Raw genomic sequence first — 100,046 nt, forward strand, 5'->3', positions numbered from 1 at the left:
GAGTGGACTAACACGAAAGTGGAATTGTGTGTCGGGGTAAAAAGTTCGGCGAAAAACTTCGAAAATGCGGGTGCTGGCACGCAATTTGACGTCAAAAGGCGGAATTTTCATAGACGCCTGTGTCAGTTGACACATCACAGAGCTACAGTTGGATATCCCTCGCAGCATCGCGCAAGACGATGGGCCTGGGGCCTGTAAAGAAATCCCCCTTTTTTGTCAGGTACTGATGCTTACTCGGAATACCTCCACTCGGGCAGTGCCGGACAGCACGCCTGTTGCCGCGCCTCGGGTTCAACCGGTAAATGCCAGGTTCGGAGAGCGCCTGCGCTTTTTGCGCCGATCCAGCAACATGACCCAGGTGCAATTGGCGGCGTACCTGGGCATTGATCGCAGCTTCCTGAGCGACGTGGAACGCGGACGCAAGGGCATGAGCCTGAACTTCCTGGATGCGGTCGCGAAGGGCTTCAAGATGAGCCTTTCGGACCTCCTGCGCGACCTCTAACAAACAAGCTGAGCCAAGTGGCGGTGCGATCGCCGGTACGGGGCCGTGTGCCCCGGACGCGCGTGCGGCCATAATGATGGTGCATGGGAACACGGGCACTGTTTGAAGAGGGACGCGCGCCGAAGCAAGGCGCGGGCGGTAAAACGGCACTGGCGCACTGCGATGGTGGAGCCCGGGGAAATCCGGGACCGGCTGGCTATGGCGCGGTGATCACCGACGAGGCCGGGGCCAAGCTGGCCGAACTGTCGGAGTACCTCGGCAAGCGCACCAACAACTACGCGGAGTACAGCGGCCTCTTGGGCGTGCTGCAGTGGTCGCTGGACCATGGCGTGAACCACCTTCGCGTGGTGAGCGATTCCGAGCTGATGGTGAAGCAGGTGCAGGGCCGGTACAAGGTGAACAGCCCAGACCTGCGGCCTCTGTTTGAAGAGGCCCGGCGGCGGATTGCGAAGCTGGACAGTTTTCAGATCACACACGCGTTGCGGCACAAGAACAAGGACGCAGACCGCCTGGCGAATGAGGCCATGGACCGCGGGATGGGGCGGGCTCCGCAGGCTGTTGCGCCCGGCAGGGGCGACGCTGAGGTGAGGCCCAGGGCAGGCGATGCGGTCCCGGCGCAGGGACGCGGAATTGAGCCGGGAGGGCCGGAGCGCGGTTCGTCGAACGCCGCGCCACGATCTGGTGAGCGAGAGATGCTGCGGGGTTTTGTGAAGGACGGCGTGGTGCACCTGCTGGGTGGGAAGACACTGCCGAACGGATCGTTTGTGAAGGTGATTGCTGAGTAAGAAACCGGTTGCATACGGACGAAGTGGAAGTAGAATCACAGCGCAATCCAAGTCAGTTGTGTGCTGTGAGCAAACCACTTTGCGTATGTAAGGGGTATTCGATGCGTTTCAGCTTGCCCGACCGTTTTTCTCTTCTTCCAGAAGTTCTGCCCTGTACTCTTCCCTCGCTTGTTTGTGCCGGTGGCCCGGCCTCTGCAACCGGAGTTTTCTTTGCGACTCCTGGTGGATACCCGCCGCCGGGCGATCCCGGATACTCACAGCAGCCTGGATATTCGCAGCCCGGGTACACGCAGCCGCCGGCTGGTTATGTTCCACCTCCGCCGCCAGCGGGCCAGCCGGGACTGTCAGTCAACTCGGCTTCGGCGCTTTGCTATGTGCTGGGGCTTATCACTGGCGTGATTTTCCTGATCCTGGAGCCGTACAAGCGCAACCCGACGGTCCGCTTTCATGCGTTCCAGTCGATCTTCCTGAACGTTGCTGTGATCGTGTTCTGGGGTGCGTGGGGACTGGTGAGCGGGGTGCTGACCCTGGTGTCGCATGGCCTGTTCGTCTTTGTGGCGTTGCTGGTGAATCTGGCACTCTCGCTGCTGTTTCTGATTCTTTGGATCGTGTTGCTGATCCGTGCGGCACAGGGACAGAAGTGGGTGCTGCCGGTGGTTGGGCCGCTTGCGGAGAAGCAGGCCAGCACGGGCGGCCTCTAGCCCATAGCGCGAAGCTGCGAACGGCGTGGGCTAAGTCCACGCCGTTCGCCTTTCCTGAGAATTGCCGGGCGAATGTGGGCCCTATTGCTGGATGAGTTTGGTGAGGTAGTCGAGCGCGCGCGGGTCGCTGGACTGGCCGAGCCAGAAGACAGCCTGCTTGCGCACGGCGGGATCTTTGCTGGTCTGTGCGAGTTGGATGAGCTTGGGTGTGCCCTCGCCATTGGGTAGCTGAGTAAGGCTGAAGACGGCGGATTTGCGAATGCTGCTGTCCGGGTCGTTGTCGGCGGTGTTGCCCAGATCGTCCGCGACATTCTTTGTGCCGATGCGGGTTGCGATCTGCGCCATCCAGAACTGGGCCTGCTTGCGGACTTGCGGCGCGGGGTCCTGGTGGGCCATGTGGATGAGGGTCTGTGCGGCGGCGGGCTGGTGCACGAGCGTTAGATCGAAGGTGAGCTTCTCGCGGAAGCGGTCATCCTTGTCGTCGCGCGCGAAGCGGTCGAGGATGGGCAGGGCTTCGGGGCCGTGCTGGGTGCTGAGCCAGAAGGCGGCTTTCTCGCGCAGGGCGAGATCGTGGCTGGGCGCAGCAAGCGCGGTGAGGGCTGGTACGGTTGCGGGCGACTGGTGGACGCTGACGGCGAGGATCGCGCCGTCGCGGAGGCGGTCGCTATTGGCGCGCTCGGCAAGGGACTGGAGCATGGCGATGCTGTGCGCGGGGTCAACCGCGGGCAGGTAGATGACCCTCGTGCCGCCGGCGTCGAGCTTGCGGTTGGGGTTGGCGATGCGGACGTTGCTGAGGGTGTGATCGGCGACGCGAAGCAGGATGAGAACGCGGTCGGAGGAGGTTGAGGTGGACCTGCGATCGCTGTCGTGGTCGTAGTGCTCGCCTTCCAGGTAGGTGGTGTCGTTGCTGTAGTCCTCGATGCGGTGAGTCGTGGGGACGGTATAGGCGAGCCAGGCGGTGGTGTTCCCGGATTGGAGGTGGGTCAGTTCGGTTTGCGGGTCCATGGCGGAAGCGGTGGTGAGTGTGCCGTTCTGCAGTTGCGGCTGTTGCGCGGCGATGGGGAGGGCGAGGGCGGCGAAGAGGAGGAGGCGGCGCATGGAGTCCTTTCCGGGTTGGTGGTCTTGGGCGCAGGCCAGCTTTCCCGCGAACCGGTGGCAGGAGAGCGAGGTTTACGCGGGCGATTGGGCCGGGTTTGCCGCTACCCTTCGCGCAAGAGCGCGCGAGGGATGGGGCACAGGAGTTTGCTACTTGAGGAGTTCGAGCATGTAGTCGGTGGCGGCTTTGTCGTGCATGAGGGCGAGCTGGGCGACAATGTCGTGCTTGAGTTGCAGGTCTTTTTCGTTGCGGGCGAGATCGACCATGCGGGGTGCGTCGCCGGCGACGAAGAGGCCACTGAGGGCGGCGCGCTTGAGGTTGTGGTCGGAACTGTTGCGGTAGATGTCGGCGAGGGTGTCGCCGGCTCGCTTGCCCTGGAAGGCGCCGAGCATCTGGATAGCTTGGCGCTGCTCGGTGGTGGCAACCTTGCCGGTGGCGACGTCGCGGAAGAGCGACTGCGCGTCGGGCGACTGGCTCATGGCGAGGGTGCTGAGGGCGCGCTGCTTAAGTTGCGGCGAGCCGTTGCCGGTGAGGATGGTGCGGATGACCGGAAGCGCCTGGCCTGGGTCGCGCTGCAGGACGGAGTTGAGCGCGAGCATTTTGAGGTCGGCGTCGGAGCCTGCAGCGTCGGAGGAAGAGCCGCCGACGTGGACGCTGAGAGGGCCCAGAGGGTGCATGCGGTTGGTGATGGCGATTGGGGTGCCGTCTTCGTCGTGGAGGACACCATTCTGCTCGGTGGGGGACTGCGGGTGAATGCAGTTGATGCACTTGCCTTTGGTGCCGCCGGCGTAGATGCCGGGGTCGGCTGCGGCGGCGAAGAGGCTGGTGCAGTCGTGGTTCCAGGTGCTGCGCGGGTAGGTGCCGCGAAGCTGGTTGCAGGTGGCGGTGACGAGGTTCGGGCGGTTGAGCTTGTTGAGGGCGTAGGCCTTCCAGTAGAGGGCGGCGTCGGCGCGCTTGTCGTGCGCCTTGGCGACTTTGTCGAAGGCGGTGATGGCGTCCTGCCAGCGCTGCTGGTCGAGTGCCTGGGTGCCCTGCGTGTAGTCGTCTGCGGTGCTGGCGGCCGGGCCGCCAAAGGCGAACGCCTGATCCGCGACGAACGCATTTGCCAGGACGATGATCTGGCTGCGGTCCGGCGTTCCGGCAGAACCGAAATCCTGGCAGGCGGCGTACGCGGCGGTGGGTGCGGAGACGAGAACGCTGAAGGCGAGGGTGAGGGTGGCGAAGCGGTGGCGGGTCATTGGATGTCTCCGGTGGGTGCGGTCTGGTTCTGGCGCAGAATGCGGATCTGGAAGAGGAGGCCGTCGGTGTTCATGTCGAGGCGGAGCTGGAGGCCGCCTTCGCTGGGGTGGTTGCTGGTGGTGAGCACGCGGCCCAGGTGATCGAGTACGGCTGCTCCGGGCAGGTCGCCGCGGGCACGGGCGTCCTGCAGGTAGAGCGCGTTTTCGGTGAGGAGCTGTTCCCCTTCGGCGCGGGTGGTGGGGTCGAGCGGCGAGGTGGTGTGGTTGACGACGGTGAGCCAGCGCTCGGCGCGGTCGAGGTGCTGGGCCTCGGCGGCGGAGGTGCTGGTTTGCGGCGGGCGCAGGTGGACGACGCCGGCGTCGTCGACCGTGGGCACGGTGTGGCGACGGTGCACGAAGAGGCCGATGGTCAGGACGAGCAGAGCGAGTGCGCCGGCGAGCGCGGGGGCGAACCAGCCACGTCCGAAACGCGGTGCCTGTGGGGCGCTTGGCCTGACTGCGCCGAGCAGCGTGCGACTGAAGATGCGGATGGGTGACTGGGTCTTCTGGGGCGCGTCCAGAACGGGGAGCGTGGAGCGGAGGCGCTGCCAGGCGGCGTCAGTGTCTGGCGCGGGGACGGGTTCGGCGGAGAAGACGCGAAGGGTTTGGGCGATCTCTTCCGAGAGGGCGGCGAAGGCGGCGTCGTGCTCGAGGCGAGTGCGGAGCGTGCGCTCTTCGGAGGGGCTGAGGGACTCGCCGAGGTGGAAGGCGATCAGCTGCTGCTCGTCCTGGGATGGCGCGGAGCTGTGAGGGTCGGGGTTCATCGGGTTGCGCCTCCTGCGAGGGGTGCGAGCGCGGTGCGAAGTTTGCTGACGGCGCGGAAGACGGCCTGCTTGGCGGAGTTGCTGGGGACGCGCAGGGCTTCGGCGATCTCGGCGATGGGCAGGTCTTCCATGTGGCGCAGGGTGAAGGCGGTGCGCTCCATGGGCGTGAGGGAGTTCATGGCGGCTTCGCGCAGGTGTGCGGTTTCGGCGGCGAGCAGGGTCTGTTCGGGGCCGGCCGAGCGGTCTCGGAGCTGGAGGGCCGGTGTGCCGTCGCGGGTGGGCTCGGCGTCCAGGCGGTGCGCGGCGTGCGAGGCATCGCGGGAGCGGCGTTCGACGAGATTGAGGGCGGTATTCATGGCGATGCGGTTGACCCAGGTGGAAAAGCTGCTGTTGAGCTGAAAGGTGTCGAGTTTGCGATAGGCGCGAAAGAAGGCTTCCTGCGCGGCTTCTTCTGCGTCCTCGGCGTTGCCGGTGATGCGAAAGGCGAGCCGGTAGGCGACCGGGTAGTGCTGCTGCATGAGTGGGCGAAAGCTGTCAGGGTCGCCGCGAAGGGTGCGGCGGATCGCTTCGGCTTCGTCCGTGGCCGTGCTTTGGGGCATGCGAGCGATTAGACAAGGGGATTGCGGCGCGGTTAGGAAAGTTTTTTCAGGGAGTCAGCGGGTCAGCGTGGCAGGGAGCAGCGAGGCCGTTAGGCTCGGGGTTCGTGTAGAATCGACGCTGGCCCGGGTGGCCCGAAGGCGAGGTGTATTCGGTTGGCAGAGGTACGTTTGCAGGAAGGCGAGCCCCTTGAGAATGCGTTGCGCCGCTTTAAGCGCAAGGTGCAGCAGGAAGACATCATCAAGGAAGTGAAGCGCCACTCCTTTTACCTGAAGCCGGGCGAGAAGAAGCGCGTGAAGGAAGCATTAGCGCGCAAGCGGAATCGCAAGAAGGTTCGTAAGGAACAGGACTAAGTGCCCTGAAGAGAAAGAAGGCCACGGCGATGCCGTGGCCTTTTTGTATTGCTGAGGAGTTTGCGGTGGAGTGGAGTGTGGCGGAGAGTCGTGACGCGCTGATTCGCGGGCGGGCGCGGGTGGGCGAGTCGGAGATCACGGTGTGTACGGACGGGACCTGCCGGTTCGACGGCGGGGCGATGTTTGGCGTGGTGCCCAAGACGATGTGGTCGAAGCGCGTGACTGCCGATGAACGCAACTGCGTGGAGCTGGGGCTGAACTGCGTGGTGGTTCGTGTGGGCGGCCGCACGGTGCTGATTGAGACCGGTTTTGGCAACAAGCTGCCGCCGAAGTTTGCGGAGATCTATGCGACGACGCAGAGGCTACCGGCTTCCCTGGAGGCTGCGGGCGTTACGCAGGAGAGCGTGGATTTTGTGATCAACACGCACCTGCACTGGGACCACTGTGGATGGAACACGGTGGAAGATGCAAGCGGGGCGGTGCGGGCTTTCTTTCCGAATGCGACGTACGTGATGCACGCGGGCGAGATTGCGCATGGGCGCAGGCAGACGCTGCGCGACCGCGTGAGTTATGTGTCGGCGAACTATGAGCCGCTACTGGCGGAGGGTCGCGTGCGCGAGGTGCGCGTGACCGGCGCGGGGGAGCGTGAAGAGGTGTGCCCGGGTGTGAGTGTGGAATGCTTCCCGGGACACACGCGCCAGATGCTGGTGGTGCATGTGGAGAGCGGCGGCGAGAGGGCCTGCTTCACGAGCGACCTGTTGCCGACTGCGGCGCATGTGCCGCCGGCGTGGGTGATGGGGTTCGATCTGGATCCGCTGCGCACGATTGAGGAGAAGGAGCGCTTCTACGGCTTTGCGCTGCGGGAGGATGTGTTGCTGCTGTTGCCGCACGATCATGCGCAGTGCATGGGGCGGTTGAGGCGCGATGAGAAGGGCGGGTTTGCGTTGTCTGCGACCGCTTAGTTTGCAAGGCCTCCCGCGTGTTCCTGCTGGTGCGGAAGAAAGCAGATCCTTCACTGCGCTCAGGATGACACTAATGGAGAGGATGCACCCCCGAGATGGAGCGGTACGCGGCTGGCGCGGTTGAGTTCGCTATTCGATCGTGACGAGTTTCATGCGTTTGCCGAGCTTGACCGTGTAGGTGATGGGTAGCGTTGCCGGGATGAGTTGCTCGGTTGCGGGCTGGTCATCGAGTTTGACGGCGCCTTCCGCTCGCTTGCGGCGTGCCTCCGCGTTGGAGGGAGCGAGCTTTGCGGCGACGACGAGCTTGTCGATGTTGAAGGTCTGGTTGTCGTCGTTCCAAGCGACGTCGGCGCGGCTGAGTGTTACGCGTTCGGTGTCTTCGCTGACGCCGCCCTTCTGGAACTGGGTGGACCAGTTCTCTTCGGCGCGCTGTGCGGCGTCGGCGGAGTGGAAGCCGGTGGTGATGGTGCGGGCGAGATCTTTCTTGGCCTGCATGGGGTGCAGGGTGCCGTTCGCGACGGATTCGCGCATGCGGTCGATTTCGGATTGCGGGACGTCGGTGAGCAGCGTCCAGTAGCGCCACATCAGATCGTCCGACACCTGCATGAGTTTGCCGAACATGTCGAAGGGAGGCTCGGAGACGCCGATGGCGTTGCCGAGGGACTTGGACATTTTCTGAACGCCGTCCAGGCCCTCAATGATCGGCATGGTGAGGACGATCTGTGGCTGCTGGCCGAAGTGGCGCTGCAGGTCGCGGCCGCGCATCAGGTTGAACTTCTGGTCGGTGCCGCCGAGCTCGACGTCGCACTCGAGGGCGACGGAGTCGTAGCCCTGCATGATGGGATAGAGCAGTTCGTGCAGGTGGATAGGCTCTTCGTCGTTGAAGCGCTTGTGGAAGTCTTCGCGCTCGAGCATTTGCGAGACGGTGAACTGCGAGGTGAGCTTGATGAAATCGGCGAAGCCCAGCTTGTCGAGCCACTCGGAGTTCCAACGGACTTCGGTCTTGTCGCGGTCAAGGATGCGGAAGACCTGGTCCTGGTAGGTCTTAGCGTTCTCCTGGATCTGTTCGCGGGTGAGCGGCTTACGCGTTTGCGATTTGCCGGTGGGGTCACCGATGAGCGCGGTGGAATCGCCGATGAGGAAGATGACCGTGTGACCGAGCTGCTGGAAGTGGCGCAGCTTGCGCATGAGCACGGTGTGGCCCAGGTGGAGGTCGGGCGCTGTTGGGTCGAAGCCGGCCTTGATGCGCATGGGTTTGCCGCTGGCGAGGGATTGCTCGATGCGCCTGGTGAGGTCGTCGGCGGGAATGATTTCGGCGACGCCTTTGGTGATGAGGTCGAACTGTTCAGCGAGCGGCGGGAAGGTCGGCATGTCGCTTCTAAGTATAGGGAAGAGGGCTCAGGGTGTAGGGGTCAGGGTGGCAGTGATGAGGGGTGAGGCGAAGAGGGTGGGTGTGCCGGTGGCGAAGACGTGCGTAACGTGTGGGCGCACGATCGAGTGGCGCAAGAAGTGGGAGCGCGACTGGGAGAACGTGCGGTATTGCAGCGATGGTTGCCGGAAGCACAAGCCGGGTGCGCGGGAGGCGGCGCTGGAAGAGACGATTCTGCGGTTGCTGAAGGAGCGTGGGTCGGCCAAGACGATCTGTCCCAGCGAGGTGGCGCGTGCGGTGGCGGGAGACGATGAGCGCGCCGCGTGGGAGCCGCTGATGGAGCCTGCGCGTGCGGCGGCGCGGCGGCTGGTGGTTGCGGGCAAGGTGGTGATTACGCAGGGCGGGGTGGTGGTCGATCCGTCCACGGCTAAGGGTGCGATCCGGATTCGTTTGGCGTGAGCCTGAAAGGTGAGGGCTGTGTGTTGCGTGCGATTAAGCGGGAGGCCGTTGCGGGATAACGCGCGGCGCGGGTTGCGGCTCTAAGCGGAGATGGCAACTGCGAAGAAGTCCGCAACGAAGAAGTCGGGCGCGAAGAAGAGCGCTTCGAAGAGCTCGGCGTCGAAGGCAACGACGAAGAGCACCTCGGCAAAGAAGAGCACGGGCGCGAAGAAGACGAGCGCGAAGAAGGCGCCGGCCAAGAAGAGTGCCGCCAAGAAAACTTCGGCGAAGAAGAGCGCACCGCCATCAGTACGGCGCGCGACGAAGTCTGCGAACACTAAGGTAGCGGCCAGCCGCAGACACATTACCGGGGCGGACACGCGGAAGACACCGGGCAAGAAGAGTGCGAAGAAGGATTCGAGCGGGAAGAAGTCGAGCGCAGCGAATGCGTGTTGGCCTGGGTACCAGCCGACGCCGGGTAAGAAGCAAGGCGAAAAGGGAAGCTGCGAGCCCAAGCCACACCAGACTGCCGCCGAGAAGAAGGGCGATCAGAAGGCTGCGGCGGCGTCGAAGTTGAGCGGGCAGCGCAAGTAAGTTCGCGGCAGGGACGAGGCGCGCATAAGCTGGTCGCATGTGTTTGCGATCGGCTTTGCGCGCCCTGTTCTGTTCTGCCCTCTTGATCCCTGCCAGCGGCGTGTTGATGGCTCAATCCACGCCGGCCGCGACGGCGAGCGGGCAAGCGGTCGCGAGCACGCCTAAGAGTGCGGAGCCACCGGCGTCGAACCTGATGCGCGGAGCATATGGGCCGGAGCGGGCGAACAACGACCTGCTGCACTACACGCTGGACGTGCGTGTCGATCCGGTAGCGAAGACGATCAAGGGCACGGTCGCGGTGCGGTTCAAGATGCTGCAGGATGGGTCGCGCATCCAGTTGGACCTGACGCCGACGCTCCAGATCGATAGCGTGCGCATGGGCGGCAAAGACCTGAAGTATGAGCGTGCGGGCACGCCGTTCTTCGTGGACTTTGCGAAGGCGCTGAAGCGCGGCAAGACGTATGAGGTGACGGTTGCGTGGTCCGGCGCTCCGAAAGCGGTGGGGCGCTTTGGCGGCATGGTGTACGGCAGCGATCCGCAGGGTCGGCCGTGGATTTATACGAGCTGCGAGGATGACGGCGCGAGCATCTGGTGGCCGAACAAGGACCAGTGGCGCGACGAACCGCAGGAAGGCGTGGACATGCACGTGGCGGTGCCGAACGGGCTGACCGCGGTGAGCAATGGAAGGCTGCTGGGGTCGAAGGACCTGGGAAATGGCTACACGCGGTGGGACTGGCGCGTGACCTACCCGATCAACAACTATGACGTGAGTCTGAACATAGCCACGTATGCGCACTGGAGCGACAAGCTGGTGTCGCAGTACGGCAACGTGGACATGGACTTCTATGTGCAGCCGGAGAACCTGGAGAAGGCGCACACGCAATTTGCGCAGGCCGGCCCGATGCTGAACGTATTTGAGAAGTACTTTGGGCCGTACCCGTTTGTGCGTGATGGATACAAGCTGGTGGAGATTCCGTATGCCGGCATGGAACACCAGAGTGCCGTCGCGTATGGGAATTCCTTTCAGAACGGATACGCGAAGCGCGATTGGCTGGGAACGGGGATCAACAACCGCTTCGACTTCATCATCATTCACGAGAGCGGGCACGAGTGGTTTGGCAACAGCGTGAGCGCGGCCGATCCGGCGGACATGTGGATTCAGGAGGGATTCTGCACGTACATGGAAGACGTGTACGTGGAGGCGATGTATGGGCACGACGATGCGGTGAAATACATCAACGGCATGAAGAGCAAGGTGTATTTCGACAAGCCGGTGCTGCAGCCGCGCGGCGAGAACCATGACCCTTCGCGTGATCAGTACTTTAAGGGCGGGCTGCTGCTGAACACCTTGCGCAGTGCGGTGAACGACGACGCGAAGTGGTGGGCCACGATGCACAACGTGGCGACGCACTTTGCGTACAAGAACATCCTGACCGAGGAACTGGTGGCATACATGAACCAGCAGCTTGGCAAGGACTACACGCCGGTGTTCAACGCCTACCTGAAGTATGTGTCGCTGCCGGTGCTGCAGTTGCGTTACCACGATGGCGTGGATGGTGCGACGGGCACCGTGGACTACCGATGGGACACGCCGGAGGCGGGTTTCAACCTGCCGGTGCGGGTCGGGGACCCGGCGCACTGGACGACGGTGCAGCCCAAGGTGGGCGAGTGGCAGATGATGCCGGGCAATCGTGCGACGTTTGCGGTGGACACGAAGGATTTCTACCTGCGCGTCATGCAGGACCCGGGCGATGCGGCGGGTAAGGAGCCTTCGACTGCCAGGTGGAAGATGGTGTGGAGCGACGAGTTCAATGCGCCGGATGGAACCCCGATCGACACGAAGGAGTGGAACGTGGAGGAGGGTGGCAATGGCTGGGGCAACAAGGAGCTGGAGACCTATACCGGCCGCGTGAACAACGTGGTGCAGCGCGGCGGCAACCTGGAGATTACGGCTCGGCGCGAGGACTTCACGGGCAAGGATGGGATTGCGAAGCCGTACACGTCGGCGCGCGTGAACACGCAGGGCAAGTTCAGCCAGAAGTATGGCCGCGTGGAGGCGCGCATGAAGCTACCGGACGGCGGGCAGGGTGTGTGGCCGGCGTTCTGGATGCTGGGCGAGCCGACGGCGGAGTTCAAGGACTGGCCGGGCATCGGCGAGATCGACATCATGGAGCAAATTGGCCGGGAAGCCGGCACGGTTCACGGCACGTTGCACGGGCCAGGGTACGGCGCGGACAGCCAGTTGGGGGTGCCGTTCAATCTGCCGAAAGGGAAGGCGTTCTGGGATGACTGGCACGTGTTTGCAGTGGAGTGGGAGCCGACGGCGATGCGGTTCTACGTGGACGGAACGCTGTACGGGACGGAGACGCCGGCCGATGTGCCGAGCGGTCAGAAGTGGGTCTTCGATCACCCGTTCTTTGTGATTTTGAATCTGGCAGTGGGTGGGCAGTGGCCGGGCAATCCGGATGAGACAACGAAGCTGCCGACAACCATGCAGGTGGACTGGGTTCGTGTGTGGGAGAAGCAGTGATGCGCGCGGCGTTGCGCTGTGGTCTGGGCGCGCTGGCTGCAGGAGCGATGCTGAGTGCGGCTGCTGCAGACGCGCAGGTGCTGCATCGTCTGGATGGAACGACGCTTTCTGCAGCGGAGGCGCAGCGGGTTGCGGATCGTGAGCTGGACGCGAACCATGTAACCGGCGCGGAGATTGCCGTGCTGAACGGTGGCAAGGTGGTGTGGACGTACGCGCATGGACTGCGTCACAGAGCCGATGCAACGGTGGCCGGGGATGTGAACCAGCCGATGACTCCGGAGACGAACACGTGGGCCGGATCGATCACGAAGAGTGTGTTCGCGACGTACGTGATGCAGCTGGCTGAGCAGAAGAAGCTTGAGCTGGATGTGCCTGTGGCCAAGCAGTTGCCGAAGCCGCTGAACGAGTACGAGGCGTATCGCGAGAGTGCTTCGGAGTTGGTGAAGGATCCGCAATGGCAGCGGGTGACTTCGCGGATGCTGCTGGCGCACGCGGGAGGCTTCAGCAACCTGATGCTGTTTACCGAGCAGGACAAGAAGCTGCATTTGCACTCGAAGCCGGGAACCGAATTTCGCTACTCGGGAGACGGCATGAATGTGGTGCAGTTCCTGGTGGAACAGCAGCAGGGCAAGCCCTTGGACGTGCTGATGCAGGAGGCAATCTTTGGCCCGCTGGGCATGTCCCAGACGAGTGAGATCTGGCAAAAGCGCTTCTCGGAGAACCAGGCAGACCGGTTCGACAAGGACGAGAAGTTCCATGCGCGAACGCAGCGTTTCCCGGCCAGAGCGTCGGGGAATATGAGTACCAGCGCGGTGGACATGGGCAAGTTCCTGGAAGCGCTGCTGGCGGGGCGCATCGTGTCGCGCAAGACGGCCGATCGGATGTTCACACCGTACCTGCGAATTACAAGCGTGCATGAGTTTCCGGTCGCGGGTGATGCGGCTGAAGGAGATGAGGCGAAGCGCGTGGGGCTGGCATACGGCATGGGCTGGGGCCTGCTGACGCGGACCAGGTACGGTCCGGCGTTCTTCAAGGAAGGCCATGGAGACGGAGCGCAGAACTACCTGATCTGCTTCCGCCGCAGCGGCGACTGCATGGTCATCCTGACCAACAGCGACAACGGCGAGCTTGCGTTTCGACCGCTGCTGGAGCAGATTCTGGGCGACACGGAGACGCCGTGGGAGTGGGAGGGTTACACCCCAGAGGCGATTGCCCGGGCAAGGGCGTCGGGGTCGTAGCGGGTGTGGAAGAACGGTGGTGATGGCATCGGAACTGGCCGGTGCCGATCCTGCAAAAGAACCTGAATCCCAGCCTACTAGTTGGTAGTCTTACTGGTTATGCAAAGCGAAACCGCAGAACGGATCCTGCAAACCGCGAATGCTCTGCTGATTGACCGGGGTTATTCCGCGTTCAGCTATGCGGACATCGCGGACGCCGTCCAGATTAGGAAGGCGAGTATTCACTACCACTTTCCGACGAAGGCCGGGCTTGTGGTGGCGGTGCTGCAGGCGCACCGGGGACGCATCCTGGAGGGAATGGAGGCGCTGGACCGGCGGTTCAGCAACCCACTGACGCGGCTTCGGGAGTACTTCAAGTTCTGGGAAGGGTGCATTGCGGACCAGACCCTGTCGTTCTGCGTTGGTGCTTTGCTGAGCGCGGAGATGCCGTCCCTTCCGGAAGAAGTGCAGGCGGAGGTGCGTCAGCACTTTGCGACCTTGACGCGGTGGTTTGAAGCGACGTTGAAGGCCGGAGTGCGGGCAGGTGAGATCAAGCTTCCAGGCAAGGTGGACACCGAAGCGCAGGTGCTGATTGCGTCGATGCACGGGGCAATGTTGTCGGCACGGGCAACCCGCAGTTGTGACGTGTTCCGCGCCGTCTCCCACGCGGTGCTTGCCCGGATTACACCAGCAAAGAAGTGAAGAAGTGAAGAAGTGGAGGGCGGAGGTGGAGCCCTTCTTTGGTTCACGTATCTACCAACTAGAAGATAGAGGAGCGAGAGCATGCAAGCTGTATCGATAGAAACGTCACGTTCATTGCGCATTCTGTACATAGTACGAACCGCGTTTCAGGTGGTGTGGGCGGCTGCTGTGATTGCGACTGCGATGAAGCAGCCGGTGATCGCGGCGGTGTTGTTCGTGCTGTACCCGCTGTGGGATGTGGCCTGCACGGTGTATGACCTGAACACGGCAAGCAGATCGGGCAGCGCTCGAACCTCGCAAACAATCAATGCGCTCCTTGGGGTGGCTGCCGCGATTGGCATCGGCCTCACGGTGTTTCGCCAGCCGATCTACTCGGTTGCGATCTTTGGCGGGTGGGCCTTTGGTGCCGGCCTGCTGCAACTTGTGGTTGGTCTGATCCGGCGCAAGCAGGCGGAAGGCGGCCAATGGGCAATGATCCTCAGCGGTGCGCAGTCGATGCTTGCGGGCATTGCCTTCTTCCTGGGCGGCCTGTATGACAAGCGCCACATCCAGGATGTGGGTGGATACGCGATCTTTGGTGCGATTTACTTTCTGATTGGCGGCATTCTGCTGACACGGCAGCTTTCGAAAGCGGCTGGAGCTGTCGTGGAAACGTCGCGTTGACGCTATGTGTTGATGATGGGGAGGATGAATTTATGGCTCTTGAGATTACGCGCGAGTTGTTGCAGACAGCAGCGGTGGAAGGGATGCCGGGATGGGAGACGCGCCTGTTCCTGATTACATACCCGGCGGGTGCGGACAGCAGCGGACATTCGCACCCGGTTCCGGGTGTGGGGTATGTGCTGGAAGGCACGATGGTGACGGCCTTTGATGGCGATGCTGAAGAGATCTTCCGCGGGGGGCAAAGCTTTCAAGACAAAGCGAGCCTTCATCGGGTGAGCCGCAATGGGAGCGCAACCGAGCCGATGCGATTTCTCATTGCGTATACCGTGAGGGTGGGCGAGCCGAACACGACCTGGCCGGACAAGTAGCTTGCCTGAGGCCCCAGAGCCTTGCCGTTGCGAGGTCCACGGTAGCGAGCCGCTGCCCGTTGAAGAGGACGAGCAGCGGCAGCGCTAGCTACAGCTTGAGCAGCTTTGCGGCGTTGCCGGAGGCGATGCGCTCGATGTCGGCTTCGGGGAGGATGGAGCGTAGGTCGTCGAGCCATTGCGTGCCCTGCTCGGGTTTGCTGAAGGGGTAGTCGACCGAGAGCATGAGGTGATCGGGCTTGACGACCTCCAGCGCGCAACGGACGGGTGGGATAGTGAAGTAGCCGCTGTTGGTGATCCAGAAGTTTTCGACGAAGCACTGCTGAATACTGCGCTGAAGCTTGTTGCCAATGCCGCGGGATAGGACGGCGTCGGCGCGGGCAATGGAGTAGGGCAGGTTTTCGCCCATATGGCCGACGATGATCTTGAGGTTGGGCAGGCGGTCGAAGAGGCCGGAGGCCATGAGGCGCAGCGAGTGCAGGCCGGTTTCCACGTGCCATCCCCATGCAGAGGTGGAGAGCATGAAGTCCACGGGCGGTTCGAGGTCGCTGAAGTACGCGTTGAACACCGGCGGCGGTGGCGGCGCGGGGTGGAGGTAGACGGGAACGTCGAGTGCCTGGGCGGCTTCGAAGATGGGGAAGAACTCCGGACGGTCGAGGAACTTGCCACCGACGGTGCCGCTGATGAAGGCGCCCTTGAAACCGCGGCCGACCCAGGTCTGCAGCATGTCGGCGGAGCGCTGAGGATCCTGCGCGGGCAGGGCGACGAACGCGGCGAAGCGGTTGGGGTGCGCGGCCACGGCTGCGGCCATCTGCTGGTTGGCGTCTTCGCAGATTTCTGCGGCGAGAGCGGCGTCGAGCGAGTTCGTCCCGCCACCGCCGAGCGAGAGCACCTGCATGTCGATACCGCCGGCGTCCATGGCGGCGAGGCGGCCCGCGCCCATGTCGAGCAGGAGCGAATTGATGCGCTGCATGTACTCGGCGATGGGGCCGCGGGCGGCGCTGGTGCCAGCCATGGCCTGGATGAAGCGTTCGGTAGTGATGTGCTCTTCGAGGGTGATGGTGCGCATGGTGCTCCTGTGTGGTTCACGCATTGGGATGCGAACCGGGCGGTCAGCGACGCGACCTGTTGGGGGAGGCTGCTTCTGTGCGCAGCTACCGCGATTCGGAACGATCGAGTTCCGCTTCTGTGAAGCGCCTGCCGCAGGTATCGCATTGCCAGTAGCGACGACCGCGTGGCAATGGCAGGGTAAAGATCCAGAGCATCGCGGTGCGCAGGCCGAAGCTTTCTTCTTTGCGTTGAATTGCAGTGCTTCCACAGAAAGGACAGCGGTCTCCTGCGAGCGGGTCGTCTTCTTCCTCTTCAGGATTGCTCTCGTTCTGGAGGCCATTCAGGACGACGAGCGCTGCTTCCCGGTCTGCCTGGAGGACCTGTAGCCGCATGCCACCGATGAAGTTGGAGATCTGCCAATCGAGACGCACCGTGTTCTCATCTCGGAGGAAGCACGGGATGCCGGCTGCTTCCAGGGCGCCTCGCGCGACGATCGCGGTGGAGAGATCGCGGAATCGATCGACGGTGACCCATTGTTCGGGATCCGGAAGCGGTTCCTCTGCCTGCTTCAAGCGTGGGGAGAGATGGAGGCCGCGGCGCTGCACCTCGCTGTCGAGTGCTGCCTGCGCTTCCGGGATTAGATCGTCGGCGTGCGCGGCTTCCGCGAGGACCTCGTGGTCGGTCATCGCGGCATAGCGGGCTTGAAGCGTGTCAGAAGAAGGTGTCACGGTTGTGCGCTTCTCCTTCAGTACTGGCGTGGAGCGCTGCCTTGATGAGATGCCAGATTGTTTACTTACCGGTGAAGATTGCCTTCGGCATCATGACGTGGACGCCGACGTTGCCGTCGACGAGTTGGGTGATGTCGACGTCGCCGGCGACGCTAGTGAGCATGTAGGCTTCGTCGCGCGAGAGGTGCCTGGTGCTGACGAGGAAGTCGATCATCTCGCGGACCGCGTGTTCGGTGGCCTCGTGCAGGTCTTTGCTGAAGCCCATGCTGATGTAGTGCGTGGGCGTTTCGGCGCGCGGCCAGAGTAGGTGCTGGTCCTTGTGGACGACCAGGCGGAAGGTGCCGGTGAGGTAGGTTTCGAGGGCGGTGATGTCGACCTCGCCATTGCCTTGGCCGGCGTGACCGTCGCCTGCTTCGAAGAGAGCGCCCTTGGCCGCGACCGGGATGAAGAGGGTGGTGCCGGCAACGAGTTCCTTGTTGTCGAGATTGCCGGCGTGAGCGAAGGGTGGCGCGGAGTCGATTTTGCCGCCTGCGGGTGCGACGCCCATGCTGCCGAAGAAGGGGTGCAGCGGGATGTCAATGCCGGGCGCGAAGTGGGCGATCATCGCTTTGCGGTCGAGCGGGATGATGCGCGAGCGGCTGTAGGGGAACTCCATGGGCAGAAAGCCGCGGCCCAGGCCGAAGCCGTTGCAGGCGAAGTCAGCGTCGAGTTGGACCTTGAGGATCTGGATTTCGAGGACGTCGCCGGGTTCGGCTTCGGCGACGGCGACGGGGCCGGTAAGGATGTGGCCGCCGGGGCCACGGTCTTTCACCTGTTCGTAGATGGGCGCGGTGTAGGGCGGGATCTGGCTCGCGGGAACGCCTTCAGCGATCATGCGCTCGGGTGAACCGCAGGTGGAGAGCGTTTGCAGGGTTACGGTCTCGCCGGAGTGAATGGTGAGAACGGGTTTGGCCTGGCCGCTGTAGTAGCCCCAGGCGACGGTAGAGGGGCTGGCGGGGACGAAATTTGCGCTCTGTGCAGGAAGGGGGATGGCCGCGGCAGGCGCAAGCACAAGCAGGGCTATGCGGCACAGCAAACGGTGCAGGGCAGGGCGGGTGACAGGCGGCATAGCGAGAGAGTACACGGGAAAGAACGAACCATTCGCCATGCGGCGGCGGCGTAGGAGGTATCCTGAAAGGAATGGGAACCATGCAGGAATCGCCGGTGTTGCAGCACCGTGGAGCGCCCGCGGACGAGCCGCCTACACGTCCGCATGGCGATGTAGACGATCAGTTGATCGGCGAAGTGCCCTTTCGGAGCTGGGGACGGTATCCGCTGTACCCGGCGAAGCTGGTGTCGCTGAACTGGCAGGATGATTTTCCGCGAGTAATTCAGCAGAACGCGGGCATGCCGGGTGGCGCGCTGGCGGTGGGCATGGGGCGCAGCTACGGCGATAGCTGCCTGCTGAAGGACGGCAACCTGATGGTTGCCACGGGCATGAACCGGCTGCTGAGCTTTGATGCTGCGAGCGGCTTGCTGACGGCCGAGGCTGGGCTGACGCTGGCGCAATTGCTGGACTTTGCGGTGCCGCATGGATGGTTTCTGCCGGTGTCGCCGGGCACGAAGTATGTGACCTTGGGCGGCGCGGTGGCGAATGATATCCACGGCAAGAACCATCACCTTGCGGGCACGTTCGGCAGCCATGTGCGACGGTTCACGCTGGTGCGCAGTGACGGAACGCAGATGGAGTGTTCGCCGACCGAGAACTCGGATTGGTATGCAGCAACGATCGGCGGGCTGGGGCTGACCGGTGTGATCACGAACATCAGCCTGCAGTTGAAGCCGATCGTATCGCGGTTTATCGATTACGAGGGAATCCAGTTCCACGGCGTGGACGAGTTCCTGGCGCTGACCGAGCAGTACCAGCACGTGGAGTACACGGTGAGCTGGGTGGATGTGACCAGCACCGGCAAGAACTTTGCACGCGGCATCTTTATGCTGGGCGACCACTCCAAGATTCCGGACAAGCTGACTCGGTCCAAGGACCCGAAGCTGGTGTTTCCGCTGGACGCGCCGGGAGCGATGCTGAACAGCATGACGGTTGCGGCGTTCAACACGGCGTTCTTTCACAAGCAGATCAAGCCGCGGGTGCGGGCGCTGCAGGATTACGAGCCGTTCTTTTATCCCTTGGACAAGGTGCTGCATTGGAACCGCATGTATGGCAAGAGCGGGTTGCTGCAGTTCCAGTACGCCATTCCGTGGGAGAGCGCGCGTGAGGGCACGATCGCGATCCTGAACGAAGTTGCAAAGAGCGGTCTGGCCAGCTTCCTTGCCGTGCTGAAGGCATTTGGCGATGTGCCGTCGCCAGGAATGATGAGTTTTCCCCAGCCGGGCATCACGCTGGCGCTGGATTTTCCCATTAAGCCGGAGAAGAGCTTTGCGCTGTTCGACCGGCTGGCGGCGATGACGCTGGATTACGGCGGCAAGCTGTATCCGGCGAAGGATGCGCGCATGACGCCGGCACAGTTCCAGAAGAGCTATCCGGAGTGGCAGAGGTTTGCGCGGTACAAGGATCCGCTGCTGAGTTCGAGCTTCTGGGAACGCGTGACGCAGTAGAAGGTCCAGGGAACAGGCAGTAGGGACAGCGAACAGGGAAAGATCCGGCTGTTCCGTTGATGTGTGGCGAGCGAAAGGGCAGATCGAGTACATGGCAGAGCAGATGAGTTTGGAACCGGTGAACGAGGTGGCTTTGCCGAAGCGGGACGCGTCGCACACACCTCGCCGGGTGCTGGTGCTGGGAGCGACCAGCGGCATTGCGGAGGCGACCACGCGCATCTGGGCTCGTGAAGGCGCGAACCTGTTCCTGGTGGGCCGTAACGCGCAGCGTGTCGCCTCGGTAGCGGCGGACTTGAAGACGCGCGGTGCGGCGTATGTGGATACGGCGGTTGCGGACCTGGACGATGTGGACGGGCATCCGGAACTGCTGGCGCGCGCGATCACGTCGCTGGGCGGGCTGGATGTTGCCTACGTTGCGGTCGGCATTCTTGGTGAGCAGCCCACGGCCGAGCAGGATGTGAACCATGCGCTGCACATTCTTCACACGAACCTGACTGTGCCGGTGAGCCTGCTGACGTGGCTGGCGAACTTCTGCGTGAAGCAGGGGCGCGGGACGCTGGCCGTGCTGAGCAGCGTGGCAGGCGACCGAGGACGCAAGTCGAATTACGTGTATGGCTCGTCAAAAGCCGGACTGAGCGCTTTTCTTGCAGGTTTACGGAACCGCATCGACCGTGAAGGCGTAACAGTGTTGACGATCAAGCCCGGGCCGGTGAAGACGGGCATGACCGTGAACATGAAGGGAAGTGAAAAGTTCGCCGATCCGAACAAGGTTGCGGAGCAAATTGTCTCGGCCGTGGAGAAGCGGAAGGATGTGCTGTACACGCCGAGCATCTGGGCCCTGATCATGCTGGTGATCCGCGCAATCCCGGAGCGGGTGTTCAAAGGATTGAACCTGTAGTTGGGATCGAGCGCAGCGAAGGGCGGGGAAGACGAGTCCCCGCTCTTACCATTTGCATCCGCAATAGAAAGCAAGAAAGCCTGGCCGGTTGGCCAGGCTTTCTGTTTGTAGTTCGTTGCGTGCTTAGAACTCGAGCCGTAGCGCGAGCTGGAGCACGCGGTAGGGCTGGGTTCCCGTGGTCGCGGTGATCTGACCAAACTGGCTGCCGTTGTTGATGTCGGCAGTGGCCTGACCGTTGTAGGGACCGGCGAAGACCGGGTGGTTGAGCACGTTGAAGGCATCCGCACGGAACTTCAGGTTGACCGAGTCGCGATACAGGGCGAATGACTTGGCGAGACCAGCGTCGAATTCGAAGGCGCCCGGTCCGCGAAGCAGGTTACGGCTGCCGATATTGAAGCCAATGGGTCCCTGGAAGGCGCCGCTTGCCGCCGTGGGATTCGCGAACAGGGTGAGCTGTTTGCGAACCGGGTCCGTGTGCACGCTGCGCCGGATGGCGGCAGTGTCTCCGTTGAAGAGCAGTGGGGCGTTGTTGGAGTAGCTGGCCACAAAGGCGTCGCCCACCGGAGTGAAGGCGTAGCCGCTGCGATAGGACGGAATGCCGCTGACATCCCAGCCGCCGATCACCTCATTCAACCAAACCGGTGCACCACCCGCGAAGCTGCGGCCGCGGCCGAAGGGAAGCTGGTAGGTGAAGTTTGCGTTGAAAAGGTGAGTTACGTCGAAGTCAGAGCTCGCACGGCACAGACGTGGGCGCAGAGCATCGCAGATGAGACCCGTTCCACCCAGACCGTTCGAATTGGCGATGAGTGAGACGTTGTCGATGGAGTGCGACCAGGTGTAGTTCGCGTCGAACTGGATGCCGTGCGACAGGTTCTTCTGCAGCGAGAAGAGAGCGCCGTGGTAGGTGGAGAAGCCACGGTTGGTGTAGTAGTTGTTGGCCGAGTACTGCGCACCCATGCCTACGTTCGCCGGCAGGTTTGGTGACAGCGCCTGGATGATGTCGGCGAAGTCGCCAGCAGCGAAGAGGCTGCCGTTGTTGTCGACGATCGCGGCTGTCTTGCTGGTGTAGCCTGCCGACGAAACGTTGGTCAGGTTCTCAAACCAGGGCTGCGGCGTGATGGGCTGATTGTTGCGTGCCTGTACTTCGGCGGCGCCAACTGCCTGCGACATGGCCTGACCGGAGCGCGGGTCGACAAACTCGATCAGCTGATTGGAGTCAGACTGACCGAGAAGGCGGCGACCGAAGCGCCCAACGTAGGTTCCGCGGAAGATGAAGCCGTGCTCGAAGTTGTGCTCCATCGTGAAGCTGGTGCTGATGCTGTACGGAGTCTTCAGACTGTGGTCGATGGTGGTGTTGAACGCCTGACCGTTCTGCAGACCGAAGGGACCGGACGCATTGACGAAGGGCTGGAAGCCTGACGCGGGAGTTGCGGGCGGAGTAATGGTAACGGCCGTACCGTAGCGGGGATCGTTCAGCAGCGCGGCTCGTGGATTGCCCGAAACACCATTCGAGATGGCGAGTGGCTGCTGGAAGAGGTAGGAGTTCTGATCCTGCTGGTAGAGGACAGCGCTGGCTACCGTGCGATCGAAGACAAGACCAACGCTGCCGCGGAAGACAGTATCGCGGTCGAACGAGGGGTTGTAGGCAAAGGCAAAGCGCGGGGCGAAGTTCTTCCAGTCGGGCTCGTACAGGTTCGGTCCGTTGTTGGCCTTGCCGCCCAGAACGTAGCTTTGAAGCGGAATGGCATTGTTTCCCGTCTTGCCGGCGGCCGATGCTGCAACGCGAGCGAAGAAGTAGTCATTGAAGGTCGAGTTGTTGACCGACTCCAGGCCGTTCACTTCATACGGCACGCTGAAGAATTGATAGTTCAGGCCGTAGGTGAGCGTCAGGTCGGACGTAACCTTCCAGGTATCGCCAATGTAGGCCTCGGTCTGGTAGTAGCGGTAGTTGCGCTGCGAACCGGTTGCGAGCGGAAGCGCTTTACCCGTCTTGTCGTAGTTGATCTGACCGCCGATAGCACCAATGCGGCCCAGCATGGCGGCGAAGGCGCTGTCGTAGGTAATGGTGCTGGTAGTGCTGCCCGGCAACAGATTTGCCGGGCGCAGGGAAGCGTTCAGGCCGGTATTCTTACCGCCAAGACCGAGCGTTTCCGTGGCGTAATCCAGCTTGGTGTTGCCGCTGGTCGGGATGTACTTGAACAGGCCGCCGATGTCGATGGTGTGCCGGCCGATGCTCCAGTTGAAATCGTCGGTGAACTGAAGGATCGGGACACGACGAGCCTGCGCATTGCTGGGCGTGTTGTACGGGATGTCGAAGAGATTTGTCGTTCCGGTGTTGAACGTGAGGGGATTGGTGGGCGGGTTGTAGCCGTTGAAGGTGATGGGGAAGGCAACATCCTGCACGACGCGGCCGATGGTGAACTGGTTGAACTTGTTCGCGCCGATCTGCCAGTCGAAGCCCGTGGACCAGCGATAGCTGCGATCGCTGTAGGGCTGAACGAGGACGGGGAGGGTTGGAAACTCCTGCTGGGTGTTGACCGAATCTGCGCGCGTAAGATTGGCGACGCCGCGCAGCTTGATTCTGGAGGTGAGGGTGTAATCCAGGCGGCCCACGTATTGCGAGAAATTATTTATGTTACGGGCATTGAAGCGGAAGTAGCCGCTGTTGACGCCGTCGCCACCGGTGAGATCGTTGGCTCGGGGGTAGGCGCTGTTTAGCAAAGTCAGCAGCGCCTGGTTCACGCCAGCGTTAGCAGGATCTGCAGCCTTGACTTGTGCCGGAGTGAGCTGGCTGATGCAGGCAGGTGTTGTATTTTGCCGGCTGGAGCGGCTGCAACCCGGACCGTTGTTGATGTACGAGACGTTGCCGGCGCGGAAGGAATCCAGGGGAACGGTGCGTGCGACCGGATTGCTGGAGGACTGACGGAAGTAGTTGGCGTTGAAGAAGAAGAAGAGACGGTCGTGCAGGATAGGGCCGCCAACGCTGCCGCCAAACTGGTTGCGGATGAGCTGGGGCCGCGCGACGCCCGCGAACTTGTTGAACCAGTCGTTTGCTACCGTGGTGCGGTCGCGGTGGTACTCGTACAGACTTCCGTGGAAGGAATTGGTGCCGCTACGAGTGATGAGATTGAACTGTCCGCCGCTGCCGGGACCGCTATTCACCTGAAAGCCGCCCACGGTGCCGCGGAACTCCTGCACAGAATCCACTGGGGCGCCGCCCACGATGGAGAAGCCAGCATTGCGGTTCTGGGTGGTGCCGCCACCGGTCGCGAAGTCGTTCACGTCGAGGCCGTCGACGCTGACGTAGTTCTGGTCCGTGCGGGCGCCGGTGGTGGATCCGGTCGTCGTCACGCCGGGCTGCAGGGTGAACAGGCGAGCGGGTGTGGAGCGGTCCTGAATCGGAAGGTCGTTCAGCTTCTGAACCTGGTAGTTAATGCCGACCGAACCGTCTTCGGTGTTGATTGTCGAGCTGGTGCCCGATGCCTGCACGTCTACCTGGACATCGCTGCCTACATTGAGCGTGGCGTTCTGGGTCCGGACGTTCGCGATGTTGAGGTACAGTCCCTTGACAGACAATGGCGCAAAGCCAGGGTGCGAGACGTTGAGGACGTAGTTCGGTCCGGGTGGCACCTCGCTGAAGCGATAGGAGCCGGCGGAGTTCGTCGTCGCTTTGAAGGAAACGTTGGTTGTGGGATTCGTGAGTTCAACGAGTGCGTCGGGTACGACTGCACCTGTCGCATCTGTCACAACGCCGGTCATGGTTGCAGTCGTGGTCTGGGCAAAGCCAGTGTTAACCAGAGCAACCACGGCAGCCAAAGGCAGCAGCGTTCGCAGCGAACGAGAGTACATGCTTCATCTCCTGATTTTGCAGAGAAGTGAGGAAAGGGTGGGAGGAGGGTACATATCACCTCTTCCGGCGCCAAAGACAAATATCGTGAGTACTGCAATTCGCAAGCCATTTGATTTGGCTGACGATGGCGCGGTGCGATGCGTTTAGACGTGTAGTCTTTACGATTTCTTCTGAAATCGGAATACCGATACGAGATTTGGAAGACCTGACAGGGTGAAACGCGGGTTACTGCTGGGCTTGTTGCATTTGCTGCATGTAGCGGGCGTGGGTGACGGCGGGTGGGGGCGGGGCGGGAGGTTGCTGGGCCTTCTCGACGAGCTTGGACCAGTCCTCGGGCACGGGGAGTTCCTGGTCCGGGAGGGCTGAGCCTTCGCTGGGCTGGACGCGGACGGCGACGGTGAGGTCGGTGCTGGCGCGGCCACGGAAGATGCCGTGGGTCGGCGGGACATCGGAGTAGTCGCGGCCCACGGCGGTGCGGATGTGGCGATTACCCGCGATGAGCAGGTTGGTGGGATCGAAGCCGATCCAGCCGAGCTGCGGTATCAGAGCTTCGATCCACGCGTGGGTTGCGGTGGAGACGCTGCGGTCGTTGTTGGATGTGTTGTGGTGCAAATAGCCGGACACATAACGGCACGGAATCTTCAGCCGCGCGCGCACGAGGGCGAGCATCACATGTGCGAAGTCCTGGCAGACGCCGGTGCGCTGCTCGAGCGCGACGTCAATGAGTGAGTCGGCGGAAGTGGAGCGCGGAACGTAATCGAACCAGCGATACAGGCGCTCGTTCAATTCGTGCAAAACCATAAGCGGGTCGTCACGGCGGCGGACGTCTAGCTCATCCGCGAGCGCGAGCAGGCGTGGCGTGGGCTCGGTGAACTCGCTGGGAAAAAGGAATTCCCAGAAGTCGCCCTCGTGCACCATGCTGTCGAGCTCGGTCCATGCGTCGGGTGCGAGAAAGGCTGGAACAGGAATGGGATCTTCCATCTCGACCAGGCTTTCCGCCACGATGACGAGTTGTTCGTGCTGGCCGGGGATGTCGAAGTGGTGCACGTGATTGCTGAGGTGATCACGGTAGCTGAACACGCGGCAGCGCGGCGAGACGGAGAGCTGGAAGTTGAGGCAGCGCTGGAACTCGTCGGAGCGCGGGTGCATGCGCGTTTCCATGATGGATTCGCTGATCTCGTTCGAGTAGACGAATTTGGTGAGGTGGCGAACGGTGTAGTACATCGGCCTCCGGCGTCGGGAGTGCGAAGAGCTTTGGCGGGAGCAGAAGCAGGTCCTTCGCTTCGCTCAGGATGACAGAGGCGCACTGGACAGTGCTCAGATGCGGGCTTGCTAGCCGGCGAGCGCCGCTTGGATCGAGTAGTCGATGTAGAGCTCGTAAATAGCGCGGTGGATCTCAGAGCACTGGCGCTGGATCCCGTGGAGGTACTCGACGACGCCGGTCTCCATGATTTCCTCGACCGACGAATAGCTGAGGGTGGCCCGCAAGCGGCCAGAGAGGCGGCTGAGCTTTTCAGAACGCGAACCGCCGCCGCTGATGTCCTCAATGGCGCGCAAGGCGTGAGCCATGGCGTCGATGGAGAAGCGCAGCGAATGAGGGAAGTCGGCGTCGAGCAGGAGGAACTCGAGGATCCAGGCGGGGGTGAGGTCGGCGGTGTAGACCTTGCAGTAGGCCTCAAAGGCCGTGGCAGAGCGGAGCAGGCCCATCCACTCGAGGAACTCGTTACCGTCGCGGTGTTGCTCGTGCTGGCGCCAGAGTTCGTCCTGGTAGGCCTCCAGCAGCATGGCGCTGGCGGAGGCGCGTTCCATGTAGCGGCCCACCTGGATGAACTGCCAGCCTTCGCCGTGACTCATGGTGGAGTCGGTGACGCCCTGGAACTGGTGGACGGCTTCCATGACCTGGGCGAGGAACTCGGTGGGAGCCTCGTGGGTGCGCAGCAACGCTTCGGCATGCATGTCGGACTGCATCTCTGGCCGTGTAACCTGGAGATACAGCGAGTTCAGGCGGTGCCACATCTCGGTGGAGATCTGTTCGCGGACGTGCCGGGCGTTTTCGCGGGCGGCGACGATGCACCCGAGGACGCTGGCGTGGGTCGCGGAGTCGAAGGTGAGCCGGTGGGTGAGCGCGAAGGCGTCGCCCTGCCAGGGCGTCTCGCGTGCGGCACCAAGGGCCTGCAGGACGCGTACCCAGCGGCGGTCGGCGCTGTTGGCCGACTCATCGGTCATTAGGTTCAGGTTCACGTCGAGCAGGCGGGTGGTGTGCTCGGCGCGCTCCAGGTAGCGGCTCATCCAGTAGAGGCTGTCGGCAACGCGGGATAGCATGCGGGAACTCCGGGCAGTTTAGGAGGCGATGGGGAGTGGCAAATGCGAAGTCTCGATGCGGCTCAGGTCAAGGTGCTGCGATGCGTGCTGAATATCGAGACCGACTATACGACCGCGCTCGTCATAGTCGACCACGACCCCGTCAGAGACTTCGCGAGAGTCTGCACTGACAGCTTCGGCCAAATCGATATACAGCGAATCGGTATCTTCGTAGTAGTGGAGTTTCATGCTGTTCTCCTCGGCTCCGCACCATCTGGGAAGGCGTTGTGCAATGTGCGCTCGTCTTCCAGAGTAACAACGCGGAGTGCTTTGCCTGCCAGCTCAGGGACGTATCCGAAGAATCGGATCCTGCCGTCTTCCTGCACCTCTCGACGGTATGGGTTATGAATCACCTGCAAGCACCAGCCGATCTGAAGGTATGGCCGCTTGCGCAGAACCTGCTCGCGGAAGTAGGCCGTCATCGGAACTTCTGCAAACGAGAGGGGCGTTTCGGACATGTCCTATCTCTAGTCGTTGAGAACCCAGGTGTCTTTGCTGCCGCCGCCTTGGGAGCTGTTGACCACGAGGGAGCCCTCGTTGAGGGCGACACGGGTGAGGCCGCCGGGGACGATGCTGACCTTGTCTGAGCCGTAGAGCACGTAGGGGCGCAGGTCGACGTGGCGCGCCTGGAAGCCGTCGTTGATGAGGCAGGGCGCGCGGCTGAAGGTGATGGTGGGCTGCGCGATGTAGTTGCGCGGGTCAGCCTGGATCTTTTCGGCGAAGTCCGCGCGCTGGGCGGCGCTGCTTTGCGGTCCGATGAGCATGCCGTAGCCGCCGGATTCACCCACGGCTTTGACGACCATCTTTTCGAGATTTTCGAGGACGTACTTTCGCTCTTTCTCCTCGCTCATCAGGTAGGTCTTCACGTTGTTCAGGATCGGATCTTCGTCCAGGTAGTACTTGATGATAGAGGGCACGAACGCGTAGATGGCCTTGTCGTCGGCCACACCGGTGCCAAAGGCGTTGGCGAGCGTGACGTTGCCGGCGCGGTAGGCGTTGAACAGGCCGGCGACGCCAAGCATGCTGTCGGGGCGGAAGGTGAGCGGGTCGATGAAGTCGTCATCGACGCGGCGATAGATCACGTCCACCTGGCGCAGACCGCTGGTCGTGCGCATGTAGACGATGTTGTCGTGCGTGGAGAGATCGCGGCCTTCCACCAACTCAATGCCCATCTGGCGCGCGAGGTAGGCGTGCTCGTAATAGGCGGAGTTGAAAACGCCGGGTGAGAGAAGGACGATGTTGGGTTCGGGCCGGCCTTCGGGAGCGAGCGAGCGCAGTGTGCCCAGCAGCAATTGCGTGTACTGCTCGATGGGGCGCGGGTTGTAGCGGCTGAACAGATGCGGGAAGGTGCGCTTCATCACGCGGCGGTTGGTCAGCATATAGCTGACGCCGGAGGGGACGCGGAGATTGTCTTCGAGCACAACAAACTCGCCGTTTTCGAGCCGGATCAGATCGGTGCCCACGACCGCGATGTACACGTTGCGCGGCACGTTGAGGCCGATCATGTGGCGGCGGAACTGCTTGCAGGAGTAGACGATCTCGCGCGGAACGATGCCGTCCTTGAGGATGCGGCCTTCGTTGTAGATGTCTTTCAGGAAGAGATTGAGCGCGGTGATGCGCTGCCGCAAACCCTGTTCCACGCGGTCCCACTCGCGCGCGGTGATCAGGCGGGGCAGCAGGTCATAGGGGAAGATGCGCTCCGTGCCCTCGTTGCGGCCGTAGACCGTGAAGGTGATGCCCTGGTTCAGGAACGAGAGGTCGGCGGCGTGCTTCTTGCGCTGGAGCTCTTCGGTCGGAAGATTGCGAAAGTGCTCCATGAGCGGCTGGTAGTGAGCATGGAGGTCGCCGGGACCGGCGAACATCTCGTCGTAGGCATGGTCGAGTTGATAGTGGTCCAGACCGGGGCGAACGGCGTTTTCCGTGGGCATGGTTCGGGACAGTATACGGTTCGCGGCCCGAACAGCCGCTCCTGGGCAGGTTGAAGACCCGGCGAGGCGACGCGGAGGTGCCGTTAGCGGAAGAGCATCACGGCGAGCCAGTGCGGCTCGGACGAAGCCTGCGGCAGGCCGGGCACCGCTTGCGCGGCGCCGCGGCGCTTGCTGTCGGGCACCACGGTCAGGGTCTGCTCGTGGTGCTCGCGCATGACGACAACGCTGACGGGGTGTCCCTTGCTGTCGTGGAGGGCGCGGTTCCAATCGCTGCGGGTCGCCATGACGGCACCATTGACGCGCAGAACGACGTCTCCGGCGTGCATGCCTGCGGCGGCGGCGGGACTGTTGCCATCGATGCTGTGGATCAGCAGGCCGGTGCGGCCGTTGAGGCCGAAGTATTCGGCAAGCTGAGGACCGATCTCATCCACCGTGGCGCCGGTATAGCTGGGAAACACAGGCAGGAGGTGCCCCGGCATAAAACTGCCGAAGTAGCGCGACGTCTTGCCGGCGGCAGGGGCGGGCGGCGGTGGCGCGAGGAGCGGCTCGTCCACGGCAGCGTCGACCGGATCGGCGGGGGCGGGGACCACGTAGTGTTGCTGCCAGGCGCGCCGGCCGATGTCGTCGCGATTGGCCATAGTGGCGCTCAGGGTTTGCACGCTGCCGTCACGGCTAACGCCTATCTGGACGGTGCGGCCGGGCTGCATCTCGCGCAACACGTGGCGGAGCTGCTCCTCGGTATCGACCGGCGCGCCGTTTACGGTTTGCACCACGTCGTGCTCACGGATGCCCGCCTTCCATGCTGGCCCATCGTGATCGACCATGATCACGACGACGCCGCGGGTCTCGCGCAGGTGCAGGTCGCGTACGGCGACATCGCCGACCGTTCGGATGTCGACGCCAAGATAACCCTGTCCCTGGGCCGTGTGCGCGCCGCCGCCCGAGTGCGCGGCGACGGCGGGCAGCAGAGGGCCGAGACCCTCAAACGGCAGCGCGTGAGCACGAGTTACGCCGAGGGTGAGCAGAGAGGCAGACAGAAACGAGAGACGCAGCCAGAACGGAGCAGCGCTACTGGATGCCATCTGCCCCCTCCAGCGCCTGCATGGACGCGGTACGGATGTAGGGATTTTCGTCCTGGGTGCTGACGGTGTGCAGCACCTGGCGCACGCTGGAGTCCGCGTGAACCGGTTCCAGCAAGCCAATCGCGCGGGTGCGCACATTGGCGTTGGGATCACGCATCAGGCTTTCCAGCACCACGTCGCGAACGCGCTGATCGGAGCTGACGAACGGCTGCAGGCCCTCCAGAGCTCTCAGGCGTACCTGTGGGCTCTTGTCATACCGCAGACTCATGAGCAGGGCATCGCGGAAGCCAAGACCGTTGCTGACGGGATCGCCGTCACCACACTTGTGGCCGGCGCGGCACTCTGTGGCCAAGAGGCTTACGCTCTCTTCGCGCACGGAATTGTCTCTGCCGTGCTGGGCCGCAGCGAGAAGAAGCTGGCGGATCCGCGGGTCGTCCAGCGACCCCTGCATCGTTTCCGGCGTGACGCGGTTGTAGTGAACCTCGACGATCTCTGGATTGGCAGTCGGCACAACACCGCTGACGTTGCCGACGGTGCTCTGCGCCGGCTGCTGAACCGTGACGACACCATTCGGCTTTGAGTGCGCCGCCTGGTAGTTAGACAGGCCCGAGCCGCCGAGGAAGCCAACGCCCACCAGAAGCGCAGCGAGAGCTGGCGCATGGCTAAGGGAATGCCAGGTGCCGGCAAGCAGGTTCTGAATGCGAGCCGCGAGCGGCAGGCGAGGTGTTTCGTCCAGCGCCTCGTCGAGCCGCATGCGGCTTTGCGCTAGAAGATTGGGCGAGATTTCCGGCAGTGCGTTGACGTCCATGACGCCGGTTAGCTCGGCTACGGAGTGCTGCTCCGCAACGCAGGCCGGGCAACCATGCAGGTGAAGCGCGAGAAAGGCCTGCTGTTCGGCGTCAAGCTCACCGTAGGCTTCCAGCACGATTTGTTCTTTAGCGTATTCGCAGGTCATATGCGATTCCTTGATCTGGTCTCTCTTTGAAGGTTGGTGCGGTGGTGCCGCGCCGCCCCGGTCATGGGTGCCGGGGCGTGCGCGTGGTGGTGCGGTTAAACGTCGCCGAGGTTCGCGCGGAGCTTACGGGTCGCGCGGAAAAGGGTGTTCTTGGCGGTTTCTTCTGTGGTCTGCAGAATCTCGCCGATGGCGCGCAGCTTGAGACCCTGGTAATGCTTCAGTTCAAAGACGGTGCGTTCGCGCGGCGTGAGTTTGTCGAGCGCTTCCTGAATGCGCATGTGCAGAACGCGGCGGTCCAGATCGGCTGACGGGTTCGCGCCGGCGCGGTCGTCGGAGACGTTGGACATCAGGTCCATCGTCTCGCCGTTCGAATCGGTGAGGATGCTGGGATCTTCGCGGCGGCTCTTGCGGCGGCGAAGAGCGTCGAGGCAGAGATTGGTGACGATGCGGTACAGCCAGGTGTAGAAGGAGCACTCGAACCGGAAGTTCGAGAGGTGGCGATAGGCCTTCAGGAAAGCTTCCTGGTGAATGTCCTGCGCATCCTGTTCGCTGCCGAGCATGTGGAGCGCCAGGCGCAGCACGGCGGAATCATAGCGGCGCACCAGATCGTCGAAGGCTTCGCGTTTGCCGCCCTGGGCCTGACGGATCAGTTCGTCGTCTTCCAGCCGTTGCTGGGCCCGCGCCTCGATCTGCGCCGGTGTGAGCGCCGCGCGTCCCGTCCGGCTTGCCGCCGCTTTCGCCATCCCCGGCGATTCTACCGCGACCACGCCCGGTCCGAGCGCGCCAGCGGTCTGTGATTTGAAGAGGGGGGCGAGACCCGCCCCGCCCATTTCCAATGCCTGTGTACCCATCGTGCGCTGACCCCGGAGTCAGAAGATCGATCTCACAGTGATAGACCGGGGCAGGCGGAAAAGGTTAGTAGGCTCTGCTTGCGTTGCACTACAGCGGGAACTGCTGGAGCCACTCACGGAACTGCGGCCCGAGTTCGGGACGCTTCAGTGCGAACTCCACGGTTGCCTTGAGGAAGCCGAGCTTGTCGCCGGCGTCGTGGCGCTTGCCCTGATAGGTGAAGCCGTAGACCTTTTCCGTGGTGAGCAGGGCCTTGATGCCGTCGGTCAACTGCAGTTCGCCGCCAGCACCGGGGGTGAGCTGCTCCAGCTTCTCGAAGATGGCCGGGGTGAGGATGTAGCGCCCGATGATGGCGTTCTGGCTGGGAGCTTCGCTGGGCTTCGGCTTCTCGACCATGTCGTGCACTTCGCACAGGCGGGCGTCGTCCGCAACGGGCGAGCAGGCGAGGCAGCCGTAGTTCTGGATGGCATCGCCCTCGACCACTTCGCTGCCCAGAATAGAGCTGCCGGTCTTCTGGAAGGCTTCGACCATTTGCTTCATGCAGGGCACTTCCGCGTCGACGATGTCGTCGGGCAGGATGACGGCGAAAGGTTCATCGCCGACCAACTCCTTTGCCTGCAGAACAGCGTGGCCCAGGCCGAGCGCTTCCGGCTGGCGGACGTAGGTGATCTTGGCGAGCTTGGTCACTTCCACGACGCAATCCAGCAGCTTCTGCTTGCCACGCTTGGCGAGCGTGGTTTCCAGCTCGGGAGCGCGGTCGAAGTGATCCTCCATCGTGCCCTTGCCGCGACCGGTGACGATAATGATCTCCGTGCAACCGGCGGCGACGGCTTCTTCCACGCCGTACTGGATGAGGGGCTTGTCGACCAGGGGCAGCATCTCCTTGGGAGTGGCCTTGGTGGCGGGAAGAAAACGGGTGCCCATACCGGCTGCGGGGAATACAGCTTTACGAATCGTGCGCGTCACTGAGTTTGTTCATCCTTCGGAGGCGGAAAGTCAGTCCAGCGTTTTGCGCTGATCCTGGTCAGGGGAGAAGCCCATCCTAGCAAAGCGCACCGCCCGTGCCATGCCACGGGCGGGTCATTGCGAGGACTTCCGGCGACTTCCGCTATAACACGGGCGAGTCATTGCCCAGCAGATCGCGGCGAACGATTCGGATAGGCACTGGTCCCTCGACCATGAAGCGGTCGTGAAACTTGCCCAGGGTGAAGGCCGCGCCCTGCTTCGCCTTCACGTCTTCACGGAGCTTGAGAATCTCCAGCTTACCCAGCGTGTAGTAGAGGTAGGTGGCGTCCGCGGTGCCACGGCGGGTTTCCACCTTGGCGATCTCGGGCGATTGGAAGCCCTCTGTGACGAAGAACTTTTCCGCTTCGTCAGTGGTCATGCCCATGGTGTGCATGCGGATGGCGACGTTGAAACGGGCGTTGCGAAGCAGAGCGTCCTGCAGTTGACCCAGGCGGATGAGTTTGGCCGTGCGAGCGTCCGTCTCTGGCGGCAGGTAACCCTCGTCCAACATCATCTGCTCGCAGTAGTGCGCCCAACCTTCGATGTTGGTTGCGGCGCCGACCAGCTTGCGCACCTTCGAGGGAAAGCGGTCCTGCCACAGGAACTGCACGTAATGGCCGGGGTAGGCTTCGTGCACGCTGGTGGAGACGATGGTGCCCTCGTTGAACGCGGCCATGTAGCTGTTTGTGCGCTCGGGGGACCAGCTCTTGTCGGGCAGGGTCACATTGAAATAGGCGCGCGTGCTGTTCCGCTCAAACGGTCCCGGCGGGTCCATGCTGGCCTGGGTCGTCGCGCGTTCAAAGGGCGGCGTTTCTTCAAGCACCGGGCGCACGTCGCTGGGCAGCGTGATGATGTGGTGCTGCTGGATAAAGGCAATCTCTGCGTTGAAGCTGTCCCGGAAGCTTTGCAGGAGGTGGTCGGGCGCTGGATGCATTGCGGCGAGTTCCGCCAGCATCTGCTGCGGCGTCTTGCTGGGGTCAATCTCCTTTGCAACGCGGGCGAACTCATCCTGGTTGGCCTTCATGTTGGCCGCGTTGATGGCGAGCAGGCGGTCGAGTGGCGTGTCGACCATCTCGTCGTACAGGAGCTTCTTGCGGTAGGTGTCGGCGCCGAAGGCGAAGGTGCCGTTGGAGCGCGGCAGGAGGTCCGACTTCATCCAGGCGGCGTAGTCCTTCAGGGCGGCGATGACGGTCGCGTTGGTCTGCTGGAACTCTGCTTTGAGTTTCGGGTCCGTGGCTTTGGCGAAGGCTCCCGGCACGTCGTTCTGGAAGAAGCTGATGGTGCCGTCGATCTGGTCGAGCGCGATCTCCGTGTAGATCTTTGGCGGGTTCTTCAGGTTCTTCTTGCCGTCCGCGAGCACGGCGGGGATGAGACGTTCGCGCGCGATGGCCGAGCGCAGACGTGTGTCCACCGGGGCGAAGTCGCGCTCCATGAGAGTGAAGATGGAGCTGGTTACGCCGCTGGGATAGTTGTCCGGGTTCTTCTCCCACATGCGGATCGTTTCGAGCGACAGCAGTTGCGAGCGGATGCTGTTCATGAGCAGCTCGCGGTCGTCGGCAACGCTGCGGTCCAGGCCGTCTCCCGGGATCGCTTCCATCTGCTTCAGAGCGGCGTGGAGTTCACCCGTTTCGCGCTGCACCGCGGCGGCGCTGTAGTCCTCAAGCTGGGCGTCGTACTGGTGAAAGCCGGCCTGAGTCCCCGCCGTGGGATTGTTGCGGAAGTAGACGTCGGTGAAGTAGCGCTCGCTGGCAACGGAGAATGTTTGCTGCGCACCGTCGGCGCTGAGGTGCTGTGCGCAGACGGTCACGGACGAAAGAGCAAGCAGGACGCCGGGAAGAAACGGACGGAGATTCACCTGAGAAGTGTACCGTTTGAGAGAGTTTCGGGGGTCCTGCCTACGGGAAATGGCAGTCGCCGGCGCTTCGGTCAGGCTTTGCTTTCGGCGAGGGCGCACAGCTTGTCGAGGCGCTTCTGCTTTGCTTCGGGAGACTGGTAGTAGAACACCGCGAAGAGTTCGCCGCGGCGCTGTGCAGGGGTGAGCTTGTGCCAGCCTGCTTGTGCTTTCGGACGGCTGCTCAGGGCGCGCGCGATGAGCGGCGGGAGTTCAGTTTCCGCTTCCATGGTGCTTAGGAGGCGTTCCGCCATTTGCTGTGCGCGGCGAAGGCGGGCGTCGTCGGATTTCACGCCGGAGATCCACTTGCCGATCTCGCGGCGCATGTATTCGGTTAGGCCGTTGTAGAAGTCGCGCAGGCCTTCGGCTTCGTCCAGCAGAGCATCAAGTTCTTCGGGCAGTTCCGCGGGGCGAGGGTCCAGGTCGGCGTCGAGTTCGAAGATGGCGCGCTGACCTTCCCGAACGTGCGCGTGCTGCTGCATGTTCCTGTTCACCAGCAGGAAGAATGCCCCGGGTTCGTTGGCGGAGGGCAACAGCGAGGAGCGAAACGCGAACCCGTTGACTGTGCCACGAACGCGCAGGCGGATCTGCTGGGGCCATACATCTGACGGCGTGAACGGCACGCGAGCGATGGTCCATCCCAGGCCGCCGCGCTCCTTCTCCAGCAGAGCTTCGAAGCGCCGAGTGGTGCGGCTGACGCGAGGCATGATGCGGAAGGCTACGCTGCGGCGGGAGCGAGATCAAGCTGTTCGAGCAGGCCTTTTGTTTCGGCGAGGACGTCCGCAGCGGTCGCGCTCGTGAGCGGCCAGCGCAGGACGCCTTGTGGCGTGAACTGTGCGCCGCGCTTGGTGTTTCGGCTGACGACCTTCATCAGCATGCCGGGATCGATCTTGGACTTGGTGTCGAACTTGAGCAGGAGGAATTCGCGGAAGACCTTCTGCCGATTCTCCTCGACCTGGATGCGCTTGCGGTCGATCTGCGAGACGTGGATGCGTTCGGATTGCAGACGTAGTTCTGCGGCGCCCAGCAGGTTGACCACGGCTTCGGGAAGTTCACCGTAGCGGTCGAGCATCTCGGCGCGTACATCTGCAAGGGCGCCTGTGTCCGTTGCGCCGGCGATGCGCTTGTACATGCGCAGGCGCTGGTTTTCTTCGGGGATGTACGTGGCGTCGATGCGCAGCGACATGCCGAGGTTGAGCGTGACCTGCGGCCGCTCTTCCTGTGCCTCACCTTTGATCTTGCTGACAGCTTCCTGCAGCATGCTCGTGTACATCTCAAAGCCGATGGCTTCGATGTGGCCGCTCTGTTCGCCGCCGAGCATGTTGCCGGCACCGCGCAGTTCCAAATCGAGCGCGGCAATTTTGAAGCCGGCACCCAGGTCGCTGAACTCCTTGAGCGCGGCGAGGCGGCGGCGTGCGATTTCGGTCAGTTCATTCTCTGGCGGGATGAGCAGGTAGGCGTAGGCGCGGCGATCGCTGCGGCCGACGCGGCCGCGAAGCTGGTAGAGCTCCGAAAGGCCGTGGCGGTCCGCGCGATTTATGACAATGGTGTTCGCCTTCGCGATGTCCAGGCCGTTCTCGATGATGCTGGTCGCGCACAGCACGTCGTACTCGTGATTCATGAAGGCAAGCATGGATCGTTCGAGTTCGCCTTCGCCCATCTGGCCGTGTGCGGTGATGACGCGTGCTGAGGGTACGAGCTCGCGGATCTTCGACGCGAGTTCGTAGATCGTCTCTACACGGTTGTGCACGAAGTAAGCCTGGCCGCCGCGTTCGAGTTCCAGCTCGATCGCGGTGCGCAACAGCTTCTCATCGAACTTGGCCACGATGGTCTGGATGGCCATGCGATCCTTGGGCGGCGTCTCGATGACGGACATGTCGCGCAGGCCGAGCAGACTCATGTGCAGCGTGCGTGGAATGGGTGTGGCCGACATCGAGAGCACGTCGATGTGCGCGCGCAGCTTCTTGAGCTGTTCCTTGTGGCGCACGCCGAAGCGCTGCTCCTCGTCGATGATGAGCAAGCCTAGGTCCTGGAAAGCGATGTCTTTCGAGATGAGGCGGTGCGTGCCGATGAGGATGTCGACCTTCCCAGCGGCGGCATCCTCAAGAATCCTCTTCTGCTCTTTCGGCGTGCGGAAGCGCGAGATGAGTTCGACGTTGACGGGGAAACGAGCGAAGCGCTTTTTAAAGCTTTGAAAATGCTGGAAGGCAAGGACGGTAGTGGGTGTGAGGACGGCAACCTGCTTGGAATCCTGCACGGCCTTGAATGCGGCGCGCATGGCGACTTCGGTTTTTCCGTAGCCTACGTCGCCGCACAAGAGGCGATCCATGGGCTGCGTGGATTCCATGTCGCGCTTGATGTCGGCGATGGCGGCGATCTGGTCGTCGGTTTCCTGGTAGTCGAAGGCGTCTTCAAACTCGCGCATCATCTGCGAATCGGGCGAGTAGCTGTAGCCCTGCGCGGCCTGGCGCTGCGCGTACAGCTTCAGCAGCTCGGCCGTCATGTCCTGCATGGCCTTCTTGACGCGTGCCTTGGCCTTGGCCCAGGCCTGGCCGCCCATCTTGTTCAGTTCGGGCGCCGGGCCGCCTTCGCTCGAGCGGTATTTCTGGATCAGGTCGAGCCGTGTGAGCGGGACGTACAGCTTGGCCTGCTCAGCGAACTCGAGGATCATGAGCTCGATGGGTGCGCCTTCCTGCTCAATGGTGCGCAGGCCCATGTACTTCGCGATGCCGTGTTCCACGTGCACGACGTAGTCGCCCACCTGCAGGTCGCGGAAGTCGGAGATGAAGGCCGAAGTTTTCGATTTGCGCTGCACGGGGCGCGCGTGCACGTCGGCCTCATCGTTAAGATCCTGTGCGCCGAAGAGCACGAACATCTTGCCGACGGAGTGCGCCGCGCCCTTGTCCATGTCCAGCACCTGCACGCCGCTGGCGATGGCGATTCGAAGGATGACGGGCGTGCGCACGTTGCTTTGCAGGTGCGCCGACTCGTCGTAGACGGTGGCGGAGCCGCTGGAGGTCTGCACGCGCGAGCCGATGCGGTAGGGCAAGCCGTACTCCTGAAGGAGGCCAGCGAGGCGCTCAACTTCGCCCTGGTTCGCGGCGGCGATCAGGATGCGCGCGTCGGTGTTCATGAGCGACTTGATCTGCTCGACCATGGCCGGAATGGAGCCATGGAACTTCATGGTGGGACGCGTGGCGAACTCGATGCCGGTGTAAGAGGAGTTGTCCACTTCGAGAACATCGACGGCGCCGAGTTGGTCGAGCTCGATGCCGGGCGCGCCCTTGACGAGGTCGTCCAGGTGCCAGGGCGAGATGTAGATGTCCTCGGGCGTGACGAGCGAGCCGATGGCCGCGCGGTCGTGCCGCTGCTCGATCTTGTTCCACCAGCGCTCGCCCTGGTTCTTGATCATGGCGGGCTCTTCGGTGAAGACGCGCGTGGAGCGGCCCATGAGGTCGAGGATGGTGGAGTGCGCGCCGGCGACGGGCGCGAAGAACTCCCAGCCGGGAAAGACCGAGACTTCGTTCACTTCGACGTCGAGTTCCCGCGGCTGTTCGCCACCTTCGATCTGAGCACCTGCTGCGCCTCCGCGTGAAAGGCGCTGGTGCACGGCTCCAAGCAGCTTCTTAGTGACCGGCGTTTCGGTGAGCGGCAGAAGAACGATCTCGTCCACGGGTGAGGAGGAACGCTGCGTTTCCGGATCGAACTTGCGCATGGACTCGATCTCGTCGCCGAAGAAGTCGAGGCGCACAGGGCGGTCCATTTCGGGCGAGTAGACGTCCATGATGCCGCCGCGCAACGTGACCTGGCCGGGCATCTCGACGACGTCGACGCGCGTGTAACCAACCTCGAGCAGGTGGGCCAGTAGCATGTCGGTGTCGTACTCTTCGCCGCGGCGGATTTCGAGCGCAAGCCCGGCGTAGTACTCGCGGCTGAACAGGCGCATGCAGGCCGATTCAAGCGGCGCGATCACCACGCGAGCCTTGCCGCTGCAAATCTTCCAGAGCGTGGAGGCGCGCTGTTCCTGAATCTCGGCATGTGGCGAGAGGTTCTCGAAAGGCAGAACGTCGTGTGCGGGCAGGCGCAGGACTTCTTCGCACTTGAGCGCGCCGGTCAGGTCGCAGGTTGCGACCAAGGCCTGATGCAGCGCCTCCGCGGCCTTGTTGTCGCTGACCAGGAGCAGCACGGGCGCATCAGTCCCGCGGATGAGCAGCGGCAGGTAGAGCGCGCGGGCGGTGGCCGTGAGGCCGCTAATGCGGCGGCGGCCCATGCCGCCGGCCAGGTGGCGGCGGGTGCGCTCAAAGGCGTCCGTGTGCTCCAGTTCCGCGACCATTTCGCGGACGAAAGGAAGAATCATCGCACTTGTCAGTGTAAGGGAGCGCTTCGGGAGCAGGGCGTTGCTGCTGGTTCTTTGCGCTTCTGGCGATAGTAGACTCTGCCCATGCCCAACGAGTCATCGAAGGCCCAGATCCGAGCTCTGACGGGCCTGCGCGGTATCGCCGCGGCGTTTGTGGTTGTGTATCACTTCCTGTCTACGCATCATTTCTCGCACAATCCCGCGAACAACATCCTGCAGCACGGGTACCTGACCGTGGATCTGTTCTTTGTGTTGAGCGGGTTTGTCATGGCGCTGAACTACGGGAAGCTGTTTGCACAGGGCTTCTCACGGCATGCCTATGCAGGCTTTCTGTGGCGCAGAATCGCGCGAGTGTACCCGCTGTACCTGGTCATGACGGTAACGGCCTTCATCATCTTCTCGACCGGCTTGGTGGTGTTCCGACCGGAGCATCCGTTGTGGCGCCTCCTGATCAGCAATCTTTTGATGGTGCAGGCGTGGGGCGTGGATTGGAGCCTGGACTTTCCGGGCTGGTCGATCAGTACCGAGTGGGCAGCGTACTTGCTGTTTCCAGTGCTGTTCGCTGTCACCATGAAGCGGCGTTGGGGAGCGGCTATTGCTGCCGGATGCGCTTCGCTGGCCGCTTTGGGAGCGCTCTGCCTCTACGTTGGTCCGCTTGCGCCCCGCGAACCCGCGAATGCCTTACTGAATCTGTGGTTCTATTTCGATGGATTGCCGGTTGTTCGGTGCCTTGCGGGCTTCACGCTGGGCATTCTCACGTTTCGCGTTTTCGGAACCGGGTGGGGACAGCGATTCGCTCGCCACCAGGTCACGGCTGTCACCCTCATTCTGGTTCTTCTGGCCATGCTGGTCGTGCCGAAAACTGACTTCGCTATCGTCGCTTTGTTTCCGCTTCTGATCCTGAGCCTTGCCGCGGATGCTACGGCGCCAGCGCGTGCACTCACGTCGCGGCCGCTGTATTTCCTTGGCGAGATCTCTTACAGCGTGTACCTGGTGCACGGTCTGATTGCCCCTTGGGTGATCGACCTCGCTGCGTACCTTCCGAGTCACCACGTCGGGCATCCTCGGCTTGTCGCCGCGGCATTTGGAATCGCTGCAACAAGCCTGGTGTCCGTGGCCGCCTACCGCTGGATCGAGGTTCCTGGACGGAGATGGGGACGAAAGTTCTTCGAACCAGCTCGTGCGAACCGGGCGAGTGACCAGAGGAGAGAACTTCGCGCGGAGCCAAGCGGTCTTTAGATTGGCCGCCGGAGTTGACGCGGCGGGCTCGCTTCTTTTCGCGGCCGCCCGCCTCCGATTTGCAAGCTACTGAAGCGAAGCCTTCTCAGTCGATGCGCGTTTCAGGATCACTGCATTTTGGTCCTTCTGCTCCATGCTGCTGTAGAAGGCGCGCAGATCGTTGTACTCGTTCAGAGGGTAGTAGAACTCGCCGATGCTGAGGTTGCGCCAGATGGTTACGCTGGTCGCGTCCTGCTTACTGCTTTGTGAGTAAATGGCGTATGTCTTGAACTCGACACGGTCGTTCTTCGGAACGGATTCCAAGGTATAGCCGGCGGGTAAGGTGATGCGCATGGCGTCCTGGATGCTTTCCGGGTACTGGAAGTAGACGGGCTGGTCGCGGTGTTCGTGCGGAAAGGTGGTGTGCTTATTCGCGACAAAGATGTCGCTGGGCAGGATGACACGCGAGCCCGCGGGCGTGCCCAGATGTCCCTCTACGCCGAATAGGACTTTCAGCGGCTGATCGGGGTCGGTCAGATTTTCAACCGCGCGGACTGTGACCTCGGTTCCCCCTGGCATCATGTGCTCCAGGTGGGTCTTGAGTTGTTCGCGCAACTCGTCGTTGTCAGTTCGCAGGGCGCGCTGGCGCCATACCGTGGCTGGGCTGCCCTGCCAGGTCATCGTCACAGTCCCGCTCATGGCACCTGTCTCTTGCAGTTTCAGGTCCGCCACCCGAGTCGTGCGCGAGAACTTGTAGGTGTCCATCATTGTCTGGACAAGAGCGGTTTCCTTGTCTTTCTGGCGGACGCCGCCGGAAAAGGTGTGCTCCCACGCAAGGTGACCGAAGGTGGTATAGGGAGTGCCGGGGTCGAAGAAGTGGTCCGCGCCGTTGTAGTTCACAATGGCGATCTCGTCGCGCAACTGTCCCATCTCAAGCCAGTTCGCGTCGACCAGGCTGCGGCTACGGTCGCCGGAGATCATGAGTGACGCATTCATGCCGGCGGCACGCGCCAGCGCGACGAACACGCGGGTGATCTCATCACTGGAGCCGCGCTTGTGCAGGAGCACGTCTTCCGCGGACTTTACCTGCTTCAGACCTTCCTGCTTGTCTTCTGCGGAGTCGTGTCGGCGAGTGTAATCGGTGTTCTGAAGCTTCTGAGTCAGCGCATACAGTTTGCGCAGCTTGTCCTCGTCCGTGGTCGCGCCGGCAATGGTTTCCTGCGCCGTCTTTCGGACAAAGTCGCTGTTGCCGATGAACTTATTCGCATCGCTGGACCAGTACTTGCCCTCGGTGTTCCAGAATTCCTGCGGTGTGTGGTACGGAGAGTAGTAGAAGTCCACGTGGTACATGGCACTGCCCGAGGGGGGCATGTATTCCTCGGAGCTGAAGGCCGGGATGTCGTGCAGATCCAGCTCCAGCACGCGCTTGCCGCTTGCCAGCACCGTGTTCTTGATTTGCTGGCCGGCTGGAAGAACCGGATGCCAAACAAGCGTGTTCACCAGCGATTCACGTCCTCCGCGGCCGACGCTGAACATGTCGTGCTGTGTGGGGCGCCACAGGAAGTGCGCCTTGCGGATGTAGAGGTCCTCGTCCTGCACATCCCAGAAGGGCTGCTGATAGTAGCGATCGTCCCACCGCAGCTTGTAGCGGTACTCGATAATGCTGCCCACCTGGACGGCTGGCATGCTGAACACCTTGCCGCGAAAGGAATCCGTCTTTGTCTTTTCCAGCACCTTCTCGTAGGGCTTGCCGGTGAACGGGACGATCGTGCCGTCCGGTTGGATCGTGCGGCCCGCGACCTCGTCCACGGTCCAGCCGCCACCGTCGCGGCGCCGGTCGAAGATGATGCGCACGTCGCCCAGGTCCTTGCCCGCTTCCGTCAGAATCTTGATGCGTTTGTAAAAGGAGCGCATGTGGTTGTCGTCGTCGCAAAGCTCGTCCACATTGAGCACGACAGCCTTGGCTCCCGGCTGTTCCGGAAGGCTGGTCATCTTCAGCTCTTCGGGCGTTGGGGCGATCCATGCCTGCGCCCGCACCAGGGTTGCGGAGCAAGCGAGCGCGGTGGCGAGCAGGGCGGCGGGAACAAGGCGGCGGGACAACATGGGGCAGGCTCCTGGAAGGTGTTGCAGTGGTGCGCTAGTTCTTCTTGAGGACGGCGGTGCGTTGCTCGTCGGTGTTGATGATGCGGCTCAGCTCTTCCACATCGCCGTAGCGGTCGGGTGGAAGCGTGATCTGGCGAACGGTGAGGGTGCGGTCGTACTTGAGCTTGTTGCCTTCGGCCGTGACCTTGCTGGTGTAACTGGCAAAGCCGGAGTTGTAATGGAGCGGTTCGGGGAGCTCGTCGACGGCGTAGCCGGCAGGCAGTTCGATCTCGATGTTGTCGTGGACCTCGCGCGTGCTGCCCAGGTCGATGGGCACGCTGCGCTTGCGACCGAGCTCGGCACGGTCAAGCCCAAAGCTCTCGTTGCCCAGCACACGCGGGCGCACCATCAGCAGCGGGCCGGCGGCTTGCGCATAGTTGGGCGCGGTAAGGTCGTAGCTGAGCAGGAAGGGACGGGAGAGATCGGAGTCGTTCGTCACCTTCAAGTTCGCTAATTGGAACGAGGACAGATCCTCCGCGGCGAGGCGCTCAACGTACTTGGTTGAACGCGCCGCGTCGGCGCTGGCGAAGTGCATGCGGTAGTCGGCCGCAATGTCGCCCTGGCGGCTCTCGCGGATGTTGCCGGTCAGCCCACCATCATCGCGCAGCTTGTACATCTCGGTGCGATTCACGCGGTTGCGCTCCGGCGGCAGCACCGGGATGCGGATGGCCTGGCTGTCGGCACCATCGATCAGCAGAGCGTCGCTGCCCTGCAGGTTGCTCTCCACATCGCCAAAGGGCGTCTTTTCCCAGGTTGGATCGAAGATCAGGAAGCGCTTGCCAGACTTGGCGGTGACTACGCTGTACATCTCGCGCGGCTTGTAGCCTGCGGGCAGTTCGATGGCGGCGATCATGTGATTGCCGATAATGGAGGGTGCGTCCTGCGCGACCACATCGCGATCGGTATGCACCATTACCCAGGTGGACCGGATACCGACTGCCTGCAGCATCGCGCTGAGCAGTGTGGCTTTGTCCTTGCAGTCACCGTAGCGGGCGCGGAAGATGTCGGCCGCGGGATGCGGCTGGTTGCCGCCGATGCCGATTTCGATCGCTACGTAGCGGATGTTTCCCTGCACGTAGTCGGCAATCGCTTCCACGCGGTCGCGGAAGTCCGTCTTGCCGGCGACGAGTTCCTGTGCCTTGGCGGTGATGGCGGCATCCGGCTTGTTGCGGTCGTGCGCTAGCGCCTCAAACCAGATGCCGATGTCCTTCCAGTCGCTGCGCAGTGGCGGGTACTGCGTTGCGTTGGGCCCGAGATAGAAGACGTCAAGCCGCGAAGCCTGGCTGAACTCTGAGGGCGCCATGCGAATGTGTTCGTGGCGCAAGGCCGGCAGCTCAGAAGCCTGCCAGAGCGTGCGGCCCTTCTCCAGATCGACCGGCTGGCTTGTCGGTTTGCCCTTCCACGCGGAGGTAAGGGTGTAGCCGGCGGGCAGGTTGACGGTGAGTGTTTCTTTTAGAACTGGTATGTCCTCTTCCGGGATCCAGACGATCTCGTTTTCATAGGGCCGTTCTTCGCGTTCATATTCCACGGCGGCGATGGAACCGGCATCGATGGCCGGCGGTGTACCGATGCGGGCACGCTGGTCGCTATACAGCTCGAACCCGCTCCAGTCGCTTACATCGCTCAGCTCGTTATCTTTGGGAGCGTACTCATGACCGCTCGCGTCCATGCTCCAGATGTGCATGGACCGCAGCTTCTGCGCGTTGCTGAAGCTGGCCGCCATGGTGGCGTACTTGCGGCCTTGCGGGCGCAGCACTTTCACCACGCGCCGAACGTGATCGACGCGGGTGCCGTCGGGCGTAACGGTGTAGGTGTGATCGTCCAGCAGAACAACAGCGTCGGTGCGGGGCGGGTAGGCGCGCAGCGGTTGCGTGGCGGCCTGGCGCACCCAGTCGGGCACCTGGTCTTTGGCCATGGCCGGAGCAGTTACGGCCGCGCACAGGGCGAGCGGAGCCAGGGCGCGAACGCCCCGGCTTCCTCGAAGATTGCGGCAGACCTGGAAGGCAGAAAAGCAGGACAGCAAGGCGTATCTCCATGGCAAAACGGCCGCTGGATATCTGCGGCTTGCCAAAGGCATGGGTATTTGAGTGCGATAAGAAATACACCAACACGAACGGCGGTGCAAGAAAGAAAGTCGGGGTTGGCGCTTACAGAGAGGTCGCTCCGGCTAGACCGTTCCCGTGCCGGGACTCAGTAAAATGGAAATATGGCCGTCGCAACCCTGCTTTCGCCCGACATTTTGGAAAAGTACCAGCCCGTAATCGGGTTGGAGGTCCACGTACAACTGCTGACCCGGACCAAGGCATTTTGCGGCTGCATCAACCAGTACGGTGGTGACCCCAACACGCACTGCTGCCCCGTGTGCCTGGGGCTGCCGGGCGCGCTGCCTGTGCTGAACCGGCAAGCGGTAGAGTTTGCGGTGCTGGCCAGCTCCGCGCTGCACTGCACGGTGAACGAAGACAGCGTATTTGCGCGCAAGAACTACTTTTATCCCGACTCGCCGAAGGGCTATCAGATTTCGCAGTTCGACAAGCCGCTGGCGGAGAACGGATACATCGATGTGCCGGCGGATGGCGGTGGCATTCGCCGCATCGGCATTACGCGCCTGCACATGGAAGAGGACGCGGGGAAAAGCATTCACGACGGCTTTGCCGATTCGGCGACGCGCACATACATCGATTTGAACCGCTGCGGAACGCCGCTGGTCGAAATTGTGAGCGAGCCCGATCTGCGCAGCGCCGACGAAGCGTACGAGTACCTGACGCGGCTGAAGGAAATCCTGCTGTACACCGGCGTGAGCGACTGCAACATGGAAGAGGGATCGCTGCGCTGCGACGCCAACGTGAGCGTGATGCTGAAGGGTGCGAAGGAGTACGGCACCAAGGCGGAAGTGAAGAACGTGAATTCGTTCCGCTTCATTCGTGACGCGATCAAGTACGAGATCGAGCGGCAGGTTGAGGTGGTAGAGTCCGGCCAGCGCGTAAAGCAGGAGTCGCGGCTGTACAACTCCGGCGAGGGCCGCACCTACTCCATGCGCAGCAAGGAAGAGGCGCACGACTACCGTTACTTTCCGGAACCAGATCTGCCCGCGCTGCACGTGGATGCGGCCTGGAAGGCGGAGATACTGAAGGCGTTGCCGGAGCTGCCGGAGCCGCGCCGCAAGCGGCTGCAAGAGGAGTACGGCATCTCCGAACAGGACGCAGCAACCTTCGCCAGCGAGCGCAGCTTTGCTGACACGTTTGAAGCGGCGGCGAAGCAGGCGAAGTCGCCCAAGCGTGTGGCCAACGTGCTGCTGGGTGAGTTGATGGGCCGCCTGAACGCCGCAAAGCTGACGCTGGCGGAGTCGCCGGTGAGCATGGCCGGCGCGGTACAGGCGGCGGACCTGCTGGAAGAGGGCAAGCTGTCATCGAAGCAGTTGAAGGGCTTGTTCGATATCGCGTTCGAAAAGAGCGAGGACTTTGCCGCGGTCTATGAGCGTGAGAAGCCGCAGCAAATCAGCGATACGGGCGCCATCGAAACGATGATCGACGAGGTGATCGCGGCGAACCCGAAACAAGTGGAGCAGTTCAAGGGTGGCAAGACGACCGTGAGCGCGTTCTTTGTGGGCCAAGTAATGCGCCTGTCAAAGGGTCAGGCGAATCCTGGGCTTCTGAATGAGCTGGTAGTGAAGAAGCTGAATGCGGCGTAGCCGGGTGCGATGGCACAGTCTCAGAGACAGGTCTTTCTGGCGGTGCTGGCGGGTGCGTTGATGGCATCGTGCCTGTTCAACCCGGCAGGGTTTTCTGCACTTCTGTTCGTCGCTGGTGGAGTGCGCAATGTGTACGTGTTCGCGCTGTCGAGTGCCTATGTATTGAGCTTTGCACTTGGCCTTTGGCAGCTACGAAGGGCGTTCAAACAAGGCGCAGAGGTTACGCGGAAGAGCGTCGTGGCAGCGACGGTGCTCACGCTCGCCTTGCTGCTGCCGCAGTGGCTCTACACTGCTGCGCCGCTCATCGTTGGCTATCTGGGAATGCCACGTAGAGTGACGCCGTATTGAAGCTGCACCCTGAAAGTGCTTGAGCCAGCCGCATAACCTAGCTGGCCAACCAAACAGCCAACAATGATCTGCATCACACATCCGTGATGCGCCGCGCCCTGCAGTTGCTTCGACTCTCACCGCTCCTGCTGGTTGCAGGGTGCTTTCATCACGCGGGTACCAGCGAGCGCATCGCGCGCGACATGGGTGTGGTGCCGCAGAACACCGTGCTGCTGTCGCAGATGATGCGCGAGCTGTCGGCGGAGCCGGGCTTCACCGAACAGTTGTTGCAGCAGTTCGATTCAGGATCGAAGAATGGCCTGCCGTTTACGCCGGAGCTGTTCGACACCTTCCGCAAGATTATTCTTGGTAAGGACTGGCAGGGGCTGGACCGCTTTCCGGGGTGGACGATTCATCGCGTAACGCAGACGGTGAATGCGGGACAAGGTGTCTTGAGCAAGATCTCACCGCCAGGTGGGGACGTGCTGAAGGTGGACCTGGGGGAGTACAAGCTCGATGTGCCGGGGACGGTGTCGCTCGACAAACCGTCGACGCTGCCGGGATTCAGCGACAAAGGCCTGGTGACTCCGCTGGGGCACGACGTGGTGCATGGCGATGGTGCCGATCCGGATCTGGCGCCGATGCACTCGGAAAGTGCGCGCCTCGCTGAGGTGCTGAACCGACTCTCGCTGAACAGCTTCAATCCGCCGCAGGGCAAGGCAACCGCGCCGTTCACGGTGGAGTTGGGTGGCACGAAGGCGACTGCGCCAGAGCAGTTGATTGTTGCGCTGCAACAGACCGGGCACACCGTCACGGTGGGCGATGCGCGATACTTCGCGAACTTCGGACATTTCCACTACAAGGGCCAGGACGTCGAGATGCCGTTCTGGCTTGATACGGGCTTGCGTGTGCCACCGGGACATCCTTGGCAGCGCTCGCGCAAGTACCTCATCCCGGTGTCGCACGCGGAATACGAGTGGGTTGTGCGCGGGCCGAAGATCAACGCCGATGTGACGTTCTACTTCGGTATCGACGGGCACGCCGAATTCCGCACCAACGACCAGTTGAACCAGGCGTGGGTGCTGAAGCGGGTAGCGCATGAGTACACCAATGCGCAAGCCGTGGAAGTGACGCGGCTGACCGGGTCGGTGCTGCGCGCGTATGCGTACCTGCACACGGCGCATCCCGCGCTGCCCTTTGGCGGCTACTACACGCTGGGCGTGTGCCAGGATGTGGTCGCGGCGATCGAGCAGAAGATGACGGGCAAGACAACGATCTTCCCGAACACCGCCGACACGAAGTACTTTCACGATCAGCCGGACGCGGAAGTATTTCAGTTGATGAATGCGATTCCAAAGGACACGGAAGGCAAGCCGCCAGCGCCGGAACGCATCTTCGGATCGCTGCCGACGAGCGACTTCGGCAAGCTGACTGTTCCTGGGTTGCGGGAGGATACGGAGCGCACCTACGATGCGTGGCAGCGTGGGCACTTGTACCGCCGTCGCAACCTGGGGCGCTGGATCAGCTACGGAGGTATCGTGCTGGCCACGATCGTGGTTGCGGCACTTGCAATTTCGCGCCGACGCCGCGCGGCGTAGGCAGACCAGGGCAGCGGCCGCAAGGCCGCATTACAGGGAGAACGGCAATGGCAACCAAAAAGGCAAGCAAGACCGCGGCAAAGAAATCATCGGCGAAGAAGACGACACGTGCGTCGACTGCGGCGAAGAAGTCTGCAGCGAAGAAGAGTTCGGCGAAGAAATCCACTGCAAGCAAGAAGACGCCTGCGAAGAAGACTGCACGGAAGACCACAAGCAAGAGCACTGCGAAGAAGACGATTTCGGCGAAGTCGAGTTCCGCGAAGAAGTCGACCTCGACCAAGGGAGCAGGGAAGAAGTCAGCCGGACGGAAATACTCCCCGGCGGCTTCGAAGCAGGTGGGCCAGGAGATGCACGAGATGCATCGTGGTCAGCTGAAGATTGGTCGGAGCAACAAGAAGGTGACGAATCCAAAGCAGGCGATCGCCATTGGATTGTCGGAGGCACGTCGCGCGGGCAAGAAGGTTCCGCCGAACCCGAACAATCCGAAGAAGAAGTAAGAGTTGCGGAAAGTGAAACGGCGTCCCGGGACCGGGACGCCGTTTCTGTTTTTTACCTCTCGCCTCACGAAATACCGGAGCGAGGTCGACTGGCTTACTTGGTGGAGGGTGTCGTTGCAGCCGGGGTGCTGGAGGTGGATGCAGGCGTGCTCGCCGGTTTCGAGCTTTCGTCCGGCTTGGCACCGCCGTCGCTTTTTGTGGCTTCACTCGAACCGGTGCCTGCCTCGCCTGAGGCACCCGCGGGCGCAGGCTTCTTGCCGCTGGAGTAGAGGTCGGCGTACCATCCGCCGCCCTTGAACTGCACGGCAGGCGCGGTGATGGTCCGTTCGAGCCGCCCTCCGCAGAACGGACATTCGGTCAGTTCGGGATCGCTGAACTTCTGGCGCTTTTCGGTGAGCCTGTGACAGGCAGTGCATTGGTATTCGTACAGGGGCATAGCTTTGTCCTACGTGCTCGTTGCTGCGGTTACGCTTCCGGTGACGCTTCAGCCTTGCTCAGTTCCACCAGGCGCACCGTGGCGATGGCTTCCACCTTGCGGAGCGCATTCACAGCGTCTTGCGCTTTGGATGCGCTGGGAGCGTCGATCTGCACCACGGCCATCGCCTGGCCCTGCGGAACGCTCTGCGATCGCACACTGCGGCCCAGCGCGAAGTTGGCCACGTTGATGCCGCACTCGCCAAGCACGGTGCCGATGCGGCCGATCACGCCCGGAACGTCATGGTTGCGAATGACGAGCAGCGTGCCGGTGAGCGGGGCTTCGATGTCGATGCCGTCCAGCGAGAGCAGGCGCGGCGAGTTGCCGTGCAGCACGGTCGCGCTGGCGCGGGCGTCACCCTCTGCGGAGTGCAGCACCAGCTTCAGCACGGAACCAGCGCCGCCCGAAGCGAACTCCTTGCGGTCTTCCTGAATGCGGATGCCGCGCTCCTGCGCGACGGCGGCGGAGTTGATGTGATTCACCTGTTCGGAATCACGGAGGACGCCGGCAAGAAGAGCGTTGCGGATGAGGTCGGTCTTGGAGGCGGCGAGGCGACCGGCGTAGGCGATCTCGATGTTCTCGAGGTGGCCCGGCGTGGCATGCGCCAGGAAAGTGCCAAGGCGCTCCGCGAGATCGATGAAGGGCGCGACCTCGACGTACTCTTCGCGGGTGAGCGACGGCACGTTGACGGCGTTCTGAACCACGCCGCTCTTCAGGTAGGCGCTCACCTGTTGGGCAAGCTGGATGCCGATGGCTTCCTGCGCCTCGTCGGTCGATCCCCCCAGGTGCGGCGTGAGAATGACCTTGTCTTCGTTGTAGAAGGGCGAGTCCTTCAGCGGCTCCACAGTGAAGACGTCGAGCGCGGCCCCGCCGACCTTTCCGCTTTGCAGACCTTCCAGGAGGTCGGCATCGTTGATCAGTTCGCCGCGGGCGCAGTTCACGATACGGATGCCGGGCTTCATGATGCCGATGGAGTGGCGGTTGATCATGCCCTCGGTCTGCGGCGTCAGGCCCACGTGCAGCGTGAGGTAGTCGGAGTTGGAGAAGATCTGGTCGATGCTGACCAGGGAGACGCCGTTCTCGCGCGCAATCACCGGCGCTACGAACGGGTCGAACGCGATCAGGTCCATCCCGAAGGAGCGGGCCCGGCGCGCGACTTCGATGCCGATGCGCCCCAGGCCGACGATGCCGAGCGTTTTGCCGCGGAGTTCCGTGCCCTGCAGGTTCTTCTTGTCCCACTTGCCTGCGTGCATGCCGGTGTTGGCGCGCGGAATCTGGCGGGCCATGGTGATCATGAGGCCCAGCGTGAGTTCCGCGACGGCCACGGCGTTGGCGCCGGGCGTGTTCATGACCACAACGCCGCGGTGGGTGGCTGCGTCTGCGTCGATGTTGTCGACGCCTACGCCAGCCCGGCCGATTACGCGGAGTTTCGGGGCGGACTCCAGCAGCTTGGCGGTGACCTGCACGGCGGAACGGACGACGAGCGCGTCGGCGTCGGCCAGTTCGGCTTCCAGTCCATTCTGAATCTGGTCGGCGGTGACAACCTGCCATGAGGGTTCCTGGCGGAAGACGGCGAGCGTGGCAGGCGATACTTTCTCAGCAAGAACGATTTTCATCGGTGAGGACAGTATATCGGCGGCTTCCACTTCAAGCAGGGCGACCACGCTGGACCGCCATCCGCACCGTTCAAACGTTTCCAGGACTTCGCGCGTCCTAGGCTGTACCTCTCGAGACTTCGTCCCCGTACGTGAGGGTCCTGTGTCACCTGCGCGCCTGTTGAAAGCCGCAGCCGGGGAGAAAGAAGGGTCCGATGCGGCACTCCAATCTGCTGTTCTGTTGGCTCGCTCTGGCGTTCCCCTGCATGCAGGCGCAGGACAAACCGATACCGAACCAGGACGCCCTGCGCCAACGCGCCATTGTCACGGCCGAGCACACGATGGAGCAGCGCGACCGCTACGAATGCCGCGAGCGGCAGGTGCAGAACGACCTGGACGGGAAGGGCAAGGTCAAGAAGTCGACCGTCACGGAGCAGGACTTCTTCTTTCTGCATGGCCGGCCGATCATGCGCGAAATCAGCCGCGACGGAAAGCCGCTGAGTGATGTGGACAAGAAGAAGCAGGACGACCGCGTTCGCAAGCAGATAGAAGATGCCGAGAAAGCCTTCAAGAAAGATAAGCGCGGCGACGGCGGACCGATGTCCTCCCGCAACTTCCTGCGGCTCGCCAAGCTGGCCAACGAACGTCGCGTGATGGTGAGTGGCCGGCCGACCATCGTCTTCGACGTGATCGACAACCCGGACAACAAGGGTGGCGACATCCCGCAGCGTATCGTGGCAGCGATGCGCGGAACCATTAGCGTGGACGAGGAGACCGGTCACGTGCAGGACCTGAACGTGACCGGCGTGCGCGACGTGAAGATCGCGGGCGGCCTGGTGGCGAACATACACAAAGGTTTTCAACTGCACACAATTTCTGGTCCGCAGAAGGACGGCGTGTGGCTGCTGAAGGCGATCTACGGCTCGGGCGACGCGCGGATGGGGTTGTTCTTTCATCCGGCGGCCAGCTTCAAGGCCGAGGTGGAAAGCTGCAGGCTGTACAACGTGGAGGCGGATGCCACAGTGAAGGAAGTGGAAGGCAAGCAGTAGGCGAGAGCAGTCCAAGAACGCAGGAAGGAAAGGGCCTCCCTTGCAGGAGGCCTTTCACTGTGTGGTGCTGCGGCGCCGACGCTCTAGTTCGCCCCGTCCGTTGCCGCAAAGCGCACGGCATAGTTGCCAACCTGCTGGCCTTCCTGAATGCCTGCTGTGATGTCAGACCGATAGTGGATGCCGGCGTACAGGCGCGACATACCAGCCTCTTGCGCTTGTTGCGTGAAGTAGCTCGCGCCATCCGGGAACAGACTTCCAAGCACCGTTGCGGCCGCAGACGAGAAGACCGAGTGCCCTGAGACGTAAGAAGGGAAGTTCGGCAGCGCGATCTGCGTCTTGATGCTCGGGTCCAGTTGCGACGGCCGGGGATTGTCGTAGAAGTACTTGGTATCCCAGCAGGCGATGGCACCGTCGTGCAGAGCCATGTTGAGCAGGGCAAAGGTGCGTGCAGCGCGGACCTCGCTCTGGCCGGCCTTCACGATGTAGGGCACGGCAATCGTGTCCCAGTGGCCCGGCGGCGTCGGCGTGCTGGCACCGTCGCCCCACTTCAGCACGGTTGCAAGCTGGTCGCCCGTGATGTTGTTTACCGAGGCTTTCACTTCGGCGGTTTCGGTCTTCATCTGTGCAGACGAGGTGGACGGCGGAGGTCCGGGACGCACCGCGACGATGTCCGTGGGCGCCATTAGCCAGCCTTTGACCTGGCCAAACAGCGGAAGCATAGGCGGGCGGGCGGGACTGTCCTGGCTGATCCAGGCGATCTGCCCCGTGGCGATGGTGCGGTCCGTGATGGCCTGCCAGACGGCCGCGGTGCCGCCGGCGGCTTTCATGCCGTCGGTGCCGGCGCGTGCCGTGAAGATCGCGGCAACGCTCTTGCCCAAGGCAAAGCCAGCATCGACATCACTCTGGGTCGCGCGGCCGGAAATGCGCGCGACCATCAGCTGTTCCTGCGTCTTTGCGTTGATCTCGTCGACCGAGGTGGGAAACATCAGCGTCAGCAAGACTGAGTTCACGCCAGCTTCCACCGCGTCCTCCGACGGGTAAGACGGAATACCGCTTGACGGCAGCAGGCTCTGCACTGACTTGTCCACTGCGGAGGGCGAAGGGCGCTTGTACAGGTATTTGAAGTACCAGGCGGCTTTCAGCGCCTCAAACTGTGCGACTGAAACGTAGCTGTAGGCGCGCGCGGCGTACGGCGGGTTGCTGAAGGGGTACTGCGGATCGGCGAACGGATTGGCCGCGCTAGGCACGGGGTAGGTGCCGTCGGAGTTGGGAGCGGGCGGCAGGTCGGACTTGGCCGCGAGCTCGCGCATCACCTCGTTCCAGCGCAATACGCCGCCGCTGCTCCAGTAGGTGATGGAGGATTTCTGAGCGTCGGTCAGAGCGGCCTGATCGGACTTGATCTGCGCGATCTCCGAGGCGTACGTAGCGGAGTTGACCGCTGCAGGCGCGGCTACCGGAATCTGCGAGGGCCCGGACAGAACGATCATCTTCCACGAGCCTGCGTTTGCGTCGACGTTAGAGAAGGTTTGCGTGGGCAGAGGTTCGGTGGTGCTGATGTCTTTACCACATCCGGTCGGGATGCTGGAGACGCCAAGCGCCGCAAACGCCATGAGGAGCGTTCCGATGCTGAGACGAACAGGGAGTGTTTTGAGGATCTTCACGGAGCGACGCGCCTTTCGCGGTGGTAGGTGAACATGATGCCGGAGGTGAACATCGTCGCCTGCCCGGTGTTGCGGCCCTGGAACGTGTTGCTGTAGCTGGCCCAGTACTGGACGTCATGGAAGTGCGGCAGAGGGTATTGCACTTCAATGCCGGCGCGCGATTCGTTCACGCGGTTCGAGACGAAAGGCATGTCCTGCCGGCGAATGTCGCCGCCGCCACGCGTGTTCATCTGGCTGAAGGTGCCGGCGATCTTTAGGTCGCGGCGGTAGTAGCCCACGTTGAAGCCGTACTGCGACTGGTTGGGCATGGCGACCTGGTTGCTCAGGTAGAGCTGGCCGTTGGTGTAGTAGTAGGGCCGGTCGAGCGTGACCTTGTCGCGCAGCGTGTAGGCAAGCGAGCCGTCCAGGTACAGGCCGCGACGGCCGAGAAAATTCAGCGACGCGCGGCCGAAGGCAGACTTGCTGTGTGTGCCGATGGAGAGCGGCATCTGGTCGGGGCTGTAGTCCGTGGTGGGCACGCTGCCGCCGAGCAGTGCAATGGCGTGGAACGAGCCGTGATTGTCCATGGGGCGCTGGAAGAGGTTCAGCTTCACGGCACCGGTAAAGTCCTGGAAGCCCGATTGCGGATGCAGCACGCCGGCACTTGCCTGGGTCCAGATGTACGGCGTCTGTGCGAGCACATTGATGCGGTTCGTGATGCCGTAATTGGCCATACCGGAAACGGAGTTGGTCGTGACTGTGCCGATGTTGCCGTTGGTGCGCTCGAGCGTGCCTTCCCAGTACTGCGACCACTGGCTGCGCGTGTAAATGGAGCCGGCACAAAGGGTGCCGCGGGCTAGCATAATGCCGTCCTCCAGCGTTTGCGCGTGCGCGGCCACGCCCATGGCCGTTATGACCACGCCAGCTAAGGATGAGAGCGCCCGTGAAGCCTTGCGGCAAGATGCAGGCGGCGTATGTGAGTGCATTCCAAGTTCCTCGGGTATGCCGACGCGCTGCTCACAGGAACGCGCGTCGGCGCTCCATGAGTGCTTGCACCAAAGGTTGTCGGATACAGGGAGGATGCTAGGGCAGGGAGAGTACCTTCGTCCCGATGCTTGCGACCGATTTTGGCGTCGTCCTTTTGGAGGGCAGCGGCGAACGGGGAGGCACGCAGTTCAGCGGAACAAGTGGGGTACGAAGCTGCTGAGATTGCCGGTGACCGGTGTTCGTGATTCGCGCACGCCCATGCCACCGCACTCCTGATCGATCATCCACAGCCCGAGGACGGGATAACGGAGATCCGCAGTGCCGGGCTGGCCGTACAAGCGAATGCCCTCGCCACCTGCCTGGAAGCAGGCCGGCGGAGCCAACGCCTGGCAGACGAAGCGGCCGCCGCCGTAATCGCCCGGCGTTTGTGTCGTTCCCTGCGCGGTGACCGTCGTGATGTTGGCGCCCTCGCGGCTAAGCAGCGGTTTCCTGACGTACTCGCGCATGCCGCGCGGCTCGTCGAAGTACGCCTCCAGCAACAGCGGGTGGTCGGGGTAGAGCTCCCACAGGATTGGCAGGATGCCCTTGTTGGAGAGCAGCATTTTCCAGATGGGTTCGATCCAGATGATGCTGCGATAGAAGGCGAGCGCGGCCGGGCCGTACGTCTCGGTGAGCAGTGACTCCCAGGGGTAGAGCTTGAAGAGCGAGTAGATGGTGTTGTTCTGGAGGTCGACGAAGCGGTTCGCGTCGTCGTCCCAGCCAATCTCGTGCATCAACAACTGCTCGGTGCGCAGGCCGGCCTGCTGCGCGGTATCGCGCAGGTAGGTGGTGGTGAGCATGTCCTCGTCGGTATCGACGCTGGCGAAGTGCACGGGCTGGCGCAGGTACGGGGCGACGTCCTGCCACTTGGCAATCAGACGTTCATGCAGGCTATTGAACTGGTCGGCATCGGCGTGGGTGTCCTTCAGCCAGTCCCACTGGATGACCGCAGCTTCCAGTAGGGAAGTGGGCGTGTCGGCGTTGTACTCCAGCAGCTTGGGCGAGCCCTGGCCGTTGTACATCAGGTCGAAGCGGCCGTAGAGTGCGGGCGGCTCGTTCTCCCACGCCCACTCGATCAGCGGAACCGCCTGGGGCGGAATCGACAGGTCGGTGTAGCGTCTCTGATCGATCACGTGCTGCGCGGCAGCGAGGCACATGGTTTGCAGCTCGTTGGCGGCCGCTTCCAGCATGTCGATCTCGGTGCTGGTGAACTCGTAATGCGCGGACTCGTCCCAGTAGACGGCACCCGGCACAGCGCTGGTCAGGTCATCGGGCGAATGAAAAGTGAGTCCGGCAGTCTCGACTTTGTTGCGCCAGTCTGCACGCGGTGCGTGTTCGAAGCGATGCATGGGTTAGCTCCCCGAATGAAAGCTGCTGCCGAAGCCGCCGCGTGAGATGCCGTGGCCGCCGAGGAAGCCGTGACCACCCGAGAGCGGCGAAGCATAATTCGTGCCGCGAACGGCGTTGAAGCTGCCGCCCGATACGCGATCGCCGATGTTGTAGCCGCCGAAGCCGCCGTAGTAGGGCCGGTATACGTGCGGTATGAAGAGGAAGCCGCCGTGGCCGTCGGGCCGGCGCTCCTGCACGGTGCCGGGCTTGTCGCACAGGTTGTCGGCGACGACGGTGCCGTTTTCGTCGACACATCGTTGCATCTCTTTGGGGCGGCAGCCTGTGAGCAGGGAGACGGCAGCCGCGGCAACGAGCGGAGCGGCAACAGAAACAGAACGGCGCATGGTGCAGAGAGTTTATCGCTCTGCACCATGCGCCGCTCGTTTGTTTGCTGAGTTCGTTTGAACACTTTAAGCGGTTCCGCGCCTGCCAGCCTGCGGAACCGCTACGTTCCTAGTGGACGGGCTTTACCGTGCCCGCGCCGTAGTCGGGGTGCTGCAGGCTGCAGCATGCGTCGGTGCGTCCGCATATGCAGGTCTGCTCGGCGGCTTGGTTCGGCTTGCGTCCGGCCAGCACCTTTTGCGCGGCGATCAGGCCCTTGCCCCATTCGAAGCCGGGCATGTTCAGCTTGGTCGCGACCACGTGCTCCAGCGCGCCGACGAGCGCGATGGTGTCCAGCGAATCGAAGAAGCCCAGGTGCGCAAAACGGAAGATCTTGCCCTGCATCTCGCCCTGGCCGTTGGTGATGGTCGCGCCGAAGCGGCCTTTCAGCTCCTTGCAGATGATGCCGGAGTCGACCCCTTCCGGAGCGTAGACGGCGGTGGCTGCGGCCGATGGGCACTCCGGTGCGAAGAGGCGGAAGCCGAGCGCGGTGACGGCGGCGCGGGTCATCGCGGCGATCGTCTCGGCGTTCTCGACGAGCTTCTTGCGGCCTTCCACAAGGCTGCCGGCCGGGTTCTCTGGCGTGGCGGCCTGCGCGGCGATGTAATCCAGCGCGGCACCCAGTGCGGCAATTAGCGCGACCGGCGGCGTGTAGGCGCTTTCGCCCTTCACGGCATTCTTGCGTTCCTTACGCAGATCGAAGTAGTAGCGCGGGTTGTAGGTAGCTTCCATGCGGTCCCACGCGCGGTCGCTCACGGCCAGGTAGCTCAGTCCCGGCGGGATCATCACAGCCTTCTGCGATCCACCGATCATTACGTCCACGCCCCAGCCGTCCATGTCGAAGTGGCTGGTGCCCAAACCGGTGATAGCGTCGACGACAAGCAAGGCTTCGGAGTTCGAGTCTTTCAGCAGCTTGGCAACGGCGGGAACGCAGTGGCGTGCGCCGGTGCTGGTTTCAGTCGCCTGCATGAACACGGCGCGGGTCTCCAGCTTCAGCGCTTCCTTAACCTTGTCGATCGAGAAGGTCTCACCGTACGGAGCTTCGACCACGTCGACCGCGCAGCCGAAGGCCTTGGCGAGGGCGGTCCAGCGCTCACCGAACTTACCGGCGCTGAGGACCAGGACGCGGTCGCCGGGCGAAGTCAGGTTGGAGACCGAGGCTTCCATCGCTCCGGTGCCGGACGACGACAGCACGATCACGTCGCTCTTGGTGCCGACGAAGTCCTTGAGTTGCGCGAGCACCTTGGTGAACAGCGCGCGGAACTCTGGCGTGCGGTGATGAATGTCGGCAGCAGCCATGGCAAACTGCGCGGCGGGCAGCAGGGGCGTGGGCCCTGGCGTGAACAGGCGAATCTTCCGGATCATGCCCCGATTGTACTGAGCGACGGGTGTGGTTTCGCTTGGCTACACTGAAAGACGGCACACGGAGCGAGGAACAGTCATGGCGACCATTAGCGAGCAGATCGGCAAAGACATCGTGGAAGCGATGAAGGCGAAGGAGACGCTGCGGCTGGAGACGCTGCGCATGGTCAAGTCGGCGATCAAGAACAAGGAGATCGACAAGCGCGAGCCGCTGACCGACGCGGAAACCGTCGCCGTGCTGAACACGCTGGTCAAGCAGCGGCAGGACTCCGCCGAGCAGTTCGCCAAGGGGAACCGTCCGGAGCTGGCGCAAAAGGAGCAGGACGAGATCAAGCTGCTGCAGGTGTACCTGCCGCAGTCGGCCGGGGAAGACGAGATCCGCGCCGTGGTGCAGGGAGCCGTTGCGCACCTGGCCGCGGGTGGCACCACGCCCGGGCCGAAGGACATGGGGCCTGCCATGCGCATAGTGCAGCAGCGAATCCTGGCCAGCGGCCTGCATGCCGACAACAAAACGGTGAGCGCCATTCTGAAGGAAGAGCTAGCAAAGAGCGCCGCTTAAGAGGCTGGCCTCGCGGTCATCCGACTTACTTCAGCTTCAGCATCATCTCGTTCGTGCCTTCGAAGCCGAACTTCTCGTAGATGGGCTTGCCGAACTTGGATGCGTGCAGCGTTATGGCTTTGGCGCCACGGCTGCGGCACTCGTCGATGAGCATCTGCAGCATCTGTTTGGCAATGCCGCGACCGCGAGCCGCCGGAGCTGTGTAGAAGTTCAGCAGGTAGGGGCGCATGGGCTCAGCGTCCATCCAGTGCGGTGGGAAGTCGGCGAAGAAGACGCCGGCGCTGGCAATGGCCTCACCGTTCTCCTCTGCGATCACGCCCGCGTAGCGGCCATCGCGCAGGCGCTTGCGCACCCAGGGCTCGTGCGCCAGGGACATGGCGTCCATCTGCTCTGGCGTGGCGAACTTGTTGTCGCCGAACATCTTGGCGCGGTGCTGCGTGATCAGAACGGCGTCGTCCGGAGTGGCGTGGCGAATGGCTTCCAAGCGGGTCCTCTGTCTTTATGGTAGCGCCGGGCGCTTACGATAAGGTCTGCTGCCATGCCCAAGCCGATCAGCCTCCAACTGAATCCTGCACTGCTGCCCATGGGGTCACGCGTCTGTGTGGCAGCGTCAGGTGGGGCGGATTCGACGGCGCTGCTGCTGGCCTTGCACGAGGCGGCGACTGCCCTCGGCATTGGGTTGAGTGCGGCGCACCTGCACCACGGCATACGCGGGTCGGAGGCCGATGCGGACCGGGATTTCGTGCGGGCGTTGTGCCTGCGTCTAAACCTGCCCCTGCATGAGGCGGAGGCGGACGTGCCCGCGACCGCGGCGGTCGCCGGGGAAGGGCTGGAGGAAGCGGCCCGCAATGCACGGCTCGGGTTCTTCGCGAGGCTCTTGGGGAACGGCGCTGCGGATCGTGTCGCAACGGCCCACACCGCGGACGACCAGGCCGAAACCGTGTTGATGAAGCTGCTGCGTGGCGCCTGGATCGAGGGCCTGGGCGGCATTGCACCGGCGCTGCCAGTCGATACTGACGGGCGGCCCTGCCGCGAGGGCGGCGTCGGCCAGATCGTCCGGCCGCTGCTGGGCGCCACGCGGGAGCAGGTGATCGCGTTTCTGAAGAGCCGCGGGCAGGTCTGGAGAGAGGACGCCACCAACGCCGATCCGGCGTTTACGCGCAACCGCATCCGCGCGGAGCTGATGCCGCTGCTGCGGACGTTCAACCCGGGCGTGGTGGCCACGCTGGGCGCAACAGCCGAGCTGGCCCGTGAGGAAGATCGGCGCTGGCAACCGGAGATCGTCCGGGTGTACCAGGAACTGGCAGTGGCGGGCCGGCCGGTGCGGGGCGGCGGCCGGGCGGTGAGCACGGCACCGGACGAGCAGACGGTTGCGTTTGACCTGGCGCGGCTGAAGGTGCTGGACCTGCCGGCCCGGCGCAGACTGCTGCGGTTTGCGGCAGAACGGATGGGGGTACCGCTGAACTCCGCGGAAACGGCCCGCGTGCTGCAACTGGCCGGCCTGGCACCGCCCGACAGCTTGCCCGACCCTACGGTCCCCTCGCGGCCCAATAGCCGCCTCCAGCTCCGGGACGGTCTGCGGGCAGAGCGCAGCGTGCGGGAACTTAGGCTGTCGCGCGGCTGACATCCCCGACTTGTGTCCTACTACCGAACGAAAAGGTTACAGATCGCGACATCGTCGCGGGCCATTCCGGGAGTAGAATCTTCGGAAACAGCGCACGAAACCCCGGCCGCGTCCGAGCGGAGATTTGCGCGTCTAATGATCAAGGTTGGTTGTGCACGGCCGGTGCGCAGCCTGGGGCGCCTCTAAAGCGCGCCGAAAGAGGGGTAGCAATTTTGAATAGCACGGTGAAGACGATCCTGATCTGGGTGCTGATGATCGGCTGCCTGGTGTCCGTGTGGCAGATTGTCGCGCGCACCAGCGGTGGAGCGCATGACACCGGTATCAGCCTGACACAGTTGCAGGACTATGCCGACAAGGGCCGCATCAGCGAAATTACGGTCAACGGCACTGAGGTAACGGGCAAATACAAGGACAACAAGGACTCGTTCCACACGACGATTCCTGCGAATTATCCGAATCTGTACGACAATCTGCGCACCAAGGGCGTGAACGTCACGATCAAGGACCCCAGCAGCAACTTCTGGGTGGCGGCTCTGATCCAGTTGACGCCGGTCCTGTTGATGGTGGCGCTGTTCCTGTTCCTGATGCGGCAGATGCAGTCGGGCGGCAACAAGGCGCTGAGCTTCGGCAAGAGCCGCGCTCGCCTGTTGAGCCTGCAGCAGAAGAAGGTCACCTTTAAGGACGTCGCCGGCGTGAACGAGGCGAAGGAAGAACTGAAGGAGATCATCGAGTTCCTGCGCGAGTCGCAGAAGTTCCAGAAGCTGGGCGGCCGCATCCCCAAGGGTGTGCTGCTGGTCGGACCTCCGGGAACTGGTAAGACCCTGCTGGCCCGCGCTGTGGCCGGCGAGGCGAACGTTCCGTTCTTCTCGATCTCCGGTTCCGACTTCGTCGAGATGTTCGTCGGCGTGGGTGCGAGCCGCGTTCGCGACCTGTTTGAGCAGGGCAAGAAGAACGCGCCTTGCATCATTTTTATCGATGAAATCGATGCGGTCGGTCGTCACCGTGGCGCCGGCCTGGGCGGCGGACACGACGAGCGTGAGCAGACGCTGAACCAGTTACTCGTCGAGATGGACGGCTTCGAGTCGAACGAGGGCGTGATCCTGATCGCCGCGACAAACCGGCCTGACGTTCTCGATCCGGCTCTGCTGCGTCCGGGCCGCTTCGACCGCCGCGTGATCGTCGACCGTCCGGACATACGTGGCCGCGAGGAAGTTCTGCGCGTTCATGCCAAGAAGGTTCCGATGGCGGACGACGTGAACCTGAACGTTCTGGCCCGTGGCACACCGGGTTTCAGCGGCGCCGACCTGGCCAACATGGTCAATGAAGCTGCCCTGACCGCGGCGCGCTACAACCGCAAGGCCGTACACATGTACGACTTTGAGGTCGCGAAGGACAAGGTGCTGATGGGTGCCGAGCGCAAGAGCATGCTGCTTTCGGACGAGGAAAAGAAGGTGACGGCGTACCACGAGGCCGGCCACGTTCTGGTCGCGGCAATGCGCGACCACTCCGACCCGCTGCACAAGGTGACGATCATCCCGCGCGGCATGGCGCTAGGTGTGACCATGCACCTGCCGCAGGAAGACAAGCACACCGTGACGCGGGACTACCTGGAGTCGCAGCTTGCCATCTTCATGGGCGGTCGCTGCGCGGAGGAGATCTTCCTGAAGCAGATGACGACTGGTGCTGGCAACGACATTGAGCGCGCGACCGACCTGGCCCGCCGCATGGTGTGCGAGTACGGCATGTCCAAGATGGGTCCGATGACCTACGGCAAGAAGGAAGGTGGCGAAATCTTCCTTGGCCGTGAAATCCAGCAGCACCGGGACTTCTCGGACGACACCGCGGAGCAGATTGACGCCGAAGTGAAGAAGTTCGTTCACGACGGCTACAGCTCGGCGTACCAGATTCTTGATTCCAACCACGACATCATGCACCGCATGAGCCAGTTGTTGCTGGAACGCGAGACGCTGGATGCTGATGAAATTCGCCTGATCATCGAGGGCAAGGACTTGCCGCCGATGAAGTCGCCGCTGGCTCATGCCGAGCCGGGCGATGGCGATACGCAGAAGGTCCTGAAGCCGGAGAGCGGACGCGCTCCGGGTTTCGGGGAAGGTCGTCCTTCGCACGCATAAGGGCAACCAATCAGAAACGCGACGAGGCAGCTCTTGGAGCTGCCTCGTTGCTTTTGGACAATGAATGCGCTGCGGACCCGTCGCCGAGAGCCTTCGGAGTGGCTGACCCCTCCTCCTTGGCACGTCTGCCGCCCGCGTTTCGTGCCCGGCCGCTTACGCCAGTACCGGACGCACCCATTCGCCGCCGACGGCCAGATCGGCCGGCAGGGAGACCTCCAGCGAAAGTGACACGATGCTCCTGCGGGCGGCGCGGTGGAGGTGGGCGCACGAGCAACGCTCGGCCAGCAGAAGGTGGCTTTCACGGCTCAGTTCCAGGCCCTGTCCCAGGAAGGAGGCGTACAGGTCCACCAGCGCCCTGCCTTGTGTTTCCACCTGCAACTGCACCGATGTGGCGCTGATCATCTGTCGAGAGAGCACCCACCCGCAGGCGCGATCAATCGCGTCCAGCAGTCCGGGCAGCAGATCATCACCGCTGCGGGGACTGACGGCACGTAGACGAAGCTGCGGAGCATGCGCAGCATCGCCTGAGGCGCCCGGCAGCGCATTGAGCAAAGTTAGAAAGTTCTTCACGTAAAGAGTTATCGGCGGGAAGATCGGCAATCTCTGGCTTTGGCTGCATCCGGGCCGTCCGAAGATGGTACGGTCAACAGGATGCAGAGCTTTCGCTTTCGGCGGCCAAGCGGCCGATGATCTTAGGGACAGGATCGGACCTGATGGAAATCCGTCGCATCGAGGAGTCCATCGAGCGTTATGGCGAACGGTTTCTGCAGCGGGTCTTCACGCCGGCCGAGGTGGAGTACTGCCGGCGCAAGGTCCACAACGCGGCGGAAAGCTTTGCGGCGAGGTTCGCGGCAAAGGAGGCCGCGGCCAAGGCGCTGGGCACCGGCATCGCCCAGGGTGTGGCGTGGACGGAGATCGAGGTGCGACGGTTGCCCGGGCAGCGGCCCACGCTGCATTTCACTGGACGGGCCGCGGAACGTGCGGCTCGCATGGGTGTCGCACACGCTCACCTGACGCTGTCGCACAGCCGCGAAGTCGCGCTGGCGGTGGTCATGCTGGAAAACTGACTCGGGAAAGAGCGCGGGCGATGGCGTGTTTCGAAACCGGAGCGCACCTCGCAGCATCACACAAAGAGCACTAACCAGCTCACATTTTCCGTCGGCGCTCTGCGCCGTCCAGGGATAGCATGCCCAGTCAAACCGAAGTCCGTTGGTCCCAGCTCAAGGTCGGCGTAATTGTTCTGATCGCTGTCATTCTTCTTGTTCTGCTGCTGTTCTTGATGACGAGCTCGCAGGGAACCAGCGTGTTTACGCACAAGATCACGGTACGCAGCTACTTCGAGAATGCCTCCGGCCTCAAAGAGGGCGCGGCCGTCAACCTGCAGGGCGTGACCATCGGCAACGTGAAGCAGGTAAAGGTCGTCAACGATCCCACCCGCAAGCTGACGCCGGTGGAAGTGACAATGAAGCTGGACAAGAAGTACATTGACGCTTTGCACAAGGACACCAAGTCGGCGTTGTCCACGGTGGGTGTTCTCGGTGACACCGTTGTTGACCTGAATTCGCAGACCTCGACCGGGCCCCAACTGCAGGACGGCGACGAACTGAAGACCCTGGAGACGCCTAACCTGCAGGACGTGGTGAAGGCCAGCCAAGGCACGATCGAGAGCCTGAACGTAACGCTTGCCAAGCTTGACCGGATTGTGGACAACATTTCTCAGGGCAAGGGCGCCATCGGCGAACTGGTGTACGACGACACCCTGTACAAGCGCGCGAACGAAACCGTCGGGCAGTTGCAGATTCTGTCGCACAAGTTGAACGATGGTCATGGCACGATTGGCAAGCTGCTGAACGACGAGACCATGTACAACAAGCTGAACCAGTCCGTGGGCCAGTTGAACGGAATGATCGCGGACATCAACGCAGGCAAGGGTTCCGCGGGCAAGCTGCTGAAGGATGATGCGCTCTATAACAACCTGAATCAGACCTTGCAGCACGCCAACAACATCATGGCCGATGCGGACGCTGGCAAGGGAGGATTGGGACTGCTGACCAAAAATCAGGAGTTCGCGAACAAGCTGAACGACACCGTCACGCGGCTGAACAGCATCCTGACCGGAATCGACAACGGGCAGGGAACAGCCGGTCTGCTGGTGAAGGATCCGGCGCTGTACCACAACCTCGATAAGCTGGCGACGGACTCCCAGCAGCTGGTGAACACGATCCGCTCCGACCCAAAGAAGTATCTGACGATTCACTTCAAGGTGTTCTAGCCATCGTGTGTGGATGACGAAGGGGGCGGCTCTTCGGAGCCGCCCCCTTTTCTGTTCCAGACCGATTTTCCTTTCTTCGATGGGTCGCGTGAAGCACCCATCATCAGTGCTGGCCGTCGAGCGGCCCCGATGCCAGCAACGTGACATTGCGGCTGACATAGCCCGTGCCGGACGGCATGACGATGCGAAGTGCTGCCGGTTCCAGAACGCCACGTCTGCGAACGCGGAGGCTCACAGTGCTGCCGCCCTGTGCCGCGAGCGTGAAGGTCGTGCGATCGGCGGCGTAGACCTCATCGGTGATGTGCGGCAACTGAGTAGCATCCCCGGGCATAGGAGCCAGGTTGTCCGCCAGCTCAAACTCCACTGCCGGCGCGGGACTCACAGCAGGTGGAAGCGATGGCCTTCCATCCGCGGACGTAATAGCGACCGCGTAGCTGGCGCCACGTCGGGTAATCGCGACGTTGTACAGGGCTGCGCCCATGCGGATGTTGTGCAGTTCCGCACCGTTCCAGGTTGCGGGCAAATGTGGGTGCACCTGCAGCGTGTGCGTTGTGGCGTCCACATGAATGCCAAACAGACCCCGTACGGTGGGCGCTAGTGTCATGGCGCTGGACCACAGTTGGTGTGCGCTGGATCGGCCGAGCGGCTGGTAGAAGGCGCCAGACAGCACTTCAGTTACGGTGCCGGGGTCCTGCGCCCAGGTGAGCCGCAGGTTCTGCTGCAGTGTCAGCCATGCTGCTGCGGGCCGGTCGGCGTTGTACTGCGCCATGGCGTTCCAGCCGGTGAACAGCGGCCAGACGGAACCCATGTGGTAGCTGATTGGATCGTAGAAGCTGGTCGCGGTGCTGATGGCGCGGGTGCCCCAGTCGGTTGCGAGATCGGGCGAGGTCCAACCGCTCAGCATGGCCGCAGGTTGCGTGAGTGCCGCGGCGGCTGGCGCGTGCGGCTCCCACAGCGCAACGGATGGATAGATCGTCAGGGTGCGGTCAAAGCTGCCGTTGCTGTTCTTGCTGAAGGCGTAGAGACCCGTTGCAGGATCGCGGTATGTTTCAATGACGCTCTGAATGTGAGCTGCGCTCTGCCGGCCCGCCTGCTCCAGCGCGGTGTCATGCTGCAGGGCGGCCAGGTCGGCCACGGCTCGCGCAGCCTCAGCATCGAGCGCGGCCAGGTACAGCTCCTGGTGCGGCATGGGGCTTTGCCAGTTCTCCACCCAGCCGGTGCCCTGCGAGTTGTCGTAGACGCCGTCACCGTCGCTGTCATGCGTGCGTTCGAAGTTCCAGGCGCGCTTCACGGCGTCCCAGTGCTCGGCGAGAAAGGCGGTGTCGCCACTGGTGCGGACATAGTCCCGCATCGCCATCAGGAACAGCGGGGTGGCATCTGCGGCGGCGTATTCGTACGGGAAGCTCGCCCACGGGATGTTCGAGGGCAGGTCGTCGGCCATCTGGCTGAACTCGTGCATCATCTTGCCGTCGGCGCGCTGGCGATGCAGCAGGAACTCAAGCGCGCGCTTGGACAGTGCCGTGTCGCCATAGCTGTCGATCGCGTAGAGCGACCAAAGCGTGTCGCGGCCGAAGTACCAGCCAAAGCCGGGCCGCGCGGAGTCGTACGATCCAAACCAGCCGGCGACCAGGCCGGTTTCTGACAGTGCGGGCTTGCCGGTACCGGGGCCGCCGGTGCGGTGTTCCACCTGTGAGTCTTCGACGGAGAGCTCGGCCCACTTCAGGGCTTCGTCAAAGCGTGGGTCCGGAGTGTGGGCGGTCAGGCGCGTGTCGAAGAAGTGCGCGTAATAGCGGTCGATTGCGTTCGCGATGGCGGGCAGGTCCTTCGCCTGCTGCACCAGGCGCTGCTGCATCGCGGTGAAGGCTTCGGCTGAGTTGCGTTCGCCGGGTTTGGCAACGGCTGACAACAGCGGAAACAGACGCCCGCGATCGACGGCGGGGTCGTAGCGGACGACGAACTGCAGCGGCAGCGTCTGCGGATGCTCCTGGTAGACCGGGATGTCGCCCGGGCGGCTCTTCGGCATGCCGATCATGCCGAAGAGCGCCGGGTTGTCGGTCGCGACGGTGTAGGCTCCGCCGGGAAAGTCCTTGGGCGCCGCGGAGTCTGGCATCGGTATCCAGCCCGCGCCGGGCACACCGTACTGTGGCGCGGGCCACATTTGTTGCAGGTTGGGCGTGAGCGTAACGGTGAGCGTAGCCGGGCGCACGCTGTCGATCTCGAAGTAGACGATGGCACCGGGATCATCGAACGGCAGTGGCGGCGCGCCGGCCGGCACCGCGGGCGAGACCAGCATGTGCTGTCGCACGGTAATGCCGGCAAAGCTGTAGGTAAGCACCGTGTGACCGGGGCGCACGGTCACGGTGGCCGCGCCCGGGTTCAGGTCGATGGGAACGGTGTATCCGTCCAGTTGCGCCTTCAGGTGGAGGTCTGAGAAAACCTTGACCGGAAGCTGCCAGAGCTCGATCACGCCGGATTGTTCGCCCAGGATGGCGCCGCGCGCGCCCGTGATGGTCAACGGCTTTGCCGCGATGGCAGCCTGCGTGATGCTGACGACTCTCGCTTCGTCGGGCCTCTGAAAGGGAGCTACGGGAGTGAGCTGGGCGTGGCCCAGCGCTGCGCTTGAGAGTCCTACGATTGCGGCGTACCTGAGGAGCATGGCGGATTCCACGCTACGGTGTGCGGGGGCGGCTGTCCAGCGGGGCAGACTCTTCTTACCGTGCCGGTCCGGTGCGGCGTTGCATAGCTGGATGCTCCACAGCGCATCCGCACGAGCCGCGCAGCACTTGGGCCGTAGCATACCCGTGATGCGAAAGTATCTTTCTTCCACCACCGCGCTGGCGCTAGGCCTGACGCTCAGCGGACCATGCGTCGCGCAGTCGCTGCAGGCGGAGCTTGACCTCATCGCAAAGGAGTCCGGCGGCAAGCTTTACACGGCCTGCGCGCTGGCTTCCGGGTCACGGCATACTCCGCTCGCGTGTGACCGCGAGGCCGATGCCCACCCGCCCATGCAGTCTGTCTTCAAACTGCCGTTGGGCATCTATGCTCTGCATCTGGTCGAAGAAGGCAAGCTCCAGTTGGACCAGCCGGTCCACTTTGGGCCGCAGGACCGATTCGTCCCGAAAAGCTGGAGCCCGCTGCAGGACAAGTACCCGGATGCGAACGTGGACGTTCCACTGCGCGAGGTGCTGCAATTGGCTGTTTCGCAGAGCGACAATGTCGCTGCAGACCTTGCTCTTCGCGTGGTCGGCGGAACCGAGCCGGTGCAGCAATACATCCATTCGCTGGGCGTACAGGGTTTCGTCCTGCGGCACACCGAGCACGAGCTGCACCGCGACGAGCGGTTGCAATACCAGGACTGGTTTTCGCCGCATGCCGCGGTGCAGTTGCTTAGGCGCCTGGCTGACCAGCCTCCGCTCAACGCGGAGCACATGGGGCTGCTGCTGCAGTGGATGCAAGCTACTCGGCTGCCGCGGCTGGCAACGATGCTGCCGGCCGGCACCGTGGTGGCGCACAAAACCGGCACCTCAGGTATGGAAAACGGGATTGCGGCCGCCACGAACGACATCGGCCTGGTGACCCTGCCCGACGGTGAACGACTCGCGATCGCGATCTTTCTGTCGGATAGCACCGCCGATGACGCTACCCGGGATCGGGCGATCGGTCGCGCGGCTCTGGCGATCTTTCAGGCGGCCACGTCCGCAAAGGCAGGCCGCTAGGTGCACGTCACCATCCTCTCTCCGCATCGGGATGATGCGGCGTTCTCCTGCGGCTTGACGATGCTTGCGCTGTTGCGAGCGGGCGCGCGCCTAACGGTGCTGAACGTGTTCACGCGCAGCGACTATGCCGTTGACCTGCGCACGGTAGATACGGCACTGCCGCTGGTGGATGCCGTGAGCCGTGCGCGGCGGCTGGAAGACGAGCGGTTCCTCGCGGACGTAGCAGCGATGGCGGGCCGGGAACCCGGCTCTGTGATCTTGCAGGATTTGGGTGACCTGGATGCTCCGCTGCGCCTTTCCGTGCGGACGGAAGCGGTGCTGGAGGCGCCTCTGACTGCGGACGAGGTTCAGGAGCAGGCGACCCACTTGGCGGGCCGGCTGACCTCCGGCCCTGAGCCCGATCTCCTCTTCGCCCCACTGGCGCTGGGGGATCACATTGACCATCGCATCAGCCGCGAAGCTTCAAGGCTCGCTTGTGTCGCCGAGCGGCTGTGTTTCTACGAAGACCTGCCGTACGCGGCGCGGCTTTCCTCGACAGAGCGAAAGGAACAGACGATCTATGCGATATCGTCGAACTCTGCTTCGCTCTTCTCTGGCTGGAGACTACAGATTCCGGAGGGGCGGCATCTGAAATCGCGGTTCGCCAAGCACTACCCGTCGCAGATTGCGCCAGAAGTTGCCGAAGAGATGGGGCTGTACGCGGGGGAAGGGTGCGAGGACGGTGCCGGTGCGGAACGCTGGTGGGCAATGCCCCCTGCCGGTACCCGCGTGGCCAGGTTGCTGCAGCAATGCGCAGCGCCGGGCACCCTTTTTGAGGAGCAACGGTGAGCGATAGCGACGCGCGATGTACCCAACGGCCCGTCACTGCAACAGTGCCGGCCGTTTCGATCCTGATGCCGGTGTGGAACAACGAACAGAACCTGCGAGAGGCGATCGAGAGCGTTCGGGCGCAGACGATGTCCTCCTGGGAGCTGCTGCTGATCGATGACGGTTCGGAAGACTCCAGCCTGCGGATCGCGCTGGATTGTGCAGAAGCCGATCCGGACCGCATTCGCATCCTGCGGCATCCCGGCGGAGAGAACCGCGGCAGCAGCGCGTCCCGGAACCTTGGCCTGCGCCATGCGCGCGGTGAATTACTGGCCTTTCTGGATGCCGACGATGTGTGGCTGCCGGACTGCCTCGCGCTGCAGATGTGGGAGATGACGCAGCGCCCGGAGGCCGCGATGGTCTTCGGCGCGGCTGAGCGCTGGTGCAACCCGGACGAGCCGTTCAACGAGGCAAAGGCGCGAAGGGCAGACTGGGGCGACAACTACATCCCGCCTGTGGTTCCAGCGGGTGAGTTCCTGGGTGTACTGCCGCTGGGCTCGCTGCTGGAGTGGTACCTCGAAGATGAGTCCAAGGTCCCATGCATCTGCAGCGTCTTGCTGCGAACCGCAGTGGCGCGCGCCGTGGGCGGCTTTGACGAGGCGTTCCGGGGCTTATACGACGATCAGGCGTTTCACGCCAAGGTGTCGCTGGCTTACCCGGTCGTTGCGCATGACGCGTGTGTGGCGCGCTATCGCCAGCACGCCGGATCGTGCTGCGCTGAGGCGCGGGCCGATGACGCCCTGCAAGAGCAAGGCCGCGCGGCGTTTCTGACGTGGCTTGCACGGTACCGCCGCATGCTGGTGCGTTCGCTGCCGCCGCTCACGGTCGAGCAGCCGCAGGCGTAAGAACGGCCGCCTGCGATCGAGCGCTTAGAACTGCTTCGAATCTGCCGCGGCCGGCTTGAAGGTGACCGGTGCGCTGGTGAACGTGCGATTGAGAACCGCAGCCAGGCGCAGCCCTGCCACTTCGAGCTGGCGATCCACCACGGGGATCTCCCGGTCGAAGTAGGCCTGGTCGACGACGCCGCCCTGCGGCAGCATCAGTCCAGGCAGCAGAGCATTGCCCTCGTTTGCCCAGGTGGCGGGATCGTCGGGTGTGGCAGCCGGCGGAGTGGATGCGAACTCGTGATCCAGCAGGGCCAAGTACTGCTTGTCGTTTAGTTGACGGTGCAGGATCAGGCCGCTGTCCCACACCGAGTGCAGGTTGCAGGGGTATTTTCCGCAGGTGTCGCTGCCGAAGACATTGACGGTGATTCCATTGCCGCCCTTTTGCACGCCCGTGGTGTGCAGCGGCTGGTGGATGTCACCGACGAAGTGGACCAGGTACTTGAGGGCGATGGCGCGGTCGGCGGGGTCAAGCGTAGCGTCGCCGATTCGCCCTTCGAAAAACAGGATGCGATCAACGACACAATCGCGCCACTTGTCCCCGGGGCTCCCGGCCTTGACGTTGGGCTGCGTCGGGCAGTCGCGTTCGCGGTCGTACGTACCTGCGCCTTCGGGGATGTCCACGTAGTGCCACGGCCCGGTCTGGGTCTCCAAAGGGCGGTACACGTCAGGCCATGAGGCCACGTCGGCTAGCGTTTCCTTGCCCAGGAGAAACTTGATGTTCTTCTTCGCCGTCGGCGTCAGGTGTTCCATGGCGACCATCGCGACCAGCTTATGACCCTGCGGTCCCCAAGCGTGGGCCGGAGTCGTGAGGCAGGGCAGCAGAAGGGCAGCACAGAGAACGGCGCGGCGCGGCAGGGTGTGCAGACGGGAGACCATGCCCAACAGCATACCGTTGCTCTACACTCCTTCCTGTAAGCGCGAGGTGAAGAGCATGGAGCGAAGGGAGTTCCTGGGCGCTGCCGCAGGTGCGGCGACGCTGGGGCTGTGGAGCAACACGACGGAGGCAGAAGGCAGTATGCAGGCGAATCCGCAAAGCAGTGAACGCGAGTTCTACCTCCTGCGCAAGTACTCCATTACGCGTGCGCAGGCAGCCGGGTGCGACCGCTTCCTGGAAACCGTGATGCTGCCGGCGCTGACCCGGCTGGGCCATCGCGACGTGGGAGTCTTTGGCCTGGAGTACGGCCCGGAAACGCCGGCCGACTACCTCCTGCTGCGGCATACGAATGCCGCGAAGCTTCTGAAGCTGCAGGAGGAACTAACCGCAGACGCGGAGTTTGCCCGCGCCGCCGGACCGTTCCAGTCTGCCGCTGCCGCAACTCCTTCCTTTCAGCGCGTCGAGGACACCCTGCTATACGCCTTTGCGGGTCACCCGGTACTCACCGTACCTGCGAAAGGCAAGCGCATCTTGCAACTGCGCACGTACGAGAGCCCGTCGGTCGCGGACCACGTGCGCAAGGTGCAGATGTTCCACTCGGGCGAGTTTGAGATCTTCGCGGCGTGTGGCATGCCAGCGGTGTTCTATTCGCAGGTAGTGGTCGGCCCGCGCATGCCGGCGCTTACCTACATGCTGCGCTTTGACAGCCTCTCCGACCTGGAGGCTCGCTGGAACCAGTTTCGGGTCAACCCGGACTGGAAGAAGCTGCAGGCAGACCCGCGGTTCAGTGGGGAAGACCTGGTCAGCAATATCAGCAATCTGGTACTTAGTCCGAAGTCGTTTTCCGCCATCTAGGGGATCAGAACCCGGTAGAAAACGGAAACTTTCAGCATCGGCATGTCGTCCTACCTGCTAGACCGGCGGGAGCGCTCACGTGAGCGCCGAGGGTTAGTCCGGTCGAAAGGTCTTTCGATGCGCATACAAACAGCATTGACGCGGTGTGTTGTGGCGGCGGCAGTAGTTCCCGCCGCTTCCAGCGTGCTGCTTGCCCAGGCAGCGGCGACGGGCGCGCAGCCAGGGGCGTCCGCGGTGCAGACCTCGGTTGGGACCGTGCAGTCGGTGAGCGCGGGCACGCTTTCGCTGAACAGCGATAAGGGTGGAAGCGTTTCCTACACGCTACCGGCTAACGTCCGGGTGCTACAGCTTGCACCGGGTAGCACCGATCTGAAGACGGCGCAGCCGGCTTCGGTCACCGACATTGCAGAAGGTGATCGTGCCCTGGTCTCAGGGCGCGCTGGCGACAACGGCACGGCGACCGCGTTGCGCGTCGTCCTGATGAAGAGCGGAGCGATTGCGCAGAACAATGCGTCTCGCCAACAGGACTGGCAGCGGCGCGGTTCGGGTGGCATCGTCGAGGCGGTCGATCCTGCAGCGCACACGCTGACCGTCACCTCCGGTACGCACAAGGAGACGATCACTACCACCCCATCCACCGTCTTCCGGCGGTACGCGCCGGGTTCGGTGAAGTTTGAAGAGGCGAGCCTCAGCAAGATCGACGACATCCATCCCGGCGACCAGGTCCGGGTGCGCGGCGACAAGTCATCGGATGGCAGCACCATCGCCGCGGACGAGATTGTGTCAGGAGCGTTTCGCAATGTGGCCGGCCTGATCACGCGGGTCGACTCCGGGGCGAACACCGTTACGCTGAACGACTTGGCGACCAAGAAGCCGGTCACAATCGCGATTACGGGTGAGTCGGATCTGCGCTCCCTCCCGGCGGAGATGGCGGCACGCTTTGCGGCGCGCGCCCGGGGTGGGGCTGCAGGGCAGGGCGGAACTGACGCTGCGGCCGGGTCTGCCGGCGCGCGGCAGGGTGCAGGCGGAGTGAGCGCGGCAGCTAACAGCGGCGAAGGTGCTCCCGGCGGTGCAGCGCGTGGCGCTGGTGGTTCTGGTGGTCCGGCAGGAGTTGCGGGACGGCCGGCTGGCGGCCGTAGCGGCGACCTGTCCCAGGTGATCACGCGTTTGCCCAAGGCCACGTTGGCCGACCTGAAGACAGGCGAGGCCGTCATGGTGGTGGCGTCCGGTGCAAGCGGACCTGCGGGAAATCTCACCGCCATCACGTTGCTTTCCGGTGTTGAGCCTCTGCTGGCGGCATCGCCGCAGGGTGGAGCGAATTCTTTCAGCATCTCGCCCTGGAGCCTGGGCGGTGGTGAGGGCGGCGGCGAAGGTGCCGGTCCGCAGTAACACTGCATTGCAGCAGCGGAGTTCGAACGCTGCTTTCGTTCGGTCTGCATGGTTTCCCCCGAAGCGGCCCGCGCCGCGATATGCCGCGCTGTGCCCCGGGTTTGCACGGTTAGGAGAAGAATGACGTTTCGCATGTGGAGTTCAAAAGTTGCGGCCCTGATGGTGGGCAGTTCGCTCGCCGTGAGTGCCACCCTAATATCGGGTAACGCGCTGCATGGCCAGGTTGCGCCGGCGGGAGCACAGACTGGTGTGCAAACCGGCGCGTCCGTAAAGGGTTCGGTCCTGGATCCGGACGGCGCTGCGATCCCCGGCGCCACCGTTACGCTGCAGCCGTCGGGCAAAGTCGCGGCAGTGACCACGAAGTCCGGCGTGGATGGCTCGTTCAGCCTGGAGGCAGTGCCGGCGGGCGTGTACACCGTGACCGTGACCATGCCGGGGTTTGGGTCGTTTGTGCGGCCAAATGTCCGGGTGGGCGGTCAGCCGGTCAGCATCAACGTCAAGCTCAGCATCGAGCAGCAGTCGACGACCATTACGGTAACCACCAGTGACAACACGGTCTCGGTCGATCCCGATAACAACGGCAGCGCCGTTACGTTGAAGGGGTCCGACCTAGAGTCGCTGTCAGACGATCCGGACGAGCTGTCGAATGAATTATCTGCGCTGGCAGGACCGGCAGCCGGTCCCAACGGGGGTCAGATCTACGTGGACGGCTTCACCGGCGGCCAGTTGCCGCCCAAGTCCGCGATCCGCGAAGTTCGTATCAATCAGAACCCGTTTTCGGCGCAGTACGACCGGGCGGGTTTCGGACGCATCGAGATCCTGACCAAGCCGGGAACGGACAAGCTGCACGGCAATTTCAGCCTGCAAGGCATGGACAAGTCGTTCAACACGGTCACGCCGTTCCTTCAGGGTGGAAGCCAGCCGGACTACCACCAGATCTTCTTCCTGGGAACGCTCTCGGGTTCGCTCTCGAAGAAGGCTTCGTTCAATCTGTCGGGCAGCCAGCGCACCATTCAGAACAACAGCGTGTTCGCGGGCAAGATCGCCAGCACCGGTGCGAACGACACGAATCTATGCGCTCCAGGGTCGGGAGCCGGCTGCAGCGCATTCGCGCTGCCGCCCAACTCCCGTGCAATCTTTACCCCGCAAGAGCGTTATGACTTCTCGCCGCGTCTGGACTTTGCAATTTCTGACAAGAACACACTGACCGCGCGGTACGAACTGGAGCACAACGATCAGACCAACAGCGGCGTGGGCGGGCTGAACCTGCAGAGCGTGGGCTCCAGTACAAACTCGCGCGAAAACACGATCCAGTTGAGCGACACCCAGATCTTCAGCCCTAAGGTCATCAACGAAACGCGCTTTGAGTTCGACCGTGCGCAGTACAAGCAGTTGCCGAACTCCACCTCGCCCACCCTTAGCGTGATTGGCTACTTCACCGGCGGCGGCAGCTCCGCCGGCGTGCAGACCTACACCTCCGACCACATCGAGGTGCAGAACTACACGTCGATTCAGTTGCAGAAGAACTTCATCCGCGCCGGCCTGCGCACCCGCACTAACCGTCGCGCGCAGTTCACGGATTCGAATGCGAACGGAACGTTCTCGTACAAGAGCATCAGCGACTACTTGAACAATCAGCCGTTCCAGTTTGCGGTAACCACCTACGCGAACCCCAAGGTCAGCGGGCAGACAACCGACGTGGGCCTGTATGCCGAGGACGACTGGAAGGCCAGGCCGAATCTGACCCTGACCTACGGCCTGCGCTACGAGGCACAGGGCGGCATCAACAGCTCACACGATCTGGCGCCGCGCCTGAGTGCGAACTACGGCATTCCCCACAAGGGCGGCAATCCGATCACGGTGTTGCGGCTTGGATACGGCATCTTCTACGACCGGTTCAACATCGGCGACATCATCAACACGATTCAGCAGAACGGCACCAACTCCACGCAGCAGTTGTTTCGTGCGGCTGCGAACGCAACGCTGCCGGGGTGTGCGCCGGGAAGCACCGCCGCGTGCGGCCAGGGCCTGACCTCCGCCAACACGATCTACTCGCGGGCTTCGAACCTGCGCAGCGCGTACAACCAGCAGATTGCGGCTGGTGTCGACCAGCAGTTGCCGGGTCACGCAACCATCTCCGCTACCTACATCAACACGATCGGCATGCATCAGTACTTTTCGCGCAGCCTGCCCACGGTTGGTACCAACCTGCAGTACCAGTACCAGTCTGAGGGTTACTCGCGCCAGAATCAATTGCTGATCAACGGACGTGCGCCGATCTCGCCCAAGTTCTCAGTCTTCGGCTTCTACGCCCTGAACTATGCGAACAGCAACAGCAACGGCCCGGACACGTTTGAGACCAGCCTGGACCCGCACGTGGACTACGGGCGTCCGAGCTGGGGCAATCGCAGCCGCCTGTTTGTTTCGGGAAACTGGAGTGCTCCGTTCAAGTTCACGGTCAGCCCGTTCATGATCGCGAATTCGGGAACGCCGTACAACATCACCACGGGTACTGACACCAACGGCGATTCGATCATCAACGACCGCGGCGAATTTGCATCGGGGATTACGGGTGGCAGCTGCCGCAATCCGAACAACTTCACGTCACCCAACACGATCACCGATACCTACACTCGCGTTCCGCAGGGTTACTGCGTTGGTCCGGCCAACGTTACGGTCAATATGCGCGTGGTGCGTGCCTTCGGCTTCGGTCCAAAGACGGGTCAGGCCGCCGGTGCGGATCAGGGCGGCGGTCGCGGTGGCCGCGGCGGCCGCGGCGGCCCGGGTGGTGGCGGACCCGGAGGCATGTTTGGTGGCGGCAACGTTCGCTCCGACCGCAAGTACACCGTGTCGCTCGGCGCGCAGTTGATCAACCTGTTCAACAACGTGAACTACGCTCCGCCAAACGGCAACCTGAGCACGGTGGTGCGCGATGCCAACGGCAACTTCCTCCAGTCGCAGAGCCTCTTCGGCCTGTCGCAGTCGCTGGCCGGTGGACCGTTCTCCTCGGGTTCGGCGGTTCGCCGCATCTTCCTACAGGCGAACTTCAGCTTCTAGGAAATCGGAGAACGCAGACGAACGGCCCGCTCACTGAGCGGGCCGTTTCGCTTGCGCTTCCGTTGCGTACAGAGAAATTACGCGATGACGACCGTCTTTGCGTTCAGGAACTCGCGGATGCCGGCCGGGCCGAGCTCGCGGCCATAGCCGGAGTTCTTGATTCCGCCGAATGGATAGCGCGGGTCGCTGGCAACGGGCTGATTCAGGTAGACCATGCCGGCCTCGATGCCATTCAGCAGCGCCTCCTGCTCGACCGGGTCGGCAGTCCACACCGACGCACCCAGGCCAAAGGGCGTGTCGTTCGCGATGGTGAGCGCTTCCTGCACGTCGTTGGCACGGAACAGCATGGCGACGGGGCCGAAGATCTCCTGCCGGTAGACGGGCGAGCTGCGTGGAACGTTGACGATCACCGTCGGCTCGAAGAAGTAGCCGTTGCCGACCATGCGCGTGCCGCCGGTAAGGATGCGCCCGCCCGCGGCCACAGCATCGCGGATCTGTTCTTCCAGCACCTGCACCGCTCTAGCGCTGCTGAGAGGTCCCACTTCAATCTCCGGCTTCATGGGATCGCCAATGCGCAGACGCTCCATGCCAGCAACAAAGCGCTGCTGGAACTCTCCAAAGACTTCGTTCTGCACAATGAAGCGCTTGGCAGCAACGCAGGACTGGCCACCGTTGACCATGCGAGCCTTCACGGCCGCTTCGGCGGCGGCTTCCACGTTGGCGGATGGCATGACGATGAAGGGGTCGCTGCCGCCAAGTTCCAGCACCGTCTTCTTCAGCAGCCATCCACTCTGCGCGGCGATGGCGCGACCCGCGCCTTCGCTGCCAGTCAGCGTAGCGCCGCGCACACGGCTGTCGTTCAGGATCGCTTCCACCGCAGGAACTTCCACCAGCAGCGTACTGAGTACGCCCCGCAGGAATCCGGCACGGCGAAACAGCCCCTCAATCTGCAGGGCGCACTGTGGGACGCTGGGAGCGTTCTTCAGCAGCACCGTATTGCCGGCGAGCAGGGCAGGGACGGCGAAGCGAAAGACTTGCCAGAATGGGAAGTTCCAGGGCATGACGGCCAGCAGCATGCCCAGCGGCTCGTATTGCACATAGGCCTGGCCGGTAGGCGCGGTCTCGTTACGCAGGACCTCCGGCGCCAGGAAGCGAGCGGCGTTTTGCGCGAAGTAGCGGCAGGCATCGATGCACTTGTCGATCTCTGCACCTGCGGCGGCGATCGGCTTGCCCATCTCCAGCGTGATGATGCGCGCCAGGTCGGCCCGCTCTTCTTCCAGCAGCGTGGCGAGTTTGCGCATGCACAGCGCACGGTGCTCCAGCGGCAGCCGGCGGTGCTCGTCGAAGGCACGCGCACACACGTCGATCTTGTCGCGCATGGCCTGTTCGCTCAGCGCTGGAAAGGTGCGGAGGACAGAGCCGGTAGCGGGATTGATCGACTGAATGGCCATGGGCGAGCGGAGCGCGTTCGGAACTGAGACCTCGGATCGTGAGCCGACAGACCCGGGCGCGGGTGCCTTCTACCGTAGCAAACTCGGCTGCCGGGTGGCTCCAACAAGCTGCGGCATGTCGGTCCACCGCCCTGATTTGCGATACTGAGGGCGAATGTCCTCTTTGCCTGATCCACGCTTCATGCGCATGGCCATCCAGATCGCCACGGAAAATGTAACCGGCCATCGCGGCGGGCCGTTTGGAGCGGTGGTGGTGCGCAACGGCGAGGTGATCGCGGCCGAAGCGAACTCCGTGACACGCACCAACGATCCCACCGCACATGCCGAGGTGAACGCCATCCGTGCGGCGTGTGCGAAGCTGCAGACGTTTCAGTTGAGCGACTGCGACGTGTACACCAGTTGTGAGCCATGCCCTATGTGCCTGGCCGCCATCAACTGGGCACGTTGCCGGACCATCTACTTCGGCAACAGCGCGCGCGACGCGGCAGACGCCGGCTTCGACGACAACTTCCTCTATGAAGAGATGAGGCGGCCGGCGGAAGAGCGCCGTCTGCCTGCGCACCAGATGCTGCGGGATGAGGCCCAGGAGTCGTTTGCGGCCTGGCGCGAAAGCGAGAAAAGGATCGACTACTGACCATGAACGAATCCGCTGTGAAACCCGTCAAGACAGATGAGAAACGCGTGGCCCTGCTGGGCTTCGGCACGGTCGGCTCCGCCGTTGCGCATTTGCTGCACGACCAGAAGTTTGAGGGCGTGCGTCTGACGCACATCTACAATCGCGGCATTGCGCGCAAGCAGGGCAGCGATCGTGCGTCCGGACTTTCCGGCGACATCGTCTGGACCGAGAATATCGAGGACGTGCTGAACAGCGACGCGAACGTGGTGATCGAGGTCGTGGGCGGCCTGCATCCGACGGGCGAGTGGCTGACGCGTGCTCTCGCATCCGGCAAGCACGTGGTCACGGCGAACAAGCAGCTCATCGCGTACCACGGTGCGGAGCTGTCGCAGCTTGCACGGCAGAACGGCGTATCGCTGGTGTACAACGCCGCTGTTGCCGGCGGTGTGCCTGTGATTCCCGCCGTGCTGCACGGCCTGCAAGGCGACCGCGTGCGCCAGATTGCGGGCATTCTGAACGGCACCTGCAACTTCATCCTGTCGCAGATGGAAGCGGGCGCGGACTACCACGACGTGCTCGCGAAGGCGCAGGCCGCCGGCTATGCCGAGGCGGATCCCACCGCGGACGTGGACGGCTTCGACGCGCGGGCCAAGCTCTGCATCCTGGCGCGTACGGCCATGCAGGTGGGTTTGAACCCCGATGCGGTGCCCGTACAGACCATCCGCAACGTGCGCCTGGTCGACTTCCACTATGCGCGAGACCTGAACTGCACCATCCGCCAGGTGGCTCGCGTTGAAAGTGACGGGGACACGATCCGCGCCAACGTTGGTCCGACGCTGGTGCCCCACACCTCGCCATTCGCTTGGTCGCACGGAACCCAGAACCTGGTCATGACCACGGGCGAGTTCGGCGGCGATGTTGTCTTCAGCGGCCACGGAGCGGGCGGCAATCCTACGGCTGTCGCCGTGGTCAGCGACCTGCTTGCCGTGGCGCACGGCAGCGCATCGCCGTTGCTGCCGGTGCAGGATCGAGCGGTCAGCCGCGAGTTCGTTGCGCCGCACTACTTGCGGTTTGTGGTGCAGGACAAGCCGGGCATCATTTCCGCCATCTCCGGAGCGCTGGCGCAGGTGGGAGCCAACATCGACAGCATCGTGCAGCGGCCTGGCTATCCGAAGGACGCGTTGCCGTTCGTGGTCACCACGGAGCCGTGCTCCACAACCACCGTGCAGCAGGCTGTGCACACCATTGGCCAGATGCCAACCATGCTGGAAGAGCCCTTGCTGCTGCAGATGATGCGAGAGCCCGAGGGCGACTGAGGCCAGTTGTGGAGCACGCCCGTTTCCTCGCGCGATCATCGGCGGGTTTGCGGTCCTGCTTACACGAGGCGTGCGTCCGAATCGGTCGCCGCCTCCGTCCATCCAGTGTGCGACGTCTGCTGCAGTGCCTCGTCCCCGCTCTCCTCTGCTTTGCCGCAAGCGCACCCGCGCAGACGATCGCTCCGGTTGTCAGCACGCCCGTGCCGCCCAACTCCGCACGTGCAGAGCGCGCGTCCTATGTGGTGCTGATGTCGCTGGACGCGTTTCGTTACGACTACCTGCAGAAGTACGACGCGCCGAACCTGCAGCGACTTGCCAAGCAGGGAGCGACCGCTCCCGAAGGCATGATCCCGTCCTACCCTTCGCTGACCTTCCCGAACCACTACACGCTGGTGACGGGCCTGTTGCCGGAGCATTCCGGCATGGTGGCCAACGGCTACTACGACGCCGTGCGCGACCAGCAGTACTCCATGAGCAAGACCTCCGGCGATGGCACCTGGTACCACGGCGTTCCGCTGTGGTCGCTGGCGGAGCAGCAGGGCATGCGCGCGGCGTCGTTCTTCTGGCCCACGTCCGACGCCGAGATCGCGGGCGAGCGCCCGGCCTACTACGTCCCTTTCGACGACAAGTTCGACGACGAGAAGCGCGTTCAGCAGGTGCTGGCGTGGCTAGCGCTGCCGCCCGAGCAGCGGCCGCACCTGATCACGCTGTACTACAGCAACGTGGATCATGCCGGGCACAACTTCGGACCGGACTCGCCTGAGACGCGCGAGGCCGTCCACCACGTAGACGAGCTGATCGGCGAGTTAAAGCATGGCCTGGACGCTACCGGCCTGCCCATCGATCTGGTCGTCGTCGCCGACCATGGCATGGTGCGCGTCAACCCGGAGCCCGTGATCCTCGACCAGTACGCAGATCTGAGCAAGTTCCGAACGGTGGGATCGCTGCTCTACGCTCCGGACGAAGCCACGGCCGAAGCGGCCTACCGGCAGTTCCGCGCACATCCCGATCCGCGCTTCACGGCATACCGCCGCAAGGACGTGCCGGCACAACTTCAATACAACGACAATCCGCGTGAGGGCGATCCCGTGATGGTTGCCAACGGGCCGTACACGATCCATGCCCATCCCCGGACCGAGGGCAAGGACAACCTTGGCGAACACGGCTTCGATCCTGCGGTGGTTCCGGAGATGAAGGCGCTCTTCGTTGCGGAGGGCCCGGGGGTGCGGCACACCACTCTGGCGTCATTTCCCAACGTCGATGTGTATGACTTCGTCTGCGCCCTGCTGCACCTGAAGCCTGCACCGAACGACGGCGCGCTGGGTCCGCTCAAGCCCGCGTTGCGGCACAAATAAGATCGGCAGCGCATGCGCGCTGCCGATCTCTGCTGCAGTGACTGCCTAGTACTTCGGCACGCTGGGGTCGATGCGCTCGGCCCATGCAGTAATGCCGCCGGCAACGTTCTTCACGTTCTTGAAGCCGTTCGCTTTCAGCAGTACCGAGGCCTTCTGCGAGCGGCCGCCGGTCTTGCAGTGCACGAGGATCTCATCGTTCTCGTGGCCACGCAATTCGCTCAGGCGCTGCTCCAACTGGCCTACCGGGATCTGCGGCGCACCGATGGAGGCGATCTGTGCCTCGTGCGGCTCGCGAACATCCAGGATGAACGCCTTGCCCTCATCGCGCTTCGCCTTCAACTCTTCCACGGTGATCTGCGGAATCCCATCCACCTCGTTCGCGCCCTGCGCCACTGCGCCGTGTGACGAGACCTCGAGCGGGCCGGCCTCAACCGGCGGAGCCACGCCGCAGAACTGGTTGTAGTCGATCAGTTCCTGGATCTCGTGCGTGCCGCAGGCGGGGCAGTTGGGGTTCTTGCGCAGCTTCAGCGTGCGGAAGGTCATCCCGAGTGAGTCCACCAGCAACAAGCGCCCGATGAGTGGCTCGCCGATGCCGAGGATCAGCTTAATGACCTCGGTCGCCTGGATCACACCTACGAGTCCGGGCAGGATGCCGAGCACGCCACCTTCGGCGCAGCTCGGAACAAGTCCCGGCGGTGGCGGCTCAGGATAAAGGCAGCGGTAGCACGGGCCTTCCTCGGTGGCGAAGACGGATGCCTGGCCCTCGAAGCGGAAGATCGATCCGTACGCGTTCGGCTTGCCCGTCAGAACGCAGGCATCGTTGACCAGGTAGCGCGTCTGAAAGTTGTCGGTGCCGTCGGCAATCACGTCGTAGTCGCGAAAGATCTCAAGAGCGTTGGCGCTGGTCAGCATCGTGTTGTGCTTCACCACGTTCGTGTTCTTGTTCAGACCTTTGATCATCAGCTCGGCGGAATCCACCTTCAGCTTGCCGACGGTGGCCTGCGAGTGGATGATCTGGCGCTGCAGGTTGCTCTCGTCGACCACGTCGAAATCGACCAGGCCGATGGTGCCCACACCCGCGGCAGCCAGGTACAGTGCCAGCGGAGCGCCTAAGCCGCCGGTGCCCACGCACAGCACCTTGGCGGCTTTCAGTTTGCGCTGCCCGTCCATGCCCACCTCGGGCAGGATCAGGTGGCGCGAATAGCGCGCGATCTCGTCGTTGCTCAGCGTCGGCAGCTCGGTGGTTGGCTCGGCAATTGCCTCCTCCGCGATGGCCGGCGTTCCGCCCGCGATCGACGGGATGATGGACAGATCGTCGCCCGCCTTGACCGGTGAGTTTTCTTTCTCCGGCAGATCGCGGATGTCGTCATCGTTCAGGTAGACATTCACAAACGAACGCAGCTTGCCCTCGCTGCCGAACAGGTGCTGCTTCAACTGCGGATGCGCCTCGGTCAGCTTCTGCAGCGCCTCGCTCACCGTGGCCGCCTCGACTTCCACGGTGGACTTGCCATCGGCAAAGCCACGCAACGGCGTTGGAATCAAAATCGTCATTTCGTCCTCATCTCAAAATGCTAAGTCAGACCGAAAACAAACCGCGTAACGGAATTGCCCGCTAGGAAAGCACCAGGACTTCCTGGTCTACAAACTGTTTGTCTTCTTCACTCGTGCCGCGCAGCAGAAAGCTGTTCGTCACCGCGGCCTTGCCCTGCGCGACGGCCGTGATGACGTAGCTACACCCGAACCAGTGAGCTTCCGCAAAGTCGGTGGTCGACCACTGCGCGGGATGGTCCGGATGCGAGTGGTAGAAGCCCACGATCTCGAGGCCCTGCTTCCGGCCCTCGCGCTGCGCTTTGATCAGTTCCTGCGGCGCGATGTGGTAGCGGTTGTGCGCGGAATCGGTGCGCGTGTTGCCGGCACGCATCACGTCTACCACCTCGTTCACCTCGGCACCCACATGGCCCAGCAGAATGCCGCAGCACTCGTGCGGATACGTCTCCTCGCCGTGGGCGCGGAGAGCGTCATAGTGCGCTTGGGAAAGCTTCAACATTACTCGCTCCAGAACCGCTCGCTCAGGTACTTATCCGCACCGTCGCACAGAACGGTCACGATCACTGCCTCGCGTCCCGCCGCGTACTCTTCCTCCGCAATCTGCAGGGCGGTCGCCACATTTGCGCCGGCGGACACGCCGACCAGCACGCCCTCTTCGCGGGCCAGCCGCTTGCACATGGCGTAAGCCGGCTCCGTCTCCGCCCAGATATTGCGCTCGGCAAGCTCTGGGTCATAGATCGGCGGAACGATGGCGGTGGGCATGTGTTTCAGGCCTTCCAGGCCGTTGAACGGAGAATCCGGCTGCATGCTGATGCAGTGAATATGCGGGTTCAGTTCCCGCAGGCGGCGGGTGGTCCCCATGAACGTGCCGCTGGTTCCCATCGCCGCGATGAAGTGCGTGATGCGGCCGTCGGTCTGCTGCCAGATCTCGTTGGCCGTGGTGCGGTAATGCGCCTTCCAGTTGTTCTCGTTGCCGTACTGATCGGCGTAGAAGTACTTTTCCGGCGAGGCTCCGTACAGTTCGCGCACCTTGCGGATCGCGCCGTCCGAACCATCGCCCGCGGGCGTGAAGATGACCTCGGCGCCGTAGGCCTGCAGAATCTTCTTGCGTTCCGGGCTGGCGCTGGCGGGCACGCAGAGGGTCACCGGAAATTGCAGCGCGGCGCCAAGCATGGCGTAAGCGATGCCGGTATTGCCGCTGGTCGCGTCCAGTAGGGCGCGTTCCGGCTGCGCATCGCCCAGTTCGCCGGCCTCCAGGGCCGCCAGCACGATGCCCGAAGCAGGGCGATCCTTCACGCTGCCACCCGGGTTGGCGAACTCGCCTTTGCCCAGCAGCGTAATGCCCGGCAAGTGCTGCACGATGCGGTCCAGACGCACCATGGGCGTGTTGCCGATGCGGTCCAACACGCTGGAACCCAGCGCCGCGCCGATCCTGGGTTGGGTGCTTGTCGTCTCGTTCTGTGTGGCGGCGGTTCCCATCGTCTTGACTCGCTTGTTCTGTACTCGGATGTCGCTCGGGTTCGGTCTGTGCGAAAGTTAGTCTAGCGGAGTGCCGGAGCGCCCAGCGTCCCCAGAGCACCCGATTGAGGATCACGCATGTTCTTTCGCAAGAAGCCGGCGACCCGCACCTTTGACGACGTCCTGTCCACGCTTGGCTCCCAGGGATTTGATGTCTCGTCCGCCTCACAGGCTTCGGTCAGCGGCGCCAAACGCGTTTCCAAGTACGGTTGCGCGGCAGAAATCGCGCCATCGCGCGTCGATCCCAAGGCCGAGAAGGGCACCACACCGCAGCCGGCAGAGATCGTCACCCGTGGCGGGTACGTGATCAACGGGCAGATCGCGCGCATCGAAGACCGCGGCTACCAGAAGTTCCTGAAGGCCGGCAAGCTGGAGATCGCAGCGACCGCAGACGCCCTGCGGGCCATCCACAAGTTCTCAGAGGAGCTGAAGGAAGCCGCCGGCAGCATGTCACTCTACAACGAGAGTCTGGGTACCACCAGCGACACCTACGTCTATGACCGGGTGAAAGGCCGCGAGCACCACGACGAAGCGCATGGCAAACGCCTGGCCGACCCGCTGCAGCGGTCGACCGCTGTCGCGACCGCGCCCGAGGACGACGCGAACGATTTGTAACGGCGATCGCGCGGACCGGCTAGCGGCCCTTGGTCCGTTGCCACTCGCGGTAGGCTTCGCTCTTGCCCAGGCCGCGTTCCCGCGCTACACGTTTCAGGGCAGCCATCTCGTCCAGGCCTTCCTCCCGCATCACGCGGCGCACGGCTGCAGCCAGGCTTTCGCTTCCGGCGTTCTCTTCCGCAGAGAGGGTTCCCGCCAGCAGCAGGACCATTTCGCCGCGAACGCGATCTTTCGCTTCCAGCGCGCGGAGAACGTCGGCCGCGGTGCCTCGCAGAAACTCCTCGTGCAGCTTGGTCAGTTCGCGTGCCAGTGCGACCGGGTGCGCCGCGCCAAACACGGCGACCACATCGGTCAGAGCCTCCACGATGCGGTGCGGCGTCTCGTAGAAGATCTGCGTTCCCGCGACACCTTCCAGGCTCTGCAGCTCGCGATGCAGTGCTTCCAGCGCCGACCGGCGCTCGCCGGACTTCGACGGCAGAAACCCGCGAAAGCTGAAGCGTTCCGCGGGTAATCCGCTGGCCACCAGCGCGGTCACAGCCGCGTTTGCGCCGGGCAGGGCATACACTGGCACGCCTGCCGCAACGGCCAAAGACACCGCCGTCTCGCCCGGGTCCGCAATGGCCGGCATTCCGGCGTCGCTGACCAGGGCGATGCGTTCGCCTGCCAGCACCCGCCGCACCAGCTCGTCCGCGCGGTCGCGCTCGTTGTGCAGATGATGACTGACTGTCGGCGTCTCGATGCCGAAGTGGTTCAGCAGCTTCTGCGTTTCGCGGGTGTCCTCGCAGGCGATCACGTCGCAGCGCTCCAGCACATCCAGCGCACGTAGCGTAATGTCGCGCAGGTTGCCGATGGGCGTCGGCACCAGGTAAAGGCCCGGCGCAAGTGGTTCGGTGGGAGCGATGCCCGGTCGCGAAAGGCTGTCCTCAGCCATTGCGCTCGTTGTCGTCTTCGCGCTCGGTCTGCGTGCGGTACCGCCGAACGCGACCCAGCGACATCATGGCCGGCGACAGGCTCTGCGGCGTGACCATGCCGACCACCTGCCCGTCGCGCATCACTGGGACCACATTTCCGCGCGCCGACCCGCCCGCCAGCCGCTGCACGGTCGCAATCAGTCCGTCGCCGGGTGCTGCAATCACCAGGTCGCGCGACATGGAGCCCTGCACATACCCGTTGCCCTCCGCGCGAAGCTGTCCCAGCAACGCCTCACGGGTGATGGAGCCCACCACCACCGGCCCACGCACCACCGGGAAAGATTCCTGCAGCGAATGCGCCGAGCGTTCCAGCGCGTCCTGCACCGTGTCCGACGCGGACAGCGATGTCCACTCCGACAGCATCACGTCGCCCACCGTGATCGTGGAAATCGCCGTGTTTGTAACGGACCGCTGGGCTTCCAGTTGCGATAGCAGCAGCACGGTTCCGCCCAGCAGCATCAGCACGATCTCCTGGGTAACGCCCCCAAAGACCATCAGGCCGAGGCCGATCGCTTGCGATAGCCCGGCGGCGCCACGAACACCGCGCGCCTTGCCACGCATGCGGATGAACTGCGTCCGCAACAGGGCGCCGGCGTCCAGCGGGGTGGCCGGCAGCAGGTGCAGCGCCCCAAGCATGATCTGGAGCCAGATGGCGGCGCGGAGCAGGTGCTGCGGCTCGGCCAGGTGCCGCTGAAAGAAGTTGACGCCCGAAGTAATGGAGAACGCCAGCATTGCCATGACGATGGCCGCTGCAAAGTTTGCCAGCGGGCCCACCAGGGCCAGCCATCGCGGCGCGTTTTCGTCGGCGTCGGACGCACCGTCGCTGCTCAGCGCGCCCACCGGCGTGATCACCAGCCGATCGACCGGGATGCCCGCCGCGAGCCGGCCCAGCGAACGCGCGCTTTCGCGGACCAGAACGGCCAGCATCAGCAGCAGAAACAGCAAGACACCGCGACCGGCGGAAACGTCCTGCACCGTGGCCAGCATGGCCAGCAGAGGCAGGAGCACAACGGTGTAGAGATGCAGGCGCAGGTCTACACCAAACCAATGACCGAACGGAATCGACCCTGGGCGCACCGTCTGATTGTAAGCAACCGCGGCCAGTTGCGGCGCGCGGTATGCTCCGCGTATGCACGCTGCGCAATGCCAACCTCAGACATCCCGTCCGGGGGCGGCGTGCGCGTAATCGCCGGAACCTTCCGTTCCCGCCTGCTCACGGCGCCGCGCGGCGACAACACGCGCCCCACCAGCGACCGACTCCGTGAGACGCTGTTCAATGTTCTCGCGCCGAGGCTTCAGGACTCGGTGTTTGTCGATCTGTACGCCGGCTCGGGCGCGGTGGGCATTGAGGCGGCATCGCGCGGCGCCGCGGCCGTGTACTTTGCCGAAACCGAACGCGCGGCGCTCTCTGCCCTCCGGTCCAACCTCGCCACCCTCGGCATTCGGGCGGAGGTAGAGAGCGCGGGAACGGCAACGCTGCTGAAACGCCTGCTGGCGGCGGGCAGACAGGCCGGCATCGTGTTTCTGGACCCGCCGTATGAGGCCGCGGACGAGTATCAGCGCACGCTCGGCTTCCTCGGCGGGCCGGGCTCGTCGTTGCTGCAGCCCGGCGGCATCGTCGTCGCGGAGCATCGCCGGCAGTCGCCGTTGCCGCCCACCATCGGCACGCTGGAGAGCTATCGCACGCTGAAGCAGGGCGATGCCGCGCTCACGTTCTTCCGTCAGACTGAGGCGGAACAGTCGCCAGAGAGCCGGTAGCCGCCACCGGTCGCCGTCCGGCGGCGCAGGTCCACTTCGAACGCGATTTCCACGTCGTCCATCATGTTCCATCCGAGACCTCGAACGGCCGCCTCATCTGCGCCGGTGACGGTCACGCCTTCCCAGCTCAGCCGGGGCGTTGCCCACACCTCGCCGTCCGCTTCTCGTACTGCAAGGGCGTGGTGCGTCACCAAGACGGTGCGCTCCGCGAGTGCGATCACCGCCACGGCAGGCCGGGGCGGCAGCAGGACCGTGCGCTCGGGTGCGTCGGGGTCGATTGCGTACGCATATCCGCCGGCGCACGCCAGCAGGCCGCCTCCAGCCAGCGGCCACAGGCCATGCGCCACGCCCGTGCCGGCAAAGCCCAGCGCGCACTGTGCGAGCCATGTACCCCCCGTGGACCGCACCTGCAGCCACAGGGCTCCGCGCGCCAGAGCGTCCTCCTCGCCCGCAACGGCGAAAGGAAAGGTGAACTGACGCGCAGGCGCGATCAGGGGCGGTCGGTCCAGCACCGTCGCGATCCAGCCGTCGCCCGTCAACTCACGGGCCCCGTTTTGTTGGGCGAGGTTCACAACGTGTGCTCCCATCCGCCCGAATCCAGGGGCTCGGTCCTGCCGTCGCGTTCCAGCAGTACCCGCTTCGACCGCGTCAACCGCCCGATGCGCCGCACCGGAACACCGGCCACCGTCCGCGGCATTCTCACCGTGGGCCGGGCCGCAAACAGCAGTTCGTAATCCTCTCCGCCGTGCAGGACCAGAGCGAGGCCGCCATCCTCCTCCGTCGCCGCCAAAGCATGAATCGGCAGCGCAGCCGCCTCTACCATTGCCCCCACGCCAGACGCGGCGCACAGGTGATGGAGGTCGGTGGACAGGCCGTCGCTTACGTCGATGGCGGCGCTGGCCAGACCTCGCCTGCGAAGCGCCTGCCCAACCAGAAGCCGGGGCCGGGGGAAGAGGTGCGGATGATCGTTCTCCGGCAGGGCAGAGCGGAAACGCCGCGGGGTTCGCAGCAGCTGGGCAAGTTCCGCGGCCGAACCGCCCAGGGAGCCAGTCACGTAAAGCGCGTCCCCCGCGCGTGCGCCGCTGCGCCGCAGAGATCTGCCGCGTGGTGCGGCGCCGGTCAGGACGATGTCGGCGAGGATGTGCTGGCCCGGTGCAGCCGAGGTATCGCCACCCGCCAGCGAGGTCCCGCTGTTGCGTGCCAGCGACAGCAAACCATCAAGGAAGCCGTCGACCCACGCGCGGCCGCGAGCGGTCCGTTGCAGTCCTGCAGGCAGAGCGAGAGATAGGAAGGCCGCCAGCGGCGTCGCCCCCATGGCCGCCAGATCGCTGAGGCCGCGAGCCAGGCAACGGTGACCCACGGACCTGGCCGGGTGCGCCGCCCGGTCGAAGTGCCGGCCTTCGAGGCTGAAATCCGTGGTGACCAGCAGTTCGTGGCCGGCGGGTGACTGCAGGATTGCGCAATCGTCGCCTATGCCAAGCGTCACCGCGCTGGCGCGCCGGGAGTCACGGCTGGCTGAATCTGAAACCCGCCCGGATCGAAGCTGGATTTTCCGGATCAGGTCGAGCTCGCCGCCTGGTTCTCGCGCCATGCAACGAGCATAGAGCCTCCGGATTTTCCATCCTGCTGAACTGTTTTGCGCTTCATCAACTCACGCTGGCCAGAAGTGGCAGAGGTCGCGGGCAACCCAGAGTTGAACCGCCCCGAATCAGGACAGTAAACTAGATTTGTTTGCGGTTGCGGCACTGCCGCCAGATCCACGCTTCCATCCCACGGGGTCCGATCCTTTTGAAAAAGCGCTTCTACGTTGTCTTTGTTGCACGGGAATCGAATGGAGACCTGAACCGGGTTTCGGTTCCCATGGAGTTTGTGTACCTGTTCGTGGGCGCAGCGGTGGTGGGCTTCTTCACCATTGCGGGGCTCGCCGGGTCCTACTCCCGCATGCTGCTCAAGACCGAACGATTCAACCAGGTCCGCACAGAGCGGGACACCTTGCGCAGTGACTACGCCAAGCTGGAGCGTCGCGAACATGAGAAGGAAGTGCAGGCCGCGTCACTGGGTGCGCTGGCCGGCGAAGTTTCGCAGTTGTATGGCTTTACCGCGAGCAAGCTGGCCATTCCCGCAGGCCGGCTCTTCCATGGCAAGCACGCGGCTCCCAGCAGTGGCACCGCCAGTGGCGCGCTGATAGCGCCCACGCCGGACAGCACGTTGTCTACCACCGGGTTCCAGACCAGCCTGGACCAGTTGAGCCAGCTCAAGACCTCGGCGATGAACGGCAACGCCTCGCGTGCGATCGCCTCGGCCTGGACAACTTCGCCGGTTGACAGCTTCCGCTCGTCTGCTCCGGCCGGCTTCGGCCCGGACATCGCGATCGGCGGCAGCACGCCTACCCTGTGGCCGGTCGTCGGTCCTATCTCGTCGCCGTTCGGCGAGCGGGAAGACCCGATTCTGGGCGCGGGTGAGGGTGAGTTCCACAAGGGTCTCGACATCTCCGCCCCCTACGGCACACCGATTCGCGCCACCGCACCCGGCATCGTGCAGATGGCCGGCATCGGCAACGGCTACGGGACCGAGGTCGTGATCGACCATGGCAATGGTGTTCGCACCATCTATGGCCACATGTCCGGCCTGCACTGCACGGCCGGCGAGCAGGTGGTTCGCGGACAGGTGATCGGCTTTGTGGGCCACAGTGGCCGCACCACCGGCAACCACGTGCATTACGAGGTCCGCGTGCATGACGTTGCCGTCAATCCGCACAAGTACCTGCGCGCCACCAGCACCGACGCGACCGTGTTGAACGCGGGTTTGTAACCTTCGGATCGAGACGACAGAAAAACGCCCTTCGCTTGCCGAAGGGCGTTTCTGCCTGCTTCGCACGCAAACCATTGGCCGAAAGCGCTTTCGATTCCTTACACTCAATGGCGCATGCGCAATCGACTGAACCGCCGCTCCTTTTTGAAGCGCTCCGGCGCTACTGCTGCCACACTTGCCGCTTCGCCCGCTGCTTTTGCTGCGCCGCGAGCTTCGGGTCAGACCGGGCGTAGTCAGACGGAGATCTTTCCGCTCAACCGTGGATGGCGCTACCGCAACACCGCCACTGCTGATGCGCGGAACCGCGACTTTGACGACTCAAGCTTCGCCCATGTTTGCGTGCCCCACACCAACGTTCGCCTGCCGTGGCACAGCTTCAGCGAAAAGGCTTTTCAGTTCACCTCGGTTTATCGCCGCGACCTGAAGCTGCCCGCCAACCTGGACGGCAAAAGTGTCTTCCTCGACTTCGAAGGCGTGATGACCGCGACGACGGTCTACCTGAACGGGACACGCGTGGGCAGCTACAAAGGCGGCTATACGCCGTTCAGCTTCGACCTGACGCCATACCTCGATAAGTCCGGGCGCAATGTTCTGGCGGTCGAGGTCGACTCGAGCGAACGCGCCGACATGCCACCGTTCGGCGACCAAATCGATTACCTCACGTTTGGCGGCATGTATCGCGAAGTTCAGTTGCGCATCGTGCCCCAGATCGCGCATCTCGAGAACCTTTTCGCGATGCCGAAGGATGTGCTCTCCGCGCATCCGACGGTGGAGGTCCGCGGCTACGTTCGCCGGGTCCTGTACGCGGCAGAGAGCAAGAGTCCGCTGACGTTGCGCTGCGAACTTCGCGATGGCGATCGTGTAGTCGCCACTGGCACCGCACCAATCAGCGGCAACATTCCCCCGGTGCTTCCAAATGCCGACGCGGGTCAGGCGCTCGGTGCACAGCCCTTCGGCGATGCCGACAAGCCGCAGGTTGTGCTCACGCTGAGCAAGCTGGGCAAGATCGAGCTCTGGGACCTGGACACGCCCAAGCTGTACACCGTACACACGCAGCTGTTGAGCGGTAGCACCGTGCTGGACGAGACCACCCGCCGCATCGGCTTCCGAGAGGCCACCTTCACCGACCAGGGCTTCTCGTTGAACGGCAAGGTGATTAAGCTGCACGGCCTGGACCGTCACCAGACGTTTCCGTGGGTGGGCCAGGCGATGGCCGCGCGCGCGCAGCGCAAGGACGCCGTGCTCCTGCGCAAGGAATACCACTGCAACATCGTGCGCACCTCGCACTACCCGCAGTCGCGCCATTTCCTCGACGCCTGCGACGAGATCGGCCTACTGGTGCTGGAAGAGATCCCGGGATGGCAGCACATCGGCCCGTTACCCTGGCAGGACATCAGCGTCGACAATGTGCGCCGCATGGTCCGCCGGGACTGGAATCACCCCTCCATCGTGCTGTGGGGCGTGCGCATCAACGAGTCGCGCGACAACCACGACTTCTACACGCGCACGAACGCCATGGCGCACGCGTTCGACCCGTCGCGCCAGACGGGCGGCATCCGGTACTTCCAAGAATCGGAGTTCCTGGAAGACGTGTTCACCATGAACGACTTCGGCTTCCCGCTGAAGCCACCCGTTCACGGCAAGTACCTGAACACCGAGTTCGTGGGTCACACTTTCCCGACCAAGACTATCGACTCGCTGGAACGCCTGCGCGAGCACACACATCGCCACGCGCGTGTGCACGATCAGCTTGCCAGCAATCCGCAGTACGCCGGCGGCATCGGCTGGTGCGCGTTCGACTACAACACGCACTTCAACTTCGGCTCGGGCGACCACATCTGCTACCACGGCGTGTTCGACATCTTCCGCACGCCCAAGCCGGCCGCCTACCTGTACAAGTCCATGTGCGAGCCGAGCGAAGAGGTCGTGCTCGAACTTGGCCACCACTGGGCGCGCAACGATGAGTCGACCGGCATTACCGCGGCCGAGTTCCTGACCAACTGCGACACCGTCAAGGCTTACCTGATCGACAGCAAGGGCGAGCACGAGTTGAAGGGAAGTCCGAATCGCACGCTCTACCCGCACCTGCCGCATCCGCCATATGTTTTCCGGCTCACCGACACAGGGCTGGACTCCTGGGGCGATCTGCGCGCCGAAGGCTATGTGAACGGCAAGAGGGTTGTGGATCGCAAGTGGTCCGCAAGCGCAGTGGACGCAAAGTTCCGCCTGGTAGCCGACGACGCTGCGCTGGTCGCCGATGGCGGTGACAGCACGCGCGTGGTGCTGCGCGTAGAGGACGAGTATGGCAATATCCGTCCGTTCGCTGCCGATGCCATCACCTTCGCGCTCGACGGCCCGGCGGAGATTATTGGCGACAATCCGTTCGGTCTGATCGGAGGCACGGGCGCCATCTGGATTCGCGCAAAGGAAACCGCCGGTACAGTGACTCTGCGCGCGACACATCCCGTGCTCGGCACAGAGGAACTGCATTTCACCCTGACCGCCGCTGCGGACGAGGTCGCATAGTGCTTTGCAATGCAAAGGAAGCCCTCAAGAGTCTTCGCCGGACGTCTCATGTCTGCTTTGCTGTCGCCGGGCTCGGTTTGCTGCCGGCGTTAGTGCGGGCCGAAGTCCGCTTGCCCCACGTACTCAGCGACCACATGGTGCTGCAGCGCGACGCTCCCATCCACATCTGGGGGTGGGCGCAGCCTGGTGAAGCCGTCAGCGTGTCTCTGCAGCACGCCGGCTCTGCGGGCAAGGGCGCGTTGCGGGCGAATGCCACGGCGGACAGGCTGGGGCAGTGGAGCGTCTATCTTCCAGCGCAGCCTGCAGGCGGCCCGTTCGATCTGGCGGTGCAGGGAAGCAGCACGGTCACGCTGCACGACGTGATGCTTGGCGACCTCTGGATCGCGTCAGGCCAATCCAACATGGAGATGCCGCTGGCCGGCTTCGGTCCGACGACGCCTCTAAAGGACGGCGAGAAAGAGATCGCCGCGGCCACGCATCCAGAACTGCGACTGATGGTTGTGCCCAAAACCGGCAGCGCCTTTCCGCAGGACGACGTGAACGCGGCCTGGACGGAGTGCACGCCTGAGACGGCGAAGAACTTCTCTGCTGTCGCGTACTTCTTTGGCCGCGAGATCGCTGCAAGGGAGCACGTGACCATCGGCCTGGTCGACACCACTTGGGGTGGCACGCCGGCTGAGGCATGGACCAGCTTCGACGCGTTCGGCAAGAACCCGGCACTCGCACCGGTGTGGACGCAGTGGGGCCATTTCGTCACCGACCAGACCACGGAGGCGCTGGTGCTTGCGGCGAACAAGCGCGAGGACGAGCAGCGCGTTGCCGCCGGCCAGCAGCCCGTGTCGCACGGCTTTCATCCCAACCCCGATTCGTACCGGCCGGCCAGCCTGTACAACGGCATGATTGCGCCGTTCACGCCGCTCAGCATTCGTGGCGTGATCTGGTACCAAGGCGAAACCAACAGCCGGCTCGATCGCTCCATCGTGTACCACCAGCTCTTCCGCAGCATGATCCTGGACTGGCGCGATCACTTCGCACAGGGGGCGTTCCCGTTCCTCTATGCGCAAATCTCCAGCTTCCGCTCAACCCCGCAGGAGGCCTGGGGCGTTCTGCGCGATGCGCAGCGCCGCACGCTCGACGTAGCCAACACGGCGATGGCCGTGACCCTGGACGTGGGCACGCCGGACAACGTTCACCCGCCGGATAAGCAGACGGTCGGCCATCGGCTTGCTCTCGCGGCCCGGTCGCTGGCCTACGGCGAGCGCGTTGCGTACAGCGGTCCCTTGTTCGCCCGTGCGGACGTGGAAGGCAATGCCATGCGTGTTGGGTTTGAAGACAGGCTAGCGAAGGTGCAGTGCACCGGTGGGGCGTGCACCGGGTTTGAGATCGCCGGTGCTGACCACAAGTTTGTTCCGGCGGAAGCAGTCGCAGAAGGCGCAACCGTGATCGTGCGCAGCAGCGCAGTGGCCGATCCGCGATACGTCCGCTATGCCTGGCCCAACGCGCCTACGGCCAACCTGCAGGACAGCAACGGTCTACCCGCGTCCACCTTTACCAGCGAGCAGGAGATCACGGATCCGGGGCCGCGTTCCACCGCGCTCACGCACGACTAACCGGCGCTAGAAATCCACGTGACCGCGCACGCTCGGCACCCACACCGGGCCGCGGTCGCGGTTGTAGCCGGGGTTGTCAATGTGCGATAGCCCCAGCGCAAAGTACAGCCCGCGCCATGTGTGCAGGTTGTAATAGCTTTCCACGATGTTCTCGCGGCCGTAGTTCAGCTTGCCGTCACCCAGGATGAAGCCGAGGCCGCCATCGGCCAGGTAGCGCTGGTGGTCGCGCTTGATCGCGTTTGAGACAAAGGTGACCCCCACCTTGTCGTGGGTCCGTCCCCAGCCGTCCCCGGCGTAGTCCGCGCCCACCGAGACGGTCTGCTCGACCTCGGTATAGGCGAACGACTCCGTCTTGCCGTCGTTCCAGCCGAAGCGTCCGGCCACCCGCAGGCGGGGCGTCACGCTCTGCTCGAAGTTGTAGCCCAAGCCGTATTTCTGCGCGTCGAAGTGCTCGTGCGCCGTGATGTTGGGCCTGGCATCCTGGCCGGACTCGTAGGACTCTACCGCCTCGCGATAGCTACCCATGTGCGCGTTGTTCACGTACGCCAGCACACGCTGTACGCCCGCTTTGCCGGGTAGAAAACCGTGCCTCCACTCGCCTTCCATGTTCTGGCCGCGGGCACGGCGGACCGCCCAGTCCAGATCGATGCCGTTCGCCACCGTCGGCATCAACGCCAGACCATAGCGCACGGCCCACTTGCGGTCCTGGTACTCCGCGATTGCACCGTAGGTGTAGCCTCGCGTATCGGCCGCATAGTCCCACGCGCCGTTATTGTCGACCGTCCAGTTGGTGAACTGCAGGTGGCTGTCGCTCAGCACGCCGTTCAGGTCAAAGGTGTCCGCCATCGACATCTTCCCAACGCGCAAGTCCAGCCGACGGACGGGCACCTTCTGCCCTAGCGAAAGCGGTCCGCGCGCGTTGTCGGTCAGCTCGTTCGTGAAGCCGATGGTCTGGCTCACCTGAACCCGAGCGATGTAGGGAGCCGACCCTAGGTTGGGGTTGCGAACGACGTCAATGTTGGTGAAGCCGGCCAGACCCAGCGCCTGGCTCAGGCCGCGTCCGCCGGCCGACTCCACGTCGAGCACCACGTCCGTGTTGTAGCGCAAGGCCCGCGTGTGCTCCTGCGTGTGGGACAGAGCCAGCCACGGCTGGAATCCAAGGTAGAGCGTGCCCAGCAGGGAAGTCTTGTACTCGCCTGCGCCGTGCAGGCTATTCACACCTTCATAGGGCGAGTGAAACGACGGGTGTGCCTGGAAGATGACGTTGGCCTGTCCCGCGATGTACCAGGGCGCCGCATCCCGGTGCGGAAACATGGTCAGGAGCTCGCCCTGCGCCTGCGCCTCAGACGCCTGCTTCAGACTCTGCGTCGCGTTTCCTCCACCCGCAGCCTGACCCACCCCATGCGGCACAATGCCGAGGAAGCCAAGTGCCACGAAACATGTACAAACCAACTTCATACGTACTTGAACCAGCCTTTTCTCCGCCCACCCATGCGTCGCCTGCTGCTATTTAGGCTAGCCTAAATCATCGCACTCGGCATGAGCGGTGTTGCCTCGTCAGCATCTCTCAGGCAGGTGCCTGAATAACCTCTTGGTGGAAGAATTCACCAAGCAGCAACGTTCGCTCCCGGATGCGCCTCCAATTGTGGAGATCGATTCGACTACGAATCGCGTGAGGATTCCGTTATGAAGCGTCTTTTCTTTTGGGTGACACTTGCGTCGGGTGTAACCGCCGCCGTTCTGATGGCCCGCCGCGGCGAGTCGTTCGGCAACATCGCCAAGAAGGCAATCAGCAATCCCTTCGGTGCGCTCGGCAACGAGGTCAAGTCTGCGTTGACTGGCAGCAACACCAAGGCTCTGGAGGCCTGATCGGGCTCCGAAATCAAATGCATCTGGGAACGTGATTGCATTTGGAAAAGCGAAAGGCCCGGCATTTGCCGGGCCTTGCTTTTTCCTCTTGCACGCTTGCTTAGGCGACAACTTCAATGCCCATGGAACGCGCGGTACCCTTGATCGACTTGATCGCGGACTCGACCGACGCGGCGTTCAGGTCGGGCATCTTTTGCGTGGCGATCTCGCGGATCTGAGCCTCGGTCACCTTGCCCACTTTGTTCTTGTTCGGCGTGCCGGAACCCTTTTCCAGCTTGGCAGCCTTCTTCAGCAGCACGGGAGCCGGCGGAGTCTTCGTGACGAACGTGAAGGTACGGTCGGCGTAGACGGTGATGACGACCGGAATTGTCAGGCCGGCCATGCCCGGGTCCTTGGTGCGGTCGTTGAACTGCTTGCAGAACTCCATGATGTTGACCTGCGCCTGACCCAGTGCGGGGCCGATCGGCGGTGCAGGGGTGGCCTTGCCGGCCATCACCTGGAGCTTGACGTATCCGTTGATCTTCTTCGGTGCCATGATTCGGTTCCTCTAGCGGGATCGATGTCCCTGATCTGGTGCCGCGTCCTGGGTAGAAGCCACCGGAATACGGCTTGTTACGTTTCGTTGCAGAGAAGCCGCGAGCAGTTTCCGCTACTCGACGTGCTTCTCCACCTGCGAAAATTCCACTTCGGTCGGCGTCGGGCGTCCGAAGATCGAGACCATAACCTTCAGGGTCTGCTTGTCTTCGTTTACGTCGTCTACCGCACCGTTGAAGTTGGCAAACGGCCCCTCGGTAATGCGGACCTGCTCGCCCTTCTCGAACTTCACCTTGAGCTTCGGCTTCTCCTTCACCACGTCGGCGCGGTTCAGCATCAGCATCACTTCCTGCTCGCTCAGCGGCGTGGGCGTATCGCCCGTCTGCAGAAAGCCGGTGACCTTAGGCGTGTTCTTCACCAGGTGCCACAGGTCGTTGTCCATGTCGAGCTCGACGAACACATAGCCAGGCAGGAACACGCGATCGATCGTGTACTTCTTGCCGTTGCGCAGCTCGGTTACGGGCTCCGTCGGGATCTCAATGCGGCCCACGCGCGCGTTCAGGCCAAACGCGCGAACACGGCTCTCCAGCGATTCCTTCACCTTGCGCTCAAAGCCCGAGTAGGCGTGAATGATGTACCACTTCAGCTTGCTTTCCGGCTCCGCTTGTTCGGGCGCGGTGCCGTCCAGCGGTTCGGTCACGCCCTCGGCGCCGTGATCGGCTGCTATTTCTTCTTGGTCCACCTGGTAGGGCTCGGTCGGAATCGAGATTTCGTCTGCCATAGGTTCTTTTCCTGTCGTCCTGGGGTGGTTAGTGCGTGGTCAGCCTGGTGATCAGGGCGTTCAACGTGTGATTGATCAGGAGGTCTACAAGCCAGAAGAACGCCGCAAAGGCAAACACGGTCAGGATGACCACTGTTGTGGTGCTGCGGACCTCGGCCTGTGTCGGCGTGTTGACCTTGCGCAGTTCGCTGCGCACGTCCTCCAGGAACGACTTCAGCCGCTCCGGGCCCGACTTCATCCGTTCAATGCCCGTCGTGGGCTGATCGGCTACCACCATTGCTTTGGCCATGCTTGCCTCTAACTCTTCCGCTCTGCGGCTCTCACCGCTTCGCTTCCTTCTGCTACGTCCGGGCACGCCGCGACGTACCCTTGGGTCTTGCAAACCTGCTGTGCTTCTGGAGATGGCAGGGGAGCTCGGATTCGAACCGAGAAGTTCGGTTTTGGAGACCGACAGTTTAACCGTTGAGCTTACTCCCCTACGGAGCAGCCGGCTGACCCTGCGGGCACCAGCAGCCAACGCCTAAGTGTACCGAAGTTCCGGGTCGTGCCGCAACCGAATGCCTGGCCACTCGCGCGCGAGCCACAGCTTTCGAGCATGTTCAGCGCACAAAAGTTCTAGCCGCAAAGCCGGTACTCCGCTAGAGCAGCGCATCCGCCGTTGTATGACGCAGCGCATCCGCCGTTGTATGACATAGAGCGACACTGCTGGCCAACTCCGCCCTGGGCACTAAATCACGACCATCTCCAAACGCCCCGCACTCGCTCTGACCAAACACGTTAGAAGAACGCGAAGTGAGCGGGACAGAAATTGTGACACGGCAGGCGTAATCGAGCTTCAAGGTTCGCCATGCCGGCGCGGCTTCGTGCCTTCGCTCACCAGCATGTCGATCAACCGCAGAGCTTATGCCACGTCACGGCATGGAGGTCCCATTGTCCACCGCATCGCACCCATCGTTGCTCGCCCCCACGGAGAAGGTTTCCGCGGAGCAGCTAGAGACCGATCGCCGCATCCTGGCGTTTGAGCGTTCCATACAACACATCAATCGCCGTGGTTTCCTCGGCTCCATGATGGCGGCGGCAGCCCTGGCCACCGTTGGCGTAGGCGAGGCTCGCGCCCAGGCGAGTGTGCCGATCACCGATGTCCTGAACTTTGCGCTGAACCTGGAATACCTGGAGGCGAACTTCTACCTGTACGCTTCCACCGGCACCGGGCTCAGCTCTTCGCTGAACGGCGGCGGTGCTGCTGTGCAGGGCGCGCCTGGCAAGCTGCCGCTGGACGCGAACACGCTGGCCGTGTGCCAGGCGCTTGCGCAGGACGAGGTCGACCACATCGCCGATCTGCGCTCCGCAATCACTTCGCTAGGCGGCACACCCATCCCGCAGCCGGTGATCAACCTGGCAGCGAACGGAACGATCACCACTCAAGCGCAATTCATCGCTGCTGCTCGCCAGTTCACCGCGCTGGGTGGCTCTGCGTACATTGGCAGCGCGCAGCTGTTGGTATCGAATCCCGCCATCCTGACCACGGCCAGCCAGATTCTGGGTGCTGAAGGCCAGCACGCCGGTGTGGTGAACTACCTTGCCATCGCGCAGGGCATCGTCAGCCCGGCCATTGATGGACAGGACATTCCTCCCTCGGCAACGAACCTGTTTACTGCCGATGCGGTTCACGCGCTTTCGCCGCTGCGCACGCCGTCGCAGGTGCTGGGTGTTGCATACCGCGTTTCCAGCGCAGGTACGATCAACCCGCCTTCCGGTGTCACGCTGGGTGGCTTCTTCCCGAACGGATTCAACGGCAACGTGAAGTCCACCTAGGACCGGCGTCTGCATCCCGATCCAACGCTGACCGACTCACTCACCGATTGCCTGGAGGCAAGTTTCAACATGTCTGATCGCATGGTCCATCTCGACTCAGGTGCCGATACCGACACGGCACACCTGTCGCAGCAGAGCCCGGCTTCGCGCCTTGGCCGCCGCGGCTTTCTCACCACCCTTGGCTTTGCTGGTGCAGCTCTCGGCGCCGGCTCTCTTGCCGGCTGCAGCAACGACGGCCCCATCACCACGCCCGGCGTCGCTCCTTCGGTGAACGATGTTCTCAACTTCGCACTGAACCTGGAGTACTTGGAAGCGACCTTCTACTCCTACGTGGCGACCGGCTCCGGCCTCCCCGCGGCAGACATTGGCGGCAACCCGGGCACCGTTACCGGCGGAGCCAAGGTGACGTTCACCAATCCGCTGATCGGGCGCCTGGCCGCGCAGCTTGCGGTGGAAGAACGTCAGCACGTGGAGCTGCTGCGCGCCGCCATCTCCGGCAACGGCGGCACGCCCGTGGACCTGCCCGCACTCAACCTGGCTGCCCTTGGGGCGGTAACGAATGACACCACGTTTCTTGCGCTTGCCCGGCAGTTGGAAGGTGTGGGCGTGAGCGCCTACGCGGGTGGTGCGCAGTACCTGGTTGCGAACCCGGCGGCCCTGAACTACGCGGCACAGATCCTCCACGTGGAAGCACAGCACGCTGGCTTTCTGCGGGAACTCTGCATCGTGAACGGCGTCACATCTGCCGCGGTCGATGCGCAGGATGCTCCGCCCTCTCTGAGCCGCATCTTCAACACCGACCCAACCACAGGGCTGAGTCCGGTGCGCACCACCTCACAGGTGTTGCAGATTGCGTACGGTGCAGCGGGCGTCCTCGGCGTTGCAAAGGGCGGCTTCTTCCCGAACGGGTTGAACGGCCCCATCGCAATCAGCTAACGCCGCTTCGCCGCAGTAGCCGGGCTACGTTGCACCGCCCCGGCACCAGAGATCACGCACCGCTCGCTTTCTAGGAGACGCTCAATGAAGTTCCCAATCACGTACGCCGTCGCACTCAGCCTTATGGTGGCGGCCGTCAGCGCACAGGCACAGTTCAGCCGCCTCAAGGGCGGAACTATCGCCGTCAGCGCAACCGAAGAGTTCACGACGCCCCTCACCAACAACGCCACCCCGCTGACTGCTCCGGTTGGCACGCCGCCCAACGCGCTGAGCGAAACCATCACCGGCCAGCAGCAGGGAACCACCAGCAAACCCGGTGTTCTGGCACAGCTCGGCTTCCACCCAGTGGCGTGGGCTGGCATCGAGCTCAATTACCAGTTCGTTCAGTTCGACGAGCAGTACAACTCGCAATACTCCAGCCAGCCCGGCACACAGCAGTACCTGCGCGTGCCGGTCGCCTTCCACGAAGCCACCGCGGCCTACCAGTTCCACCCCAAGCACATTAAGTTCCAGCCGTACGTGAACGTGGGTGGCGGCGCAGTGGACTTCCTGCCGTACCTCGCCAACAACCAGTGGCGCGGTGCAGGCCTGGTCGAAACCGGCTTCGATATTCCACTCATGAAGTCGAATCATCTCGCCATGCGCATTCAGGGCCGCGCACTCATCTATCGCGCTCCCAACTTCAACAACGCTGCGATTAGCACGCGCGGCTGGGTCGTCACCGAGGAACCGACCGTCGGCTTCGCCTATCACTTCTAGCCCGTAGGGTCCGAGAAGGGCAGGGAAGCACCTGCACTTCTGATCTCTTCTAACCACAAGCAGAAGGGCCGCATCGTTCGATGCGGCCCTTCGGTGTTGCATGTGAGCTTGCATGGGGCAGACGCGAAGCGCATCTGCTCCATGCAGTGGCTTACTTGATGATTTCGGTGATGG

Annotated in this window: 90 protein-coding genes, 1 tRNA gene and 1 pseudogene (1 of these 92 cut by a window edge); 43 read left to right on the forward strand and 49 right to left on the reverse strand. The window is 63.3% G+C overall.

Annotation, left to right across the window (positions count from 1 at the left end):
• From OHL12_RS17345 to OHL12_RS16705, 4 genes are all read left to right on the forward strand, one after another.
• A protein-coding gene (locus tag OHL12_RS17345) for a peptidylprolyl isomerase (RefSeq protein ID WP_317889831.1) crosses the window boundary here: on the forward strand, positions 1-11 show its 3' portion. The gene continues 1,282 nt to the left of window position 1, outside the view; 11 of the gene's 1,293 nt are visible here — the last part of the coding sequence; its start codon lies off the left edge, out of view; its stop codon occupies positions 9-11.
• 215 nt (positions 12-226) lie between these two features.
• Positions 227-502 (forward strand): helix-turn-helix domain-containing protein, encoded by a 276-nt coding sequence (locus OHL12_RS16695; RefSeq protein ID WP_263414948.1) that lies wholly within the window; start codon positions 227-229, stop codon positions 500-502.
• Between the two features lie 83 nt (positions 503-585).
• The gene (locus OHL12_RS16700; protein ID WP_263414949.1) at positions 586-1,287 is read left to right on the forward strand and encodes a ribonuclease HI family protein; all 702 of its coding nucleotides are present in this window, start codon (positions 586-588) and stop codon (positions 1,285-1,287) included.
• 395 nt (positions 1,288-1,682) lie between these two features.
• The gene (locus OHL12_RS16705; protein WP_263414950.1) at positions 1,683-1,988 is read left to right on the forward strand and encodes a hypothetical protein; all 306 of its coding nucleotides are present in this window, start codon (positions 1,683-1,685) and stop codon (positions 1,986-1,988) included.
• Positions 1,989-2,069: 81 nt separating this feature from the next.
• Here the strand turns inward: OHL12_RS16705 and OHL12_RS16710 are convergent, their stop codons facing one another.
• The 4 genes from OHL12_RS16710 to OHL12_RS16725 form a co-directional block, all read right to left on the reverse strand.
• The gene (locus OHL12_RS16710; protein WP_263414951.1) at positions 2,070-3,086 is read right to left on the reverse strand and encodes a HEAT repeat domain-containing protein; all 1,017 of its coding nucleotides are present in this window, start codon (positions 3,084-3,086) and stop codon (positions 2,070-2,072) included.
• 147 nt (positions 3,087-3,233) lie between these two features.
• Positions 3,234-4,322 carry a HEAT repeat domain-containing protein gene (locus OHL12_RS16715; RefSeq protein ID WP_263414952.1) on the reverse strand — a complete coding sequence of 363 codons (1,089 nt, stop codon included), beginning with the start codon at positions 4,320-4,322 and terminating at the stop codon, positions 3,234-3,236.
• Positions 4,319-5,125 carry a hypothetical protein gene (locus OHL12_RS16720; RefSeq protein ID WP_263414953.1) on the reverse strand — a complete coding sequence of 269 codons (807 nt, stop codon included), beginning with the start codon at positions 5,123-5,125 and terminating at the stop codon, positions 4,319-4,321. Before OHL12_RS16720 ends, OHL12_RS16715 begins: the two co-directional genes overlap by 4 nt.
• Positions 5,122-5,724, reverse strand: coding sequence for an RNA polymerase sigma factor (locus OHL12_RS16725; protein WP_263414954.1), 603 nt, complete (start codon positions 5,722-5,724; stop codon positions 5,122-5,124). The genes OHL12_RS16720 and OHL12_RS16725 overlap by 4 nt, the downstream gene beginning before the upstream one ends.
• Before the next feature lie 153 nt (positions 5,725-5,877).
• Between OHL12_RS16725 and rpsU the strand changes: the two genes are divergently transcribed.
• A complete protein-coding gene (gene rpsU, locus OHL12_RS16730) occupies positions 5,878-6,075 on the forward strand; it encodes a 30S ribosomal protein S21 (protein ID WP_041592738.1) in 198 nt (65 codons plus the stop codon).
• A 29-nt stretch (positions 6,076-6,104) separates the two neighbouring features.
• A complete protein-coding gene (locus tag OHL12_RS16735) occupies positions 6,105-7,037 on the forward strand; it encodes an MBL fold metallo-hydrolase (RefSeq protein ID WP_263414955.1) in 933 nt (310 codons plus the stop codon).
• A 129-nt stretch (positions 7,038-7,166) separates the two neighbouring features.
• On the opposite strand, the gene tyrS is transcribed toward OHL12_RS16735, so the two are convergent.
• On the reverse strand, positions 7,167-8,408 hold the full coding sequence (gene tyrS, locus OHL12_RS16740; protein ID WP_263414956.1) for a tyrosine--tRNA ligase: 1,242 nt from the start codon (positions 8,406-8,408) through the stop codon (positions 7,167-7,169).
• 82 nt (positions 8,409-8,490) lie between these two features.
• Between tyrS and OHL12_RS16745 the strand changes: the two genes are divergently transcribed.
• Entirely contained in the window at positions 8,491-8,865 is a 375-nt protein-coding gene (locus OHL12_RS16745; protein ID WP_263414957.1) for a DUF2256 and DUF3253 domain-containing protein, read from the forward strand.
• Between the two features lie 80 nt (positions 8,866-8,945).
• Here OHL12_RS16745 and OHL12_RS16750 read toward each other — a convergent pair whose 3' ends face one another.
• Positions 8,946-9,224, reverse strand: a complete 279-nt coding sequence (locus OHL12_RS16750) for a hypothetical protein (RefSeq protein WP_263414958.1) — start codon at positions 9,222-9,224, stop codon at positions 8,946-8,948.
• A 251-nt stretch (positions 9,225-9,475) separates the two neighbouring features.
• On the opposite strand from OHL12_RS16750, the gene OHL12_RS16755 reads away from it, so the two are divergent.
• The 5 genes from OHL12_RS16755 to OHL12_RS16775 all read left to right on the forward strand — a co-directional run bounded on the left by OHL12_RS16755 (position 9,476) and on the right by OHL12_RS16775 (position 14,918).
• Positions 9,476-11,968 carry a family 16 glycosylhydrolase gene (locus OHL12_RS16755; RefSeq protein ID WP_263414959.1) on the forward strand — a complete coding sequence of 831 codons (2,493 nt, stop codon included), beginning with the start codon at positions 9,476-9,478 and terminating at the stop codon, positions 11,966-11,968.
• Positions 11,968-13,206, forward strand: coding sequence for a serine hydrolase domain-containing protein (locus OHL12_RS16760; protein WP_263414960.1), 1,239 nt, complete (start codon positions 11,968-11,970; stop codon positions 13,204-13,206). Before OHL12_RS16755 ends, OHL12_RS16760 begins: the two co-directional genes overlap by 1 nt.
• A 99-nt stretch (positions 13,207-13,305) precedes the next feature.
• Positions 13,306-13,887 carry a TetR/AcrR family transcriptional regulator gene (locus OHL12_RS16765; RefSeq protein WP_263414961.1) on the forward strand — a complete coding sequence of 194 codons (582 nt, stop codon included), beginning with the start codon at positions 13,306-13,308 and terminating at the stop codon, positions 13,885-13,887.
• A gap of 81 nt (positions 13,888-13,968) precedes the next feature.
• On the forward strand, positions 13,969-14,550 hold the full coding sequence (locus OHL12_RS16770) for a hypothetical protein (RefSeq protein ID WP_263414962.1): 582 nt from the start codon (positions 13,969-13,971) through the stop codon (positions 14,548-14,550).
• A gap of 32 nt (positions 14,551-14,582) precedes the next feature.
• Positions 14,583-14,918: a cupin domain-containing protein gene (locus OHL12_RS16775; RefSeq protein WP_263414963.1), complete on the forward strand. Its 336-nt coding sequence runs from the start codon at positions 14,583-14,585 to the stop codon at positions 14,916-14,918.
• A gap of 88 nt (positions 14,919-15,006) precedes the next feature.
• On the opposite strand, the gene OHL12_RS16780 is transcribed toward OHL12_RS16775, so the two are convergent.
• The 3 genes from OHL12_RS16780 to OHL12_RS16790 all read right to left on the reverse strand — a co-directional run bounded on the left by OHL12_RS16780 (position 15,007) and on the right by OHL12_RS16790 (position 17,840).
• Positions 15,007-15,984, reverse strand: coding sequence for an amidohydrolase family protein (locus tag OHL12_RS16780; RefSeq protein ID WP_263414964.1), 978 nt, complete (start codon positions 15,982-15,984; stop codon positions 15,007-15,009).
• Between the two features lie 85 nt (positions 15,985-16,069).
• The gene (locus OHL12_RS16785; RefSeq protein ID WP_263414965.1) at positions 16,070-16,693 is read right to left on the reverse strand and encodes a putative signal transducing protein; all 624 of its coding nucleotides are present in this window, start codon (positions 16,691-16,693) and stop codon (positions 16,070-16,072) included.
• Positions 16,694-16,754: 61 nt separating this feature from the next.
• The gene (locus OHL12_RS16790; protein WP_263414966.1) at positions 16,755-17,840 is read right to left on the reverse strand and encodes an acetamidase/formamidase family protein; all 1,086 of its coding nucleotides are present in this window, start codon (positions 17,838-17,840) and stop codon (positions 16,755-16,757) included.
• A 32-nt stretch (positions 17,841-17,872) separates the two neighbouring features.
• On the opposite strand from OHL12_RS16790, the gene OHL12_RS16795 reads away from it, so the two are divergent.
• Both OHL12_RS16795 and OHL12_RS16800 read left to right on the forward strand, forming a co-directional pair.
• Entirely contained in the window at positions 17,873-19,288 is a 1,416-nt protein-coding gene (locus OHL12_RS16795; protein ID WP_263414967.1) for an FAD-binding oxidoreductase, read from the forward strand.
• A gap of 103 nt (positions 19,289-19,391) precedes the next feature.
• The gene (locus OHL12_RS16800) at positions 19,392-20,186 is read left to right on the forward strand and encodes an SDR family oxidoreductase (protein WP_263414968.1); all 795 of its coding nucleotides are present in this window, start codon (positions 19,392-19,394) and stop codon (positions 20,184-20,186) included.
• Between the two features lie 123 nt (positions 20,187-20,309).
• Here OHL12_RS16800 and OHL12_RS16805 read toward each other — a convergent pair whose 3' ends face one another.
• From OHL12_RS16805 to mfd, 13 genes are all read right to left on the reverse strand, one after another.
• Complete coding sequence (locus OHL12_RS16805) at positions 20,310-24,035, reverse strand: carboxypeptidase-like regulatory domain-containing protein (protein WP_263414969.1); 3,726 nt, start codon at positions 24,033-24,035, stop codon at positions 20,310-20,312.
• Between the two features lie 226 nt (positions 24,036-24,261).
• Positions 24,262-25,260: a transglutaminase family protein gene (locus tag OHL12_RS16810; protein ID WP_263414970.1), complete on the reverse strand. Its 999-nt coding sequence runs from the start codon at positions 25,258-25,260 to the stop codon at positions 24,262-24,264.
• A 108-nt stretch (positions 25,261-25,368) separates the two neighbouring features.
• Positions 25,369-26,358, reverse strand: coding sequence for an alpha-E domain-containing protein (locus OHL12_RS16815; protein WP_263414971.1), 990 nt, complete (start codon positions 26,356-26,358; stop codon positions 25,369-25,371).
• 18 nt (positions 26,359-26,376) lie between these two features.
• Positions 26,377-26,586 (reverse strand): DUF2283 domain-containing protein, encoded by a 210-nt coding sequence (locus tag OHL12_RS16820; protein ID WP_263414972.1) that lies wholly within the window; start codon positions 26,584-26,586, stop codon positions 26,377-26,379.
• Entirely contained in the window at positions 26,583-26,855 is a 273-nt protein-coding gene (locus OHL12_RS16825) for a hypothetical protein (protein ID WP_263414973.1), read from the reverse strand. Before OHL12_RS16825 ends, OHL12_RS16820 begins: the two co-directional genes overlap by 4 nt.
• Positions 26,856-26,864: 9 nt before the next feature.
• Entirely contained in the window at positions 26,865-28,325 is a 1,461-nt protein-coding gene (locus OHL12_RS16830; protein ID WP_263414974.1) for a circularly permuted type 2 ATP-grasp protein, read from the reverse strand.
• An 83-nt stretch (positions 28,326-28,408) separates the two neighbouring features.
• Positions 28,409-29,407 (reverse strand): PDZ domain-containing protein, encoded by a 999-nt coding sequence (locus OHL12_RS16835; RefSeq protein WP_263414975.1) that lies wholly within the window; start codon positions 29,405-29,407, stop codon positions 28,409-28,411.
• Complete coding sequence (locus tag OHL12_RS16840; RefSeq protein WP_263414976.1) at positions 29,394-30,332, reverse strand: HEAT repeat domain-containing protein; 939 nt, start codon at positions 30,330-30,332, stop codon at positions 29,394-29,396. The genes OHL12_RS16835 and OHL12_RS16840 overlap by 14 nt, the downstream gene beginning before the upstream one ends.
• Positions 30,333-30,457: 125 nt before the next feature.
• Positions 30,458-31,213, reverse strand: coding sequence for an RNA polymerase sigma factor (locus OHL12_RS16845; RefSeq protein WP_263414977.1), 756 nt, complete (start codon positions 31,211-31,213; stop codon positions 30,458-30,460).
• Positions 31,214-31,301: 88 nt separating this feature from the next.
• Positions 31,302-32,177: a UTP--glucose-1-phosphate uridylyltransferase GalU gene (galU, locus tag OHL12_RS16850; RefSeq protein ID WP_263414978.1), complete on the reverse strand. Its 876-nt coding sequence runs from the start codon at positions 32,175-32,177 to the stop codon at positions 31,302-31,304.
• A 142-nt stretch (positions 32,178-32,319) separates the two neighbouring features.
• Positions 32,320-34,071: a DUF885 domain-containing protein gene (locus tag OHL12_RS16855; RefSeq protein WP_263414979.1), complete on the reverse strand. Its 1,752-nt coding sequence runs from the start codon at positions 34,069-34,071 to the stop codon at positions 32,320-32,322.
• 71 nt (positions 34,072-34,142) lie between these two features.
• On the reverse strand, positions 34,143-34,814 hold the full coding sequence (locus OHL12_RS16860; protein ID WP_263414980.1) for a YdeI/OmpD-associated family protein: 672 nt from the start codon (positions 34,812-34,814) through the stop codon (positions 34,143-34,145).
• A gap of 11 nt (positions 34,815-34,825) precedes the next feature.
• A complete protein-coding gene (gene mfd / locus OHL12_RS16865; RefSeq protein WP_263414981.1) occupies positions 34,826-38,464 on the reverse strand; it encodes a transcription-repair coupling factor in 3,639 nt (1,212 codons plus the stop codon).
• A gap of 84 nt (positions 38,465-38,548) precedes the next feature.
• Between mfd and OHL12_RS16870 the strand changes: the two genes are divergently transcribed.
• Positions 38,549-39,703: an acyltransferase family protein gene (locus OHL12_RS16870; RefSeq protein WP_263414982.1), complete on the forward strand. Its 1,155-nt coding sequence runs from the start codon at positions 38,549-38,551 to the stop codon at positions 39,701-39,703.
• Between the two features lie 66 nt (positions 39,704-39,769).
• Here the strand turns inward: OHL12_RS16870 and OHL12_RS16875 are convergent, their stop codons facing one another.
• Positions 39,770-41,785, reverse strand: coding sequence for a DUF3857 and transglutaminase domain-containing protein (locus OHL12_RS16875; protein ID WP_263414983.1), 2,016 nt, complete (start codon positions 41,783-41,785; stop codon positions 39,770-39,772).
• A 34-nt stretch (positions 41,786-41,819) separates the two neighbouring features.
• Positions 41,820-43,847 carry a DUF3857 domain-containing protein gene (locus tag OHL12_RS16880; protein ID WP_263414984.1) on the reverse strand — a complete coding sequence of 676 codons (2,028 nt, stop codon included), beginning with the start codon at positions 43,845-43,847 and terminating at the stop codon, positions 41,820-41,822.
• 183 nt (positions 43,848-44,030) lie between these two features.
• Between OHL12_RS16880 and gatB the strand changes: the two genes are divergently transcribed.
• From gatB to OHL12_RS16900, 4 genes are all read left to right on the forward strand, one after another.
• A complete protein-coding gene (gene gatB, locus OHL12_RS16885; protein WP_263414985.1) occupies positions 44,031-45,512 on the forward strand; it encodes an Asp-tRNA(Asn)/Glu-tRNA(Gln) amidotransferase subunit GatB in 1,482 nt (493 codons plus the stop codon).
• Between the two features lie 60 nt (positions 45,513-45,572).
• On the forward strand, positions 45,573-45,860 hold the full coding sequence (locus tag OHL12_RS16890; RefSeq protein WP_263414986.1) for a hypothetical protein: 288 nt from the start codon (positions 45,573-45,575) through the stop codon (positions 45,858-45,860).
• A gap of 86 nt (positions 45,861-45,946) precedes the next feature.
• Positions 45,947-47,437, forward strand: a complete 1,491-nt coding sequence (locus OHL12_RS16895) for a hypothetical protein (protein ID WP_263415157.1) — start codon at positions 45,947-45,949, stop codon at positions 47,435-47,437.
• Positions 47,438-47,793: 356 nt separating this feature from the next.
• The gene (locus OHL12_RS16900; protein ID WP_263415158.1) at positions 47,794-47,934 is read left to right on the forward strand and encodes a DUF6496 domain-containing protein; all 141 of its coding nucleotides are present in this window, start codon (positions 47,794-47,796) and stop codon (positions 47,932-47,934) included.
• A 94-nt stretch (positions 47,935-48,028) separates the two neighbouring features.
• Here the strand turns inward: OHL12_RS16900 and OHL12_RS16905 are convergent, their stop codons facing one another.
• Complete coding sequence (locus tag OHL12_RS16905; RefSeq protein WP_263414987.1) at positions 48,029-48,370, reverse strand: FmdB family zinc ribbon protein; 342 nt, start codon at positions 48,368-48,370, stop codon at positions 48,029-48,031.
• A 29-nt stretch (positions 48,371-48,399) separates the two neighbouring features.
• Positions 48,400-50,025 carry a phosphoglycerate dehydrogenase gene (gene serA, locus OHL12_RS16910; protein ID WP_263414988.1) on the reverse strand — a complete coding sequence of 542 codons (1,626 nt, stop codon included), beginning with the start codon at positions 50,023-50,025 and terminating at the stop codon, positions 48,400-48,402.
• Positions 50,026-50,219: 194 nt separating this feature from the next.
• Between serA and OHL12_RS16915 the strand changes: the two genes are divergently transcribed.
• Entirely contained in the window at positions 50,220-51,053 is an 834-nt protein-coding gene (locus OHL12_RS16915) for a hypothetical protein (RefSeq protein ID WP_263414989.1), read from the forward strand.
• 83 nt (positions 51,054-51,136) lie between these two features.
• Here the strand turns inward: OHL12_RS16915 and OHL12_RS16920 are convergent, their stop codons facing one another.
• The 5 genes from OHL12_RS16920 to OHL12_RS16940 all read right to left on the reverse strand — a co-directional run bounded on the left by OHL12_RS16920 (position 51,137) and on the right by OHL12_RS16940 (position 56,854).
• Entirely contained in the window at positions 51,137-52,714 is a 1,578-nt protein-coding gene (locus OHL12_RS16920; protein ID WP_263414990.1) for a phosphatase PAP2 family protein, read from the reverse strand.
• A complete protein-coding gene (locus OHL12_RS16925) occupies positions 52,711-53,613 on the reverse strand; it encodes a transporter (protein ID WP_263414991.1) in 903 nt (300 codons plus the stop codon). The genes OHL12_RS16920 and OHL12_RS16925 overlap by 4 nt, the downstream gene beginning before the upstream one ends.
• 255 nt (positions 53,614-53,868) lie before the next feature.
• Positions 53,869-55,068, reverse strand: a complete 1,200-nt coding sequence (locus OHL12_RS16930) for a glutathionylspermidine synthase family protein (RefSeq protein ID WP_263414992.1) — start codon at positions 55,066-55,068, stop codon at positions 53,869-53,871.
• A 3-nt stretch (positions 55,069-55,071) separates the two neighbouring features.
• Positions 55,072-55,452, reverse strand: a complete 381-nt coding sequence (locus OHL12_RS16935; protein ID WP_263414993.1) for a hypothetical protein — start codon at positions 55,450-55,452, stop codon at positions 55,072-55,074.
• Positions 55,453-55,561: 109 nt separating this feature from the next.
• Positions 55,562-56,854, reverse strand: coding sequence for a pyridoxal-phosphate-dependent aminotransferase family protein (locus OHL12_RS16940; RefSeq protein WP_263414994.1), 1,293 nt, complete (start codon positions 56,852-56,854; stop codon positions 55,562-55,564).
• Between the two features lie 76 nt (positions 56,855-56,930).
• Between OHL12_RS16940 and OHL12_RS16945 the strand changes: the two genes are divergently transcribed.
• Complete coding sequence (locus tag OHL12_RS16945) at positions 56,931-57,410, forward strand: GatB/YqeY domain-containing protein (protein WP_263414995.1); 480 nt, start codon at positions 56,931-56,933, stop codon at positions 57,408-57,410.
• 25 nt (positions 57,411-57,435) lie between these two features.
• Here the strand turns inward: OHL12_RS16945 and OHL12_RS16950 are convergent, their stop codons facing one another.
• Positions 57,436-57,894 (reverse strand): GNAT family N-acetyltransferase, encoded by a 459-nt coding sequence (locus OHL12_RS16950; protein WP_263414996.1) that lies wholly within the window; start codon positions 57,892-57,894, stop codon positions 57,436-57,438.
• A 54-nt stretch (positions 57,895-57,948) separates the two neighbouring features.
• Between OHL12_RS16950 and tilS the strand changes: the two genes are divergently transcribed.
• Together tilS and ftsH are read left to right on the forward strand one after the other, a co-directional pair.
• Entirely contained in the window at positions 57,949-59,034 is a 1,086-nt protein-coding gene (gene tilS, locus OHL12_RS16955) for a tRNA lysidine(34) synthetase TilS (protein WP_263414997.1), read from the forward strand.
• Between the two features lie 212 nt (positions 59,035-59,246).
• Positions 59,247-61,166: an ATP-dependent zinc metalloprotease FtsH gene (gene ftsH / locus OHL12_RS16960; RefSeq protein ID WP_263414998.1), complete on the forward strand. Its 1,920-nt coding sequence runs from the start codon at positions 59,247-59,249 to the stop codon at positions 61,164-61,166.
• A gap of 153 nt (positions 61,167-61,319) precedes the next feature.
• Here the strand turns inward: ftsH and OHL12_RS16965 are convergent, their stop codons facing one another.
• Complete coding sequence (locus OHL12_RS16965) at positions 61,320-61,766, reverse strand: hypothetical protein (RefSeq protein ID WP_263414999.1); 447 nt, start codon at positions 61,764-61,766, stop codon at positions 61,320-61,322.
• An 86-nt stretch (positions 61,767-61,852) separates the two neighbouring features.
• Between OHL12_RS16965 and acpS the strand changes: the two genes are divergently transcribed.
• Positions 61,853-62,233, forward strand: coding sequence for a holo-ACP synthase (gene acpS / locus OHL12_RS16970; protein ID WP_263415000.1), 381 nt, complete (start codon positions 61,853-61,855; stop codon positions 62,231-62,233).
• Positions 62,234-62,352: 119 nt separating this feature from the next.
• Positions 62,353-63,438, forward strand: a complete 1,086-nt coding sequence (locus tag OHL12_RS16975) for an MlaD family protein (RefSeq protein ID WP_263415001.1) — start codon at positions 62,353-62,355, stop codon at positions 63,436-63,438.
• 103 nt (positions 63,439-63,541) lie between these two features.
• Here OHL12_RS16975 and OHL12_RS16980 read toward each other — a convergent pair whose 3' ends face one another.
• Positions 63,542-66,094: an amylo-alpha-1,6-glucosidase gene (locus OHL12_RS16980; RefSeq protein ID WP_263415002.1), complete on the reverse strand. Its 2,553-nt coding sequence runs from the start codon at positions 66,092-66,094 to the stop codon at positions 63,542-63,544.
• Positions 66,095-66,242: 148 nt separating this feature from the next.
• On the opposite strand from OHL12_RS16980, the gene bla reads away from it, so the two are divergent.
• Genes bla through OHL12_RS16995 form a run of 3 tightly spaced genes read left to right on the forward strand, consistent with a single transcriptional unit; the run spans position 66,243 to position 68,866 of the window.
• Entirely contained in the window at positions 66,243-67,154 is a 912-nt protein-coding gene (bla, locus tag OHL12_RS16985) for a class A beta-lactamase (RefSeq protein ID WP_263415003.1), read from the forward strand.
• Positions 67,155-67,982 carry a PIG-L family deacetylase gene (locus tag OHL12_RS16990; RefSeq protein WP_263415004.1) on the forward strand — a complete coding sequence of 276 codons (828 nt, stop codon included), beginning with the start codon at positions 67,155-67,157 and terminating at the stop codon, positions 67,980-67,982.
• 44 nt (positions 67,983-68,026) lie between these two features.
• On the forward strand, positions 68,027-68,866 hold the full coding sequence (locus OHL12_RS16995; protein ID WP_263415005.1) for a glycosyltransferase family 2 protein: 840 nt from the start codon (positions 68,027-68,029) through the stop codon (positions 68,864-68,866).
• A gap of 24 nt (positions 68,867-68,890) precedes the next feature.
• On the opposite strand, the gene OHL12_RS17000 is transcribed toward OHL12_RS16995, so the two are convergent.
• On the reverse strand, positions 68,891-69,796 hold the full coding sequence (locus OHL12_RS17000; RefSeq protein WP_263415006.1) for a S1/P1 nuclease: 906 nt from the start codon (positions 69,794-69,796) through the stop codon (positions 68,891-68,893).
• Positions 69,797-69,839: 43 nt separating this feature from the next.
• On the opposite strand from OHL12_RS17000, the gene OHL12_RS17005 reads away from it, so the two are divergent.
• The 3 genes from OHL12_RS17005 to OHL12_RS17015 all read left to right on the forward strand — a co-directional run bounded on the left by OHL12_RS17005 (position 69,840) and on the right by OHL12_RS17015 (position 75,083).
• Entirely contained in the window at positions 69,840-70,637 is a 798-nt protein-coding gene (locus OHL12_RS17005; RefSeq protein WP_263415007.1) for an NIPSNAP family protein, read from the forward strand.
• 135 nt (positions 70,638-70,772) lie between these two features.
• The gene (locus tag OHL12_RS17010; RefSeq protein ID WP_263415008.1) at positions 70,773-72,026 is read left to right on the forward strand and encodes a DUF5666 domain-containing protein; all 1,254 of its coding nucleotides are present in this window, start codon (positions 70,773-70,775) and stop codon (positions 72,024-72,026) included.
• Between the two features lie 120 nt (positions 72,027-72,146).
• Positions 72,147-75,083 (forward strand): TonB-dependent receptor, encoded by a 2,937-nt coding sequence (locus OHL12_RS17015; RefSeq protein WP_263415009.1) that lies wholly within the window; start codon positions 72,147-72,149, stop codon positions 75,081-75,083.
• 77 nt (positions 75,084-75,160) lie between these two features.
• Here the strand turns inward: OHL12_RS17015 and OHL12_RS17020 are convergent, their stop codons facing one another.
• Positions 75,161-76,534, reverse strand: a complete 1,374-nt coding sequence (locus OHL12_RS17020) for an NAD-dependent succinate-semialdehyde dehydrogenase (RefSeq protein ID WP_263415010.1) — start codon at positions 76,532-76,534, stop codon at positions 75,161-75,163.
• A gap of 154 nt (positions 76,535-76,688) precedes the next feature.
• On the opposite strand from OHL12_RS17020, the gene OHL12_RS17025 reads away from it, so the two are divergent.
• The 3 genes from OHL12_RS17025 to OHL12_RS17035 all read left to right on the forward strand — a co-directional run bounded on the left by OHL12_RS17025 (position 76,689) and on the right by OHL12_RS17035 (position 79,821).
• The gene (locus tag OHL12_RS17025) at positions 76,689-77,168 is read left to right on the forward strand and encodes a nucleoside deaminase (protein ID WP_263415011.1); all 480 of its coding nucleotides are present in this window, start codon (positions 76,689-76,691) and stop codon (positions 77,166-77,168) included.
• Between the two features lie 2 nt (positions 77,169-77,170).
• A complete protein-coding gene (locus OHL12_RS17030) occupies positions 77,171-78,466 on the forward strand; it encodes a homoserine dehydrogenase (protein WP_263415012.1) in 1,296 nt (431 codons plus the stop codon).
• A 107-nt stretch (positions 78,467-78,573) separates the two neighbouring features.
• Positions 78,574-79,821 (forward strand): alkaline phosphatase family protein, encoded by a 1,248-nt coding sequence (locus OHL12_RS17035; protein ID WP_263415013.1) that lies wholly within the window; start codon positions 78,574-78,576, stop codon positions 79,819-79,821.
• A 45-nt stretch (positions 79,822-79,866) separates the two neighbouring features.
• Here the strand turns inward: OHL12_RS17035 and moeB are convergent, their stop codons facing one another.
• From moeB to OHL12_RS17050, 4 genes and pseudogenes are all read right to left on the reverse strand, one after another.
• Positions 79,867-81,093, reverse strand: coding sequence for a molybdopterin-synthase adenylyltransferase MoeB (moeB, locus tag OHL12_RS17040; RefSeq protein WP_425583482.1), 1,227 nt, complete (start codon positions 81,091-81,093; stop codon positions 79,867-79,869).
• Positions 81,094-81,114: 21 nt separating this feature from the next.
• A pseudogene (locus tag OHL12_RS17455) lies at positions 81,115-81,372 on the reverse strand (MoaD/ThiS family protein); the annotation flags it as partial.
• Between the two features lie 61 nt (positions 81,373-81,433).
• The gene (locus OHL12_RS17045; RefSeq protein WP_263415015.1) at positions 81,434-81,868 is read right to left on the reverse strand and encodes a M67 family metallopeptidase; all 435 of its coding nucleotides are present in this window, start codon (positions 81,866-81,868) and stop codon (positions 81,434-81,436) included.
• A complete protein-coding gene (locus OHL12_RS17050) occupies positions 81,868-82,848 on the reverse strand; it encodes a PLP-dependent cysteine synthase family protein (protein ID WP_263415016.1) in 981 nt (326 codons plus the stop codon). The genes OHL12_RS17045 and OHL12_RS17050 overlap by 1 nt, the downstream gene beginning before the upstream one ends.
• Positions 82,849-82,965: 117 nt before the next feature.
• Here OHL12_RS17050 and OHL12_RS17055 point away from each other — a divergent pair, with 117 nt between their 5' ends.
• Positions 82,966-83,502, forward strand: a complete 537-nt coding sequence (locus OHL12_RS17055; RefSeq protein WP_263415017.1) for a hypothetical protein — start codon at positions 82,966-82,968, stop codon at positions 83,500-83,502.
• 19 nt (positions 83,503-83,521) lie between these two features.
• On the opposite strand, the gene rsmI is transcribed toward OHL12_RS17055, so the two are convergent.
• On the reverse strand, positions 83,522-84,433 hold the full coding sequence (gene rsmI, locus OHL12_RS17060) for a 16S rRNA (cytidine(1402)-2'-O)-methyltransferase (protein WP_263415018.1): 912 nt from the start codon (positions 84,431-84,433) through the stop codon (positions 83,522-83,524).
• A complete protein-coding gene (locus OHL12_RS17065; protein ID WP_263415019.1) occupies positions 84,426-85,550 on the reverse strand; it encodes a CBS domain-containing protein in 1,125 nt (374 codons plus the stop codon). The genes rsmI and OHL12_RS17065 overlap by 8 nt, the downstream gene beginning before the upstream one ends.
• A gap of 66 nt (positions 85,551-85,616) precedes the next feature.
• Between OHL12_RS17065 and rsmD the strand changes: the two genes are divergently transcribed.
• Positions 85,617-86,231, forward strand: coding sequence for a 16S rRNA (guanine(966)-N(2))-methyltransferase RsmD (rsmD, locus tag OHL12_RS17070; RefSeq protein ID WP_263415020.1), 615 nt, complete (start codon positions 85,617-85,619; stop codon positions 86,229-86,231).
• Here the strand turns inward: rsmD and OHL12_RS17075 are convergent.
• Entirely contained in the window at positions 86,195-86,803 is a 609-nt protein-coding gene (locus OHL12_RS17075; protein ID WP_263415021.1) for a hypothetical protein, read from the reverse strand. The two genes, rsmD and OHL12_RS17075, sit on opposite strands and share 37 nt — an antisense overlap.
• Positions 86,800-87,822 (reverse strand): thiamine-phosphate kinase, encoded by a 1,023-nt coding sequence (gene thiL / locus OHL12_RS17080; protein WP_263415022.1) that lies wholly within the window; start codon positions 87,820-87,822, stop codon positions 86,800-86,802. Before thiL ends, OHL12_RS17075 begins: the two co-directional genes overlap by 4 nt.
• 197 nt (positions 87,823-88,019) lie before the next feature.
• On the opposite strand from thiL, the gene OHL12_RS17085 reads away from it, so the two are divergent.
• The 3 genes from OHL12_RS17085 (at position 88,020) to OHL12_RS17095 (ending at position 93,178) form a co-directional block, all read left to right on the forward strand.
• The gene (locus OHL12_RS17085; RefSeq protein ID WP_263415023.1) at positions 88,020-89,042 is read left to right on the forward strand and encodes a M23 family metallopeptidase; all 1,023 of its coding nucleotides are present in this window, start codon (positions 88,020-88,022) and stop codon (positions 89,040-89,042) included.
• 114 nt (positions 89,043-89,156) lie between these two features.
• On the forward strand, positions 89,157-91,568 hold the full coding sequence (locus OHL12_RS17090) for a glycoside hydrolase family 2 protein (RefSeq protein ID WP_263415024.1): 2,412 nt from the start codon (positions 89,157-89,159) through the stop codon (positions 91,566-91,568).
• 110 nt (positions 91,569-91,678) lie between these two features.
• Positions 91,679-93,178: a sialate O-acetylesterase gene (locus OHL12_RS17095; protein ID WP_263415025.1), complete on the forward strand. Its 1,500-nt coding sequence runs from the start codon at positions 91,679-91,681 to the stop codon at positions 93,176-93,178.
• A 6-nt stretch (positions 93,179-93,184) separates the two neighbouring features.
• Here the strand turns inward: OHL12_RS17095 and OHL12_RS17100 are convergent, their stop codons facing one another.
• A complete protein-coding gene (locus OHL12_RS17100; protein WP_263415026.1) occupies positions 93,185-94,636 on the reverse strand; it encodes a carbohydrate porin in 1,452 nt (483 codons plus the stop codon).
• 228 nt (positions 94,637-94,864) lie between these two features.
• Between OHL12_RS17100 and OHL12_RS17105 the strand changes: the two genes are divergently transcribed.
• Positions 94,865-95,047, forward strand: coding sequence for a hypothetical protein (locus tag OHL12_RS17105; RefSeq protein ID WP_263415027.1), 183 nt, complete (start codon positions 94,865-94,867; stop codon positions 95,045-95,047).
• 100 nt (positions 95,048-95,147) lie between these two features.
• Here OHL12_RS17105 and rplK read toward each other — a convergent pair whose 3' ends face one another.
• The 4 genes from rplK to OHL12_RS17125 all read right to left on the reverse strand — a co-directional run bounded on the left by rplK (position 95,148) and on the right by OHL12_RS17125 (position 96,840).
• Positions 95,148-95,582 (reverse strand): 50S ribosomal protein L11, encoded by a 435-nt coding sequence (gene rplK / locus OHL12_RS17110; RefSeq protein WP_263415028.1) that lies wholly within the window; start codon positions 95,580-95,582, stop codon positions 95,148-95,150.
• 114 nt (positions 95,583-95,696) lie between these two features.
• Positions 95,697-96,362, reverse strand: a complete 666-nt coding sequence (gene nusG / locus OHL12_RS17115) for a transcription termination/antitermination protein NusG (RefSeq protein ID WP_263415029.1) — start codon at positions 96,360-96,362, stop codon at positions 95,697-95,699.
• Positions 96,363-96,390: 28 nt separating this feature from the next.
• Entirely contained in the window at positions 96,391-96,651 is a 261-nt protein-coding gene (gene secE / locus OHL12_RS17120) for a preprotein translocase subunit SecE (RefSeq protein WP_263415030.1), read from the reverse strand.
• Between the two features lie 113 nt (positions 96,652-96,764).
• A tRNA-Trp gene (locus OHL12_RS17125) sits at positions 96,765-96,840 on the reverse strand.
• 452 nt (positions 96,841-97,292) lie between these two features.
• Here OHL12_RS17125 and OHL12_RS17130 point away from each other — a divergent pair.
• From OHL12_RS17130 to OHL12_RS17140, 3 genes are all read left to right on the forward strand, one after another.
• Positions 97,293-98,177, forward strand: a complete 885-nt coding sequence (locus OHL12_RS17130) for a ferritin-like domain-containing protein (RefSeq protein ID WP_263415031.1) — start codon at positions 97,293-97,295, stop codon at positions 98,175-98,177.
• A gap of 69 nt (positions 98,178-98,246) precedes the next feature.
• Entirely contained in the window at positions 98,247-99,113 is an 867-nt protein-coding gene (locus tag OHL12_RS17135; RefSeq protein WP_263415032.1) for a ferritin-like domain-containing protein, read from the forward strand.
• A gap of 84 nt (positions 99,114-99,197) precedes the next feature.
• Positions 99,198-99,872: a hypothetical protein gene (locus OHL12_RS17140; RefSeq protein ID WP_263415033.1), complete on the forward strand. Its 675-nt coding sequence runs from the start codon at positions 99,198-99,200 to the stop codon at positions 99,870-99,872.
• Positions 99,873-100,046: the final 174 nt, after the last annotated feature.

The organism is Terriglobus aquaticus, assembly GCF_025685415.1.
GTDB lineage: Bacteria > Acidobacteriota > Terriglobia > Terriglobales > Acidobacteriaceae > Terriglobus > Terriglobus aquaticus.

Excerpts from the sequence above, each read along its gene's own strand:
- secE (WP_263415030.1), bottom strand. The coding sequence starts at position 96,651 with ATGGCCAAAGCAATGGTGGTAGCCGATCAGCCCACGACGGGCATTGAA.
- OHL12_RS16900 (WP_263415158.1), top strand. The coding sequence starts at position 47,794 with ATGCATCGTGGTCAGCTGAAGATTGGTCGGAGCAACAAGAAGGTGACG.
- OHL12_RS16935 (WP_263414993.1), bottom strand. The coding sequence starts at position 55,452 with ATGCGCCGTTCTGTTTCTGTTGCCGCTCCGCTCGTTGCCGCGGCTGCC.
- OHL12_RS17000 (WP_263415006.1), bottom strand. The coding sequence starts at position 69,796 with ATGCTGTTGGGCATGGTCTCCCGTCTGCACACCCTGCCGCGCCGCGCC.
- nusG (WP_263415029.1), bottom strand. The coding sequence starts at position 96,362 with ATGGCAGACGAAATCTCGATTCCGACCGAGCCCTACCAGGTGGACCAA.
- OHL12_RS17105 (WP_263415027.1), top strand. The coding sequence starts at position 94,865 with ATGAAGCGTCTTTTCTTTTGGGTGACACTTGCGTCGGGTGTAACCGCC.
- OHL12_RS17030 (WP_263415012.1), top strand. The coding sequence starts at position 77,171 with ATGAACGAATCCGCTGTGAAACCCGTCAAGACAGATGAGAAACGCGTG.
- OHL12_RS16820 (WP_263414972.1), bottom strand. The coding sequence starts at position 26,586 with ATGAAACTCCACTACTACGAAGATACCGATTCGCTGTATATCGATTTG.
- thiL (WP_263415022.1), bottom strand. The coding sequence starts at position 87,822 with ATGGCGCGAGAACCAGGCGGCGAGCTCGACCTGATCCGGAAAATCCAG.
- OHL12_RS17135 (WP_263415032.1), top strand. The coding sequence starts at position 98,247 with ATGTCTGATCGCATGGTCCATCTCGACTCAGGTGCCGATACCGACACG.
- OHL12_RS17140 (WP_263415033.1), top strand. The coding sequence starts at position 99,198 with ATGAAGTTCCCAATCACGTACGCCGTCGCACTCAGCCTTATGGTGGCG.
- OHL12_RS16825 (WP_263414973.1), bottom strand. The coding sequence starts at position 26,855 with ATGTCCGAAACGCCCCTCTCGTTTGCAGAAGTTCCGATGACGGCCTAC.
- OHL12_RS16800 (WP_263414968.1), top strand. The coding sequence starts at position 19,392 with ATGAGTTTGGAACCGGTGAACGAGGTGGCTTTGCCGAAGCGGGACGCG.
- OHL12_RS16765 (WP_263414961.1), top strand. The coding sequence starts at position 13,306 with ATGCAAAGCGAAACCGCAGAACGGATCCTGCAAACCGCGAATGCTCTG.
- OHL12_RS16720 (WP_263414953.1), bottom strand. The coding sequence starts at position 5,125 with ATGAACCCCGACCCTCACAGCTCCGCGCCATCCCAGGACGAGCAGCAG.
- OHL12_RS16700 (WP_263414949.1), top strand. The coding sequence starts at position 586 with ATGGGAACACGGGCACTGTTTGAAGAGGGACGCGCGCCGAAGCAAGGC.
- OHL12_RS16725 (WP_263414954.1), bottom strand. The coding sequence starts at position 5,724 with ATGCCCCAAAGCACGGCCACGGACGAAGCCGAAGCGATCCGCCGCACC.
- OHL12_RS16945 (WP_263414995.1), top strand. The coding sequence starts at position 56,931 with ATGGCGACCATTAGCGAGCAGATCGGCAAAGACATCGTGGAAGCGATG.
- OHL12_RS16870 (WP_263414982.1), top strand. The coding sequence starts at position 38,549 with ATGCCCAACGAGTCATCGAAGGCCCAGATCCGAGCTCTGACGGGCCTG.
- OHL12_RS16780 (WP_263414964.1), bottom strand. The coding sequence starts at position 15,984 with ATGCGCACCATCACCCTCGAAGAGCACATCACTACCGAACGCTTCATC.
- OHL12_RS16755 (WP_263414959.1), top strand. The coding sequence starts at position 9,476 with ATGTGTTTGCGATCGGCTTTGCGCGCCCTGTTCTGTTCTGCCCTCTTG.
- rplK (WP_263415028.1), bottom strand. The coding sequence starts at position 95,582 with ATGGCACCGAAGAAGATCAACGGATACGTCAAGCTCCAGGTGATGGCC.
- mfd (WP_263414981.1), bottom strand. The coding sequence starts at position 38,464 with ATGATTCTTCCTTTCGTCCGCGAAATGGTCGCGGAACTGGAGCACACG.
- tilS (WP_263414997.1), top strand. The coding sequence starts at position 57,949 with ATGCCCAAGCCGATCAGCCTCCAACTGAATCCTGCACTGCTGCCCATG.
- OHL12_RS16815 (WP_263414971.1), bottom strand. The coding sequence starts at position 26,358 with ATGCTATCCCGCGTTGCCGACAGCCTCTACTGGATGAGCCGCTACCTG.
- OHL12_RS16805 (WP_263414969.1), bottom strand. The coding sequence starts at position 24,035 with ATGTACTCTCGTTCGCTGCGAACGCTGCTGCCTTTGGCTGCCGTGGTT.
- OHL12_RS17020 (WP_263415010.1), bottom strand. The coding sequence starts at position 76,534 with ATGGCCATTCAGTCGATCAATCCCGCTACCGGCTCTGTCCTCCGCACC.
- gatB (WP_263414985.1), top strand. The coding sequence starts at position 44,031 with ATGGCCGTCGCAACCCTGCTTTCGCCCGACATTTTGGAAAAGTACCAG.
- OHL12_RS17015 (WP_263415009.1), top strand. The coding sequence starts at position 72,147 with ATGACGTTTCGCATGTGGAGTTCAAAAGTTGCGGCCCTGATGGTGGGC.
- OHL12_RS17050 (WP_263415016.1), bottom strand. The coding sequence starts at position 82,848 with ATGGGAACCGCCGCCACACAGAACGAGACGACAAGCACCCAACCCAGG.
- OHL12_RS16770 (WP_263414962.1), top strand. The coding sequence starts at position 13,969 with ATGCAAGCTGTATCGATAGAAACGTCACGTTCATTGCGCATTCTGTAC.
- OHL12_RS16940 (WP_263414994.1), bottom strand. The coding sequence starts at position 56,854 with ATGATCCGGAAGATTCGCCTGTTCACGCCAGGGCCCACGCCCCTGCTG.
- OHL12_RS16905 (WP_263414987.1), bottom strand. The coding sequence starts at position 48,370 with ATGCCCCTGTACGAATACCAATGCACTGCCTGTCACAGGCTCACCGAA.
- acpS (WP_263415000.1), top strand. The coding sequence starts at position 61,853 with ATGATCTTAGGGACAGGATCGGACCTGATGGAAATCCGTCGCATCGAG.
- bla (WP_263415003.1), top strand. The coding sequence starts at position 66,243 with ATGCGAAAGTATCTTTCTTCCACCACCGCGCTGGCGCTAGGCCTGACG.
- OHL12_RS17055 (WP_263415017.1), top strand. The coding sequence starts at position 82,966 with ATGTTCTTTCGCAAGAAGCCGGCGACCCGCACCTTTGACGACGTCCTG.
- serA (WP_263414988.1), bottom strand. The coding sequence starts at position 50,025 with ATGAAAATCGTTCTTGCTGAGAAAGTATCGCCTGCCACGCTCGCCGTC.
- OHL12_RS16795 (WP_263414967.1), top strand. The coding sequence starts at position 17,873 with ATGGGAACCATGCAGGAATCGCCGGTGTTGCAGCACCGTGGAGCGCCC.
- OHL12_RS16810 (WP_263414970.1), bottom strand. The coding sequence starts at position 25,260 with ATGTACTACACCGTTCGCCACCTCACCAAATTCGTCTACTCGAACGAG.
- OHL12_RS16695 (WP_263414948.1), top strand. The coding sequence starts at position 227 with ATGCTTACTCGGAATACCTCCACTCGGGCAGTGCCGGACAGCACGCCT.
- OHL12_RS16760 (WP_263414960.1), top strand. The coding sequence starts at position 11,968 with ATGCGCGCGGCGTTGCGCTGTGGTCTGGGCGCGCTGGCTGCAGGAGCG.
- OHL12_RS16875 (WP_263414983.1), bottom strand. The coding sequence starts at position 41,785 with ATGTTGTCCCGCCGCCTTGTTCCCGCCGCCCTGCTCGCCACCGCGCTC.
- OHL12_RS17045 (WP_263415015.1), bottom strand. The coding sequence starts at position 81,868 with ATGTTGAAGCTTTCCCAAGCGCACTATGACGCTCTCCGCGCCCACGGC.
- OHL12_RS16915 (WP_263414989.1), top strand. The coding sequence starts at position 50,220 with ATGCGGCACTCCAATCTGCTGTTCTGTTGGCTCGCTCTGGCGTTCCCC.
- OHL12_RS16830 (WP_263414974.1), bottom strand. The coding sequence starts at position 28,325 with ATGCCCACGGAAAACGCCGTTCGCCCCGGTCTGGACCACTATCAACTC.
- OHL12_RS16895 (WP_263415157.1), top strand. The coding sequence starts at position 45,947 with ATGCGCCGCGCCCTGCAGTTGCTTCGACTCTCACCGCTCCTGCTGGTT.
- tyrS (WP_263414956.1), bottom strand. The coding sequence starts at position 8,408 with ATGCCGACCTTCCCGCCGCTCGCTGAACAGTTCGACCTCATCACCAAA.
- rsmI (WP_263415018.1), bottom strand. The coding sequence starts at position 84,433 with ATGGCTGAGGACAGCCTTTCGCGACCGGGCATCGCTCCCACCGAACCA.
- OHL12_RS16980 (WP_263415002.1), bottom strand. The coding sequence starts at position 66,094 with ATGCTCCTCAGGTACGCCGCAATCGTAGGACTCTCAAGCGCAGCGCTG.
- rsmD (WP_263415020.1), top strand. The coding sequence starts at position 85,617 with ATGCCAACCTCAGACATCCCGTCCGGGGGCGGCGTGCGCGTAATCGCC.
- OHL12_RS17005 (WP_263415007.1), top strand. The coding sequence starts at position 69,840 with ATGGAGCGAAGGGAGTTCCTGGGCGCTGCCGCAGGTGCGGCGACGCTG.
- OHL12_RS16845 (WP_263414977.1), bottom strand. The coding sequence starts at position 31,213 with ATGGGTACACAGGCATTGGAAATGGGCGGGGCGGGTCTCGCCCCCCTC.
- OHL12_RS16975 (WP_263415001.1), top strand. The coding sequence starts at position 62,353 with ATGCCCAGTCAAACCGAAGTCCGTTGGTCCCAGCTCAAGGTCGGCGTA.
- OHL12_RS16890 (WP_263414986.1), top strand. The coding sequence starts at position 45,573 with ATGGCATCGTGCCTGTTCAACCCGGCAGGGTTTTCTGCACTTCTGTTC.
- OHL12_RS16790 (WP_263414966.1), bottom strand. The coding sequence starts at position 17,840 with ATGGCGAATGGTTCGTTCTTTCCCGTGTACTCTCTCGCTATGCCGCCT.
- OHL12_RS17100 (WP_263415026.1), bottom strand. The coding sequence starts at position 94,636 with ATGAAGTTGGTTTGTACATGTTTCGTGGCACTTGGCTTCCTCGGCATT.
- OHL12_RS16775 (WP_263414963.1), top strand. The coding sequence starts at position 14,583 with ATGGCTCTTGAGATTACGCGCGAGTTGTTGCAGACAGCAGCGGTGGAA.
- OHL12_RS16735 (WP_263414955.1), top strand. The coding sequence starts at position 6,105 with ATGCCGTGGCCTTTTTGTATTGCTGAGGAGTTTGCGGTGGAGTGGAGT.
- OHL12_RS16835 (WP_263414975.1), bottom strand. The coding sequence starts at position 29,407 with ATGGCATCCAGTAGCGCTGCTCCGTTCTGGCTGCGTCTCTCGTTTCTG.
- OHL12_RS17090 (WP_263415024.1), top strand. The coding sequence starts at position 89,157 with ATGCGCAATCGACTGAACCGCCGCTCCTTTTTGAAGCGCTCCGGCGCT.
- OHL12_RS16860 (WP_263414980.1), bottom strand. The coding sequence starts at position 34,814 with ATGCCTCGCGTCAGCCGCACCACTCGGCGCTTCGAAGCTCTGCTGGAG.
- OHL12_RS17025 (WP_263415011.1), top strand. The coding sequence starts at position 76,689 with ATGTCCTCTTTGCCTGATCCACGCTTCATGCGCATGGCCATCCAGATC.
- OHL12_RS16710 (WP_263414951.1), bottom strand. The coding sequence starts at position 3,086 with ATGCGCCGCCTCCTCCTCTTCGCCGCCCTCGCCCTCCCCATCGCCGCG.
- OHL12_RS16930 (WP_263414992.1), bottom strand. The coding sequence starts at position 55,068 with ATGCATCGCTTCGAACACGCACCGCGTGCAGACTGGCGCAACAAAGTC.
- OHL12_RS16715 (WP_263414952.1), bottom strand. The coding sequence starts at position 4,322 with ATGACCCGCCACCGCTTCGCCACCCTCACCCTCGCCTTCAGCGTTCTC.